Consider the following 115343-nt stretch of genomic DNA (forward strand, 5'->3'; position numbering starts at 1 on the left):
ATATAGAAAACCATCAAGATTTCTTTTAGCAACAATTGAAGAATCTAATTGTCTTAAAGTTCCAGCAGCAGCATTTCTGGGATTGGCAAACAATGGTTCACCGTTTAGTAAACGTTCTTCATTTATTTTTTTAAACTCAGATTTAGATAAGAATATTTCTCCTCTTACTTCTATAAGATCTTTATTATTTATCTGTAATGGAATCGATTTAATTGTTTTTACATTTGTTGTAACGTTTTCCCCAACAATACCATCACCTCTAGTAACACCTGATTGTAATGTACCATTTTGATAAATTAAACTAATTGATAAACCATCAATTTTTAATTCTGCAGTGTATTCATTTTCTAAGGTGTTTGTTACTTTTGCAACTTGCTTATTAAAGTTTTGAAATTCTTCTCAACTAAAAATGTCACCTAAACTTAACATAGGGTACTTATGAATATGCTTTTCAAATTTTTCACTAACAATTCCACCAACTTTTTGTGAAATAGATTCTGGGGTTATTAACTCAGGAAACATGCTTTCAAGATTTTTAAGTTCTTGCATGCACTTATCATATTCAACATCATCCACTGAAGGGTTGTCGTTGACATAATATTCTCTTGCTCATTGATTCAACTTGGTTCTTAAATTTTTTAATTGAATTTTTGCATCCTTGATATTCATTTTAACCTCTTGTTTAATCTTTTTATATTATATCTTTTATTAAAATAAAAAAATGAACAAGACTTAGAAATGATGGGAAAACTGATAATTTCTTGTTTAATCTTTTTCAGCTATGAAATGGAGAAACAGAACCTATTATTTATTATATTTTTCACTTGTTCAAAAAATACTCGAATATCTTTATGCTCAATTTGAAGATAAAAAAGTTAATTAAAAATTAAATTTAATAAAATATAAGTGCATACTAATTTAAAAGCTAACTACAAGTATAAAAAGTTCTAGATTGAAAAATGCCAGCATTAACTGGCATTAAATATAAAATAAATGTAGAATTATTTTTTCCAACTTTATATGATTAGTCTTAACTAATTATTTAAAGTTGTAGATTTCATTTTTTACAATTTAAATTTTATTAAAATATTTAATAATAGCAAGTGTAGGATTTTTTTATATAAAAATCTAATAAAAGTTGATAGATTTTAAAAAATTATTTAACTTTTTAAAATTTTAACATTAACAATAATTTCTCCTGTAAAAAGATTGGAAGGTGTTTCAGGATTTACTATAAATTTAATTTTTATTTGTTCTTTTGTGCTTAAATCCTGCATTTGTTCTTTAAGATAAGACCCGTCATAAGTTAAATAATCATTGTCTAAATCACTCTCAAAGTCATCATGATATTTTTCTTGGACACTATCCACTAGATAATTAATTGTTTCCATAGTCAACGCTTCTAAATATGCTTCATCATCATGTTCTTCACCTTGAACAAATTCTGAATCATTATAATTAGTTTTTGAATCAAAATTAATTTCTCCATTTGCATTAACAATATTTTCAATAAATATACTTGAAAGTGTTTTAGATTCTTGAGCTTTAAGTGCTCCTTCAATATCAAAACTTGCATCTACATAACCATCACTTGCTACAACTGTTACAGTAACATCAGTCAAAGAACCACCTTTTCTTTCAGCTTTCATGCTTACAACATGTTCAATTTTAATTTCGGCTAATTTAGCATTAACCTCATCAATTCCTGCTAAATCTTTAATTTCTTGTATTAAATTATTATTTTTAATTTCACTAATATTCAATGGAATCAATAAAAAGTTTTCAACTTTAATTGATTTTGTATTAGTTTCATCTTCAAATTCAAATCTGTCATTTAAAGTAACAGTTAAAACAACAGTTGAAGGAACTTCACTATCAGCACTTAATTGACTTGATGCAATTGCATCTTTTACTTCTAACGCATTATTAATAGCGTCTTTGACTAATGATGCTCCAAACCCATTTGCTAAACTTAGTAAACTTGGATCAATGGGAGGATTAATATCGAAAGGGCTTAATAATTTTGGAATCTGTTCTTTAACTGCTTCAATTTTCGCATCTGTAATTATAACTGTTTCAGATCCAGATGTTGTACCGTTTCCTTTTTTAATTGCATTTGATAAAGTAAATGAAGTTGCTTTAGAATCTTTAAAACTTGCTTTTTCTGCTAACACAATTTTTACATCAACATCATTACTATTAGATATACTAGTGACAATAAAAGAAACAACCCCTTTAATTTTATGATCTTTTAAATAGTTATTTAAAAGTGTTTGTACTTCAGCAACGTCTTTACCATTTAAAGATCAACTTTGAACAGTTTTACCAACTTTATTGGTGTCAACTGAAGTTTGACATGAAACAACTGTTACAGCTGGAACGACTATAGCACTAAAAGATGCTAATGATAATAATAATTTTTTCATTGAGATTTTTCCTTTTCCAATTAATTAAAATTAATTATATAACCTTAAAAAAAAAAAAAAAAGCACTTTTTATGAAAAAACTTCAAAAAAATCTTAAAATTGTAAAAAAATGGCGTAGTAAATATGTTTGATTTAAATATTATAAACCTTAAATTATCATAGTAAATAATGAAAATAAATGTGAGCTATATAGAGAAGTGTATTTAAGTTGTTCATCAATTTTTGAAAATGCCTTAGTAAAAAACTGTAGGTATTTAAACTGTTTTAAAAGCATTATATGAGTCAAAAATTTAACAAAAATTTAACAAAAATTTTAAAGTACTATGCAGCTTATGATTCAATTCATAACTGAGTTAACAACAAAATTAGCATTACATGCCTTTATTGATGAATTAACTATGAATTACTCTATCGCCCACTTCTGTGTTTCAAAAAAAGACAAAAACAAAAAAAGTGTGAAGAACATTCTTTCACACTTAAATTTAGTATTAAAACAGATTAAACTTTTGCGGCATATTTATTTACCTTTTAATCTTAAATTTATTCATTTTCAATATAAGAAAAATTTTCAATTGATCATTTATTAACTGAATTTTGTGTTACAACGACTCTATAATTATCATAAACACCTAAACTTATTTTATAACTAATATTGTACTCAAGAATATTTTGATTATTTTCTGTTTTGTATGAGACATATTTATTTTCAAATCTGGATTTATTCGCTCTAAGAGTTACTAATTTCTTTTTATCATATATGATTTGAGATAGATTATTTTCAACTTTATCATCTAACAAAGTAGTTACTGTATTGACTAAAATATAAACTATTTTATATTGTAAGACTTTATTTAAATTTCCTAAAAGTGATTTATCTTCAAAATATTGATCATCGTAATTATAACCTAAAATGAATTTTCAAGCTTTATCAGCGTATAATATTTTTCCATAATCATCATCTTTTGATCTTATTCCTATAGTTTTGCCAACACCATTAAACTTCATCATTCCAAAAACTAATGATAAATCACTTATGTAATCTGGTTGAGTTGTTTCTTCTGTATACCCTAAAATTTTAGTCAAAACATCTTCTTTTGGTATAATTTGACCTGTTTCTTGGTCATAAAAATTATACTTATCAATAGCAGAATCATTAAATATAGAATTTACTGTATCAGCGAAAGGTTTTATTGTCATATAAACAGGAACAACATTTGGCAAGATTAATCATATTGCAGAACCAATTGTAGTTGGACCTATTTTTTTATTCATAAGTTCTGAAATATTTATATCAGGAATACCTTCTGGTAATGTTATACCAAAGCCATCTAACATGGGTTGTAATTTAGGTATAAATTCAGTTTTAATGTTTGAAAAGAATATCTGGGTCATCATTTGCTTGAAAGCTCCAGCGTTAGCACTTGACACTATAGGATCTATATATTTTGAAACTGAAGGGACTAGATTTAAAATGTTCATAATAAAACCTTCAGTTAAACCTTTTGTAAAAAAATCAGTGTTATCATTATTTGCTAAAACACTTGCTATTAGTGCACCTAAAGCATTACCAGCTCCAGACAATTTTAAACTAATAATTGGTATTGACTGTATTTCTTTTTTAATGGTATCAGACATCACCAATCCTTCAACTATTGGTTGAAAAATTATCGCAAAACCATTTTTAACATTGTCGGGAGCTTCATAGTGTTTTTTAGTTCATACACCACTAAAATCTACACTGGGGGGTATTAAACGAAAATTTAAACCTAGCTTATCAAAAGAAGGAGAGTAGTCATCGTCAACTTGAAATAATAATTTTAAAGCTCTTAGCGATTTATGTGATTCATCTTCAACCAAAATACTTTTAAAAATACTAAAAAGTCCTTTTAAACTTTTGTCTTGAACATCATCATATGAAACTTTTTCTGCTTTTTGTTTAGCTATAATATCCATATTTTTTGTTTGAGCATCAAACAAATTCAAATTAAAGTTCTCTATCGGTGCTGAATTTTCATATTTGTCAAAAGAACTTATATATCAACTTATTAGATAAGCCAATTCTATAACACTTTTAATATCAATATTTAACTTTTTTTTATCGTTTGTTTTTGGAACTTCTGTTTGAGGTTCAGATGTGGTAGGGTAAGTTATGTCGATTGTGTTTTCAGGATCGAACTTAACTGTTATATTATTTATATATTTAGTTGTAGGTTGCAAAGTAGCTTGTCAAGACCTTAAAAACGGTTTTTTAATATCTGTGACAGTAAACATATCTGCTTTTGCATTAGGGTTTTCTGATAACACAGCTGCTAAAATAGTTTCAGGAGCGTTGTCATTTATACTTCCTAAATCAGTTGTGTTTATAAATTGAGTAAGATCAATTTTAGCAAAACTTTTATATGATGCATCATATAGTGTATCATATAAAGTTTTCAGAGCATTTTTATTAGCTTCTTGTTTAGATAATCCCGAACTATAACCTTTATCCATGATAGCTTTATAATCTAACTGAACTTCATCTGACTTTGTTATAAGTTTAAGGATGATATTTGCAACTTGAGTTAATATAACATTATGCATATCTCCATATGTTTCTATACCATATTTGTTAACTACGTCATCATATGTTGGGGGAGTTGGTAAGTTTTTTAAAAAACTTAATTTTGATGCTATCTTTGCTAACGGGTCATTTAATTTACTTGGTGATAATAAAGCATTAGCAACAGCACCAATGTATGAAATTTTATTTAATAAATTATTAGTTCCATCAAGTGTAAGACCATTCTCATTATAAGATGATTTTAAAGATGAAGTGAAATCTGATGCTATTGAATACAAAGTTTGCTTTGGAAAATATTCATCTGAATGAACGTATCCAGAAGTTTTATTAACTTTATTTATATATTTTTCAGCATTAATATAATCATAATTTTGTTTATTATAATCTTTTAAATTTAGATCTGATTTAATGGAAGATAAATCACTAACCTTAGTTTCATCTAAAACATTAGATACAACACCAGCATTCATTTTAGCTGATCTTGAAAGTATTGATTGTTTAAACATCAAAGAAGTTTCTTCGATTGATTGTTGAATTTCTTTTGTTATTTGATTGGTCACTTGTGTTTTTGATACATATAAAAAACCTGTGACTGGTGCAACACTTAAAGATAGTGCTGAAATACTAACTAATATTTTTTTCATAAAACTCCTTTCTATAATTCTGAATCTTGTAATACTTTTATAGAATTAATTTTTGTTATACTTCTATATCCTGCATAAATAGCTACAATATAAATTCCAACAACACCAATAAAGACTATAAATGGTAATCATATAGGGTGAACTAATGGGACAATTAGTCCTGCGTTTTTTAACACATTAACAATTCCTGTACATGCATATCACCCACCAATATATCCAAGCACAAACATTATAGTAATTACAATTGCATACATCCCCATTACAGTTTTAACAACATATTTATCTGAATACCCAAGTACTCTCATAGTTGAAATAAATTGAATGTTATCGTTAATAATAATTGAAGTAGTAAGTAATATTATAACAAAAGCAATACTTACAATTAACACAATAATTAACGCTAATATGATCACTATTATGATTGAAATTTCATCCATTATTTCTTTATAAGTATCAACAGGAAGAATTCAAGATGTTGAACCAATACCTGTTCCATCAAAAGATTGACCAGTATCACTGTTTTTAGCACTTAACCCATTTAAAGCTGTGGGTGAGTAATCACCATAAACACTACTTATACTTAAAGATGTACCAAAGTCACCAATATCTGATGAATTAGAATATTTATAGTTAAATACTGGGTATTGATTTTTAAATATTGAGTATATTAAAGTTCCTATTTCTTTCTTATTTTTATCACTTGAATTTAAGAATTTTTCTTTAAATGTATCTAAGTCTCAATTATTATTTTTAGTTAAATCAAGACCTGATATTTTTGGAATTACTTTAACAGTCTCGTTGATTTGATCTTCTAAAATAATGTCGGTTTTACCTGCAATTAGTCCATTAGAATATCCAAATGAATCATTTCATTGTCTAGTAAAAATATTTTTTCAAATGTAATTTTGTACAATATCATATTTTAAAATTGCATTTGCATCATCATTTTTAATTCAAGCTTGGGATGTTCCATAACCATCATGAATACCTAAAACTTTAAATTTAGTATTTTGAGTTTTGGTCCCTACCACAGTTTCGCCATTTAAAACGCTTCTGTAATAATTAGTTGGCGAATTAATACTATTTAAAAAGTTAATGGCTTTTGAATCACCATAAACTGGTCTTTTAACGGTTATATTTGCAAATTTTTGCATTCTAGAATTTTGTTTAAAACCATTACTTCCACTTCATAAACCAGTTGTGTCTCAATCATCAAGATTGAAAGGTTTGTTTTCACCATCACTGGCATCTTGTAGTTCATTTTGAATGATATCAAAATCAACTTCATCGTTTTCTTTTATATTTAAAACTTTAGCTAATGATTGGTTTATTATAATTCCATTTTCTGAAGTATCATTAAATAAAATACTCATTAAATCATTTTTTTTAGAATCAAATAAATTTAAAAATCTATCTTCGTTTTGAATCCCATAAATTTTAAAATCATTTCCATTTTTAGATGCATTTAGTTTTGTTCCAAGTGATTCTACTTTCGAATTATACTGAATAAGATTAAATGCCATACTATAGTTTTTATCTTCTGATTGATAAGCACTTGCAATATTTTGACTTACAAAATATGGTGGTCTTGAAATACCTGCTTGAATAACAGCTTGGTCAATACGATTATATGAAGTGAAAGTAAATCATTTTCAATATTGTAAAATGGCATCTTTAACTTTTTGCATATCTGCTTCATTATCAGGTTTAGCTTCATCAAAATTGCTTATTACATAATAATCTTCTAATGACAATTTTTGATTATGAATATCATTAATTCTAAATGAACCCATGCTTCAATTATCATTAGTTAACGCAAAACTAGTGTCATATTCACTAGATTGTTTTAACAATTTATTTATAATATCTTCACTGTTTGAAAGATAATTTTTTTTCAATTGTTCATTTTCTTCTGATTCAGCATTAAAAATATTTATTTTTTCATTATTAGACATTTCTGTTCATTTTTGATCAGTTACTTGTCCGTATTCACCAACTCTAAAATCATTTGTTATGGACATTCCTATAGAAGAAGTTAGTTTTTTATAAAATGCTTGCATTAGTTTAGCATTTTGTATAATGATTTTATTTACATCTTCTTGTGTATTTAAATCATTAGCATCAATATTAGCCATTAAATCTTTGTAATCTGTTCACTGAGTTAGCACATTTGGGGCTAATAACCCCCCTATTAAATCATTTTTTTGAATTGATGGGATTCCATATTTAGCTATTTCTTTAAAATAGTTAGTATCAAATATAACACTTTCTAAATTAAGCATTTTAGTGTTAGCAAAAGCAAAATCTAAAACACTTGGTATAACATTGCCGTTTTTTATGTAAGAGTCAATAAACATTGAATAATAGTCATTTGTAATATGCCCATTATAATAGTCACTCATTACTTGGTCCATATCAATAGCACCATTATCAGTAAGTTTTAAAGACGTTCAACCTTTTGCTTCTTTGCCATAAATTAATTGTGAAGGATCATTTTTATTTTCAAAAGTTTTTAAAAAACTCATTGGGTTATTATAACTAGGGTCATTATATTCCACAATTTGTTTATATTTAATCCCATTAAAGCTATATTTTTTATTTTCTTCTAAGATGTTTGGGGCTATAAAAGATATTGTAAATAAACTAGATGATAATAAAACAACTAAACCTATACCAAACATCTTACCTAAAGCATCAACTAATAAAGCTTTTCTGACTCTTGCACCAAAGCCTCTTCTTACTCTTATGGCTTTAACGAATTTTTTGAAACCGTTCATTTTTTTATCTTGTAACTTTGATATTAAACTTAAAGCTGACTTTCTCATTAAAGATATAGAAATTGAAAATGAAATAATGTTTAGTATTAATCAAATAACACCAATCATAGTCAAGAATGAAATTCAATCAATATTAAATGCAGAATAATTTAAATTAAAGTAATTGGAAAATCCTAAAGTTATAAGATTAGATAATAATACTGAACCAAAATAACCAGCAACACCACCAATTAGTGATGTAAACAAGGGAAGCATAACAAAATTAAACACAAGTATTCTTTTCCTGTACCCTAAAGCTTTTAAAGTACCTAGTTGTTTTGCTGATTTTTCTATTTGTTTTTTTGTAATTAAAGCAACTGAATATAATACAACAATAAGCGTTAGTACAAATATAATAGATGCAGCTATCGAATAACTCAAAATAGTTTTGTTTAAAAATCTAATTCTTTCTGAAAAACGATATTCACCATCGTTTTTTGCAAAAACTAGCTTATTATTAATATTTCTTTTTATTAATTCTCTGAAATCAATTTCAATTTCTTCTAAATCTTTTTTTGAAGGTATTTTATTTTTGAATTTAATTGAGTAAAAAGATTCTTGTTCTGTATTACTATTTACACTTAAATTTCCATTTGCATTGACTTCATAACTATAAAGTCCATTATCTTCATTTTTTGTTAACCCAAATGCTTTATGGTGTAAATAAATTAAGGCTTCTGTTTTTCTATTAGGCAAAGCTGTAGATTCATTTATGATTGGTGTTACAAAATCAGCTGATGAACCAAAACCTACTACTTGAAATCATTGATAATTTGAATAAAGTGTTTGGTATGTGCTGTTTTCACTATCTATTCCAGACTCTAATTCAGATTCAATGGTATTAATATTTTTCAAAAAGTTTTCATCATTATTACTGTTTTTAACAAGTAAAGAATCACCAATATTATCTTTTTGAATTCTTATAATATTACCAATTTGAATATCATTTGATTTAGCAAAGTTTTTATCTATAACAATTTGATGTCTAGTTTCAATATCTTTACCTTCAAATATTGTTAGTTTATCTACACCATCAGAGTTTAAAATATTACTTTCAAATGATTGTGTTGTTTTAACCAATGCTTTTAAAGTAATATTTGTATTTTTGTTTTGCACTTGAGCAAATTCCCTTGCTTCAGTTCTTGATCAATCAAAACTTCATTCAGGTTTTTCACTTTCATATTGTGCTTGTAGTTGTTGAATTCAATATTGCTGAGCTTCTATTAGATTTTTAGGCGCGTTTTTTGATTCTTTCGAATCACCTGTAGCAACTACATCATAAGGATTTAAATCAATAACTGCATCATGTTGTCTTGAAACTTTAAGAATCGATGAATATTGACTAATTACTCGATTATTTAAAGAAACTACAGTTGTTAATATTAAAGATAAAAAGAAGACTAAAACAATAACCCCAAAAAGTTGCATTTTATTCTTTGTTGCATTTTTGTATGAGTTTTTAAACATGTGTTTAAATTTTTTAAGTCCCATAATTCTCCTTATAAAAATAAATAAGTTCTTTATAATTTTAACATTTTGACATAAAAAAAAGGCATTAAAGCCATTTTTTATGGGCATTAAAATTTAGCTATATTCATAGAAATTACACTTTTCTTCTCGTTAAACTTATTCAAAAAATGTTAGATTTATCAATTAACTAATTATTTGATATTGTTTTAATAATACCCATGTGATAAATACTACATCTATTTTTTATTAAAAACAACACTTTTTAATAATAATCCTTTTGCTTCTGCTTTAAAAGGCAGTTTTTTACCATTTCCATTAAGCATTTCTATAAGTGTACTTTGAGATACTTTATTATATTGACAATTTAAAATTGACTGAACAATATATCTTATTTGATGTCTTATAAACCCTTTAGCTATAAACTCAATTTCAATTTTATCAGCTTTTTTGAAAACTTTAATTGAATCTATTTTTCTTATTGTTTTAAAATTACCACTATTTACTTCGCTTTCACTTAAACCTGAAAATAATTTAAAATCATGTTCACCTACAAAAATATTACAAATATCTTGTAATTGTTTTATGTTAATTAAGTTTTTAGACCATTCTAATTCATATCTGTTGTTTTTAAGATCTCAAATGCTATTATTCAATGTGTATACATATTTTTTACACTTGACATCATGTAGTTCAAAAGAAGCACTAACATAATCAAATTCTGATATATGTATATCAGAAGGAAGAGCTTTATTTAAGGCTCATATAAATTTATTTAATGCTGGTTGAAAGTTAATTTCAATTATAACTTTTTGACTAAGCGCATGAACTCCTGCATCTGTTTTACTAACACCATAAACTTTAAAATTATTTGACTTAATTACTTTAAATATAGTTTTTTCTAAAACTCCTTGAATAGAATTTTGATTTTTTTGTTTGATTCAACCACAATAAGATGAGCCATCATATTGTAGATTAATAAGGATTCTATACATTTATCTATTTAACATTTCCTGTTATTATTTTATCTATTGAACCTAAAGCCGGAATTTTAATACTGATTGGTAGTATTTGAAATGCAACTAAAATCATAAATATTAAAAATGCTACAGAAAATATTAATAATAATAAATCAAATACATGAAATTTAAATTGAATATATCTTGTTCTTTTAGCATATGGATTATAACCTCTAGACTCCATTGCATATGCTAAGTCTTCAGCTTTTTGAAATGATGAAACCAATAAAGGAATAATTAAAGAAGCCATTCCTTTTGCTTTATCTTTTAATTTACCGTTTTTAACATCAATTCCTCTACTTGCTTGAGCTTTCATAATTCTTCCTGCTTCATCAATCAAGGTTGGAATCATACGTAAAGCTATTGAAATAATCATAGATATTATATAAATAGGTATTCCTATAAATTTTAAAGGTGTTAATATGTCTTCAATTGCCAATGTTAATTGAAGAGGTGATGTTGTACCAGTTAGAATACAAGTTAAAGTAATCATAAAATAAATTCTTAAACCCATCATTGTTGCCATATAAAAAGATTTTTCACTAAATCAAAATCCACCTACTTTAAAAAATGAACCCAAGACATAATAATCTTTTGAAACAAAACCTAAACTTTCTCATTCTTTAGGAGATACAAATAATCTACCAACAGAATACCAACCGTGATTAGTAAAAACTAAATTTTTATTTTTGTCTATTTTATCTAATGCTTTAAGTAGTTCATCACTACTTTCAGGGTGAGATATAAGAGAGTTCATAAATAAAATAATTACAAAAACAAATAACACTGGTGGAAATAAACCTAAAAGCATTCTAAAATTTAATTTAGACAAAGCAAACATACCAAGTATAAATGCTCCACATATAATGTATCCTGATAAACCTATTGGTAAAAATATTGTAATCATTAATAAAATAATAATAATCATCTTAAATCTTCCATCCATTGCATGAATTAAAGAATTTCTAGGTTGATATCTACCAAATGTAACTCTCATATTTATTTTCCTTTCTTGTAATTTTTAAATTCTTTTGCAAACTCTTCTATAGTTCTTATTTTTTTATCTAAAAGATCAATTCCTTTTGCTTTTAAACTATATAAAAGCTTATAAACTTTAGGAGGCTCAATTTGTATACTTGTCAACAATTGCTGATTAGAAAAAATTTCAAACGGCGAACCAACTTCAATAACTTTACCTTCATGCATAACAATAACTTCATCAGCTGATTTTAATACATGATCCATGTTATGAGTAACCATAATGATTCTTTTGTTTTGTTCTTTATTTAAATGTATAAATAAGTTTAAAAAATCTTCTTCACCTTTTGGATCTAATCCTCCAGTTGGTTCGTCTAAAACTAAAGTTTTGCCATCCATTGCAATAATACCTGCAATAGCTACTCTTCTTTTTTGCCCACCAGATAATTCAAACGGAGACCTTGAAATATAATCAACCGGTAATTGTACTAATTCTAATAAACCAGGAACTTTTTTCAAAGCATCTGCTTTATTTTCTCCTAAATGAATTGGTCCAAATGCTATATCTTTTTCAATTGTATCTTGAAATAATTGGTACTCAGGAAACTGAAAAACCAACCCGACTTCTTTTCTTAATCTTTTAACATCTTTAATTTTTCTAGTTCCTGCAGGTATTTTATAATTTCCAATAATAGTCTCACCAGTTTCAGTTAATAATAGTCCATTGGTTAATTGAATTATAGTAGATTTTCCAGAACCAGTAGTTCCTATCACACATGTGATTTTATGGTCTTTAATTGTTACAGTAGCAAAATCTAAAGCCTTAAACTCAAAAGGGGTTTTTTTTGAATATGTGTAGCTCACATTATTTAAAATAATATCACCAGTAAAATCAAACTCTTTTGTTTCTTTTTCTATTTTTTTTCATTCTTTTAAATTTTGCTTAATTTCTTTTTTAGTTGTTAACATATCTGACTCACCAACTCATCCATTGTATTACTGTGTTTAATTTTAATACCTTCTTTTTCTAAAGCTTCTTCAACTAAAGATAAAAATGGCACATCCAATTTAATAGATCTTAAAAATTCTTTTTCTTTTAAAACTTCTTCTGGGGTTCCAAATTTAACCATTTGTCCTTTATTCATGACAATTACTTTGTCTGCATTTAAAATCTCATCCATATCATGAGTAATTGAAATAACTGTTTTGCCCATATTATCTCTAAGATCAACCATAATTTCTTTTACTTCTCTATTACCTTTTGGGTCCAACATACTTGTTGCTTCATCAAAAATTAATATTTCAGGACTTAAAGCAAGTACACTAGCAATAGCAACTCGTTGTTTTTGACCACCAGATAACATTAGGGGTTCTTTATCTAAGAAATTTTCCATCCCAACTTTTTTAGCTGCTTGATAAATTTGATCATGCATAAGCTTAGGTTCAACACGTTTATTTTCTAAGCCAAAAGCAATATCAGCTTCAACACTTGAACCAATAAACTGATTATCGGGATTTTGAAAAACAATTCCTAAAAATCTTCTTGCTTGATCTAAAGTATCAATAGTAACATAATTGCCAAACAAAGATAAATGACCAGATTCTGGTTGAAGCGCACCTATTAATAATTTTGAAAGTGTTGATTTACCTGAACCATTATGACCAATAACTGTTACATACTCGCCTTTTTTAATTTCAAAGCTAACATCATTTAAAACATAAGGCAAATCAAAATTATATTTAAACTTTATATTTTCTGCTTTAATCGCTATATCATTTAACTGATCTAACTCAGCACCGCGACCCATTTCTTTAACTGAAGCTAAAAACTCCTTATAAATTTTTTTTGCTTCTATTAATTCTTCTTTAGACTTTTCAAAAACTATACTTGAGTTTTTTGTTGATAGGTTTTTGTTTACTTTAGAAATAAATTTCAAATTTTCTTTAAATTTTTTTTCTTTTAAAATTAATTTAAATGCTTTGCCTTTTTGTTTTTTAATTTCGACTACTTTAGCAACTTCTTTTTTGCTTACTTGTTTTTGTTTATACTTTTGATTTATTTTATAAAACTCGTTATTAGCTTTTAAAAATTCTAAATAAGCATTATGTAATTCTTTTTTAAAATCGTTAATATCTTTTTCAGATAATTTAGTACTTTGGAATTTTTTTAATGATTCAGGCATATTATTCCTCCACTTGTTAATTATAATAATTATAAATTAAAATTCAAAAAAAATAAGACAAATGTCTCATAATTTTCAAATATTAAACTAGTTCAATAATAACCATTGGTGCATTATCACCTTTACGATTATCTAATTTTAAGATACGTGTGTAACCACCATCTCTATCTTTAAATCTTTTTGCAGTAATTGTAAATAATTTTTGAAGAACATCTTCTTTTGAAGAAGCTTCTATATTTCTTAATCAGCTTGCAGCTTGTCTACGTGCATGTAAATCACCACGTTTGGCTAAAGTTACCATTTTATCAAAATGTTTTCTTAATTCTTTAGCTCTAGTTTCAGTAATTTCTAAACGTTCTGAAATAATAAGTTCAGTTGTTAAATTTCTCATTAAAGCTGTTCTTCAAGCTGTGTTCTTACCACGTTTTTGAATATATGACATTGCTTTTCTCCTTTTTAATTTTTATTAGTTTTTTTTGAATTCTAATTCTAAAGAAGCAATTTTTTGTTTGATCTCTAATAAAGATTTGCTTCCTAAGTTTGGGATTTCTTTTATTTCATCTTCTGTTTTAGAAACTAGTTCTCTTAAAGTATCAATGTTTGCTCTTTTTAAACAATTTAAGCTTCTTTGAGTGAATTCTAATTCTTCAACTGGTTTGTCTAGTTCTTTTTCTTCAACAGCATCCTCACCCATAACCACTACATCATCAATTGATTTATCAATAATTTCTGTAAAAGTTTCTAAATGCGAAATAAGTATTTTTGAAGCTAGAGCAACTGCATCAGATGCAAGAATTGAACCGTCAGTTTCAACTTCTAAAATCAATTTTTCAGAATCTTGAGCTTTACCCAAGTTAATTATTTCTGAGTTATATGCAACTCTTATAATTGGTGAGTAATTTGAATCTATAGTAATCATTCCAGGTTCAATGTTTTTGTTATCTTTGTTTTCTTTAAAAGTTCTATACCCTCTTGAGTTTTTAGCATATAAAACTAAGTCAAGACTTCCACCTTCAGCAATATTTGCAATGACTAAATCTTTATTTAAAATTTCTACTCCTGCTGGTAAAACTAAATCTTTAGCTTTAATAGGCCCAACTGTTGTTGATGAAATCTTTATTTCAATATGTTCATCATCTTTATACATTTTTGAATTTATTGATAACACTATTTTTTTAACATTTAAAACTATACGAGATACATTTTCTTCAATACCAGGAATCGAAATGAATTCATGTTGAGCTCCAGCAATTTTAATTGCATAAACTGCTGCACCTGGTGTTGATGATAATAAAGTTCTTCTTAAAACATTACCTAAAGTAATGGCAAAACCTCTTTCAAGAGGTGAAGCTGAAAACTTTCCGTAAAATTTACTTGGTGATTCTTGTATGATTCCGAATTCTGGTTTATTAAATTGTTTCATTCGCTATAACTCCTATTTTCTTTTATTATTTTCTTGGGCGTTTTCTTGGACGCACTCCATTATGTGGAACGGGAGTGCAGTCTTTAATTGAAGTTACTTCAATACCTGCTATTGATAATGCTCTAACAGCAGCATCACGTCCTGGTCCTGGTCCTTTAACTTCAACTTGAACAGATTTAATACCTTGATCAATAGCTCCTTTTGCAGCAGCTTCTGAAATTAATTGAGCGGCATACGGTGTAGATTTTTTAGAACCCTTAAACCCGATAGCTCCAGCACTTGATCATGAAAGAACATTCCCTTGTTCATCACTAATAGTAACAATTGTATTGTTAAAAGTAGAGTGAATGTGTGCAATACCCTTTGGTATATTTTTTTTAATACGTTTTTTTGTATTTGTTTTTGGTTTAGCCATTTTTTAAAATTCCTCTACTTTCTATTTTTTCTTGTTAGCTACAGTTTTTCTTGGACCTTTAACTGTTCTTGCATTTGTTTTTGATGATTGACCTCTTACAGGTAGTCCTTTACGATGTCTTAATCCTCTATAACATCCAATTTCCATTAAACGTTTAATGTTTAATGAAACTTCTCTGCGAAGTTCTCCTTCAACTTTGAATTTCAAAACCTCAGCAGATATTAATTTAATTTGTTCTTCAGTTAAATCTTTTGTACGAAGATCTTCACTTATATTTAACTTAGCTAAAATAGTTTGTGAAGTTGATAGTCCCACACCATAAATATATGTTAGTGAGATTACAACTCTTTTTTCGTTTGGTATTTCTACTCCACTAATACGAGCCATTTTTTAAATTCCCTTCTTTTATTTTTTAATTTAGACTTTTCAAATTAACCTTGTCTTTGTTTGTGCTTTGGTTGTGCACAAATAATCATTACACGGCCTTTACGTCTAATAACACGACATTTGTCGCAAATTTTTTTGACTGATGATCTAACTTTCATCACAACCTCCGTATTTCTTTTAAAATAGTTTAAATCAGCTTTTAGCTGATTTAATTTATTTTGTTTATTTTTTAATTACTCTCAGGTTTTTTTTGAATTCTTCTGTAAGTAATTCTCCCACGTGTCATATCATAAGGTGATATCACGACTGTTACTTTATCTCCAGGTAAGATGCGAATGTGGTGCATTCGGATTTTACCTGACACGTGTGCATCAATAACTATGTCGTTTTCCAGTTTAACTTTGAATTGCGCGTTTGCTAACACTTCAACAACTGTTCCCTCAAATTCCATTTCTGCTTCTTTTGCCATTACTACAACTCCTTTACTTTTGATTTGGTTAATACTTCATAACCGCTATCTGTTACTAGAATTGTGTGTTCAAAGTGAGCAGCCATGCTTTTATCAGCTGACAAGACAGTTCAGTTATCAGAAGCTAATTTAGTTTTGTATGTTCCAATTTGAATCATAGGTTCAATACAAATAACCATTCCAGCTTTTAAACGCATTCCAGTATCATAAATACCATAATTAGGTATATGTGGGTCTTCATGCATCTGAGTTCCAATACCGTGTCCTGTATAATCTCTAGGAACACCAAATCCATGTTTTTCAGCATGACTTTGAATTATGTAACCTATAGTTCCTATACGAGTTCCTGGTTTAACCTCTTTAATTGCTAATTCCAAACACTCCTCAGTGACTTTAATAAGTATATCATGTTTTTCATTTTTTGCAATACCGCAAATCATAGTAAAAGCACTATCAGCATGATAACCTTGAAAAATACATCCAGTATCAACAGAAACAATATCACCATCTTGCAAAATTCTGTCTTCAGGTATACCATGTACTAATTGTTCATTGATTGAAATACAAATAGTTTTTGGAAAACCATGGTAATTTTTAAAATTAGATTCACATCCTTTTGCTTTTATAAATTTATAAAATTGTTCATCTAAATCTAAGCAATTAACACCTGGTACTATCATTTTTTTTAGCATGCTAATAGCATCTGATAAAACACTTGATGCTATTCGCATTTTTTGAATTTCAGCATTTGATTTAATACTAACGGCCATTAAAATGTTTCCATAACTTTTTTATATGTTTCTTCTGGTGTCAAAGTACCTGAATCCACAATTTTTAAAAATCCAGAATTTGTAGAAAAATATTTTATTAATGGTGCTGTTTGTTTTGCATATGCTTTTAATCTAACTTCAACTTTATTTGGTTCATCATCTACTCTTCTTATTAATTCTGTTTGATCTTTATCGCAAATTCATTTAATTTTAGGTTTTCTGTTAATTGTATGATAACTAATTTTACAAGTTGGGCAAATTAATCTTCCACTTATTCTAGATAACAAAACTTCTTTAGCAACATCAATATAAATAATTTTTGAAATGCTTGATCCTAATTCTTTTAAAATTTCTTCCAAAGCTTTTGCTTGATTTAAAGTTCTTGGATATCCGTCAAAAATTAATCCATTGTGTTTTTCTTTTAAAAATTCTTTAACAATACCATTTGTCACTTCATCTGGTACTAGTTTGCCTGCATTTATGTATTTAATACATTGAATTCCCAAAACAGATTTTTTAGAAATTTCTTTGCGCATCAAATCACCAGTTGACAACTGTGTAAAACCTTTTTTATTAATTAATTTTTCAGCTAAAGTTCCTTTACCACAACCAGGTGCACCCAACAACATTATATTCATTTTGATTCTCCTTATTTTAACTATGTCATTATAACAAAATGCTTTTTAGCTTTTCAAGTCATTAGATGAAAAAGCATATGGTAACAACTCTTGATTAATAATGGTTTTAATATAACCGTGCTTATTAAAAATCACAATTTCTTGTAGTGGATTTAATAATTCGCTCATTACTTGTCTACAAACTCCACATGGTGTGCCTAAATTTTCACTATCTGTATATAGCGAAAACTCTTCAATATCCTTTTCATTTCACCCCAAAGCGTAAAGTTGAGATATTGCTGCTCTTTCTGCACAAATAGTTGGTGAATATGAAGCAGATTCAATATTTACACCTTTAACAACATCTTGATTTTTTAATCTAATTATACAAGCAACTTTAAAATTAGAATATGGAGAGTATGCATTGTTTTTTAATTTTAATAACTTTTCAAACAATTCTTCTTTTTTCATAACGTCCTTTTAAATTTTATAAAACAAAAAAGTTTTTGCTTTAATTATCATATATGAGTTGATGAATTTTGATTTTCATCTGTAAACTTTTGTTTTTTAGATTCGATAAACTTGTGTTGTTGTATACGGCCTTGTATTTGTTGTGTTGTTTGTATCGCAACAGAAATACAAATAATTAGTCCAGTCCCACCAATTGCTAAATTACTTGGTAAATCTATTAACTTAGATATAACATATGGTAATGCCGCTATTGCTGCTAAAAAAATTGAACCAAATAAAGAAAGTCTATTTATTGTTGCTTGTAAAAAATTGGTTGTGTCTATTCCTGGTTTAATTCCAGGAATAAATGTCCCTGATTTTTGAAAATTTTCGCTTATTTTTTCTGGATTTATTTGAACTTGTGCATATAAAAATGTGAATAGTATAACCATAATTGAAAAAATCCCTATTCCTCATCATTTACTAAAAGATAAATACATTTGAGTAAACTTAACGAAGCCATTTGAAGAGTAAATCCCACTTGTTGCTAATGATGATGCTGCGGTTGGATCTAAAATTTGAGCAATTGTAATTGGTGTTGAAATAATTGCAGAAGCAAATATAACCGGAATAACTCCAGCATTATTTAACTTCAATGGTAAATAAGGAGTATGGTCTTTAGCATCTACTAATCCACTACCAGTTTGTTGAATAGGTATTTTTCTTTCAGCTTCATTCATTAAAACTACAGAAAATATAACAATTAAAAAAATACCCATATAAATAGTAAAAAATATAATTCCACTAAATAAAATATTTATACTTTCTCCCTTGTTTGGAATTCACCATGTTCAAGTTTGAATTATATTTACTGGCATTTGAGTAATGATACCTATAAAAATAACAATAGAAATTCCATTACCAACGCCTTTAATAGTTATCTGATCTGCTATTCATAACATGAAGTATGAACCAGCTAACATAACTAGCGGCACTAATATATAATAAAAAGCAGGACTGGCTAAAACTTTTGTTGAAACTCAGCCAGGTTCAATTACTCCTTGTTGTTGTAAAGTAAATATAGTTGCAACACCTTGCATTAAAGCAAAAGGAATCATTAATACTTTAGTTAATTTATCTAATTTTTTTCTACCTCGCTCACCAGACTTATTTCATCTAGTTAAAATAGGTATTACATCTGTTGATAATAATTGAACAATAATAGAAGCAGTAATATAAGGAGAAACCCCTAAAGCTAGTATTGAGAATCTTCCAATGGTACCACCACCTAAAGTTGATAGCAATTGAAAGAACTGTGAATTATCAATTGAGCTTTGAAAATCACTTGTTAATTTAATTCCTGGAACAGTTATATAAACACCAATCCTAATAATTATTAATAAGATTAAAGTAAAAACGATTCTTTTAATAAGATCTTTATTTTTAATAAAGAAACTCTTATTAGCAAAATCGCTTTTATTAAGTGATTTTTTGGCTAACTTTGAATATTTTGTTTTCTCAGTTTTTTTTAGTGCCATTATTAAATCACCTCTACTTTTCCTCCAAGTTGTTCAATTATAACTTGAGCTTGTTTTGATATTTTATTTAATTTTACATTAACTTTTTTAGTTAATGTTCCATTATTTAAAACTTTAACTAATTGTTTTTCGTTTTTAATAACTTTTGCTTCTATTAAAGTTTTATGATCAATATTACTTAAGTTTAAATTTTCTAAATCAGAAAGAGTTAATATGATATATTGTTTTTGATTAATTGAAGTAAAACCAATTTTTGGTAATCTTCTGTATAAAGGAGTTTGACCCCCTTCAAATCCGGGTCTAACACCCCCACCTGAACGAGAATTTTGACCTTTGTGACCTCTTGTAGAAGTTTTCCCTTTTCCAGAAGCCATACCTCTACCTACTCTAGTAGCATCTTTATGACTACCTTCAGTATATTTTAATTCATGTAATTTCATTGTATGGTTTCCTTCCTATTCAGCTTCTACTTGTTTATTTGTTTCAGCAATAACTGATGTTGCTTCTTTTTTAATAACTGGTTTAGCGAATCTTAAATCATTTACTTTTTTACCAGTATGCATTGATGTTAAACCATCAAGTGTAGCTCTAATCATATTAATAGGATTATTTCTACCTAATGATTTAGCATAAACATCAGCAATACCAGCCAATTCAATAACAGCACGTGCTGGTCCACCAGCAATAATTCCAGTTCCTGGTTTTGCAGGTTTAATTAATACTTGACCTGCTCCAAATTTACCAAGTACTTCATGAGGTACAGTGGTTCCTCTTAAAGGTACTCTAATAACATTTTTTCTAGCTTCTTTAATTGCTTTTTTAATTGCTTCAGGAACTTCGTTTGCTTTTCCTGTTCCTAAACCAACACGCCCTTTTTTATCGCCAACAACAACAACTGCTGCAAATCTAAAGTGACGTCCACCTTTTGTAACTTTTGTAACACGTCTAATTGTTACAACTTTTTCTTCAAAATCATCTTGTTTTTGAAACTGTCTTGGCCCATTACCACGGCTATTATTTGGTTTTCTATCAAACTTTCTTCTTTCAGGTTGAGTTTGATCATTTGATGTAGCAACTATTGGCGCTGATACAGCTTCAGTAGTAATTGTAGTTTCCTCAACTGGTGTGTCTAATTTATTTTCTATCATAATCTCATTCACCCTTCCTAAAATTTCAATCCATTTTCTCTTGCAGTTTCTGCAAAAGCTTTAACTTTACCATGATATAAATATCCACCACGATCAAATACAACATCAATAATTTTTTTATTAACTGCTAGTTTTGCAATTTCAGCCCCAACTTTTTTTGCAGCTTCTACATTACCAGCTTTTAAACCAAGTTTTAATGATGATGCTGAAACTAAAGTATTTCCTGTTATATCATCAATAATTTGTGCATAGAAATTAGTGTTAGATTTAAATACATTTAATCTAGGTCTTTCAGCTGTACCAATTACTTTACTTCTAACACGAAAGTGTCTTCTTTTTCTGGCTTCTTGTTTAGTGTACTTCATAATTTAATAACCTTAAGCGTGATACTACTTACCAGCTGCTTTCCCTTCTTTTCTAATAATAATTTCATCAGAGTATTTAATACCTTTTCCTTTATAAGGTTCAGGTTTTCTATATGCTCTAATTTCTGCTGCAACTTGACCAACTTTTTGTTTATCAATTCCTGTAACAATAATTTGTGTAACCTTAGGCACTTCAATTGTTATGCCTTCAGGAATATCATATTCTACTGGATGAGAATAACCTAATGACAGGTTTAATTTAGCACCATTCAATGCCGCTCTATAACCAACCCCATTAATATCTAATATTTTTTTAAATCCTTCATGTACTCCAACTAACATTCCTTGTAATAAAGAATTGGTTGTTCCGTGAAGTTGTTTTGTATGTTTTAATTCATTTTCTCTTTTAGTTGTTAATTCTGTTCCTTCAACTCCAATTGAAATTAAAGGTGAAAATGTTTGAATTAAAGTTCCTTTTGAACCTTTGATTGTAACTGTGTTTTTTTCATCAATATTTATTTCAACTCCTGCAGGGATTGCTAAAACTCTGTTTCCTATACGTGACATATTCTAATCTTCCCTTCTATTATCAGACAAAAGCTAACACTTCTCCACCAAAATTTGATAGTCGTGCTTTCTTACCTGTCATGATTCCTTGTGATGTTGAAACTATTGATATTCCTAATCCGTTTAATACTTGAGGGATTTCGTTTGCTGGTGCATATACTCTTAATCCTGGTTTAGAGATTTTTTTAAGTCCTGATATAACTCTTTGCTTTCCATGATATTTTAATTCAATAGTAATAGTTTTTTTGACTTCACCTTCAACAGTGAAGTCAGCGATGAATCCTTCATCTTTAAGAATTTTAGCAATTTCTACTTTCATTTTTGATGAAGGCACTAAAACTGTTTTTAACATTCTTTGATTTGCGTTACGGATTCTGGTTAACATATCTGCAATTACATCTGTTGTCATATTTTTATCCTTTTATCTTTCTATTCCTATTATCATGAAGCTTTTCTAACTCCAGGGATTTGCCCTTCATACGCATATTTTCTAAAGCATAAACGACAAATTCCGAATTTTTTTAGCACAGCATGCGGCCTACCACATTTTTGACATCTTGTATAATTTCTTACACCAAACTTTTGATGTTTGGCTTGTTTAACTTTTAATGATTTTTTTGCCATAATTCGATCTCCCTATTTCGCGAAAGGCATTCCAAATTTTTCTAATAATTTGAAAGCTTCCTCATTTGTATTAGCACTAGTTACAATTGTTATATCCATACCACGAAGTTTAGCAACTTTATCATAATCTATTTCTGGGAATATGATTTGTTCTTTAATTCCTAAAGTATAATTTCCAAATCCATCAAATGAAGTTTTTGGAACTCCTCTGAAGTCACGCACACGTGGCAAAGCAACTGAAGTTAAACGGTCTAAAAAGTCATACATCTTTTTACCTCTTAAAGTTACTTTTGTACCAATTGGCATTCCTTCTCTTAATTTAAATACAGCTAATGATTTTTTAGCTTTTGTAATTAAAGGTTTTTGACCAGCTAATTGTTGCAATTCAATAACTGCTGCATCTAATTTTTTAGGATCTGTTGTCGCATCCCCTACTCCCATATTAATTACTATTTTAGTAATTTTTGGGACTTGCATAATTGATCTGTATTCTAATTCCTTAAATAATTCAGGAATAATTTGATCTTTATATTTAGTTTCTAATCTTGATTTCATATTAAATCTATTCCTTTCTTATTTTCCGGCTTTTTTTAAAGGTGATTTAGAAGCTTTAGCTAATCTAATTTTTTTACCATTTTCAATTTTATAACCGATTTTTGATATTCTTTCTTTATTTTTCGGATCTTGTAATGCGATGTTTGATATATTGATGTTAGCAGGAATTTGTTTAATCCCACCTTCTTGATCAGTTTGTGAAGGTTTAACATGTTTAACAACATCAATTCCTTGAACAGAAACTGTCCTTTTGTCTTTTGATATACTTGTGACTGGTCCGATTTCACCTTTGTGAGAACCAGCAATAACTTTAACTACGTCACCAACTAAGATTTTTGATTTGTTCATTTCTAGTTCCCCCTATAATACTTCTGGAGCTAGTGATGCAATTTTAACAAAACCAGCTTCTTTTATTTCACGTGCAATTGGACCGAAAATACGAGTTCCACGTGGTGATTTGTCATCTTTAATAATAACTACAGCATTTTCAGAAAATCTAATGTAAGTTCCATCATCTCTTCTTAATTCTCTTTTAGTTCTTACGATAACTGCTTTAACAACTTGACCTTTTTTAACAGCCCCGCCAGGTGCTGCTGATTGAATTGAACAAACTATAATGTCTCCAATACCTGTAAACTTTCTAACAGATCCACCTAGATTACGAATAACACGGACTTCTTTAGCACCCGAATTGTCAGCTACTTTTAATTTTGATAATGTTTGAATCATTTCTGTGTACCTTCTATAAAACTGCTTTTTCTACAATTTTAACTAATCTAAAGTTTTTTGTTTTTGAAAGAGGACGTGTTTCCATAATTTGAACTTTATCACCTATTGCAGCAATTTGTTGTTCATCATGAGCTTTATATTTTTTAGAATATTTAACACGTTTTTTATAAATTGGGTGGTTTTTGTAAGTTTCAACTAGTACAGTAATTGTTTTTTCCATCTTGTCAGATACAACTTTACCAACTAGTATTTTTCTACTATTTCTTTCCATTATTTTGTTTCTCCTTCAGGCGAGTTTCTTTGTTCTTCTTCAGCACTATTCATTGCAGCAGCAATAGCGTCTTCGTCACCATTTACTCCACCTTCATATTGTGCTTGTAATTCTTCAATCATTTTACGTTGTTTAGCTCTAACTTCTTTTCCAGATTTTTCTGCTTCTTGAACAGCTTTACTGTAATCAGTTTTCACTTTTGTATTAACATTTTCTCCAGCTTTTGCTTTTTCAGATAATACTAATTGAATTCTTGCAATTTCTTTTTTGATAATTTTAATTTGGTGAGTTTGTTCTAAGCTACCAACAGCAGCTTGAAATTTAAGAGCGAATAACTCAGCTTTTTTAGCTTCATTTTTTTCAAGTAATTCACTTGTTGATAATGCTCTTGTTTCGTCCATTAATTTATTAGCCATTACTCTTCACCTCTCTTAACGAATTTGCAACGAACTGGAAGTTTATGCATTGCTAAACGCAAAGCTTCTCTTGCGGTTTCTTCGTTTACTCCAGCAATTTCGAACATAATAGTTCCTTCTTTTACAACAGCTACTCACTTTTCAGGGTTTCCTTTTCCAGATCCCATTCTAACTTCAGCTGGCTTTTTTGACATTGAAATGTGTGGAAAAATTCTCATTCAAACTTTACCATCACGTTTCATAAAACGAGTCATAGCAATACGAGCTGCTTCAATTTGACGGTTATCAATTCAAGCTCCATCAAGAGACATTAATCCATAATCACCAAAATCAATTGTTTTAGCACCTTTTGCTTTTCCTTTAAAACTAACTTTGTGGGGTTTACGATATTTTGTTCTTTTTGGTAACAACATTATTTTCTTCCCCCTTTATTAGGTCTTCTATTAAAGTCTTTTCTAAACTCGTTAGCATATGTTGGTCTTTGACCTCCAATAACTTCACCATGGTTAATTCAAACTTTAACTCCAATTTGTCCATATGTAGTTGGTGCTTCATATAAAGCATAATCAATATCAGCTCTTAGAGTTGACAAAGGAACTGAACCTTCTATATAACCTTCAGTACGAGCCATTTCAACTCCACCTAGACGTCCACTAACAGAAGTTTTAATTCCTTTAACTCCTGCTTTTAATGCTCTTCTTATTGCAGCTTTTTGCACTGTTCTAAAAGAAGCACGATTTGTAATTTGTTCACCAATTCATCTTGCAACTAGTGTAGCGTCAGTATCAGGGTTTTTAATTTCAACAACTTTAACTTCAACTTTAACTTTTCTATCTTTAATAGCTTTTTTAACAGCTAAAACAATACTCTCAATGTTTTTTCCTTCTTGCCCTAACACTATTGCTGGACGAGCTGATGATATAACCAAAATAATTGTTGAGGCAATTCTTTCGATTTTAACTTTTGCAACTGCAGCATCTTTTAATAACTTAACTACAGTTTCACGAATTGCTATATCTTGATTCAATCATTTAACATATTGATCTTTTTCTGCATATCATGTGTCTTCTCATTCTCTAACGATTCCTAAACGTAAAACATTAGGTGATACTTTTTGTCCCATAACTTCTACTCGCCCTTTCTAGTTTCTTTCATCACTTACAATAATTGTAATGTGTGATGTTCTTTTTAAAATTTCATAAGCTCTACCATGAGCTCTTGGTCTAAAACGTTTTAGAGTTGGACCTTCATTAACATAAACAGTTTTAACAAATAATTTGTCAGCATCCATTCCGTTATTGTTTACTGCATTAGCAATTGCTGAATTTAATAATTTTAAAATTGGCTCAGCACTTCTTTTATCAGTATTGTGTAGCATAGCAATTGCTTGTGCTACTGGTTTTGTTCTGATTGTATCTACTACTAATCTAGCTTTTCTAGGAGAGATACGAATCATATTTAAATAAGCTTTTGCTTCCATTTTTTAATTCCTATCCCTTTCCTATTTTTTACCTTTATCATCACCGTGACCACCGAATTTTCTTGTTGGAGCAAATTCACCTAATTTGTGGCCAACCATATCTTCAGTTATATATACAGGGATAAATTCTTTACCATTGTAAACTCCGAAAGTTTTACCGATGAAATCAGGGAAAATAGTTGATCTACGTGATCAAGTTTTTATAACTTCATTTTCTTTTGAAACAGCAACTTTTTTAAATAAATATTCATCTGCAAAAGGCCCTTTTTTTAATGATCTTGACATATACTATTCTCCTTCCCTATTTCTTAGCATTACGCTTTCTTACAATTAATTTCTCACTTGATTTTTTAGTATTACGAGTTTTAACACCAAGTGCTGCTTTACCTCATGGAGTTACAGGATTTTTACGTCCAATTGGAGTACGTCCTTCCCCTCCCCCATGTGGGTGATCGTTGGGGTTCATAACTGAACCACGAACTGTTGGGCGAATTCCTCTTCATCTGTTACGCCCAGCTTTACCTCAGTTAACTAAATTGTATTCTTCGTTTCCAACTTCTCCAACTGTTGCATAACAATCAGCTAAAACTTTTCTTACTTCACCTGATGTTAAACGTAAAGTTACATATTTACCATCATCATCTTTTCCAAGAATTTGTACTGAAGTACCAGCACTTCTAGCCATTTGTCCACCTTTACCAGGTTTTAATTCAACATTGTGAACCAAAGTCCCTTCAGGTATATTTTTTAATGGAGCAGCGTTTCCAACTTTAATATCTGCGTTTTCAGAAGCAACAACATTCATTCCTACTTTCATTCCTTTTGCAAATAAGATATAACGTTTTTCTCCATCTATATAATTAATTAAACAAATAAAAGCATTTCTATTTGGATCATATTCAATTGTAGTAATAGTTCCAATAATTTCTCTTTTGTTACGTTTGAAATCAATAATTCTGTATTTTTGTTTATGCCCCCCACCTTTGTGACGTGTTGTTATAACTCCACGGTTATTACGTCCGGCTTTAGAACTTTTAGCAGCCAACAATGATTTTTCAGGTGTACTTGTTGTTAAAGTAGCCTTATAATCAATAGTTGTCATATTTCTACGACCATTTGTCGTAGGTTTATATTTTTTTAATGCCATAATATCCCTTCCTATAGCTTTTTAATATTGATTTACAATATGCTCACTTATGGGTTTAAGTGTTTTCTATAAATCGTTTAGTAAATCTAGTGATTCACCTTCTTTTAAAGTGATGATCGCTTTTTTATAATTATTTGTTTTTCCAGCAAATTTTCCCATTCTTTTTTCTTTACCATCATAGTTCATAGTTCTCACTGATTCAACTTTAACTTCAAAGATTTGTTCAAATGTTTTTTTAATTTGTACTTTGTTAGCTTTTTTATTAACTAAGAAAGTATATACACCATTAGCATGACCTACAAATGATTTTTCGGTCAACACAGGTTTTTGAATAACTTCTGTTAAATGCATTATGAATATACCTCCTCAACTGCTAATACAGCTTCTTCTGTCATAACTAATTTATGAGCATTTAATATGTCATAAACATTTAATTTAATTGAAGGTATTGTTTTAATACCAGCAATGTTGTTTGATGATTTAATTAATAATTCATCATTTTCTTTAGTTACAACTAATATTTTTTGATCTTCAACTTTTAAATTTTTCATTGTACTAATCATCTCTTTTGTAGATGGTTTAGTAAATTCAAATTTATCAATAATCACAATATTTTGTTCAGCAGCTTTAATTGATAAAGCTGATTTAAAAGCTAACGCTCTAACTTTTTTATTAACTGATTTTTTATAGTTAATATCCGGGGTTGGACCAAAAGTAACTCCCCCACCTCTTCAATGAGGTGCTCTAATTGACCCTTGACGAGCACGACCAGTTCCTTTTTGTCTTCAAGGTTTTTTACCACCACCACGCACTTCTGCACGAGTTTTAGTTTTTTTAGTTCCTTGTCTTAAAGCAGCTTGTTGTGAAATCACAGTGTCAAATATTGCTTGTTGATGAGGTTCTACACCTCAAACAGAATCTGATAATGAAATTGATTTAACTTCTTGCCCTTGGACATTTAATACTTTTAATTCCATGATTATTCTCCTGCCTCTTCAGTTGGAGTTTCAGTAATAACAGTTTCTTGAACTGCATCAGCAACCACAGGTGCTACTTCAACCTCAACTACTTCTTCAACTTTTGCTTCAGCAGCTGGTTTAGTATTTCTTACTAATAACTTAGCTGCTTCAGCAGATTTTAATCCTTTAACATTTTCTTTAATAATTACATAAGCTTTATTTGGACCAGGAATTGATCCTTTTACCATTACTATATTGTTATTAATTGAAATAACTTCTAGATTTTGGATTGTGCGTTTTGCATCACCCATGTGACCAGCCATTTTTTTTGATTTGAATATGCGGTTAATAATTGCTCCCATTGAACCAATACCTCTGTGGTATCCTGATCCATGAGCCATAGGACCTCTTGAGTAATTATGTCTTTTAATTGCTCCAGCAAATCCTTTACCTTTTGATATTCCAGTAACGTCAACGTATTGACCAGTTTGGAAAACATCTGAAGCTGTAATTTGACTTCCAACTTCATATCCTCCCATGTTTCTGATCTCTTTTACGAAGCGCTTAGGAACTGAATTAGCTTTTTTGAATTGTCCTAAGTCAGGTTTGTTTACTAAGTTTTCTCTTTTGTCAAATACTCCTAATTGAGTAGCATTATATCCATTTGACTCAAGAGTTTTAACTTGTAGAATAGTGTTTTGTTGAACTTCAATAACAGTTACTGGTATTAATTTACCATTAGCTGTAAAAACTTGAGTCATTTCAACTTTACGTCCTAAGATTCCTTTCATCTTTATATCTCCTTATATTTGTATTTTGATGAGTCATGTATATTTCGTTAACTTGTCTAAAATATGATTTGTGTTTTGTTTGCTTTTTTAAAGTTTGATTTCGATCTCTACACCACTTGGTAATTGAACTCTTTTTAAAACGTCCATTGTAGTTGGTGTTGGATTTAAAATCTCTAATAATCTTTTGTGGGTTCTCATTTCAAATTGTTCACGTGAATCTTTATATTTGTGAACAGCTCTTAAAATAGTAATCACTTGTTTGTCTGTTGGTAATGGGATTGGTCCTCTGACTTTTGCCCCAGTTCCTTCAGCAGCTTCGATAATTTTTAAAATGCTTTGATCTACAATTGTATGATCATAACCTTTTAATTTAATTCTCATTTTTTGTTCTGCCATCATAACCTCCATTTGTGTTTATCTACAACTCCTATGAGTGTGTTGTAATTGTGCATACAAAACATACATGCTAAAATATTATACACAACCCACCAAATTAAGTCAAATAAAAAGTGTATTTAATCAAAATACACCTTTTCTTTTATAATTTTATGTTTTTATTTTCTAATAACCATTAGTGTGTTCTTTTCCATTAACAATATTAACTCCACCACTAGTTCCCAAGCGATCAGCACCTGCATTAATCATTGCAATAGCATCATCATATGTTCTAACTCCACCAGCTGCTTTAACTTTGCAAGCATTGCCAACAATTTTTTTCATTAACTTTACATCTTCAATAGTAGCTCCACTTGTAGAAAAACCAGTTGAAGTTTTAACAAAATCTAACTCAGCTTCAATAGCTAACTGACATGCTTTAATGATTTGTTCTTTATTTAATAAACAATTTTCCATAATACATTTAACAATATTTTTACCAGCTGCTTGTTTAACTGCTTTCATATCATTTAATACTAATTCATAGTTTTGATCTTTAAGTGCACCAATGTTTAATACCATATCAATTTCACTAGCACCAAATTTAATAGCTTGTTTAGTTTCAAATGCTTTTGTGTTACTATCACAAGCACCCAAAGGAAATCCAATCACATTTGTGATTTCAACTTTACTATTCTTTAACAACTCATTTGCATACTGTGTTCATGTAGTGTTTACACAAATTGTAGCAAACTCATATTTAATAGCTTCTTCGCAAAGTTTTTTAATTTCAGCTTTTGTAGCATCTGCTTTTAATAATGTATGATCAATATATTTGTTTAAATTCATCTTTTATTCCTTTTTATATATTTAAGTATTCTTTCATACTTTTAATTATGTTAATTGTTTTCTCAGAAGATTCTTTTGCATCATGACCAACAACAACAAAATAAATTTTCATTTTAGGTTCAGTTCCACTTGGTCTAACAGCAACTCATGATTTATCTTGTAAATAATACTTTAAAAGGTCTTGACCTGGCATATTATGTAGTCCTTTAATATGATCATCAATTTTAATCACTTTAATTCCTGCAATTTGTTTTAAAGGTTTGATTCTTAGATCGCTCATTATTTTATCAATCTTAGTTTTCTTTTCTTCTGGTTTAAAGTTAAGATTTAAAGTTTGAGTTGTGTAATAACCAAATTCTTCATATATTTGGTGTAAATAATCTACTAATGTTAAATTTTGTTTTTTAAAATATCAAGCCATTTCAGCAATCATAATAGATGCTTGTATTCCGTCTTTATCCAAAGTAGAATCATCAATCACATAACCATAACTTTCTTCATAAGCAAAGACAAAGTGCAATCCATTAATTGGTTCTTTAGCTATTTCTCTCCCCATTCACTTAAAACCAGTTAATGTTTTAATTATCTTAACACCATATTTTTCCTTAGCAACTCGATCTCCAAGATCACTAGTTACAAAGCTTGAGTATAATGTTGGATTAGTTGGTATTTTATTTAATCTTTTTAAATTAGCTAGTTTTCAATCAATTAATAATGGTCCAGTTTCATTCCCATCCATTCTGATAAATTCATTATTAACTTTAACAAACATTCCGAATCTATCAGCATCTGGGTCATTCATAATGATAATATCAGCATTATATTGTTTACCATATTGTAAGGGTATAACTCATGCAGGGTCAAATTCAGGATTGGGATTAATTACATTTGAAAATGTTTCATCTTCAAAAGCATGTTCTTTTACTTCAATCACTTCATATCCGCTTTGTCTTAATATTGATGGTGTATATGCACTACTTGTTCCATTAACTGCGCTAAACACTATTGTTAAATTTTTCTTTGATTCAACATCATCATAAAATTCTAACCTTTTAATCATAGCAGTATAATCATCAATAACTTTTTGATTAACTACTTCAATTAATTCTTCTTTAGTTGAATATGTTCATTTTAAAATGTTTTCGATTTTATTCATCGAATCAGAAATAATTGCAGTCTGTTCATCTTGTAACTGACATCCTAATGGATCATATATTTTATAACCATTATATTCTTTTGGATTATGTGACGCTGTAATCACAACTCCACCAATAGCTTTTAATTGTTTAACTGCATATGAAACAACTGGTGTTGGTTGCATATCGTTGTTTTTAAATAAATATGCTTTGATACTAAAACTGGATAATATATTTGCAACTTCTTGGGCAAATCTTTTTGAATTGTGTCTATTATCATGACCAACTACAACTCCATTTAATAATTGACTTGGATAATTTTTAATTAGTAATTTAGCATAAGCAATTGTTACTTTTTTAATAGTGTAAATGTTAAATCTTCCTGGTCCAGCACCAAGTATCCCTCTAATGCCTGCTGTGCCAAATTCTAGTTCTATTCCTTCAAATGTAGCAAACAATTCTGATTCATCAGCACTTTCTAATTCTTGTTTCACTTCTGGATCAATGTTTTTAGCATTAATTCATTCTTGATATATCTTATTTTCTTTATTAAAAAACATACTTCTCCTGTCTTTTTATATTATATTATTAAATTATTAAAGAAAAGGAAATATTATGGGATATACATTTAACAATTTGATTGAAAAGAAAAAACACAAACAAGAATTATCAACACAAGAAATTAAATGACTAATTGATAGTTTTGTTAAAAATGATATTAAAGATTATCAAATGTCAGCAATGGGAATGGCAATTTGATTTAATGGTATGAGTGATAAAGAAATTGTTGATTTGACAAGAAGTTATGTTGAATCTGGATTTGTATATGATGTTAGTGAAATTAAAGGACTAAAAGCTGATAAGCATTCAACTGGTGGGGTTGGAGATAAAACTAGTTTAGTTCTTTCACCAATATTAGCAAGTTATGGTGTTAATGTTTGTAAAATGTCAGGGCGTGGACTTGGTGTAACTGGTGGGACTATTGATAAATTAGAATCATGTCCAGGTTGAACAAGTGAACTTAATAAAGACGAATTTATTCAAGTAATTAAAAAATCACATATCGGACTTGTTGGTCAATCAGATGATATTGTTCCTGCTGATAAAAAAATGTATGCATTAAGAGATGTGACTGGGACTGTTGATTCAATTCCTTTAATTGCTGCATCAATCATGTCAAAAAAGTTAACAATTGAAGCTGATAGTTTAGTATTAGATGTTAAAGTTGGAACTGGTGCTTTTATGAAAAATATTGCTGAAGCTGAAAAGTTAGCTAAAACAATGATTTCAATTGGTGAAGGTTATGGAAGAAAAGTTTCTGTTATTCTTTCAAATATGGATAAACCCTTAGGTAAAGCTATTGGAAATGCATTAGAAGTTAAAGAAGCTTATGATGCATTATTAGGTAAAGGTCCTGAAGATTTAATTGATGTTGTTACAACAGCTGCTGGGGTTACACTTGTTAATGTTGGCTTATTTACCGATATTAAAGAAGCTATATTAGATGTTAAAAATAAGTTAAAAACTGGTGAAGCTGCTAAATATTTAAAATGTTTTATTGAAGCACAACATGGAGATTTTAGTGTTATTGAAAATTATGATAATCACTTTACTACAAAACATAAAATTGAGATATTAGCATCAAGAGATGGTTATGTTGATAGTCAAGATGCTGAAATAATTGGTTTAATTTCCATGGATCTTGGAGCTGGTAGAAAAACAAAAGAAGACACAATTGATTTTGCTGCAGGCATTTATTTAAATAAAAAAGATGGTGAGCAAGTTAAAAGAGGGGATCTTGTAATGACTTTATATACTAACTTTGATATACAAGATAGCTGAATTAAAAGAGCTGAAAATAGTTTCAAAATAATAGACCAACCCAGTAGCATCTTGAACATTTACCGCATTATGAGATAATTAATTACTATTAATTTTTAAATATGCTGCATTAATGGTTTTATTATTTATAGTAAATTTGTTTAAACCAAATTAGAAATTAACAAGTCTTTTTTATAGTGATGTACAATTCAATGATGCTAAAAAATAAGCAAATCTAAAAAAAGCATTTTTATTAGTAATAACTTAAAAATTCAAGATATTTTGCAAATATCTATCAAAAAGAAAAAAAGCTATAGAATTTAATTTTTCGGATAGAGAAAAAGATATACTGTCAAAATATCAAGTTCAAAATGTTAATAATAATGAAAATTTAAGATTCTCTAGTTTTAAAAAAATATTCAATTAATTTTGAAGAAAGGTTTAGTTAAGAAATGCAGATAACAATAAAAGATGTAATTCAGAAAAGGTTTCGATATTTAAAATTATTATTTTCATTTGAAATAATATTTATGATTGGCATAATAATAATTTTATTCTTAAATATATTTTTATTTAAAGGGTCACTAAGTGAAAATGATAATTGAATGATTAACGCAATTTGTGGCGTTATAATATTTTTTTATGGTTTTAATTTAATAATTTTTATTTTTATATTTGCTATGATTTCATCTTTTTATAAAAGTTCAGATTCAGAAAAAAATACAATTTCTTGGCAATTAATTGGATCAATAATGCTTAATCGAAAAAACTTATAACAATCTTTTTAAAGATCAATTAAAATATAATAAATGATCTATTTTCTTGTCAATCATAATATTATTAGATAATCTTAAGTTATGATTTAAAAATGCTTTTATTTGACTAGGTGCAATCGGAAACCCTTCTTGAGTTGGGATTATAAATTCTGTTTTACTTGATTTCTTAGTTTTTATATTTTTCTACTTTCTATTATATTTTTTATTTTATTTATTAACTGTTTTACCAATAAATATTGTTGTTTTCATTTTTACAATCGGTAAATAAATATTGCTTTAAATTAATTAGATTTACATTATGGCAATTTGGTTTAATGACATGACTGATAAAAAATGCATACCTTAAGAGATGTGAGTTGAACTGTTGATTCAATTCCTTTAATTGCAGCATCAATGATGTCAAAAAGGGGCGTATAACATTGTTATAATCAAAATTCCACAAAAAATTAAAATAGCATAACAAAGTAAATGAATTGCCATTGTTATACAAAACATTAATATATTATATTTAATTTTTTTCATATATTCTCCTTGGATTTTATAACCAAGTTATTAAAAAAATACTACTAAATAGTAGTTAATGGTAAAAACAATATTCTCTGATTTAATAAAATGGTTATTAGTTAGTTGATTTAAAAAGATAGTTAACAATAACTTTGACTATAGTTGTTTGGATCAAACACTACCTCCTTATTTTGAATAATTGTATCAAAATATATTCCTTTATTATTAATTTTTTTTATTAATATTTGTGTTTTTTATTTTTATATAGTGTTAAAATAAAATCATAGCAAATAATACTCTTAAAAACTAAAATTTATAAAAATTATTTTAAGAAATATGGAGGTAATTATGTTATCAATTTTAAGTTTAATTGGATCTTTAGGGTTTATAGTGAGTGGTCCGGCTTCTATTTCACATTCTATAGTTAATAAAACACAATTTAAAAAATACGAATCAGAGATTATTGATTTATTTAAAAAAGATCAGGAAATAATTTATAAAAATATTAATTTATTTTCTTCCATTAATAATAATGATATTAAATCATTTTTGATTGAAGAAAATGAAAGTGTAATTTTTGACTTAAATAAATTAGAAAAAAGAGGATTCAATCAAGAATCTTTGAGTTTTCTTTTTAGAAAAAGCTTTAAAAACACAACCTTAAAGGATTTAGAAAACAAAGGAATGTTTGAAGAAAAACATTACAATGTTAATACAAATAATTTATTTTTGGAAAATAGAATTATTGGACAAAAGGAAATTGCATTTAGTGGTCCCAATCATTGATATGAGTATTTAATTGGATATTGAAAGATTCATTTTAATAATGAAATGTCAATTGAATTATCAAAAGGAAATTTTTTAAGCACTCTCTCAGAATTGTCGGGTGTTTTAGCTGATGGCATGGCGAATATTCCTTATATTGCTACTGGTGCAACTGCTGTTTCTTTATTGGCGGGCATTTTAGCTACTTTAGGTTCATCAATATTTGAAAGCGGAAACAAAGGCAATGGAATATATATTAGATTTGCATTTCTTATTCCTACAGGTTGGGGACCAAGTGATAAAAAATGAAATTAATATATATTGTCAAAGTTAAAAGAAAGGAAAAAAGGAAAAAATGAAAAAAGGGATATCAATTTTAGGTTCTTCTTGAATTTCGTTATTACTGAATTTAACTATAATAGATTTTTTTTGAATGATATTTTTAATTTTTAATTTTGAGCAATTTCATTCAATGTTTTTTATTTCTTTATTTGTATCGATTATTTATTTAGTTGTTCTAAGTGCATATATTATTTTATTTATTTTACATAACCAAAAAAAGATTAAGCTAAAATGGATTAAGTTTCTCTTTCCATCTAAAGTACCTCAAAAAACCAAAAATTTAGGATGGTTAAATTTTTTGAATTGAATATGATCATTTTTATTATTATCCTTAGGGATATTATTCTTCGCTCTTTTCAAAGAAGGAGCAACGGTTTTATTAGGGTTGTCATTTATATACTTCTTTTTTGGTGCTTTGGCTTTCGTTTGCCCAATTTTAGTGTTCTTATTTTATTATTCAAATAATAATTTGCAAAAATACAATGTTTATTTTGCATTATTTGGTCTAGGATTTAGTTCTATTTATGGTTTTTATGAATTGTTAAATCATAGATCATATTCAGAAAACGCAGTTAATAATATTCAAAATAACACCAAAGGTATTTCAGTAATAGGAAGTATTTGAATCGGATTTGTAGCTAATGTTTTAATAGCATCTCCATTTCAAATTGTGGCTGGAATTTTAGAAAATAAAAATTGATTATTTATTTTAGGGATTTGTTCATTGGTTTTATCTTGTCTTTATTTAATTTTATTTATTTTAACTAAAAAAAATATTATCCATAACCATTTCATCAATTTTTTTGTTCCACAACAAAAATCTAGAGTTAAACATGATCTATTTTATTTATTGTTAATTAATATAATTTATTTAGTTAGTTTTTTAATAACTTTTATTCTTTCAGTATTTCTTAAACAAAATTGAAGTTGGGAAAGTAATATGATTTGATTTTACTTTAATGTTGTCATTATCATTATGTCTGTAATCAGCTCGTCATGTATTTTATTAATTTGATATCAATATGATCAATGAATACCTTATATTAAATATATAGCTTTATTCAATCCTTTTTTTGGAATCATTTATGGGATTTATGAAATTTATAATCATAATATAGATAACGATGGTGAAATAAAATTATAAAAAAAATACTAGTAATCTAGTATCCTTTTTGATGTTCTTCACCTTTAATAATAGCTACACCACCACTAGTTCCTAAACGTGTTGCGCCATTTTCACTCATCTGAATTGCATCCTGATAAGTTCTAACCCCACCAGCTGCTTTAACTTGAGCATTATTTCCAACTGTTTCTTTCATTAGTTTTACATCTTCAAAGGTTGCTCCTGAAGTTGAAAAACCAGTTGAAGTTTTAACAAAATCCAGCTTTGCTTGAACAGCTAATTCACACGCTTTGATAATTTGATCTTTGGTTAATAAACAATTTTCCATTATACATTTTACAATTTGTTTTCCAGCAGCGTTTTTAACTGCTTTCATATCATTCAATACAGTTTCATAATAACCATCGATTAAAGCACCGATGTTAACAACGATATCAATTTCTGTTGCTCCATTTTTAATTGCATTTTTGGTTCAAATGCTTTAACTTCGCTTGAACTAGCACCTAATGGAAAACCAATCACATTAGTTATTCCAATATTTGAACCAATCAAAATCTTTTGTGCTAATGGAGTTCAATATTCATTAACGTAAACTGTAGCAAAATCGTATTCGATTGCCTCATGACACAACTTGATAATTTCAGATTCAGTTGCATCAGATTTTAATAAAGTATGATCAATACATTTATTTAATTTCATTTTTTCCTTTAAATTTTCAATAATATTTTTAATTCTTGATAAATTCTTTCAACTTTAGTTTGTGCTAGTTTTTCATTGCTATCAGCCCCAACAAAATAAATTTTTAATTTGGGTTCAGTTCCACTTGGGCAAACTGCAAATCATGAATTATCATCTAGATAAAATTTCAACAAATCTTGTCCAGGCATATTATATAAACCATTAATATAATCTTCAGTATTGATACCTCTAATCCAGCAATTTTTTTAATTCCATTTGTTCTTAATCACTTCATTAATGGTTTAATTTTCGCAGTCTTTTCTTCAAGTTTAAAATTAAGGTTTGCAGTATAGGTAAAGTATTATCCATACTTTAGGTATAACTGATCAAGATAATCTATCAAAGTTAAACTCTTTTCTTTATAATACCAACAAGCTTCAGCAATCATAATTGAAGCTTTTTTAATCATTTTTCTAACGTATTGGGCGCGAATACCATAGGTATTCATTATTCTTAGAATCTTTTTATGACTAATAGTTATGCCTTTTCGTCTAGGGCCTTATCTATTTCTCGATAGCCAAATTGTTTTAAATTTTCATCAAAAACCTTTTTAATTTCTTGTAAACAAATTTTATCCTTTTCATCAAAAACAAAATTTTTGTATTTATCCCAATAAGATCTTTTTAATGCTAAAACATCTAACATTAAAGATAATTTATAATTTTTAAGATTTTCTCTGATAAACATTACTTTGAACCTTCTTGGCTTTCCAAGAAGTCAATGAACTTTTTTTAGAACTTCATACCTCTCTTTATAATTTTTTTCATCTTTTTTTCCGAAACCCTTTTTCTGTTTTACAATTGTTTCATGATTTTTATACTTATGCTTTCAAGTTTTTATAGTACCTGATGGTATTTGAAATTTTTGCGAGGTTGAATTAATTCCGTTTTTTTCGCGTTCTTTAAGAACCTCATTAATAAATTCAATTGTATATTTATTATATTTTTGTCCTTTTTTTCCCATAGTAAAAGAACCCCTTTCTTTTAAAGTATTATACAAGTTTTATTTTGTACTTACTTTTCGGGGTTCAGTCTATTATAGGCGTTAATTTTAGCATTATAATTGTAGTTTTATTTTAACTGATTCTATATCTTTTATTTAAAAATTATTTCAATTGATCCATCTGGACGAACAATAATTCTTTCAATTTCAAGTTTGGGTTGTTTTTGAGCGAAAAATATCATTTTTTATAGCCTCCTTTCAATATCAAAATTAAATTTGAATAACTTTATCAAACTTTAATTTATTTTCTTCTTCTATTGAGTGAGAAATAAATAAAATTGTTTTATCAGAATTTAAAATTATTTCTTCAATTAATCTGCGATTATCGATATCTAAATTAGCAGTTACTTCATCCAAAAATAAAAGGTCTTTGTTTCTAAGTAAAACTCTTGCTAAAGATAATCTTTGCATTTCTCCAGACGAAATATTTTTATTTTCACTATTAATCATCATATTTAAATCACTACCATTTTTTTCAAATCACTTAAACATGTTGGTTTTTTTTAAAGCATTTAAAATATCATTTTCTTCAATAGTGTCATCAAATAGCGTTAAGTTATTTTTAAGAGTATCATTAAAAAACAATGGGTGTTGATTAAGAAAATCAATAAATTGAAATAAAGATCTATCATTTATTTCATTATAATTTATTTTTTTATTATCATTAAAATAAATTTGTCCAGAAAAATCTTTTACTCTTTTCATTAAAATATTAAATATCGTTGATTTACCAGCTCCTGACTCTCCAATGATTAATATCTTTTCATTTTTTTTAATATCAAATGATAGATCATTAATTATTTGTTTGTTTTCAATGCTATACTTTAAATTATTAATTTTTAAATTTTGAAAGTTTATTTTACTTATTTTAGCTTCTTTATTGTTAACATTAAATTTCTTTGCTAATTCAGTATGAGAAAAAAATGAGGTAAGATTTGTAATAATATTAGAAAATTGAATTACAAAAGAATATGATAGTGGTTCAATTGATAAAACCATTAATGGCCCACCTTTTATTATTCATTCATAAGATGAAGATAAAATAATAACAGCCACTATAACAGCAAATTTTACAAAGATAATAAAAGAGTGCATAAATAAAAGCAATTTATTAATTGTTAGTGTTTGTTTTTGTTTGACATTCTCATATTTTAACCCAGTTGTAGTTATTAAAGTTTTTAAAATATTACTTTTGTTACTTGCATAAAATTCTTCATAGCCATTCATCAAATTTTCTGTTCTACTAATAAAATCAGCAGAAGAAAGTGAAGAATTAATAATATTTTTAGTAATTCTTTTTTTCATAAAATAAGGTACAATTATAAATAATAAAGAAAAAAATATTGTAATCAATAATACTATTCAACTAATAAAAGCTAAGGCAATAAATGTGAAAACAATGCTAAAAAATGAATCTAAAAAAATAAGAAATAATGAATAAACTCCACTTTCAATATTTTCCACATCATTGTTAATTCAAGATAAATATTCTCCTTTTTTATTTTCATTAAATTCTTGCAAATTATAAGAAAATATTTTTAAAATAACGATATTTATCAAATCGATTTTAATTTTTTTGCTTAAATCAGTTTTAACAATTGTATTAATGTAGCTACAAAATGCTGATATTAAGAATAGTGTTATAGTAAATAAGGATAAATAACCTGCTTTTGTAAAATCTGAAATAGGTGGTACAGCATTTTTTAACACCATCCCTAATGAATATGTTGATAAGACGACACAAATATTTTGAATAATACTTAAAGTAATATAAATAGCTAAATGACCTTTATGGTTTTTGAAAAGAATTATTTTTTTCATTTTATTCCTCCACATCTAATTTTTTAAATATTATCACAAATTAAAATAAAATGAGTAATAATATAATAATAAGGGTGCATAAATATTATTTTTTTGACTTTTTTATTTAGTGTGTAAATTAAATTAGTGAAGATAAACAATAGTTAAAAATATATAATTGTTTTATGAAGTTAATTTGAGAAGTTGTTCAGGTGAAATTGATGTTTGTCATGACAGTCTTACTTCAAGCTTCTAAAAAATATGTTGAAAAATAAAAGCCAATGATGTCATTTAAAAACTTGAGAAAAACAGACAGTTCGCTCAAGTTTTTTGCATTTGAAATTATATTGTGATTATTTGATTAATTTTACTTTGATTTTCTTTGCTTAAATTATGACTTATCATAACAACAATTTTATCTTTTTGATTTAAAATGATATTTTCAATAATATATTTATTTTCTTTGTCAAGATTAGAAGTAGTTTCATCAATCAATCATATTTGACGATTTAAATATAATGCTCTAGCTAAACCAATTCGTTGTTTTTGACCACCAGAAATTTTATCACTATCCCCACCAATAATTGTGCTGTGATCAAAATTAGCAATAGAATCCAATTGAATTAATTTTAAAATTGCATTAATCCTGTCTATATCATAATGATCGCTCAAAGCTATATTAAAACCAACAGTATCATCAAATAAGTATGTATTTTGTTCAACATAACTGATGTGATTTTTAAAATCATAAAAATTTTTATTATCAATGATTTGATTGTTAACTAAAATGACTCCTTGATTAATATTTTTAAAACCAACAATTGTTTTTATTAGTGTGGTTTTTCCAGCCCCTGATTTTCCGCTCAATAAATATTTTTGGTTAGCTTTAAAATCACATGATAAATTGTTAATAATTGGTTTTTCATTATAACTAATACTAATACCTTGCAAACTAACTTCTTCAACCTTTTTAAATTGATTACCACTAGAAATATTCAACTCATTTTCTAAATTGAATTTTCGATTAATTGAATTAGTTGAAAACAAGTTAGCTGTTGATTCAAAAACTCCAATTAACTCATTATTGAAATTAGTAAAAATTGGAATGACAGCAATAAATTCTGCAGCAGTTATTTGTTTTGAATATAATAAATAAGCATTTAAAATTAAACATATACATCAACTTAAGCGATTATTTAACCCAAAAGGAATTGACCATTTAAATTGTTTACAAATAAATTTAGCGTGGTTTGTTTCAAATTCATCATTAAAATTATCTAATTTTTTTTGAAATATTTTGATTTTAGAATTAGAAAACATTAATTGGAAGCCTTTTAATAAGTTATTTAATTTATGAACATAGCTAGCATTATTAAGTGATATTTTTTCAACTCACCTCATTAACATTGTTCCTGCATAAATTGAAATAAGTAAAGTAATTATGCTAAACCCAAAACTAGCTCCAAATAAAATTGGGGAGATATAAATTAACATCCCTGCTGCTACAAGAATAGTTATTGTATTTTCAATTAATACAAAATAAATAGAATATCGAATTCTTATCATTTTCGCATCATTCATAAAATTAGATTTATATTCATTGAATTTCATATCTTCAAAATCTTGAAATGAATGATTAACTATATAAGTGGTAATTTTACTTTTATAATTTAGCATCATTAATTTTAAACATTTATTTTTTAAATAGTCTTGCAGAATTTTAGAAGATAACCACACAATTCATAAAATTGGATAAATTGCTAAAATTAAAACTGTTTTTATCAAATCAGAGTTTGTTTTACCTAAAAAAGAAATGATAAATGATAAAAATAAATATACTGTACTTTGAAAAATAATAAGTAAAGCAGTAAAAAATACTAATATTTTAAATTTTTTCATAAATTTCCTTTCTAATTGGTATTTAGTTTAATTTCATGGTCCAAATATTGATAATTTTCTTTTAATAAATCGTGGCTAATCATAATAATCATTTTATTTCTTTGAGTTAAAATAATCTTTTCAATTATCTCTTTATTTAATTTATCTAAATTTGAGGTGTTTTCATCAATTATTCAAATGGGTTTATCAGTATACAAAGCTCTTGCTAAACCAATTCGCTGTTTTTCACCCCCAGATAACTTATCATTTTCTCCACCTAAATTGATTTGATCATTTTTAGCAGTAATTTTTAGTTGTGGTAATTTGATTAAATCGAGAATTTGATTAATTTTGTTTACATCATATTCTTCATCTAAAGCAATATTAAAAGCCACTGAATCATCAAAAAGATAGGTATTTTGATCAATATATGCTATTTGGTTTTTTAAATTTGGTAAGTTTTTATCATCTATGGTTTTGCCATTGATTTTAATGTTACCCTCACTTATTTGAGTTAATTGAATTAGGCTTTTAACTAATGTACTTTTGCCTGTTCCACTAGGCCCACTTAATAAATATTTTTGATTAAGTTCAAATTTTTGATTAAAGTTTTTAATAACAACTTTATCACCATATTTTATTTGAACGTTTTCAAATTCAATCGTTTGAACTTGTTCGGATTCAAAGTTGAACTCAAGATTATGATTTTTATCATTATATTTATTAAAAATATTTTTAGTTGAATTAAAAACTGCCAAATTTTGTAAAAAACTTACAATTGAATTAATTAAATTTATCGATAATGAACTTATTGCGATACTTTCACCTAAAGTTATGATATTTTTTATTCAAAGATAAATAGTTATAATTGTTATTAATATTGTTGAAAAATAATTACCTAACTTTAAAAGTGTATTTAAAATATTTTTTTGATATTGATTAGTAAAATCCTTAGTTTCATAATCTGTATTAACTTTATTCATTTTATCTTTGAATAAATTGATTAAATTATTTCCAAAAATAATCTGATACCCATGAAGAATAGAATTTAAATTTTTATTATATAAATGATTATTTTGAGAAAAATTTTCCTGGTTTTTTCTTAGTTTTTTATTTCAAAAATTATAATTTAAAAAAATAAGTAAACTAATAACCACTACAATTAAAACAACTCACAAATAAATAAAATCTTTTTTAGTTAAAATATTATAGATGATAATCCCAATGGCTGTGATCATTTCAATTGATAAACTAAAAAAATTGATTGCTATGGCGTATCGGTTTTCTCTAATGATTTCAGCATCATTAAGAAAAACAGCTTCAAAATCTTGGACTTTATCAGTTCTTAATAATTCAGTAGAATTATTTACTAAATAATGATTTATTCTCATTTTGTAATTAAAAATTAAACGTTTTCATAATCTTTGCTGAAAGTAACCGTTCATCATCGTAAAAAAGTAATAAATTAAAGTAAGAGCTACTATAATGGATAGAATAATTATAATTTGAACAAATGGAGTTTCTTTTTCTAAAGAATTGCCAATAAAAGAAGTTGAATATGATGAAATCACCATCAAAAAACCTTCACAAAAAGCTAAAAAAATAACAAATGATAAAATAACTTTATATTTTTTCATAATAATCTTCCTTTTAAAGTATTATAGACTTTAAAAAAATGAAATGTTGGAAATCTATTATTAAATAGATTTTTTGCAGTTTTAAAACATAAACAGCATACTACATTTTACAAAATCATCAAAATATAATACCCTTCAACAACTGCTACTTATTTTATATTTTTAATTCTATTTTTATAAAAATTAATATCATTTTCAAAGAAAATAAAACTCCTAAAGTTCCGAATGAAAAATCATTAGAATAAACTGATTTATCTTTATTTAAAAAATAAATAAAATTTTTATTCTTTATCTCCATTAATTCAATTTCTTTGATAATTTTAATTAAATAATCAGTATTATTATTTTTGTTTAATATTGTGTTTGCTAATGCAAAACCCGCTAAGCCATTCGATAAAGAACTTGAATTTGAATTTATAATTAAAGAACATTTTAAAATTTGATCAAACTTTGTCTTATTATTTTCAATTATTTTTGAAGGAAAGAAATTAAAATTTAAAACGAAACCTGACATACCTTCAAAAAGTCCCGGTTTTAAATATAAACCGTCTCTAATAAGATAGAGATGGTTGTATTTTACTGTCTTCTGCAAAATAATATCTACATATATTTCAATATATTTAAATACCTGTTCTTTTGGTTCTATTTTATAATATAAATTTAAAAACATCATTTTTAAATAAAATAAATGATTTATTTTAATATTATTTTCGTGATTTTGACTTTGATTGAAAAACACAATTTTATCAAAACTTTCAAATATTCAATTTTTTAAAAAATTTGTGTTTTCTTTTATTTTTAAATAATGAAAGCATAATATGCAACCAAGTAAAAGAATATCTTTTTCAGAAGATACACTTATTATTTTTTTTATGCTGCATTTTTCATATTTTTCTAAAAAATTTATGTTACTAAATAAAAAATTTTTATTTATAGAGAAGTTATTAGTTATTTTTAATATAATGTCGAAAACGTTTTCCTCTTTTTGTATATTGAGATTGCCTGTAATTGCTTTAAATAAGAGAGTGTGTCTTTTATTTAAAGTAGTGAGTTTTATGTTTTTTTCATAAAATTCAATTTTATTTTGAAGTAAGTAAAAAATATCCATATTTTGTAATTCTTCTTCTAAAATCTTATGTACTTTTTTTAATTTTGCTTTAGATTTAATAACCAAATTTAATATTATTTTTTGAATATTTTTTGAAAAATCAAAATCATTGATTATATCTGAAATTATTTTTTTAGAAGAAGATTTATTTTTTAAATATGAACTCTTATTTTTAAACATATTAACGAATATGCAACCCAACGAATACAAATCTCTATTGTTTTTATTCAAGCCAATTTTGTAATTAGAATAATTACCGTATATTGTGAAATGTTTTTTCTTTTCATTTTTAAAATATGCATGGTCAAAATCTATTAGATAAACATTATTTTTACTGTTTAATAAAATATTTTCAAGACTAAAATCTCCATGAAATATTTTATTTTTGCGCATTTCTTGATAAATTAAAAAAATTTGAAGAAAAATTTGAAGAGCAAATTTTTTATAATTATATGTGTCGATATATAAAATTGAATTAAAGTTTTTAAAAAAACAGTTTCTGTGATTTATAACATTACTTAATTTTTTGGCTTCAATGTATTCTTCAACTATAAAGAAATTTTCTCATTCTCAAAAATAATCAATTAATTTAGGAATTGCAGTCAAATTTTTAATTTTTTCTCTTATTTTTATTGAATTTTTGGCGAAGAAAATAGAATCACGATTGTTAGAATCAATATTAGTATATGGTCTGTATTCCTTTACAATAATTTTTTGATTATTAAACTCGCCTAAATATATATTCCCCGTACTTGACTTATGTAAAATTGAAATAATTTTATAAAGTTTATTGATTTTTTTGAATTCGTATTTATTGTATTTTAAAAACAACTCATCAAGCTTTTTATCTTTTTCAAATACTTTGTAATAATTTTCAGAATTTAATAGTATTTTATTTTTTTTATAATAAAAATAAGGATCTCCAAATTCATTTAATAAAATTCTTGGATAAATAGCTCCAAATCTATAATATATTACTTTAGAATCTTTATATCTTTTGTCTGTATAAATGTATGGTCCATTAGCCTTTTTAGAATCTATTAAGATATAAATATTTTCAATGTTATTAATAAAAGATTTTTTTGAATTGAAATAAATAGTTATAAATTTTCCTAATTGCTCTTGCCTACTTTTTTTACTTAATGAATTTAAGAGAATTTCTGAATTTTTTAAAATTTTAAAATTTAATGAATTAATTTTACAATATCGAATTATTGTCTCACATAAATAATTTGAAGATAAAATATCACTAGAAATATGAATTTTTCATCCCATTATTATATTTTTTTATCATCAATACAGCAAGATTTAAAGTAAAATAAATCTTCCGTATAATTTATATTAAATTTATTTAAAATTTTTTCATAAGAATGTGTTTTCATAAATTCCTTTTTTATATTTTATACCATAATATGAATTATATTTTAAAAAGTATTATAATATCTACTAAGAAAGGGGGGATAATATGAATAATGTTCTTGATTTAAATAATTATGAGTTTTTTAACGGTATTGATCCTAATAACTCTTTAATTCAAACTGATATCGAAAGTTTCTGAATTTCTCTTAAATGTACAGTGATATGTAATATACCCAGAGAATCAGAAAAATCAGAATAATTTAGAATTATAAAAATTTTTAAATACTTTATTAATATTAATTATAATCATTACAACTGTAGAACTTATGTAATACTTAAATCATAAGATTTGCAGTTTGTCAATTTAAAAAGGTAGTTTAAATTATTGAATTACTAGAAAGCACTTCATAGTTTTATGGAGTGTTTTTTATTTTTATTCTTTTAAAGTTATAATAGTCTGTATATTAAAAATCTTTATTCCTAATAGATTCAAAGTTTTCAGTTTGAAAATTTTGCAATCATTCATTTTTTCAACTGCTAAAAAAAGTTTCACCTTAATCTCTCTTACTTTATTTTTTAATCTCACTATTTCATGATTTTTGTGCTCTAAAGAGTTTTTCTCGCAGCACAATTCTTTAATCTCATTATTTCGACCTTTCCTATTAGTAATTTTATAAATGTAGTTTTTTCTGTTTATTTTTTAATCTGAACACCATCTTCTAACAGTACAATAACGAAAAAATATTTTAATAGCCAACAATCTAAAAGTTAATTAAATCTTATAGCGATCATTAATAATTTGCATTTTTTCTTCAAAGGATTTAATATTTGATTTTTTACATTTAATATTGTCTATAAAAAAATCTCCTTTAGTTAAAATATTAGCAAGAATATATTTTTATTCTTGAAATACTATACTTAGGAGATTATATTCACACCAAAATTAATGGTTCTACAAATAAATTTATTTTAATTTTAAAACCGATTCTAAAGCTAATTCAACCATTCCCATAAAATTGTTTTGGCGATCATCAGCGCTTGTTTCTTTGTGTGTAATCAAGTTATCAGATACAGTTAGTAAACATGCTGCCATTTTTTTAGTTGTAATAGCATTTGTAAAGAGCGCAAATGATTCCATTTCAACAACATCAAGGTTATGTTTAATAGTGAACTCTAAAGAACTATCTTCTCTATAAAATACATCAGATGAATGAATTCTTCCAGATAATATTTTTTGACCTTTTTCTTCAGCTGTTTCATTGATAGTTTCAAATAAATTTCTTGAAGCTTCAATTACTTCACTATCAATACCTGCAGCAACTTTTGCATATGTGCTTTCACTATAAGCTTCTTTAACATTATAAATAGAATATAAATCAATATCAGCTTTATAACTTCCAGCAGATCCAATTCTTATAATTGCATCAACATCATAAAATTTATATAGTTCATAAGAATATATTCCAATGCTTGGGCAACCCATACCACTTCCCGCAACAGTTATTCTTATTCCTTTATAATATCCTGTATACATAAACATGTTTCTTACATCATTTACTAATCTGACATCTTGTAAAAATTTTTCAGCAATAACCTTAGCTCTTAATGGGTCTCCTGGCATAAGCACAAACTTTGCAATGTCTTCTTTTTTTGCTTTAATATGTGGTGTCATCTTTTCTCCTGTCTTTATATAATAAATTATGAATTAAAAAATAGAGTAATTATAAAAAATAATGAATTTTATTTTAGATCAATAATATATTTCTTAAAAACTAGCTTGATTTCCTACTTAGCAAGTTTTAAATCAAAATTTTAATAATAAAATTATCTTTTTTATTAAAATAAATTTACCTGTTATCCGCCTAATTTTATTGGTCTGTATATTCATTTATTTAAAACCTTAAAATGTTTTATAATTTTTTTGCTTTTTGATCAGCTGCTTTTAAAGCTTTTTTAACTATTTTTTCAAATTTTTCACTATCAAGTATTTTTTGACCTTCAATTGTTGAACCACCAGGAACACAAATCTGATCTATTTTCTTTCTTAAATCTAATTTGGGATCAGATACATTTAAAATACTTCCTATAATAGTTTGTTTAATTATTTCAAAAGATTGTTCTTTTGAAAAACCATTTTCAGTTGCATATTCTGTCATAGCTTTATAAAAAGATATCACATAAGATGGCGAACAACCAGAAATCGCTGTGAAAGTACCAAACTTATTTTCATCAATAATTTCTACTATTCCACAATTTTTAAATAAATTTTTTGCAAATTCTAATTGATCTGCAGAAGCATTGTTTGTAGCCAATGCAGTAACTGATTTTTGAATTGAAGCATTCATATTTGGCATCATTCTTATTATGCTAATTGTTTTACTTTTTTGAAAACTTTTTTGTAAATCTGATATTGAAACTGCATTGGCCATGCAAATAACTGTTATATTTGCCAAATTTAGATTATCGATTTGTTCACAAAGCTCTTTTACATCAATTGGTCTAACCCCAATTACTATACAATTAATTTGAAGTTTTTTAATATCTGATATTTCAGATATAGATTTAAGATTTGAAATTTCATTTAAAGCTTTTTGTTGCACCTCTTTAATTGCATCAAATCCATAAACTTCTATATCTTCTTTGTTATTTTGCAAAACACCCTTAACTAGTGAAGCACCCATATGCCCTAGCCCAATAAATAAAACTTTTTCCATAAAATCCTCTTTCTTCTTTTCTTTTAATTATAATGTCTACAACACAAATAACTTTTGATTCCTTATAAATAAATTATTTTTTAATATTTTTAATTCCTCATTCAGTCATTTGATCTAATATTGGTTGTAAACTTTTTCCAAGATTAGTTAAAGAATATTCTACTTTAGGTGGTACAACTGGGTATACTTTACGCTCAACTAAATTATTTTCTTCTAAGAATCTCAAGTTAGAAGTCAAAACCTTTTGACTGATACCAGCAATTTTCTTTTCTAATTCATTGAACCTTTGAGTTCCTAAAGTTAATTCTCTTATTATTAAAATTACCCATTTTGATTTAATAAAATGTAAAGTGTATTCTAAAGGGCAGAATTTTTCCATGGTTTTACTTTCTTTTTGGTAAGTATATAACAATAAAGTGTGTACTTACATTTTTGTTTACTTTGTATTATTATATACTTGTATGAAGAAAATACAAAATAGAAAGTATTAAAAATGAAAAAAATATTAGTTATAAACGCAAGTGTTTCGCAAGAAAATAATTCAGATTCACTTGAAATGTCAAAATTATTTGTAAGTGAATATAAAAAACTTTATTCTGGTGATCAAATTATATATTTAGACTTGAATGAAACATCAATGGCTCAAAAAACTTTAACAAGGAATAATATTCAAACTTTTTTTAATCAAGAAGATTCTTTTAAGTTTATAGAACAATTAAAAACAATTGATAAAATTATTTTAAATTTTTCTATGATTAACTATAGCATCCCTGCAATATTAAAAAACTTTATTGACCATATTACAGTTGCTAATCTTTCTTTTACTTATAAAGGGTCAAAAGATGGAAAAGCTATTGGTATGTTGTCAAACATTGAAAATGTTCAATTATTAGCAACAAAAGGTGGAACAGATACACCAAACGGAGCTTTTACAGATTATGTTAAAAACATTTGAGAATTTTTAGGTGCCAAAGTGACTGTACCAATTATTAATGAAATGATGGACATGCCACCTTATAATGAACAAACTTCTTTAAAAAATATTGAAAAGGTAAGAGATGACATTTTAAAGGCTGCAAGACTTTTCTAAAACACTAAAGTTGATTTTAAAAAATACCACTACAAATTAGTGGTATTTTTTAAATGCGATCGCCTTTTTCGTTAACTTCATAAAGTCTTTCAGTAATTATTTTGCATTCATCTTTTTGAATGATTGCTAACCCTCTGTGTAAATGTATATATCTGATTTTGCCATTTTTTTTGTAATTCATATTCCCAATTTTTAAAGCACTAATCATGGGTTCCATATTGGCTAATACACCAATTTCACCATCAGTTGTTTTTAAATTGATAATTTCAACTTCTTCATTATCGATGAATTTACCATTAGGAGTATTGACTATTAATTTAATTAACATAATAATTAAACTTTCCCTTTGCTTTTTTCAAACTCAGCAATAACATCTTCTGCAGTTCCTTTATACATAAACATCATTTCTGGTATATGATCAAGTTCACCATCAAGAATCATTTTAAATGATCTTACAGTATCACTAATTTTAACAAAGGTTCCTGGTCTACCAGTAAATTTTTCACCAACAAAGAATGACTGAGATAAGAATTTTTTAACTCTTCTAGCTCGGTTAACAATTAATTTATCTTCTTCACTTAATTCATCCATTCCTAAAATAGCAATGATTGATTGAAGTTCTTCATATTTTTGTAAAGTAGATTGCACTTTTAAAGCAACATTATAATGCTCTTCTCCAATAATTTCTGGGTCTAACATTCTTGATGATGATGTTAATGGATCAACAGCAGGATAAATACCTAAACTAGCAATTGAACGGTCAAGAACAATTTTTGCATCTAAGTGAGTAAATGTTGTAGCAGGAGCTGGGTCAGTTAAGTCATCAGCTGGAACATAAACTGCTTGAACAGAAGTAATTGAACCTTTGTTAGTTGATGTAATTCTTTCTTGCAACATACCCATTTCAGTTGATAAAGTAGGTTGATATCCAACAGCTGAAGGCATACGTCCCAATAAAGCTGAAACTTCACTTCCTGCTTGAGTAAATCTAAAAATGTTATCAATGAATAATAAGACATCCATATTTTTTTTATCTCTAAAGTATTCAGCAATTGTCAAACCAGTTAATGCAACACGCATACGTGCTCCAGGAGGTTCATTCATTTGACCAAAAACTAAACTTGTTTTATCCAAAACACCAGCTTCAATAAACTCATGATAAAGATCATTTCCTTCTCTAGTTCTTTCACCAACCCCAGCAAAAACAGAAACACCTGAGTGAGCTTTGGCAATGTTATTTATTAATTCTTGAATAAGCACAGTCTTACCAACTCCAGCACCACCAAATAAACCTATTTTCCCACCTTTTGCAAATGGAATAATTAAATCAATAACTTTAATACCAGTTTCTAATATTTCAGCATTCGTAACTAATTCTTCATAAGCAGGGGCCGCTCTATGAATTGGCATTCTTGATCCAGTAAATTCGGGCTTTTCATCAATAGCATGGCCAGTAACATTAAACATTCTTCCTAAAACACCTTCACCAACTGGGGCTAAAATTGGACTTTGAGTATTAATTACTTCAATGCCTTTTGCAAGACCTTCAGTTGGACCCATAGCAATTGTTCTAACAACTTCATCACCAATATGCTGCTCTACTTCTAAATAAAGTTCTACACCATTATTATCAACTATTAAAGCATCATAAATACTTGGAATATTATCTTCATTAAATTTAACATCAACAACAGGGCCCAAAACTTGGAAAACATATCCTGAAGTATTTTTTAATGTTGTTTTTTCTATTTTTTTATTTGCCATGTATTTCTCCTAATCTTGTAAAGCACTTGCCCCAGAAACTATTTCAGAAATTTCTTGAGTAATTGATGCTTGTCTTTCTCTGTTATATTTGATACTTAAATTAAATGATAATTCTTTTCCATTATTTGTTGCGTTTTCCATTGAAACTCTTCTACTTGCTTGTTCGCTAACTTGTGATTCAATTACACACCCATAAACCATTGTGCTTAAATATATATTTACCGCACTGTCAAAAACTTCACCAGCAGATGGTTCAAAAGTGTAATTAACTTTTTTGCTGTCTGTTTGAATCACTTTTGATTTTATAATTGGAAAAATTTTTAAAATTCTTGGTTCAAAAGTGACATTATTAATAAATTTTGTATAAACAATACAAACATCATTAAATTCACCAGAAGAATAATAAGCTAATATATCATTACCAATTTCTTTAGCTTGACTATTTGTAAAATCAATATCGACATTTGTGATAGATTTTTTAATTTTCATTTTTCTTGATGAATAAGTTGATATAGCTTTTGTTCCAATAGTGTAAACTTGATCTTCAGGTTTAAAACCATTGATAACCAATTTGTTAACATTATTATTGTAACCACCACACAAACCTAAATTTGAGTTAATAACTACTCATAAGGTTTTTTTAATTTCTATTTCTTCATTTCTTAAGAATTTAGATTCAGTTGAAGAATTAGAAATTATATCACTAAAAACACGATATACATCATCCATATATTCTTGAACATCTAAAACTTTTTTGCCAATTTTTCTTAATTTAGCTGATGCTACTAGTTGCATTGCATTTGTGATTTTACCTGTATTTTTAATACTTAATATGTCGTTTTTTAAAGCGCTAAGATTTGGCATTATTTTTTCATCCCTTTAAATTCTTCATCACTACCAAACATTAAATGATTATAATTTGTTAGTTTTGCTGTAAATTTAATAATTAATGATTGTAATTCTTCTTTAACAGCGTGTTCTAGTTCTTGACTTCACTCTTGTTTTTCATGCAATTGAGATCTAAGTTTAAATGCTTTTTTATCGTTAGAAAAATAAGTAATTATACTGTCTTTAAATTCTCTTATATTCTCTAAGGGAATTCATTTAATTAAATGCTCTTTAATAGCTAATAAAATTATGGCTTGGTCAATTTGATCGATTGGTGAACTTTGTTTTTGAATTAACATTTTAACAATTCGTGTTCCATGGTCTAATGTTGTTCTAGTAGCTTCATCCAAATCAGAACCAAACTTAGCAAAAGCTTCAAGTTCATAATATTGAGCTAACTCTAATTTTAAAGTCCCTGATACTTGTCTCATTGCTTTTATTTGAGCTGAAGAACCAACTCTCGACACAGATGGGCCAATATTAACAGCTGGTCTAACACCTGCCATAAATAAATCACTTGACAAAAATATTTGTCCATCTGTAATTGAAATAACATTAGTTGGAATATATGCTGAAATATCAGATGCTTGAGTTTCAATGATTGGTAGTGCAGTAATTGAACCACCACCAAATTTTTCATTTACTCTTGCAGCTCTTTCTAATAATCTTGAGTGTAAATAAAATACATCTCCAGGATAAGCTTCTCTTCCTGGTGGTCTTCTTAATAAAAGTGACATTTCTCTATAAGCAACAGCATGTTTTGAAAGATCATCATAAACTATAAGAACATCTTGTCCATTTTCCATTCATTCTTCTGCAATAGTAACTCCAGTATAAGGAGCTAAATATTGTAGCGGTGCTGAATCTGAAGCACCAGCATTAACAACAACAGTATAATCCATTGCACCATGTTTTTTAAGTTTTTCGACTATTTGTACAATAGTGGAATCTTTTTGCCCAATAGACACATAAACACATTTAACATCTTTGCCTTTTTGATTGATGATTGCATCAATAGCAACAGTTGTTTTTCCTGTTTGTCTATCCCCAATAATTAATTCACGTTGACCTTTACCAATTGGAATAGAAGCATCAATAGCAAGAATTCCTGTTTCTAAAGGTTGATTTACAGATTTACGAGCCATAACTCCAGTTGCAATTCTCTCAACTGGTTTAGATTTATTTGTTTTAATAATTCCATTATTATCAATTGGTTCCCCTAAAGAATTAATAACTCTTCCAATCATAGCATCACCAACTGGTGTTTGAACCACTTTACCAGTTCTTTTTACAATGTCACCTTCTTTGATTTGCTTGTAATCACCCAGAATAACAGCACCAACAGCACCTTCTTCTAAGTTTAAAACCATTCCATAAACATCATTTGGGAAAATAATAAGTTCACCCATCAAAGCTTTATCAAGTCCGTAGATTAAAGATACACCATCTCCTATTGTAACAACACTGCCTTGTTCAGTTTCAACAATTTCTTTTCCATAGTTTTTGATTTGTTTTTCAATAACTTCAGAAATTTCTTTAATATTAAGTGCCATTAATTTACCTCCATTTCATTCTTCAATACTTTATATTTCATTTCATCTAATTTACCTTTAACAGAACCGTCAAATACTTTGTGATGAACAATAACTTGAATTCCACCAATCAGCTTTTCATCTAATTTATTAATTAATTTCACTTTTTTATTTAATTTTTTTGAAACTTTTTCTTCGATAATTTTAATTTGTGTTTCTATAACTTTTTCTGTTGATCAAATAACCCCAAAAACAATATTGTTATGACTTGATAAGTTGTTTCTTAATTTTTTTAAGATTTGTCTAACACTTGAAAAGGCTTGCAATTTTACAAGAATTTTAAAAGAATTTAAAATATCTTCATCTATATCAAACTGAGCAAAAGTTTCTTCAATAATATTTATCCTTTTAACTTCATCATGCGAAGTTTTAAAAGTAAGTATTTTAAAAAAATCATCTTTATTTTTTAAAACTTCTACCAATGCATTTGATTGTTCAATAAAAAGATTAACTTTATTTTCTTTTATTGCAATTTTAGTTAAAGCTGAAGCTCAATTATCAATTACGCTTTCTTTTAAAACCATAATTAATTGTCTAACCCTTCAATGAATTCATCAATCATTTTTTTGTTGCTATCTTTTGAAATTTCTTTTTTTAAAATTTGTTCCGCTGCATTAAAAGCAACTTCAACAATTGTGTTTCTTAATTCTGATTCAATTTGAGATTTTTTTTGATCAATATCTTTGTTAGCTTGTAATTTAATTATTTCTGCTTGATTATGAGCATTTTGAATAATTTGTGTTTTTTGAACATCAGCATCAATTTTAGATGCTTGAATAATTAAAGAAGATTCTTTTTTAGAGTTTTCTAAAATTTCTTCACTTTTTTTAGCATTAACATTAGCTTCTGTTTGTTTATAAACAGCTTCAGCTAAAAGTTCATTAATTTTTGCTCTTCTTTCTTTTATTACCTTTCTAAAAGGTTTATAAATTAATTTAGAAATAACAGCAACTAAAATTATAGTCGCTATCACATGAGCAATAAAATTAGGAAGATTAGGAAATAAAGAAGTAATTATATCTGGAACTCCTGCAGTCCCTGAATTTGCTATAAACATTATTCTCAAGACCTTCTTTCTATTTGCTTAAACTAAGCAACAAATATTAATAAAATCGCTATAACTAATGCGTAAATAGCACCTGACTCTGCGATACCACAAGCAATAATCATTGTTGAAGTAATTTTTGGAGCCATTTCTGGATTTCTTCCAATAGCCATACAAGCACCTTGCCCAATAGCACCTTGCCCAATACCAGCACCAATTACACCCATAATAGCAACTCCGGCTCCTAAGTATTTTAGACCATCACCAATATTAACTGTTTCAGCTAATATTATTGGTAAAATTTGTGTCATAACAGATACATATGCTGTTAAAACGTTTGTTACATAAAATGAATTTAACATTTTTCTCCTTTAATTTTTTGTTTATTTTGTTTAATTTTTTTAATTTCTGCAATGAGAAATTTTCTTTTTTCCCTATGCGGGTTTTTACTTTTCAATTCTTGTTCTTCTTCACTCATAGCTTCTGCTCAATAAGATAAAGTTAACATTATAAACACCACTGATTGAATAATCGAATCAAATATATCAAAGTAGAAATGAAGGAATGGTGTAATAACACTTGTAAAAATATTTACCCCTGATCATCAATACTTATATTGATATGTTCAATAATCACTATTTGGTGCTACATTCCATATTCCAAATGATGGTCAATGTCCATCAATTCTTTCACCACTTCAACTACTTTGAAAACCTATAAATAGCGCGTAAACTAATCCTAAAATAATTGAACCACCAAGAATATTACCAAAAAGACGAAATGACATTGATAATAAAGGTGTAAACTGTGTAAATAGTTCTAATGGGTTTTTAAACTTTTTAAAAAAAGCTGCTCTTTGATATTTTATACCAAAATAATAGATCATCACAAATGTAACTAAAGCCATTGAAAATGTAATAGTTAATGACGTGGTTGGCGATTCAAAACCTAACAAAGAAATCATCGAACCTATAAATATATAAAAAAATATATATAAAAAGTATGGGGTTATAGACCTATATTTTTTCCCCATTATTGAAACAACTAAATTTTCAGTCGAAGAAACAATCATATCAACTATCATAACATATCCTGAAATTTCATCTGATTTATTTTTACCTTTAACTTTAACATTATATGTAATACAAATAGCACATATAACAATTGTTGTTAAAAATATGGCAGTGAACTGAGAAGTAAATTCTTTTCAACCTTCTAATAGTTCTGACAAAACTACACCTCCTTATTTGTTAAATTATTATTGACTTGCAAATTAATGAAAGGGATGAATATCAAAGAAATAAAACCGATCATAACTCCATTTATGTGAAAAATATAATTCACATTTAAAAAAGCAATAAATAACGGGGTAGCATAAATTCCTACTTTCAATAAAAATAAAAAATAAAATAAAAAGTGATTTTCTGTTCTTACAATAACATTAAATGATTTTTTAGCAATTCATAAAACAAGTAACACAGATGTAAAAGATAACAACAAACCTAATAACCATGAATAACTTAAAACATTTGCTACTCATAGTATAAAAAGAACCATACTACTGCAAACTATATAAGTTAATAGCCCCAATAAAATTTTATTGTTTAAAAATCAATTCTTTTTAAAATTATTTTTTAACTCCATTTAATAAATAGCGACCTTCCTACTACCACGTTATATAATATTTTACTCTTACTATATAAAGAGACAATAAAAAAGGGAAAAATAAAAAAAATCTATTTAAAGATTTTTTGTTGGAATTTTATTTTGTCCCAAATATTCTATCACCAGCATCTCCAAGACCTGGAACTATATAACCTTTTTCATTAAGTTCTTTATCTTTTGATGCTGCATAAATTTCTACATCAGCGTGTTTTTCTAACACTCTGTCAATACCATATTCAACAGCCACTAAGCACACAAACTTAATTTCTTTTACCCCTCAAGATTTAACAATATCTATCGCTTTAATAGCACTTCCACCAGTTGCTAACATTGGATCTACTATAATTACATAACTATCTTGAATATTTTCTGTCTTTTTTGCAAAATATTGATGAATTTCTAAAGTTTCTTCATCTCTGTACAAACCTATATGAGCAACTTTAGCAGTTGGAATTAAAGTTTGAATACCATCTAACATTCCAATTCCAGCTCTAAGTATGGGCACTAGTACAATAGGTTTATCTACAGTATAACCTGTTGTTTCAACCATTGGCGTTTGAATTTGTATAGGTACTAATTTAATATCTCTAAAAATTTCATAAACCATTAGTTGTGCAATTTCGTTTAAATTTTGTCTAAAATCTTTTGATGAAGTTTCAATTTTTCTCATTCTTGTTAATTTATCAATAATTAACGGGTGTTTCAGTTCTGTAAATGCCATTTTTTTCCTCTAACCTTCTTAAATTATTTATAATTATAAATGCTAAAACATTTTTGTGTTTAAAATTTAATATTTAATATTTTTATAAATAGGAAACTTTTCGCATAAATCTGATACTTCTTTTGAAAGTGCTAGTAAATTTGCTTCAGATTGATTTTTTAATGATCTTGAAATAATTGAGGCTACCTTAACAAACTCTGCTTCTTTAAAACCTCTTGTTGTCATGGCTGGTGTTCCTACTCTGACACCGCTTGTGACAAAAGGTGTTTCAGCATCAAATGGAATCATATTTTTATTTGTTACAATCCCTATTTTTTCTAGTATTTTTTCAGCATCTTTTCCTGTAACCCCAAATCCTGATTTAACATCAATTGTAATTAAATGATTGTCAGTTCCATTAGCCACAAGTCTTATTCCTTCCTTTTGTAAAGCTTTAGCAAACGCCTGTGCATTAACAACTATTTGTTTTGCATAATCTTTAAATTCTTGTGAATCAGCTTCATATAATGCTTGAACTTTACCTGCAATTTGATTTTCTAATGGTCCACCTTGAATTCCTGGAAATATAGCTGCATCAATTTTTTTAGCTAAAGATTTTTTACAAAGTATCATTCCACCTCTAGCACCTCTTAAAGTTTTATGAGTTGTTGTTGTAACTACATCAGCATATTCCATTGGGTTAGGGTGAGCTCCACCAGCAACCAAACCAGCTATATGAGCCATATCAACCATTAATAAAGCTTCAACCTCATCAGCTATTTCTTTAAATTTTTTAAAATCAATAATTTTAGAATAAGCACTAGCCCCAGCTACAATAAGTTTTGGTTTGTGTTGTAAAACAATTTTTCTAACTTCATCAAAATCAATTTCTTCAGTGTCTTTATTAACTCCATAATGTTTGAAATCATAATGTTTCCCTGAAAAGTTAATTGGATATCCATGAGTTAAGTGTCCACCAGCGTCTAGACTCATAGCTACAATTTTATCACCATGTTCTAAAAGGGCTCTATATACACCTTCATTAGCTTGACTTCCTGAATGTGGTTGTAAATTTGCATGATCTGCTTTAAATATTTTCTTAGCAAGTTCAATTCCTAAACTTTCAATTTCATCAATAAATTCACAGCCTCCATAATACCTTTTTCCTGGATAACCTTCAGCATATTTATTAGTTAAAATACTTCCTGATAAAGTTAAAACAGCTTCACTAACATAATTTTCACTAGCAATTAGCTCGATATGATTTTGTTGTCTTTTTAACTCATTATTCAAAGATTTTAATATATTTTCATTAATTTTTTTCATTTAATATATCCACTCTTTCTTGATGTCTCCCACCTTCAAATTTAGAATTTAAAAATGTGTCAACAATTAAAATTGCTTTGTCAATTGCTATTAACCTTGCTCCTGTTGCTAAAATATTAGCATCATTATGTAACCTTATTAATTCTGCTGTTTGAACTTCATAAACTAAACCAGCTCTTGCACCCTTAACCTTATTAGCTGCGATACTAATACCAATGCCAGTTCCGCATAAAGCAATCCCGTAACTATTTGCATCTTTAACAACTGCCTGAGCTAACTTAACTCCATTATCAGCATAATTACATGATTGACCATCGTTATTACCTAAATCCTTAACCTTATATCCTTGTGATTCTAAATGTTTTTTAATTGCTAATTTCATTTCAACTGCTGTATGATCATTTGAAATATAAATATTTTTCATAAAAACCTCGTTTCTTTTTATTTAATTTTATATCATTTTTTATTTATAAGTATCATAATAATTTATAGATAGGATAATGTATGAAAAGTATTGCAATTAATAACAAAGAGTTTTATGCGTTGGTCAAAGAAGGATACACAGTTGTTGATGTTAGAACCCAAGGTGAAGATACAATAACAGGGCTTTATTTTAATAGTGCTATAAACATACCATACCCCAAAGTAATAAATAGTGCTTCAAAAACTTTTCCAGACAAGAATTCAAAATTGATTTTTATTTGTAACTATGGACAACGAAGTAGTTTAACTGCAAAAGAGTATCAAAAAATGGGTTATTCAAATGTTTTTGTTCTTTCCAGTGGGCTTTATAATTTAAAATAAAAAAGCATGATTTAATCATGCCTTATTTTTTATAAATGGGGCGCCGAACGGGAATTGAACCCGCGAATGTCAGGACCACAACCTGATGTGTTAACCACTTCACCACCGGCGCCATAAAAGATACTTTCTTATTATACTTAATCAATATATAATTTGCAAATAAAAAAGTACTAATTGTTTTTGATATAAATACTATATATTTCATTTTTAGTTAAATTAGCTTGATTAGAAACTACTTGACAAGCATCTTTTAGTTTATTTCCTTGTTGAAGTAAAAGATTAACATTGAATAATATTTGTTCAACTGACATTGTTGTTTCAACTATTTTTTTATTATTTAAAACAATAACAAATTCCCCTTTTTCAACGAAACTTTCAGATTGAATAAACTCATTTATTTCAACAACAGTACCACGAATAAATTCTTCGTTTATTTTTGTCAACTCTCTAGCTATTAAAATTTGACTATCACTTTCAACCAACTGCGACAGTGCATTTATTGTGTCTTTTATTCTATGAACAGATTCATAAAAACTAATTATTGTTTCAGTGTAATGTTCTAATATTTTTTTTAATTCATTAAGCTTTGAAGTTTTAGATTTATTAACTATAAAACCATAGAAGTAATTGGTATTATTTACAAAACCACTTGCTACAATTGCGTGCATGTAAGCAGGGCCAACATTAACACTTGTAATATTGCAAATGTCTTTCGCTAATAATTCTTGTACAACTAAAGCTCCTGGATCACTTATTGTTGGACAACCAGCATCACTAATAATGGCTATACTTTTACCTATTCTTAAAATATCTTCGATGCTTTTTATTCTTTCTTTTTCATTAAACTTGTGCAAAGATATCAAAGGTTTAGAAATTTTGTGTTTTTTTAAAAATGTGCTACTAGTTCTAGTATCTTCACAAAAAATATACGAAACATGTTTTAAAGTGTCTAACGCTCTTAAGCTAATATCATCAAGATTACCAATAGGTGTTCCTATTAAATAAACTGTTGGCTTATCATTTTTAAAAGTTTTTTGAATATTCATAACTCTCCTTATAAACAAAATTACCCTTATGGGTAATCTAATTATTTAATATCTAAAATTTTAACTGAGTATGGCTTATCAACAGATTTAACATCTACTATGTCACCAACTTTTTTATTTCAAATAGCTTTTGCAATGGGAGATTCATTAGAAATGTAACCTTTGAAAGGATCTGCTTCTGTAGAACCCACTATTTTTACGCCTAATTTTTCTTTTGTGTTTAGCATTTGCAGTTCAACTTTTGAGCCTAACTGAACATTATCAGTTTCAACATCTTCAATGATAATTGCTTTATCTATCATGTTTTCTAGTTCTTTAATTCTTGCTTCAACTTCAGCTTGTCTTTTTCTAGCTGCATCATAATCAGCATTTTCGCTTAAATCACCTTGATTTCTTGCTTCAACTAATTCTTCAATAACTTTTGGTCTAACTTCATCTAATAAGTATTTTAATTCAATTTTTGCTTCTTCAATACCTTGGTGAGTTAATAAAATTTCTTTTGCCATTTTTTGTCTCCTGTTTTTAACTTTTTAATTATATAATTATTTTCACTAAAAAGTATTACTTGTAATCATCTAAATATTTTTTAAGATTAATAAATGCTTTTTTATTTTTTAATAAATTTATTAACTCTTCATCTTTGGTTTGTTTTATTTCATTAATTGTATTGTACTTTTTAAATAAAATTTGAATTCTCTTTTCTCCCAATCCTTCAATGTTCATTAAGTCATTTTTTAAAAGTGATACAGCTTGTTTTTTTCTATATCCTGATTTAGCATACTCATCTACTCTTATTTGCATCGCACTTAATCAATTAAATAATTTCAAATGAACTTTTATTTCTTTTTCTTGTTCATTTACATCAATAAGTTTTTCGGTTCTGTGTTTTTCATTTTTAACTAATCCTATAACACTAATAAACTCAAGACCAAGGGTTTTTAATATCTCTTTTGCTGCATGAATTTGAATAATCCCACCATCCATAATAATTAAGTCAGGTAAATCTCTTTTCTCCAATAAAGCCTTTTGAAATCTTCTGTAAAGCATATGCTTTAAACGGTCATAATCAGATGTGAATTTTGCATCAATGTTGTATTTTCTAAATTCATTTCTAACTGGGTGTCCATTGATATAAACAACACAACTTCCTGTTATAAATTCATTTGCTATATTTGAAATATCAAACATTTCAATTCTTCTTAACTCTTTTTCAATATTAGATACATTGGCTAGTTGCAACAATATTTCTTGCTCATTTCCAATATTAATTGTTTTTGATATTTGAGATCTTCTAATTATGTCTTTTGCATTTTCAAATGAAATATCAAACATCTTTAGTTCATCTTTTGTAATAGGGTGAGTAGCTATTTTCTTAAAATCATCTGATAAATTAATTAATTGTATTTCATTTGAAAGAATTAACTTATCAGGAATAATATTTTTTTTGTATATTTGATTTAAAAAATGTTGCATTAAATCATTGACATCTTGTTCTAAATAAGTTTGAATATGTTCATCTTTTAAAATAAGTTGACCTGATCTGTAAAATAAAGTAGATATAGCAATTTTTTCGTCATCTATTAAAAAACTTATAACGTCAATATTTAAATCATTTTGAAATTCAACATTTTGTTTGGTTGTCATAAAACTTAATGTTGCTATTTGTTCTTTTATTCTTTGAGCTTCTTCAAACTGAAGATTTTCAGAAGCTTTATTCATAAAAGCAGTTAAATTATTTTTAACTTCCCCAATATTGCCTTTAAAAAACATATCTACTTTTTTAATTTGCTCTTTATAAAAAAGCTCATCTACTTCTTTAAAGCAAGCTCCGCTACACTGATTTAAAAAATAATGAAAACATGGTTTACCTAAATTACCTTTACATCTTCTTAAAGGAAATAATCTTTGTAATGTTATTAAACTATCTTTTGCTTTAGAACCAATAGGCAATGGACCAAAACTTCTTAAAGCTTTTTTATCCACTTTTCTAATATATTTATACATTGGATCTTTTTCATTAGTTATTGTTATATAGGGATAAGACTTATCATCATTTAATAGAACATTATACTTTGGTCTATACTTTTTAATTAAATTTTCTTCTAAAACTAAAGATTCTTTTTCATTAGAAACAACAAAATACTTTATATCAACAATTTCTCTCACAAGTTTTGTTGTTTTTAAATTATGAACTCTATCAAAGTATGAAGAAACTCTTTTTTTTAAATTTTTTGCTTTACCAACATATATAACATTATTATGTTCATTATAATACAAATAACATCCGGACTGATTAGGAAGTGTACTAATTATAGATTTAATATTCATAATCCTCCTTAATGTTTTAATATTATATATCTTTATAAAATAAAAAGTGCTGAAGCACTTTAAATTACTTTCTAAAAACTTCTCTTGGTTTAGCCCCATTTTTTGGTCCTATAATCCCACTTTCTTCTAGTTGGCTCATTATGTTAACAGCTCTAGCATCACCAATACCAAATCTTCCTTTTAATTCAGAAGTTGTTAGAGTTTCTTTATTAAGAGCAAATTCTTTAGCTAAACCAAATAATTCATCCTTAGTCGACATATTAGAAAGGTTTTCACCATCAAATTTATCATCATATTCTGCTTGTTGTTGAGCTATTGTAAAATCAACAATTTCCTCAATTTCTTCATCAGACATAAATGCACCTTGTGCTCTCATTAAATCTCCACCACCAGGTGGCATAAATAACATGTCACCACGACCTAGCAAGTTTTCGGCTCCAATTGCATCAAGAATTGTTCTTGAGTCAGTTCCAGTTGTTACTGCAAAAGCGATTCTTGTGGGTATATTTGTTTTGATAGTTCCTGTGATAACATCAACTGATGGTCTTTGAGTTGCAACTATTAAGTGAATACCAGCCGCTCTAGCCATTTGTGTAATTCTCATAATTGATTCTTCAACAGCTTTTCTATCACCTGTCATCATTAAGTCAGCAAGTTCATCAATAATAACTACATGATATGGCATTTTTTTTGAGATGCTTACCTTTTTGTTGTATCCATCTATGTTTCTAACTCCAAGACTCATGAAAGATTCATATCTTCTTTCCATTTCTAAAACAACCATTTTTAGAGCATTAGCAGCTTGTTTCATGTCAGAAATTACTGGACTTAGCATATGAGGTATTCTTGAGTAAATTGACAATTCAACTTTTTTAGGGTCAATCATAATAAACTTTACTTCATTTGGCTTTGCTCTTAACAAAATTGAACATATTAAAGTATTTATCATAACTGATTTACCAGAACCAGTTGATCCAGCTACTAATAAATGTGGCATTTTATTTAATTGAGCTGTTAAAGGCTGACCTAAAACATTTTTACCAAGCACAAAAAGTAGTTTGTCGTCTTTATTAGATTCAGGAATAGATTCTATTATTTCACGCATTGAAACCATTTCTGAAAATGAATTTGCAATTTCAATACCAATTAAAGTTTTTCCAGGTATTGGTGCTTCTAAACGCATGTTATGTGTAGCAAGTGCTAGTTTTAAATCATTTTCCAAACTTGTAACGCTGTTAACTTTAGTTCCAGGTTTAGTTTGAATTTCAAATTTCATAACACTTGGACCAATAATTGTGTTTACAACTTTTGCATTGACATTGAATTGAATAAAAGTTTCATCAATTGCTAAAGCCTTAAGGGCAGCATCTTCTTTATTAGCTCTATCTTTGTCATAATCTTTTTCAATTTGAACCAAAACATCAATTGGTGGTAACTTGTAATTTTTTTTGGTTTCTATTTTCATTTCTTCGATTATTGGTGGTAATAATGTTGTCTCTTTTGCTGTTTGTGTTTCTAAAATAACTAAATTTTCTTCTATCGTTGGGTTTGAAACGTTTTCTTCTTGAGTAATAATTTGAGGTTCAACTTCATTAAAAATAAGTTTATTATTGATTTCGTCAATATCATCTTTAAAAAAGTCAATAGTTATATCTTGTGCAACTAGTGATTTTTCTTCATAAATTGAATTTAAAAAAGTTTCATCACCTTCATCATTATTTACCAAATGTTCTTTAATACTATTTTGTTCTTTTACATCCTCTTTAATTTTTTGAAGTGATTCTTTTTCTTCTAATGCAGATTCTATAGTTATAGTTTTAAACTCATCAACATTGCTAGTAGTCAAATTAGCAGTTGGTTCATTAATTGCAAAATCAGATGGTTTTTGCAAAGCTGTTTTTCTAGCTAATTCTTGTTCAGTTCTTTGTCTTCTTGAAACAAACTTATATTGAGGTTGGATAAGTTGTGAAATTTCTTCAGTTTCTAAATCAACTGATGAATCTTCAATTTCGTTTATTTCTTCTAAATCCTCTAATTTTTTGTCTTCATTTTTAAAATATGAAGGCATTTGAATTGTTAGGTCTGAAGTCTTAATATCTTCTTCTAAGTCTATATTTTGCCCAAAAACATTAATGCTTTCTCATTTACTTATTGACTTTAAAGGTTGAATGCCAGCTTCTTTTGTTAATTCATTCTGAACTTTTGAAGCTTCTAATTTTTTAGCTTCTTTTAATCTTTGTTTTAAATTTGGATTTCTTTTAGCATTTAAAGAAAGAATTCTAAGTGATCTTCCTTTCCTTTTATTTTTTGCTTTGAATAAATAAAATGGATCGCCAGTTAAAACTCAACAAGCATGAATATAACTAACAAAAAACCATAATGAAAAAGCACCAACAATTGAGGTATAAGCTGTAACACCAGTTAAGAAAGCACCAATTATTCCTCCACCACTTTCAAAATTAAAATAACCTCTTATTTCTGGTTTAAACAATAAATGTAAGGCATTATGAAAATTACCAGGATAAAATATAGAGTTAATAAATCATTTTTCAGAATAATTAATAAACATTAAAGAAAAAATGTCTTTTTGCCACAAGCCACTAAAATCTTGATTTTGCGATAACTGAAATGAATAAAGAATGAGTGTTATCAATCAACATAGAATAACAAAACTTAAAAACAACATAAAAATAAATCTTTTTTTAAATTTAAATCTTATTCCTGTAAAAATACATATATCTACAAAAAACAACAATAAATAAACAAAATATTTAAATCAACCAAATAAAAAATTAAAAATAATGTCATCAAAAAACTGGCCTATAACAGTTAATCTTGTGAAACTTATAACTGAGAAAAAAAGAACAGTAAATCCTGTAACAACCCAAGAAATAGAATCATTTCTTCTTTTTGTTTTTGTTGTTATGAAAGCCGATGTTCTATCTTCATTTCAATTATGATTAGCTAAAATTTCTTCTTCTTTTAAAGTTTTGGGCATAAGTTCCTTTTCAATTTCCTATATTATACCAAAATTGATATTTTTCACAAATAAAAACTAGCATAAAGACTAGTTTGCAATTATTTTTTCTTTAAATTGTTTATTTCTCTATTGTTTAAATAGACAAAATGTTTTTTAGATACTTCTGTTCATTTTGGTAAATCAATATTATAATCATGGTGTTCTGACCATGGATTGTATATTAATTCATTTAGATTATCTTCACTTTCAACAGATATTCTTGAAGAAATAAGTGTTCTTGTGTAAGGGTGTTTCGGATCATTAAAGATTTCTTCTTTGGGACCTAATTCCAAAAGCTTACCATTAAAAATGATTGCTACAGTATCAGCTCATAACTCAACCACGTTTAAATCCGTTTCAGCAATTATAAAAGTCGAATTAAATTTTGATTTTATTGTTCTCAATAGTTTAATTGCTTTAACTTTAGAAAAATTATCAAGGTGTGAAAATGATTCGTCCAAACTAATGATTTTGTTTGGTACAATTGCTGAAATTGCTATAATTAACAACTGTTTTTCTGAAATAGATAATTCAGTAAGGAAAACTTTTAAATAATCATTTCCTAAACCTACAGCTTTTAAAATTGACTCAATAATGAGCAATTTGATTTTTTTTCCTGATAGTTTTTTTGAATTAAAATGAGAATCTAAAGAATCATCTTGACTTATCATGTAATCTTTATAATCTTTAATAATAATTTCATTTTTTAAAATAGATTTATTAAGATCAATATACTCGCTTAATAATTCCCCAACAGTTATTCTTTCAGAAAGCAACTTTGTTGAGTCTTGATTAATAACATTAATCATTTTTTTCAATTCTTTTAATTCAGAATAGCTTGGTGTTTGATATTTTGGATTTTTACTAATAATTTCTTGTATATTTGAAAAATTTAGTAATTGTTTTATGATAACAAGATTGTAAAGTTCATTTTCATCAATAGAAGAATCAATTTTTTCATCTAACCAAGCTTCTCATTTTTTTCTTTCACCGCCACGAGATAATGAGGCTGATAAAAGAATTTGATTCTCATCAATTTCAATAATAGTTTCATTAATTTTAATCATATTTTTTTCAACTTTTTTCAAAACTGATGTTAAGTCCTTATAGAATTTTGATATTGAAGTATACTCTCTAGCCTGAACTAAATTTCTAATTTCTTCAATAAAAGATATTTTTTTCAAAATATCTATTAAATTTGAAAGGATCAAGTAAACTTTTTTTTCACATTTGATAATAGTTTCTAACATTTTTTGTAGTAATCCTTCTTCACCAATGTTATCATTTTTTAATTCTTGTAAAAATTTTTTTTGTTTATTATAACCCGAAATGTTTTGGTATATTAATTCAATACCATCATCTAATAAGTTTTCCATATTAGTAAGTTTAATATCTTTTTTATCTGATATAACATCATAATCTTTAATGTTTTCACCTTCTGAAATTTTAAAGTTTTTTTTGTCTGGATAACTTAATGATTGTTTAGACTTAACATCAAAGTACTTGTTCTCAACAAATTTAAAATATGATTCTTCTAATTCATCACTGTATGACTTTAAGGATTTTTCAATATCATTAAGAACTTTTTTAAAATCTTTTTGAATTTCTAAAACTTTTTTATTTCAAATGTATAAATTGGGTTTTTCACCTAAGGCTAATGTTTCTTGAAAGTAAACTGAACCAGATTGAATTGTAGCATTACCTAAAATAGAATTGACTAAGTTAGATTTACCTGAATGCATTTCACCTAATATTGCGAATGTTTCACCTTCATTTATTTCAAATGAAATATTTTTGATTTGGTTTGATTCTTTTAGAGAAGTAGTAATTAAATTTCTAACTTTCAAAATTGGTAATTCGTTAACTAATTTTGGCATTATTGATTACCTCTTCTTGCTTTAATTTTAAATTCTTCTTTTATAAAATGTGATTTTGTTATTTTAGAAAACTTGTTAGGAACTAAAACATAGTTTTTCTCAGCATAATTTTTTCTTAATAATTTTTCATTAAAATTATTAAATAAATTGTCTGAAATATTATCAAGATTTTCTTTTTGAAATATTTCTTTTACATTTAATTTTAATGCAATCGATTCTGGGTGTATTGCATTATTAATAATTTCTTTAGTATTTCCATACTCAACAATTTCACCATCATGAATAACAGCTATTCTATCAGCTATTTTTGAAGGAATTTCAAACGACTGTGTAAATAAAATCACAGTCAAATTCAGTTCTTCTTTAAGTTCTATAATTAATTTTAATAGCTGATTTTTAATGTTTGATCCAAGTAAATTTGCTGTTTCATCTCAAACTAAAACTTTTGGAGAAGATGAAACTGATTTTGCAATTACAACTAATTGATTAATAGTGTCAGAGCATTCTGATGGCAACATATTAAATATTTCTTCAGCATTGACAAGACCTAATCTATGTAATAACTCCAAAGCTTTTGAGTGAGCTTCAGATTTTGAAAGTCTTTTTGTTGAAGAAATAATATCAGAAATTTGATGTCCTATCTTAACATTTGGTTTTAAAGATTGGTTTATGCTTTCAAAAATTGTGCTTATAACCTCTTCGTTAATAAATTTTAAATCTTTTTGCAACTCAGACCTATTTTTAGAAGGTTTATGTTTTTGAAAGTTTCATTGCGCTAGAACTTTATTAATTTCTTCTTTTGAAACTTTTTTTTCAACTAGTATTTTTGAAACTAAATTAATTAAGTTGTTTTCAAAATCTGTTAAAAATTCTTTTTTCCCCAAATATTCTAATCCGTCTTCTATTAAACTTTTTTCAACCATTTTAATAGAATCTTTATTTATTTGAATATCTTGCATTAATAAAGAAAGGTTTTCAATAGAACCATCACTTAACTTTTTGAAATTTGAAAGTTCATAATTAGCTCTTCTAATAATTTCTAATTGATCATCTATTAGCTTCATTTTTAATAAAATCACTTCATTTTGATCTAATTTTAAAATTTGGTTGTAGTACTTCATTTTTTTTAAAGAAGCTTTCCTTGTCTCAACGTTTAAAAATTCTTCATTATTTAACAAAAACTTAATATCACTTTTTAACGATTTCATAAATGCATAATTTGTTTTTGCTACACTAATTTGAATTTGTGAAATTGCTAATTTAATATTTTTAATTTCATTTTTATGATATTCTATAACTTTATAATGTACTATTTCTTCTTTTTGGTCTATTGTACTTGCAAGAATTAAAAATGAATTATCAATTGCACTTTCATGTTTTTGAATTCTTTTTAATAGCTTATTGATCAGAGGCATTGATGGAGATGTGTTGTTATTAATTGACTCATTCTTGTCCTTTAAATAAGTTGATGAGTGTAACTGAGTTTTTTCATATTGAGACATTCTGACTGTTTTATCTAAAATAGATTTAAACATTACGGTTTGTCTATGTGCTTCTTCTTCTTGTATTTTTGATATTTCTTGTCTCAATTTGTAAATTTTAATAACCGCTTTATCAATTATTGTTTTATTTGTAAGAGTAATGATATTTTTTGTTACATTAGATAAGTTACTTTTTTGATAACTCACTAAATCAATTGGAGATAATATGTGGTCTTTGCCTTCATCAATAGTTGCTTTTGTTGGATAGTACATAATAGTCCCGTTTGAAACATAAGAGTTTTGATTTAGTGAATTACTTAAAACTTTTGTCAATACAGTTTTACCTGTATTTGACTTTCCAACAATAGCTAATATTTCATTTGCATAAACATCGAATGAAATATTTTTAATTACATTTAATGTTTTACCTCTTGTATTGGTTTTTACGATAACATCATTAAATGAAATTATAGTTTCTTGTTTGTTTTTCATCTTTGTAATTTCCTATCTATTTATTTTTTTAAATGGTCATAAAAATGTTGTTTAAAAACATCAATTATTTATAATGATACCTTATAATTGCATTGAAATCAAGATGTAAAATATCATTAAATGTGAGTTTTTATTACAAAAAGTAAAAAAAGTAAAAAAAGGCAAGTAAATTGTACTAAACCTTATTTTTTTTATTTTTAAATACAAAATTTACACCATTGAATTCGTTAATTATGCAAAGCACAATTGGTTGTTTACCAGACTCTTGTTTTATCGAAGTTCTAACCTTAGTTACAATTTCTTTTTTAATTTCATTTAAGTCATATTTCTTAGGGTTTTCATTAAATAAACTTTGCCCTTGTTGTATTGATAACTCAATATCTTTTTGAATAATTTTGAATATTGGGTTATCTTCTTGAATATAAACAACACCACGCATCTGAGTATCAATCATTGAAACTAATTCTTTGTTTCTTGAGTCTATTGTAGCACCAAGTATAATAACACCATCTGTAGCTAATTGTCTTCTTTCATTTAACACTATTGTTCCAACATCACCAATACCTATTTCATCAACATATGTATTACCAAAATCAATATTTTTCTTCTCTATAGTTAAAACTTTTCTTGTTAAATCAAGAACTTGACCGTTATTGATAACAGTAATGTTCTCGGGTAAAACACCAGCTTCAACTGCAGCGCTTTCTGCTTTTAAACCATCTTTAAATAACGATTTAACTGGTATAAAATATTTTGGCCTAACAATACTTGTTAAAACTTTCACATCCTCATAAGAAGCATGCATTGTTCAAATATTTCTATCACTTAAAGCTATAAGCCTTGCATCTGTTCTTGCTAGTTCATCTAGAATTTGAGCATGTTTTTTTTCTATTCCAGGGGCTGGTGGAGTTGCTAATATCATTAAATCTTTTGATGTCAATTCAACTACATCATCATTTCCAGTAGCTACTTTAGTTAATTTAGAATAAAGTACATCCACAGTTCCAGAAATTATCAAAACGCCATTGTCTGATTTCATATATTCTTCAATAGATATAATATCTTCTGGAAGGATATTAAGATTTTTACTAATTAAATTTGATTTTAATACTTGTGCCATCAAACGCCCATAAACAGCAATCTTTCTATTATTTTCTTTAGCAACTTTACATATTTCACCAAGTTTAAAAATATCTTCTTCAAAAATACCAATAGCTATTCTTGTTTTCTTTTCTTTAAAAGGGATTGAAATAAAATCTTGAATTTTATGATTTGGAGCTGTGAAACCACTTCTTGAAGCATATTCACTATCTGCTATTAAAGCTAAAACTCCTTTTTTACCAATATCTGATAAATGGTTAAAATCTGTTGAAAAGTAAGATTGTTCTTGGCCATCAATTATATAATCTCCAACATATACAACAACACCTTGTTCGGTGTGAAAAGCATAACCAAAAGATTGTGGAGATGCAGACGTTGTTCTAAAAACTTCTACTTTTACATTTCCAGCTTGCAATACGTCTTTATCTTTTACAACTTTATAATTTTGATCTTTATTATTTTTAATCCTCATTCTAGAAATTTTAATTGTTGATATTAATTTTGTTATTTCATTACAATAAACTGGTACATCCATGTGCTTTAAAATATATGGAACAGCCCCCATATTATAACTTGCAGAGTTTGTTAAAAAAATTCCTTTAACTCTTTTTTTGTTATCTATAATGTAATCTATTTTAGGAATAACTATATCTACTCCTAAAATACCTTTATCAGGGTATTTTACACCTGCATCTAATATAAATAATTCTTCACCAATTTCTAAAACAAAAAGGTTTTTACCTCTTTCATCTTGTCCACCAATTGCCATAAATCTTATTTTTGACATTAATTTTCTCCTATTCAATTTTTTATTTAATCGCGATAAACGTTAGATTAATCAGTATTTATTTAAACTAATTTTAACACAAAAAAAATGAGCTTTGCTCATTGATTAAAATTAAAGTTCTTTAAGAGGCTTCACATCACTAAATGAAATCTCTAAATTAGTATATCTGCCAAACATTTCAATAAGAATAACTGCTACGCCCTTTTCATAATCCATATCTTTAACTTCACCTTCTTCACCAGTATTGATGCCAGATATTACTCTAACCATTTGACCAACTACAAAATTAGCTGTAAATAAAGGTTTTTTAGTAACAGGTATCGCTATTCCTGAATTTTTTTCAGGAATAGCAGATACGTTTCCATTTTCTTCACCAACTGCTTCTTCTTTTGGTATTAGCATTTTTAATACTTCTTCAGCAGTTAAAGGGAATGGTTTAGCACCACGGCCTGATGAACCAATAAAACCAGTTACTCCAGGTGTATTTCTAACTATAAATCAAGTTTCTTCATTCATAATCATATTAATAAAAATATAACCAGGAAATAAATTTTTTTCTTTTTCTTTTCCTGCTTTTGTTAAAACAATTCCTTTAGATATTCTAATGTCAAAGACTTGGTCATCATGTTTTTCAGATTTAATTTTATTTGTTAAATCTTGAAGAACTTTATCTTCATGCCCTGTTTGTGAATTAATAACAAATCATTGACCTTTTGAAGTTAGTATATCTTTTTCTAATTGTAAAATTTCTTCTTTATTCATTTTCTCTCCTTGTTAATAAATTTTAATTCATTGAAATAATTGTTGTATACCCAGCCCTATTAGAAAGAATAGGACTGCAAAAATGACCATAAATAATAAAACTATTATATATTTTTTCTTTAAGTTATCTCAACCAGATCATTTAATTTTATGTACTTCTTTAACAATTTTTATTGGGTATTCTTTAAAAGCTTTACCACGATTTTTAGATTCCTTTTGTTTTTTGACTTTTAATGCCTTTTTAGTTTCTTTAGAAACTTTTATTTTTTCTCTTTTTTCAAGTTTATCTTTTTTCATTATCTTGTTTCCTTGTGAAGTGTATGTTGATTACATGAGTTACAAAATTTTTTGATTTCTAGTCTTTGTTTTTGAGTTAATGTGCTTTTGTTGACAAAATAATTTCTTGCTAAGCATACTTCACAAACTAATATAATTTTTCTAGATGATGATTTCACAATTGCCCCCAATAAAATTCTAATTAAAAAGGAGGAAACCCTCCTTTTAACTATTTATTTTATTATATCAATAAAATTATTAAATTAGTTTAATTTGGTTCGAAACTCAAAACATAATTATTGAACCAGCCACGTTTGCATTAAAAGAATCAATATTTTTGTTTGATGGAATATAAAAATTTACATCACTATTTTTAGTTAACAATTCACTAACACCACTATGTTCATTGCCAATTATAATAGCTGATTTATTAGCAAAACTAACATTTCTAATATCTTGTGAATTTTGATTTAAATTAGTGCTATAAACTCAAAAACCTTGTTTTTGAAGTTCTTTTACAACATTAGACAAATTAGATACTTTTGATATATTTACATCATATACAGTCCCAGCAGAAGTTTTAACAACAGTTGAAGTGACAAATACTTGTTTACGATCTAAAATAATAATATTTTGAATATTTAATAAACTTGCAGTTCTTATTAAAGCACCAAAGTTATACGGATCTTGAATTTGATCAAAAATTAAAACTATATTTTTGCTTGTTTCTAAAAGTTTTGCTTTCATTTCGCAAAATGGTTGATAGTTGTATTCTTTTACTTCTGCTACAATATTTTGATGATTAACTTCATATTGAAACATTCTATCAAGCTTGCTTTTAGTTACAATATTTATATTCAAATCAAGTGTTTCAAAAATGCTATCCATGTTTGTTGTTCAAATATTTTTAATTAAGTTAGGGTGTTTTTTAATGAACTCGTATATAGAATGTTTACCATAAATTAAATTTTTATTTTCCATTATAATAACCCTTCTTTAATTAAAATTGCTCTAATTTGGTCTGCTTCAACAAATTCTTTGTTTAATATGTGTTCTTTTTGCTTCAAATATAACTTCTTGATTTGATCATCAACATTTAGATTAAATTCAAAACTAAATCCCAATACTTGTAAAATAATTTTTAATGCATTAAATTGTAGTATTTTAATTTTAAAATTATCCTCTTTATTTATATTTGAAATTAAAAAGTTAATCAACATTAAAACTTGAGGAGTATTCAAATCATCATTCATATATTTATCAAACTTGTTTAAAATATCTTCATCTACTTGTTCTTCTACTTTAGCTTCGTTAATTATTACCCATTGTTTTAATTTTTTTATGCAATTATTAATTTTATCTTCAAACTTAACACCTTGTTTTAAAAGATCATCAGATATATTGATAGGTTGTTTATAGTGAGTTGTTTGAAATAGCCATCTTAAAACATTCGCGCCATAAGTTTGTATAAAATCTTTTAAATGAGTAGTGTTATTTAATGACTTACTCATTTTTACATTATCTACTGTCAAATGACCATTATGCATTCAAATATAAGATAATTCTTTGTTATTTTTTGCTAAAAATTGTATTCTTTCATTTTCATGATGTGGAAATTGCAAATCAATTCCACCAATATGAATATCAATAGTCTCATGATTAAAATAATTATCAATTAAAGTTACACATTCAGTGTGTCAACCTGGTCTTCCTTTTTGTTTATGAAAATCTCAATTCAACCCTACGTTTGTTGTTTTTCATAAACTAAAATCCGCTTTTAAATTTTTATCTTCAAAAAAATCTTCCGCTGTTTTTGATATTAAATCATCAACTTTAATATTTGATAATCTACCATACTCTGACTTAAATTTATTAATATTAAAATATATACCACTTTTAGTTTCATAAGCTGATTGGTTTACAATTAAAATATCAATAAATGATTGCATAAGTTTTATTTCATCACTTATGCACACTAACTGATTTGGCATTCTAACTTTTAATTCTTTTAAACTTTTAAGGTATGCTTTTTTAAAAAAGTTAGTTAACTCTATTTCTGGTTTATTTGTTTCTAAAGATTTACTAATTATTTTGTCATCTATGTCTGTAATATTTTGTAAAAAATTTACTTTTACTTTCTTAAATTCTAAAAACTTTATTAAAGTATCAGTTAACAAAATAGGTCTCGCATTACCTATATGTATATAGTCGTAAATGGTTGGACCACAACTGTAAATGTTAACTTGAGGATTTTTAATGGTTTTATATTTTCTTGATAATGTATCAAATATTTTCATATACTACCTACTTATTCTTTATCAAGGGTCTTAAAACAAAATAAACAGTTGATAATAAACTAGTATTAAATATAATTTTAAGAGGCATTTGAGCTACTCTTAAAGCAACCATGTTGATATAACCATTTTCGCTTTCTTTAGCTAATAATTCAGCATCCCCTCATGAAGCAGTTAGTATTGACACCAAAATTTCTGTTACTAAACAAATAAGTATTATAGGCATTATAACGTTTATATATTTTTTCTTATTTGTAAACATAAGAATAGCAAAAGTTATATAAATTAAAATTAATATTATGCCCATTAATATCATAAAAACTCTAGGGACCATTTTTCTTGACATACTTATACCAAAAATACTTACTTTTTCAATATATCCAAGTGGTGTGATTTCCCCTTCATTTAGCGGATTTGAAACAGGTAATTTATCTAATGTTAGAGACAAAAATAAAGTTGAAACAATTACAAATACAGTAATTATTATTAATGTAATATATTGCTTATTATCTTTTAATTTAAAGCTAAAAGAACAAATTCCTGCTCAAAAACCAAAACCTATAGCAACAAAAAAATATGCTGGGTGAATAAACGAAGGAATAAATAACATTGTTAACAATTCAGTTACCAAACCTACTATTAGACCCACTATAGGTCCAAATATCATTCCAGTTATTTTGATCATGATGCCTTCAAAAGCTACTCTTATTGGTGGGAATACAGTAATTGGCACAGTCATAGATATAACAACAGTTACAGCAACTGAACATCCAATCATAATACCCATGTAAGCAATGTTACGAGTATTAAATTGTTCATTTATAATGAAAACACCTTGTGTTATAAGATGTTTTTTTTGAATTCATTTAAATAATATATATAGTACAAAAATAGTAAATGTTAAAGCAGACGAAAGATACGCAAGGTGAGAACCCTCCATAATTCATTCTAGAGTTTTTTGCATATGTTCTCACCTCCTCTTTTAGTTTCTAATTAATTTTTAATTTGTAACTTTTTTTTCTTGAATTGCAAAGTCTGTAATTGCCATTTCATTATATTTGTTTTCTCAAAGCGGAACATTTTTGCTCACATTTTTTCTGTCAGATGCATTTAAAGCTTTTCCGTCAGTTCCATATCCAAGCATACTTGATTTGTTAAATTGATATCCAGCTAATCTTCAACCAAGATATAATTTTTCTTTATCTTTTAAACCATCTGTAGTATCATTTGTTATTGTTGATAATATTGGTGCATATGAGGCATATAAACCATCAACTGTTAGGTTGATTTCATAATCTTTTCCCAAATATTGTTCTTTTCCATCTTTATCTTTTTTAATATTAATATCATCATTATAAATAATTTTCAACTTTATAGGATCAAGTTTTACTAATTGATAACCATAAGTTTTAGAAGAAAAAGTTTTTGTAACTTTGTCATTTGCATCTTTTATTGAAACTAACTTATATTCAAATACAGGATTAGGTAATGTATTTAATAATATGCCAGCTTCTGGTGTTGTTTTTGATCAATCTGCATTATCTTCGATTTGTTGTAAAGTTATGTTAGTATTTTTAATTTCTTCTTGTGTAGTTGAAATTAAAGTTTGAGCAAAAGGATCTAATGATGTTACTGGGCCACCAGCTATGTATTGTTTATAGTTTTCACTATATTTTGCTTCTTCAGAATAATTAGACTTAGTTTTGTTAATTCATGAAGTTTCATATTCAGTTATTTTAGAAGTTTTTAATTCTTTAGTTATTTCTGCTTCATCAGATTTTACTTCAGAATCAGCAAGTCCTATATTTCCATTTACAAATTGTTGTTCATTTTCAAATTCTATACTTCTAATGCCTTGATTTTTAGAAGCATTGTACATTTTATCAATTAATTGAATATCTTCAGAAGTTACAATTGGTATATTTGAACTTTTTTCATTTGAATCAGATGATACATATTTTGAATATTCAACCAAACCAAGAATTGAAGCAATTCCACTTTTTGATTCTTTGTAATTTGCATAATATTGTTTAATGTCTTCTTCATTGTTTGAATTGAAACCAGCTGTTCTTGATTGCCCATCCACATAAATTTTATTTTTTTCATAATTAGAACTAAAAACATATTGTTGATTTGTTAGAGATTTATTATTGTTAATAATAGTATTTTTTGCATTGTAAAAAATTACATTTAACAAATCTTGAACAATTGCATTACCTTGCCCCAGTGAACCATTCAAACTTGATTTTACTTCAGATAATTGCTTATCTTTAATTTGTTGTTCAGTAAGTTTTTCATTATCTCACCCATCAGAATTATTTATATATGAATTGGTTGTAGTGTCTCAAATATATCGTATTTGCTTGTTAAGTTCATCATGACTAGCCAATTTTATAGTGTAATTATTTGTAATTAGCTTTGTTGAGCATGCAGTTAAAGAAGTTGCAGAAGTTGCAGTTAAAGACATCGCTGTTAACGTTGTTAAAAGTTTTTTCATTTTATAAATTCCTTATTGAAGTTTTCTATGCATATAATTTTAATTTAAATAGATTATAACAAAAAAAACATGTATTCACACGCTTTGACTTAACCTTTATCTAAAAATTTACCATGTCTTTTATCAAAAGAAACTTTAACAACACCAGTAGCTCCATTACGGTGTTTAGCTATAATTACATCAGTTGGAGATATAGCTGATGGTTCATTGTTTGGAACATGATTGTTATTTTCATCTTTTGTGTAAGTATAATAATCTTCACGATATAAAAACATAATCAAATCAGCATCTTGTTCAATAGCACCAGAATCTCTTAAATCTGACATTATAGGTTTTTTGTCTTCTCTTTTTTCAACTGATCTTGACAGCTGAGATAAACAAACAATAGGGATTTCAAGTTCACGTGATATTCTTTTTAAATGACGTGAAATGTTTGAAATTTCATTTTGTCTATCAATATTTAAATTGTTTGAACCAATCAATTGAAGATAATCAATTACGCAAAATTTGATATCATGATCTCTTTTCAATTTATATAACTTAGATTGAATTTGTTGAACAGTAATACCTGGTGTGTCATCAATGTAGATTGGAAGTTTTGATATATTCTCTTTTGAATACATTAAAGTTTTTCATTCTTGATCAGATATGTTTTTACCAGTTCTTAATTTTTTAGAGTCTAAGTGAGAAACCATAGTTAACAATCTTTGTGTAAGTTGTTCGGCTGGCATTTCTAAAGAAAATATTGCAACTCCTTGATTTTCTTTAGCTGCTCTGTAAGCTAAATGAAGTGAAAATGCTGTTTTACCCATACTTGGTCTAGCTGCTAAAATTATTAAATCTCCTTTTTGTCAACCCGAAGTAATATCATCTAATTCAAAAAGACCTGTTGGAACACCAGTTAAAGTATCATTTCTTTTTTGAAGGTCTTTTATTTTTTCAATTAATGAATCTGCTGACTCTTTAAAGTGTTTAACATCACTTTTATTCTGATTTAAATCTATAGAAATTAATTCTCTTTGAATTTTATTCATTGCATCTTCAACGTCAAGTTGTCCATTATTTCTTTCATTTTGAATAATTTTAAGAGTCGCATCAAACTTCCTGGAAGCAGATGCAAAAAAAACTGTTTCAATATAATTTTCAATACCTTCATCTGTAAAAAATTCTAAAGCAATACTTTGAATCTTGGTAGCCCCACCAACTTGCTCTAATTTGCCTTCTTTATCTAAAAGGGCTACAACTGAATTAATCGTTATTTCTTTACTTTCTTTATTCAGAATTGTCAGCATTTCAAATATTGTCTTGTGTGAAGGGTCTAAAAAATCATTAAAAACCAATCCATTAAAAATATCTGGTAGTGCATTTGGAGAGTTTAAAGCGATAGCTAATATACTTTTTTCAATTGTGTATAAATTTTCTACACTAATGTCTCTTTTCATTTAATTATGCCTCTTTGATTTCTACTTGAAGTTTGGCTTCAAGTTTATATGGTAATTTAACGCTTAAATAATGCATCCCTACTTTATTTAAATTAGTAAAATTAACAATCTTTTTTTTGTCAATTTCTATTTTGTACTTATTTTTTAACTGATCTGTTATATCTTGATTAGATATAGAACCAAATGCTTTATTATTTTTTATTTGCAATTTAAACTGTAAAACTGTTTCTTCAATTTTCTTTTTCATCAAAAGTGTCTCAGCTTTTGCTAATTCATTTTCTTCAGACTCAATTTGTTTTTTTAAATTTAAACTACTTAAATTACCACTAGTAGCTAATTTAACAAAACCTTTTGGTATTAAAAAGTTTTTAGCATAACCATCACTGACTTCTTTAACTTCATCTTTTTTGCCTTGACCTTTAACATCTTTTAAAAAAATAACTTTCATAAGAACCTCGCTTTTATTATTTAAATTATAATATAATTTGTTTCATTTATTTTGCAAATAAAAAAAATCACAAAAGTGATTTGAAATATTATTCAATAACAAAAGGTAATAAAGCCATTTGGCGTGCTCTTTTAATTGCAACAGCCAATTGTCTTTGACTTTTAGGTGATGTACCAGTAACTCTTCTTGGTAAGATTTGACCTGTTGGTGAAATAAATTTTTTTAATAAGTCTATATCTTTATAATCAATATAGTTAATTTTATTTTTTTCAAAGAAATTAACTTTTTTTCTTTTTTTAACAAATTTTTTATTTGTAATAGCCATAATTTTTGCCTTTCTTAAATTATTAATCTCATAATATTGACTCATCATCACTTAAAATAACTTCATCTTGAACAATACTTGAACTTGAAGTAGCTAATACAGGTGATTCTAAATTAATATTTGATGTATTTACAGAAGTTTGACCTACTGTGTTTTCATTTTTGTTTTTTGAAGATTCTAAAAAGTTTACACGATCAGCAGTTATAGTTGTAATAGTTTCGTATTTTCCATCTTTTTGACTTGTACGAACACTTATTCTTCCAGATACTGAAACCAAGCTACCTTTTGAAAGGAATTTAACCATATTTTCTGCTGTTCTTTCAAATGCAAAACAAGGAATAAAATTTGTTATTTCTTTTTGTTGTGAATATTCACTCACAGCAACTGTAAAAGAAACAAATTTACCTTGACCATTACTGGTTGATCTTAATTCTAAATCTTTGGTTATTCTTCCCACTAAATTAACTTGATTCATAACTGCTCCTTTTATTTATTTCTTTTTAATTGATGCACTAACTTTTCTCATGTACTCTACTAATTCTTTTTTAGTCATATCACGTAAGTTAATGTCTTGCAATTTTTTAGCTAAATTATTTTCAACAGCTATTTCTCTTAATTTATTAGAGTATTTTTGAAGTTCAGATCTTTCTTCATCTATATTGTGAGAACCATCAGTTTTTGCTCTTTCTTCTGCAGAAAGTTTTGGCGCTTCAACTTTAGATTCAGTTATTTCTTCATCATGATGAATAATAACTTCTTTTTCTAAGTGTTCTTTATATTTATCTTGCATTTTAGAAACAAAGTCATGAGCTTCTTCATGAGAAACTACAGCTTCTTCTTTTGCAGATTGCACAACTGCATTTGATGATTCTGGTTTTTGATAAGGTCTTCTTTCACCAGAAAAGTCTGAGCCTTCTCTTTTAACGAAAGGCTTTTTGAAATCTCTTCTAGGTTTTCTTTCTTCTTCATATTTTGACATATCAGTTTTTGATAAAATAACTGATTGCTCATATTTTTTTTCTGTTTCAATACTTATAACTAATTTTCTAATAACATTTTTTTCAATGTTTGAAACTCTTTCAAATTCTTTGATTGCTTCTGCTGTTGCTTCAACAATCACAACAAAGTAGTTTCCTTTTTTCTTGTGATTTATTTTATAAGCAAATTCAACTAATCCTAAATCATTTTGTTCAATGATTTTTCCATCTTTTTGTAAAATATCAATCATTTTAGTTGATAGAGCTTTGATGTCTTGTGTATCTTGATCTAAGATAAACATTACCTCATATTTTCTTAACATAAATTTTTATGTCCTCCTTTTGGTCTTTGGGCACTGGGCCAAGGAGTTAATCCGTGAAATATTAACTCGCTTAAAATATTATATAAGAAACGCTATGTAAAATCAACTTAACAATCATGTAAACAATAAAATGAGCAAATTTTATTTAAAAGTGTATAATAAAATGATTATGAGAAAAAATATAAAAAATGAAACATTATTACTAATAGCGACAGAATTGTTTAGTGCTATTTGTGGGATTATTGGTGTTATATTAGGAATATTAAGCTTATTAAGTTTAGATGATTTTGTTTGAGGTAAACCTAATGAACGTCTTTCTTTTATTTTTACAGTTTTAACTGTATGTTTTGATTTTGCAAGTACGACTACAGCAATCATTGCATTTAAATTTGGTGGTCTTATTATTAAAAGAAAAGAAAGCGAAGGCAAAGAAATCTGTTTAGCTGAAAAATTTGCAAACAAACTAGATCTTTATAGCTTCTTTTTTGGATTATTTGGTTTACTTTTAAGTATTTTGAGTTTACTATTTTTGTTTGAATTTATGAAATCTGATGTTGGTTCTGAAATAGCAACAGTTATTTCAGTTATCTGTGATTCGGTTAGTGCACTAATTGTATTATGAGTTTTTAAAATAATGATTAAATTAAATGGTAAATAATATGTTTGAAAATAAAAATACTTATTATGGAGACTTAGCATCTTTTATTTATAATTTATCAAAACCCCCAGGAACTAGCATTGATGGTGATATTGAATTTTACACAAATGAATTAATACAATATGAAGGACGAGTTCTTGAAGCTGGTGTAGGTAATGGTAGAATGGCAATACCTTTATTGCGCAAAGGTGTAGATGTATTTGGTATTGACAATTCATTAGAAATGATTGAATTATATAAAACTAATTTACTAAAGTACAATCTTGAAGCTAATGTTGAATTAGCAGACCTAAATAATTTAAAATTAACTCAGAAATTTGAAAGCATAATATTACCAAACGGAAGTTTTTGTTTACTAAAAAGAGAATATAGCAAAAACATACTAATGAGCTTTTTAAATCTTTTACAAAATAATGGTAAATTATACATAGATTTAATTTACCCAAATTCTTTTAAAGCAGGCATTGATCATGAATATAATTTTAAAATAGAAAATGATAAATTTATAAAAATTAAAAATAGTTCTATTAGTATAAATTGAATTGAACAATCAACTTTCTCTGTTTTAAAATATGACTTAATGATTGATAATAAAAGTGTGCAACAAGAAATACAAAATTTTAAATTATATTGATATGGGGTTGATGAGTTTGAAAAATTATTGTTATCTATTGGTTTTAAAAATATAAAACAAATAATTAATTACAACAATAAAAAAATGTTAAATTTAAAAACACTTACATTCATTGCTGAAAAGTAAATGTTTTTTTATATATTTATTGTTGTAATTTTTTTACCAGCAATTCATTCTTTAATGTATTGAGAATTAATCTTTGTAGATTTTTTAATGTCATTTATATTATCTTCAGAAAATTTAGAAAGCACTCAGTCAACAATAAGCCAATTTTCTAGTGGTGGGTCAATACCTATTCTATATCTTAAAAAATCTTGTGTACTCATTTTATTTATAATTGATTTAATACCGTTATGTCCAGCTGATGAACCACCAAATTTCAATTGGTTTTTATTAATTGTAAAATCTTTTTCATCATGCATTATTAAAATATCTTCAATACCAACTTTATAAAAATCAAACATTTTTCTAACAATATCTCCCGAATTATTCATAAATGTTTGAGGTTTAATAAACATTACTTTTTCTCCATTAAATTTTGAGGTGTAAATATGTGCATCTTTATCTAATTGAACTTTGTCATAACCAAATTCTTCAAGTAAAATATCTAAAGCTATTCACCCAGCATTATGTCTTGTTTTTTCGTATTGTTTACCAGGATTACCTAAAGCAAAAATTAATTTCATATAAATCCTTAACTATTTATACTTAGCTTTTATACTTAAAGCTTTTTTGTAAATTTCTTCTTTTTTACGATTATAAACTTCAGTTAACGATTCTTGATCAACTGATGCTTTAATCATTTCTGCTAATAATGGTGCAACTGAAATAATTTTTAGACCATTAAAACGTTTTTCTTCAGCAATTTGAATAGTATTTGTAACAACAACTTGTTTTACAATGCCTTCACAAATAGCAGCATCCATTCTTTCTTTTGCTGGACCATTAAATAGACCATGTGAAGCAAAAATGTACACCTCTTTAGCGCCTTGATCTTTTAATGCTCTAGCAGCATTAATAATAGTTCCCCCAGTGTCAATCATATCATCAATAATAAAACAATTTTTACCTTCAATATCTCCAAGTACAAATTCTATTTCAGCTTTATTGGGTTCTGGTCTTTTTTTGCCAATAACAGAAATACCACTAGTTACACCAGCTGTGTATGACTCAACCTTGTGAGTTCTAGTCATTCCTCCATAGTCAGGGGATACTAAAATACAATCATCTGGATTTCAGTTATTTTTATCAACATATTCAACTATTTCATTAGCTAATATTTGAGCTGTATAAAAATTATCCATAGGTACATCAAAAAATCCCATTGTTTGTGGTGAGTGAATATCAATTGACATTACTCTATCAGCTCCAGCTTTTGAAATTAAATCAGCCACTAATTTAGAAGTAATTGGTTGCCTTCCTTTAGCTTTACGATCTTGTCTAGCATAACCATAATATGGTATAACCACATTTATTTCTTCAGCACTTCCTCTTTTAAAACCATCAAGTGCTATTAAAAGTTCCATTAAACTTTCATTGACTGGCATTGATGTTGACTGTATTACATAAATTGCTTTACCTCTTACAGAATCAATTGATTCAGTTAATATTTCCCCATCTGCGAATCTTTTTGTAATGATTTCATTTTTCTTTACCTTTAAAATATCACAGATTTCATTAGCTAAATCTGTTCCTTGTGTTAATCCAAAAATGTGTATATTGTTATTGTATATCATAAATTCCTTATCTTTAGATTAATAATAACAAATTAAAATATTACTTTGCAATTCATTTTGAATAAATATAAAAACCACGAATTATTTTACGTGGTTTTGTTTTTAATGAATTTTTATTTTCTAAGTTTTTTAAGTTCTTCTTCTTGTTTAACAACAATTTCATTTACTTTTCTTAAAGCGTTATCAAAAAATAAAATTAAGTTTGATTGAAGAACTGACATGTTTGCCATGTAGTCTCTTCTTTTTTCACCAGAATATTGTTCATTTTGTAATTGATTCATTTGACGATGATATTCATTCATACCAGCTTCCAAACTTCTCAAAATATTTCTTAAAGGTATTTTGTTAAAATCTAACTCAGTGAAAGTATCTTCAGGAATTCCTTTTGAAAAATCTTCATAATCTTTAGTATCTATTTCTTGAGGATCAACTGCAAAAAATACACTATATACTTCAATAATCTTTTGAATGTTTTCAGGTCTTATCGGTGTTGAAGATAAATTAACTTTACCAATTTCAATTTCGGTTATAGTTTGTGTTTGAACCATACCTAAACAATTACCAAAAATTGCATAAACATCTTCTTGTGATAACTCTTTATTTTGTAGGTCAACTATCTTAGTTGCTGAGTTTTCTTTTGGAAAACCCAATCCTAAAAGTTTATTTGGTTCATTCATATCAGGTCTTAATAATACAAATACAGTATCACCATCTATTAACTTTTCTTGTTTAACATCTACTAAGTCTTTAGCATAGTAAAAAGATCATGTATTTAATTTCATTAATTGTTACCTCTGTTTTCTTATTAGTATTATACACTATCAAAACATTAAATAAAAAATCAAACTTTAAGTTTGATTTTAAAATTATTTTAAGAATTCATAAAATGTTTTAATTAGAACTGCATTTCCACGTCCATTTTCATAAGCAGTACCTGCTATATCAAAATGAATAAATGGTTTATCTTCACTAAATTCATGTAAGAATGCAGCTGCAGTTGCACTTCCTTCTCCACCTTTAACAGCGTTTGAAAGATCTCCAAGAACCGCTCCCGCTTTCACTCTTTCTAAATGTTCTTCATACATTGGCATTCTTCATAATCTTTCTCTAGTTTCGAATGAAACAGCTTCTAAACCTTTTCATAATTCATCATTATGAGTAAATGCACCAGTAGCTGACGAACCAAGTGAAAATGCCATAGCACCAGTTAAAGTTGAAATTTCAATAATTTGATCAGCTTTTTTTTCTCTAATAGCATAAGTAATACCATCAGCTAACACTAATCTTCCTTCAGCATCAGTGTTATTGATTTCAACAGTTAATCCGTTCATTGAAGTTAATACTGATTCTGGTAAAGTAGCTTTATAACCAATTCTATTATCAGTGAACATTGCAACAGCTACAACATTTGCTTTTGCTTTAGCTTTTGCAAGACCAATTACAGTTGAAAGAACTGTAGCAGCTCCTGACATATCAAATTTCATACCTTCCATTGAAGAAGAAGGTTTTAAGTTATATCCTCCTGAGTCAAATGTTATACCTTTACCAACTAAAGCAGTTTTAGGTTTTTTAACATCACCACAATATTCAGCCACAACTATTCTTGGTTCATACATTGAACCTGCATTAACACCTAAAAATAATCCCATGCCAAATTTTTCAGCTTCTGTTCTACCAAGAACTGTTATTTTCAAGTCTTTAATTGATTTTGTATCAGCAACAATTTTTTCAGCATAATATTCACTAGTTCCAAAGTTAGGTGGTGTATCTTGTAAATCTCTTGCATAGTTAACTTGTTCAACTTTAACTGCTGCATGTTTTTCTAATTCTTTAACATCATGTTTAGTATTTATATCAAATTCAACTTCTTTTGATTTTTCTTTTTTAGTTTCTTTTAATCCTTTATATGAAAGTTTTGTATGCGAGATATACCCTAAAGTTTCATATACTGTATTAAAAACTAAAGCTAATTTTTCAACTGAAAAAATTTCTAAAAATGAATCAAGATCTACACTAATGTTTTTTGTATATAATCCTAATGCTTCTGCTAAACCTTTTTTAATTTGTCTAACTCTACATCCTTTATCCTTAATAACTAAGTAAATTGTTTTGTCTTCACTAATTAACGTAGCAGCACCTGCAGTATCTTTAATGAAAGTATTTTTTTTGTTGTCTTTAACAGCAACAATTTTTATGTCATATTGTTTTTTATTGATTGAAATCATGTTTCTCCTTTGGTCTATTAGTTAAACCTTACATGCCTACCAAATTGGTGAAAGTAATAGACATATAAGGCTTAACTAATAATTTTTTTATAAATAAATATTAGTTATGATACAAGCAGCAATAGCTACCAAGAAAAATATTATTCCTAAAACTGTCATCCAGTTAGATAATGTTTTATCTAAACCACGTTCTTTTGAATTTGAAAATAATTCATCATTTCCACCATTTAAAGCACTAAGTCCTGATTGAGAATTTTTAGATTGAAATATTCCAATAGTGATAATAACTATCGATACAACCATAATAACTATTTCAAAACTTAGTATTAAAATTTTTGCTGATTCAATACTCATATTATAACTCCTTTTGTTTTATATAATGATACTACATTTTTATTTTTTTAATAGTTCAAATAACGTTTTAACCATTACACCTTGTGCTTTTTGTTCTATATCAGCACTTCCAGCAACGTCTAAGTGTAAATAAGGTTTTGATTCTGTAAATTCATTTAAGAATGCTGCTGCATATGAAGAATCTTCTCCATATACTTTTGCACAACTAGTTAAATCAGCATACCCTCTAGCATCTTTTTGTAACTGTTTTAAATGTCTTGGTAATATTGGTAATCTTCACACAACTTCATTTGTTTTTAAAGATGCTTTATTAACATCTTCAATTAATTTTTCATTGTGTGAAAATATTCCAGTCGTTCTACCCAAAGCATAAGCAACAGCTCCAGTTAATGTTGCAACATCAATAAGTTGATCTACTTTTAATTCTTTAGCTGCATATGTTAATCCATCAGCTAAAACTAATCTTCCTTCAGCATCAGTATCCTCAATAACAACTGTTTTTCCATTCATAGCAGTTATTACTGAATCAGGGAATGTAGCAGTATAACCAATTCTGTTGTCAGTAAATAAACCAACAGCTACTACATTAGCTTTAGCTTTTGATTTTGCCAACGCCATCACAGTTGAAATAACTATAGCAGCACCTGACATATCAAATTTCATACCCTTCATGTGTTGAGCTGGTTTTAAATTGTATCCACCTGAATCAAAAGTAATTCCTTTACCAACTAAACCAGTTTTAGGCAAATTAGCGTCAGAACAGTATTCAACAATCACTACTTGCGATTCTATTAATGAACCAGCGTTAACAGCTAGTAAAAGATTCATATTTAATTTTTTTGATTCTGCTTTACCTAAAATTGTTACCTTAACTCCAGCTATTTTTTCAGCATCTTTTTTAATTTTATTTGCATAATAAACACTTGTTCCAATATTTGGGGGGGTTTCTTGTAAGTCTCTTGCATAATTAACAGCTTCTGCTTTTGCTTTTTCATTCACTTCAAATGAACTGATTTTTTCTTTTGAAATTATATTAAATTCAAATTGTTTAATTTTTTCTTTTTTATAATTTTCCATAGCATAACCACTGAATGACAATGCTGAATATAAGTCAGAAAATGATTTTTCTAAGTCAGATTTAAAAATGGGTTTTAATGTATCAAAATCTACATTTAAATTAATTTGATATTTTTCAATAGTTGCAAAAAGATTTTTAACTAATTGTTCATAAGCATTTTCTTTTGAATCTAATACTATAAATATTTCATTTGTTGCAGATAATAAATTGATAGCACCAACTTCGTCATTTAATAAATTTAATTTATTTTCTTTTGTTGTAAACTTTACAGTAGTCTTATAATTTGTTGAATTTAATTTAATCATTTTCTCTCCTTAGTTTATTAATTTATATAATACCTTTTTTTGTTTTAAAAATCTAATTTCTAACAGCAAATAACTCATTTATTGAAATATTTAACCCTTTAATAATTTTTTCAATTATATTCACTGTTATATTTCTTGTTCCACGTTCTATATCTGATAAATAATTTTTAGAAACATTACATCTAAAAGCAAGTTCTTCTTGACTAATGTTTTGAGAAATTCTTATTTTTTTAATATTTATTGCGATTATTTCTAAAAGTGTTAATTCTTTCATAATTATAACTCCTCACTTAATTTATGTATTATTTTAAATAAATTACTTATTCCTGATTTAGTTATTATAAAACCCTTTTCAATCATTTTATTAGTTAACTCAGAATAGCTTGCATCTGGGTTTTCAATTCTAAGTTCCATTAAAGCTTGGGCTTTTATAGATAACTGGCTTGATGCTATTTTTGATTGAATTTTGCTTATTTGATCAACTTGCTTCAATCCAACTACTAAAGCTTTTTTATTGTTATAAACATCTACATTATTTGTTCTATTAATATTATTGTGAAACTCTCTAGAAATTCTTGCATTTTCAAATTCCATTACGCATTGATAAGCATCAATTAATTTTAAAAAATCTGAAACTAATAATGATTTTTTAATATAACTAATATATAATTTTTCACTTCTTTTTAAAACTTTAAATTCAAAATTAAAATCTTTTAACAACACAACTCAATATTTTGCAGAAGCTAAATCTTTAAATTGTAGTTCCAAATGATAATTGGTTGTATTTGGAGAATTTACCGAGCCAATAGCCACAAACACACCAGCTATGTAAGCTCTTTTCAAATTTTTAACTAAATCTTTACTTAATTTTTTAAAATCAAAAATAAACTCTACTATTTTAATTTGATTTTTGTCAACCACATTTAATGATTGTAAAAAAACACTAATTTGTCCTTCTAAGATTATGTAATAAGTTGTAACTTTATTAGAGTTTTTTGCCTGGGAAATACCTATATTAATTAATCCTGAAAAGTTTTGCTTGCACAACTTAAAAATAGATCTTGCTATTTTATTTGAGTTAGACGTTAACCTTAATTTTTCTTTATTATTGGAAAATATTAAATCACCATTATATTTAATAAACCCAGCTAAAAAACACTTACTTAAATTTTCATCAAATTCATGAGCTAATACTTCTGATTTCACTTCTAATGCAAAAGACATGATATTACCCCCCTTTTATTTTAATCTAAATAGTGAAATACTCTTTTTCATATAAATATCCATTTTTTCTAAAATATCTTGGTAATAAATACTGACAAACTAATATACCACCTAAACCAATCATCATTGTTAAAAAAATTAATATTAAAGATATTGTTTTTGAACCATTTCAAAATAAGTGGTCATCTGGTCTTTGCAGTTCCAAACAAAATCTAACTAAATTTCATAAAAATACAAAACTGAATGATGTAATTCCTGATTTTGTTGAACTGTATTCGAATAAGTTATTTGCTTTTGATATTCTTAAAGACTCTTTATATTTATTTGAGCTTTTATTTTCAGATAAATATAATGTTTTATTATTGTCTTCACTTCTATAATATGCTTGATTTCAAACTATATTTTTATTTGAGTACCCAAACTTATTTCTAGTTATTTTATACTTTGTTGGGTATTCTTTTCAAGGTTTAACACTTATTCATTTACCTATATTAGGAATTATAAAAACTATAATAAATCAACATATTAAAAGAGCTAATGATTCTCAAAAAAATATTGGGTTCATTTGTAAGAGATCTCCAGGATTATAACTAACACCATCAACACTTCCACTTGAAGAAGCTACCATTGTTGTATTATTGGTAATTCATTTTGGAAGTCACATTCCACTTGAATCTATATTTGCTCAGTTACTATCCCAACTTTTTGCTAAAACTTTTAACGGTTTTCCCATAACTTCATGGTTGAAGAAATTTCCTCATCTACCAATAACTTGCCCAAGTAATACATTAGGTAATATTGCATCAGCATAAACTAAAACCGATACTTTTGATCTTTTAGAAAAATAGTAAAACAATGGTACACCAGATAACATAGCTCCAATAAAACCACCATGTATTGCCATCCCACCATTTCAAAAGTAAAATAATTGAATAAATGATTCACTACCTCTTCCATATTTACCAAAAAAACTTGCCATAAAAAGTGCTGAAGGCATAACGATTATTACACCTATAGATAAGTGATTTATATCTAAACCTTTTTTTAAAAAGTTTTTAACTGAAAATGCAGCAGCTACTATTATACCTAACGTCATGGTAATAGAGTAAGGTCTTAACTTTCCATCAAAATATTCAGAAGTAACACCTTTATACTCAGGTGTTATTGTTCCAATACTAGATTCTTTTCAATCAACTTGTTGTGTTAATGTAAAAAAAACAATAAATGATACAAATAAAACAATAGACAAAATTCACAAAATTAAAGATATTATTCACCTTTTTTCTTTTTTTGGTTTTACATTCATCAATATTTTTGATTTTAAATTAAACTGAACAGAACCATCCATTCATTCCAAGTATTTGCTTTTAATTCTTTTTTCTTCTTTTTTCATAATAAATCTCTTTTCAATTCATTACATTTCTTGAATGTAATTAACAGCCATTTGACCTGCAAGAGCCCCATCTCCAGCAGCAATAGCAATTTGCCTTAAAGCAACATCTCTAACATCACCAGCAATAAATACACCTTTAATGTTTGAGTGCATTTTTTTATCAGCTTTAAAATATTCACCATTTTTATGCAATTGTAAGTTGTCTACAAACTGAGTAATTGGACTAGCCCCAATATATGGAAATAAACCAGTTATTTCAATTTTTTCTAGTTCATTTGTTTTAGTGTTCAAAATTTCTAAACCTTCGACTTTATTTTCACCAATAACATTTGTAGCTATTGTATTAAATCTTACTTCTACATTTTTTAAATTAGTTAACTTCTCTAAAGTTTTTTGATCAACTCTAAAAAAATCTTTTCTAACTAGTACATATAATTTTTTTACTAATCTAGATAAATATATGCCTTCTTCAACTGCAGAATATCCACCCCCAACAATTGCTACAGGTTTTCCTTTGTGAAAGTTACCATCACAAACAGCACAATAACTTACACCTTTTCCATAAAGTTTATCTTCACCATCAATGCCTAATTTGTTTTCTAATGTTCCTGTTGCTATAACTATTGCTTTAGCACAATAAACATTTTGATTGATAGTGTTAACTATAAAAGTATTTTCATTTTTTTCTACTTTTATGACTTCATCAAATTCAAATATTGCTCCCAAATCCATTGCTTGTGAAAACATTTGAGAAGATAAATCAGCTCCGTTGATAGATAAGAATCCTGGATAGTTTTCAATTAAATCAGTTTTCACCATTTTTCCACCTGGTGCTTCTTTTTCTATTATAGTTGTATGCAAACCTGCTCTACTACCATAAATAGCTGCAGTTAGTCCAGCTGGACCTGCACCTATTATTAAAATATCAGTCATTTTAATATTAGTATGATTTTTCATATAGTCATCCTACTTCCCTTCATTTTTTTGGACTTATAAATTGATTTATGCAAATTATAAAAATACCTATTGTTAAAATTAATGATAACACTATAAAGTCTGCTATTGGATGGTTTGAGATTATATATTCAGTAGGTCTTCTGGATGTTTCTAAAACTATTCTTATTAATCCATAACCAAATATATAACACCCAGTTAATACACCAGACATTATGACTTTAAAATTTTCAGGATTATTAGCTTTTGTAATTTCCTTTGAATAAGGGTTTATATTAAAAATTCTTATTTGAATATTATATTTATCTTTAAACATTTTTTTAGATAACTTTTTCTTATCGATGTTATATTGTTTTTTTCATTCTTCGTTTTTGTTAAATAACTGTACATTTTGCTCATAATCTGGAGTTTTTCAAAAAAACGCTTTTCTTCAAACATTTTTTAAACTTAAAGTTAACTCACCTTCTTTTGTTTTTTTGTATTTTATTGTTGAAAGTGTTGGTCATTCTACAATTTCTTTTTGGGGTAATGATTTATAATTTTTATTCCAGTGAATTGGAAAAGCCTTAGGTTGAGTTACTCAAGGGTTATTTTTATAGTTTATTACTTTGTGAATATTTTTTACACCAAAAGTTAAAATCAACCATAAAGTTATATTTAAAATTCCTTCAATTAAAAAAATTGGTGCTTTAAATTGAATTTTCTCTTGCACAACTTCTGATAATAATGTATTTGATGCATTTACATAATCTGTTAGAAAAGCAGTATTCTCTTTGTATTTAGAAACTCAATCTAGTGGAAGGTATTCTCCATTAATTGTTTTGAATTCTCCAAAATTAGGAAAATAAAATAATCTGTTTCTTATAAAACTAGGTAACCATTTAATTTGATCATAATCAACATCTCATCCCATAATTTCATGATTATATAAATTACCTCATCTACCAATTGCTTGACCAATTAAGATATTAACTACTATAATATCAAAATAAACTCATGTAGAAATTCTTGTTTCTTTGCTTCTATAACTAAATCAAATTAAACCAGAGACTACCCCAAAAAAAAGACAACCAAAAAAAGAAGTTCCAGGTTCTCAAAAAAATACTATTTTAAATACATTACTTCATTGTTGGTAATTTGGTAAAAATATTTTACCAAATATACTAGCTCCAAGAACAGCTGCTGGTACGACTATAATCAAACCTATTTCAAAATCCCTTGTTGGTATTCCTTTAACTTTTAATTGATACATGCAAATTGCTATTACAGTAAATACAGCTAAAACCATAAACACTGGGTATGCACTAATAATGCCAAAAAGAAGACTTGAGTCTCCTATTTCTTTATTCATACCTTGCAAGTACTTTATATAGTCATCAATAGTCATACCTTGTTTGAACATTTCAAACCTCTTCTTTTGTTTATTTGTTTCTTTCAGCTAGTAATTTTATAATATCAAAATCTGGTTCAGCATCTTGAACTTTTAATTGACCAACAGCAGATTCAATAATGTTAGCTAAATTTCGACCAGCACTAACAGGTACACTTAAGTAAGGGATTGTGATTCCTAAAAACTCTTTTTTATATCAATCACTACCTAATCTATCAGTTGTATCTGCTTCTTTGTTATCAAATTTAAACAACTCAATTCCCATATGAATTTTTGTTTCATCCATTATTAACTGATGCCCTTGGATTTTAGATACATCAATAATTCCAATTCCCCTAACTTCAATAAGGTTTTTTAGCATTGGGTGAGACTTACCAAATAATTCACTATTTTTGTTAGTTAATATGATTCTGTCATCCCCTACAAATAAATGATTTTTTTTCATTAATTCAAGAGAGACTTCTGATTTACCGATTCCTGATTGGCCAAATATTAAAACGCCTTTACCAAAAATATTCATTAAAGTTGAATGAGTTTCAATTGATGGCGCAAAAAAGATATCATATACATCTAATATTTTTTGAGTAACCTCACTTGTCGAAGGATTATTAGTTTGAAGTAAAGGAAAATTGTATTTTTTGGCAACTTCAACTAGTCTTATATCTTTAAATTTTTTAGTTATTATAATTACAGGCGACCCCATTTGTAAAAGCAATTCGTATTTACTAAATGCTTCTTGGTCATTAAACTGTTTCATGTATTCACTTTCTTTCGAAGACAATAAAATAGCTCTTTTGTGTTTTTTATCTTCGTTTAATGTTATAAAACCAGTTAACTCTAAACCCGCTCTATTTAAACCATAAACTGTAATCTCTCTGTCTAAATGATCTTTACCACTTAACACTTGCATTTTAATTCTTTCTAATAAGTCTTTAATAAAAAAATGTGACATCGCTATCCTCTTAGTTTCTTTTTATAATTTTACTATAATGTTAGAAAATATAAAATAAAAATCTTATTCGATCATTAACAACCTTAAAGATACCATTTTACTTACGTAAATCTAATTGGTTTTTTTAGCAGAATATTCTTTAATTTTTTAATTTATAAATAGAATTAACCCACATTTCTTTTTTTGAAATTGTTTTATGATTATTTATAATTTTTAACTGAGATTTTTGTAACTTTATAGCCTAATTTTAATGAAAGTTTTTAGAATTGAATTAAAAGTTTTTTCATTTTGATATTTTTCTAAAACTATTTGTTTAATTTAGAATCAATTAATTTGGCATAAAAATAACAACCTTTTTAACAAAATTTTGTAATTTCTTTAAGGTTGTATATTCTTTAAAAAAACTTATTAAATTTTATATATGGATTTATTTTTTTCATTTTTATTAATTAAATTTTGTAGCAAAATATTTTAGTATTTTTATCTAATTTAATTTTGTAAGTTCTTATTTAATGAAAACTGATCTACTTAATTTGTTACCAATATTATAAATTCCATAAATTGTTCCAAAAAAGAAACTAAGTAAAATTACATATTTAATTAAATAAACTTTTTCTATTTTGTAAATTGAAATATATATACAAGTTGCAGTACTAATTAAAGATACTAGCGAAATCACCAACCAAAATATCATGACTATTCTGTTAATTTGTGACAAATTATTTATAAAAAACAAACTGAATAACAAACTTAAACTATTAATTATATTAAACACACATCCAATGTAAATTAAGTGTGTTAATTTTATATTTTATTTTTTTTGATTTATTGTAGATTAAATGATTTTTTAAAAATGTTTTTAATTAGCATATTTTTTGTTTTAAAAGACAGCAAACGAAATATACTATTTCTAAAATGATAAATAAAATTCCTATAGATATTAAAACAATATTATTATAAGTAAATGCACTTCATACAAAAATTGTAGACAAATAATTAAATGAAGAATATAGATAACTGAATTGAACTTAAAAATGAAATTACATTTAGGTTACTTTTAAAATTTTTTTCTATCAAGGCTAAATCTTAATTTTCATGCTGTTTTTCATGTTGATCATTATAATTAAATGTTTCATAAACACTATAAAAAGTTCCAAAAACAAAACTAAAAAAAGAAAGGTATTTAATATATTTTCATAATTTAGAATCGAACTGATAATAAAATGCAAGAGTTAATATACTAAAAATAAGTCCTATAAGTCCTATAAAGAATCATAAAAACCCTAAAAATAAAAGAATTCAATTTTGTTGTAAAGAAGAGTCATTAGGAAATACTTTAAAAAAGAATAATAATGTTATTAGCCCTATGCCAAGCCAAAAAACATTGAAAAATAAACTTATTACATTTAAATAAAACATATCTTTATATTCTGTAGGTTTACGATTTGGGTAAATATATTTAATATGTTTTCACTTAATAATTTTCTTTTTGAATAAATAAAAACCTAATAAATAAATAAAACCTAAGATAGCAAATATAGAAAATATAATAGGGTCAGCTAATTTAAATTTTTCATTACCTCAAATACTTAAAATAACCATAAATGGAAATAGGGTTGTTATACTTATAATTAGTGTTATTCATGCTGCACCAAGTTTTGTTATACCAGTTCTTTTCATAAAATTCCTTTTTATAGTTTATAAAATAAGTATACTCTTTATTTCTAAAATAAAGCTAAAATAAAAAAATCTTTTTAAAGAAACTTTTTGGATTTTTTCATTAAGGTTGTTTTTTTTAATTAAGATCTAACTTTGATTTTTTGATTTTTTAAAAATCAGGGCCTAGAAATTTTATTTGCTTCACTTTTTAATAAGATATAAGAAATATTCAAAGTTGAAAACGAAAGAATCGAATATACAATAGTTTGCGAAGGTATAATTATTAGTTTTTTTGGAAATGTTAATAAAACATATTCTCAACCATTTACTGAAGCCAAAGATATTGGAGTAATTACAAGCGATGATATCATTAACCCAACACATAAATATAAAACTAATCTTAATTTTCATAATTTATTTGTTTGAGGTAAAAATACTAATCCTCCCAAGAAACCTAATAAAACTTTTGATAACATATAACCAAAATGAAATGGTGATCCAATAAATAATAAACTACCAGTTAAATCAGAGCAAAAACCAGAAACTATTCCAAAAAATGGTCCGAATAAAACTCCACAAGTAAATATTATGAAATTCCCCAACATCATTTGTATTCCTAAAATTCTAATTCCGTACCCAATAAAATTGGTTAAGACTATACTTAAGGCTACAAACATTCCTATAATTATAATATTTTTAATGCTTACCCTTCTTAAGAAAAACCTTTGTCAATAAGTTGTTGTAATAATAAGTAATAAAACAGTTATTAAAAAGCATACATTAGATATTATATAAAACATATTAGATCCCCTTTTTTTTAATTACTTTTGTTTAATTATAAACTCATATACCAAAGGAACAAAGTACAAACTTCCACAGATAAGTAAATTTTCTTTTGATGTTAATATAAAGTTTTCAATATTCTTTATTTTTAAATTATGATTAATTTTATTAATATCTCAACTTTTAAAATATTCAAAGTTGGTTATATAAACTTTCTCAAAATTGTTTTTAAGTGTATTTAAAATTGTTATATAATCTTTAGTTTCAATACTTGCATACACAACTGTTCATTCTTTTGTGTTTACACTATTTATTAATTGATTTATACCATCAACATTATGCGCTCCATCTAAAATTATTTTGATATCTTTAAATTCAATTTGGGTAAATCTACCAATTGGTGGTTGAACATTGTTTAAATCATAGTTAATTTTAAAATGCTGTAAAACTTTATTAGCTAAACCCTTATTTGCTTTTTGATAATTGATTTTATCTTCATATGAATCAGCTCAAATTATTGCGTTCTTATTTACTAAACTTTTTATTATAATATCTTTATATTTTAAATTATCCATTGAAATAATCAAGGGCACATTTTTATAAGCTATATTTACTTTTTGGAAAATAATTTCTTCTATTGATGTTCCAAGCACTTCAATGTGATCATAACTAATAGAACTTACAACAACCAATAATTGATTACTCATTAGTTTAGTTGAATCTTTCACTCCACCAATACCAGCTTCCATGACAATAATATCAACATTATTGTCAGCAAAATACAATATTGCTATTAAAGTTCATATTTCAAAAAAAGTTAATTTATATTCAACAACATATTTTTTTGTAATCTTAATATAGTGTCTCAAATCCTCATCTGAAATAAACTTGTTATTAATTTGGATTCGCTCATTGTGGTAAATAAAAGCTGGAGATGTGAATAGACCCACTTTGTTATATTTTTCTAGTAAACCTTTTGATATAAAAAATGAAGTGCTTCCTTTTCCATTAGTTCCAACAACAGATATTGTTGGTAAATTTTGTTGTGGGTTATTTAATAAGTTTAATACCTTATCTAGATTATATATTTTTTGAAATCTTTGATTAATATCAATTATATCTTTACTTACTTGTATCATTATATAAATACCTTTTTAAATATTCACCAGTATAAGAACCTGGGGCATCAGCAACTTGTTCTGGAGTTCCTTGAGCAACAATAAGACCACCGTTAACTCCACCACCAGGACCAAGATCAATAACGTGATCAACAGTTTTGATAAAATCTAAATTGTGTTCAATTGAAATAACTGAATTACCTAAATCTACTAATCTATTTAAAACAGCTAATAATCGCTTAACATCATCAACATGTAACCCTGTTGTAGGTTCGTCTAATAAAAACATAGTTTGACCTGTTTGTTTTTTTAATAAATATGTTGATAATTTAATTCTTTGTGCTTCTCCACCAGATAAAGTAGTTGCTGATTGACCTAACTTAATATAATCTAAACCAACTTCTAAAATAGTATCTAATTTTTGTTTTATTGAAGGTATATTTTCAAAGAAAAGTGCAGCAGTAGCAACTGTCATACCTAGTACGTCTGAAATTGTTTTTTCTTTGTATTTAACTTGAAGTGTTTCGTCGTTATATCTCTTACCCTCACAAACTTCACATGTTACTTCAACACTTGGCATAAATTGCATTGATATAGTAATAACACCATCACCATAACAATGTTCACATCTTCCACCAGGGACATTGAATGAAAATCTACCTTTTTTGTATCCTCTAATTTTTGCTTCTGGTAAGTTAGTAAATAAGTCTCTAATATCGTCAAAAACACCAGTGTAAGTGGCCGGGTTAGATCTTGGTGTTTTTCCAATTGGTTCTTGAGATATAAATATAACTTTATCAATATTCTCTAAACCTTTAATTTTTCCAAAATCACCAGCCGCAATGTGTTCTCTTGAAAGATTTTTTCGAATACCTTTGTAAATTATGTCTTCTAATAAAGTTGATTTACCAGAACCGCTAACTCCAGTTATACAAACAAATTTATTTAAAGGTATAGTTACATTTATATTTTTTAAATTGTTTTCTTTAGCACCTAGTATTTCCAGTTTTCTTTGAGTACCAATACGGCGTTTTTTAGGAACATCAACTTTTTTTTGACCAGATAAATATTGTCCTGTAATACTGTTAGATTTTAAAATATCTTTATAAGTACCACTAAATGATATTTCTCCACCATGTTCTCCAGCTCTGGGTCCAACATCAACAATTCAATCAGCAACTTTCATTGTATCTTCATCGTGTTCAACAACAATTAAAGTGTTACCTAAATCTCTTAAATGTTTTAGAGTGTTAATTAATTTATCGTTATCTCTTTGATGTAAACCAATTGATGGTTCATCTAAAACATATAATATTCCTGTTAATTGACTCCCAATTTGTTTTGCCAGTCTAATTCTTTGTGCTTCTCCACCAGATAAAGTAGTTGCTGTTCTAGCTAAATCCAGATAGCCTAAACCAACTTCATTTAAAAAACTAATTCTGTTAGTTATTTCGGTTAACACTAAATTAGCAATTTTTGCTTGATTTTCAGATAGTTGAACATTAAGTATAAACTCTAACTCATCAGAAATACTCATACTTGTAAACTCAAAAATATTTTTGTTATTTACTTTTATACTTAAAGCAGTTGGATTTAATCTTGACCCACTACAAGTTTCACAAATTGTTGATGACATGAACTTTGTATATCATTTTCGAATCTCTTCTGATTTAGTTTCAAAATATCTTCTTTGGATTAAATCTGCTACACCTTCAATTTGCTCATATGAATCATATCTTCTTCCACTACTACTAATTAATTTGAGCTCTACAGCCTCGTCACTACCTTTTAAAATAGCTTTTTTTTGTTTTGGTGTAAGGTTTTCAATTGGTAAGTTTAAATCAATATAGTAATAATCACACAAAGTTCTAAATCTTTGTCATTCTAAATTATCTGTTCCTAAAAAATTTTTAAAATATACTACCCCTGCTTGCATAATAGATAAACTTTCATCAGGAATAATAAGTTGTGGATCAGCTTTTAATCTCACTCCTAAACCATCACAATCTTCACAAGCACCTAAAGGTGCATTGAAAGAAAATAACCTTGGCTCTAGCTCGGGTATATTAAAACCACAAACACTACAAGAGTATGATGTTGAGTAAGTTTTATCTTCCTTATCTTTTGTTTCAGGGTATTTTATTTTTACTAATTTATCTGAATATTGAATTGCAATTTCAATAGCTGAGTAAATTCTTGAATATATTTCTTCATCATTTTTAAAAATTAAACGATCAACTACCAAGTCAATATCATGTCTTGTATTTTTTTCCAAAACTATTTCTTCGTCAAGCATTCGAATTTCGCCATCAACAATAATTCTAATAAAACCTTCATTTGAAAGTTTTAAAAATAAATCTTTTTGACTACCTTTTTTACTTCTAACAATTGGTGCTAAAATATAAACTTGTTCATCTTCAACAGTTTGAGATTTAATATTGTTAATTATTTCCTTAATACTTATAGCATTAATTTCTCCATGACCATTAACACAAAAAGGTGTTCCCACTCTTGCATAAAGCAGTCTTAAGTAATCATATATTTCAGTAACTGTTCCAACAGTTGATCTTGGGTTATGAGATGTTGTTTTTTGATCAATTGATATTGCTGGTGATAATCCATCAATTGAATCAACATCAGGTTTTTCATTACCTCCCAAAAATTGCCTTGCATAAGCTGACAAAGACTCTATATATCTTCTTCTACCTTCTGCATAAATTGTAGAAAATGCTAAAGATGATTTACCACTACCTGATAAACCTGTAAATACTATTAATTTATTTTTTGGAATCTCTAAATCAACATTTTTTAGATTGTTTTCTCTAGCTCCTTTAATTATTATTTTATCTTGCATTATTTTACCTCGTTTTTTTGCGCTTCAAGTTCAATAATTGTATCTCTTAAAATCGCTGCTTTTTCAAAATCTAAATCTTTAGCTGCTTGTAACATGTCAACTCTTATAGAATCAATAGTTGCTTGATAAACACCTTTTTTATTTTTAGATTTTTTGATCATTGATAATTGTTTTTTAGTCGAATCACTCATTAATGAATCTGTAATTTTTTTAGTGATAGTTTTGGGTGTGATATTATGTTTAATATTATAAGCTTCTTGAATAGTTCTTCTTCTATTGGTTTCATCAATAGCTTCTTGCATAGCTGTTGATGTCGAGTCAGCATAGAATATAACTTTACCATTAACATTTCTAGCAGCACGCCCAGCAGTTTGAATTAAAGACTTAGTATTTCTTAAAAAACCTTGTTTATCTGCATCTAAAACGCAAACTAAACTTACCTCTGGTAAGTCAAGCCCTTCTCTTAATAAATTAACCCCGACAACAACATCATAAACACCTCTTCTTAAATCATTTAAAATTTCAGATCTTTGCAGTGTCTTAAGTTCTGAGTGTAAATAGGCTACTTTTATATTTCTATTTTGCAAATAACTAGTTAAATCTTCACTCATTCTTATTGTTAGTGTTGTAATAAAAACTTTTTCATTATTTTTTTTACGTTCATGTATTTGTTCAATAATATCTTCAATTTGATTTTCTGTTTTTTTGATTTCAATTACTGGATCTAATAAACCTGTTGGTCTGATTATTTGTTCAACAACTTTGTTATCTACTTTTTCTAATTCATATTCTCCAGGTGTGGCTGATGTGTAAATAACTTGTTTTAATTTTGACTGGAATTCTTCAAAATTTAAAGGTCTATTGTCTAAAGCTGATGGTAGTCTAAAACCATATTCAACCAAAGTTGTTTTTCTAGACCTATCAGTATTATACATTCCTCTTGTTTGAGGAATCATTATATGTGATTCATCAATAATTGTTAAAAAATCACCTTTGAAATAATCCAAAAGAGAATATGGTGTTTGCCCTGATTTTCTAAAATCTAAATGCGCTGAATAGTTTTCAATTCCTGAAACAAAACCAAACTCTTCTAAACTTTCTAAATCAAATCTAGTTCTTTGATCTATTCTCTCTGCTTCTAATAATTTTCCTTCATCTTTAAATTCCTGAATTCTTTCAGTTAATTCTGCTCTTATGTTTAAACAAGCTTGCTTAAGTTTATCTTCTGGTGTTACATATGCTTGAGCTGGGTAAACTGTTACAGTACTTATTTTTTCGATTAAACTTCCAGTTGTAACATTTAACATATCAATCATTTCTATTTCATCTTTAAACAATGACAATCGATACATAGCATTCATAGTTCAACCAGGAACAATTTTGATAATATCTCCTTTCGCACTAAAAGTACCAGGTAAATTTTCAATATCATTTCTTGTATAACCTGTTTTAATTAAATAAAGTAAAAGAGTTTTTTTTGAAATTTTTTGCCCAATTTTTAACTCAAAAAAGCTAGAAGCATACTCAATTGGATTTTGTGATGGATAAATACAAGCAACAGATGCAACAACAATTGTGTCGTTTCTTATTGATAAAGCATTCATTGCACTCATCCTTAACATATCTAATTCCATATTAACTCTTGCATCTTTGTTTATATATAAGTCAGTTGAGGGTTTATAGGCTTCAGGTTGAAAGTAATCAAAGTTAGAAACAAAGTACTCAACTCTATTGTTTGGGAAAAATTCTTTTAATTCATAATAAAGTTGCATAGCAAGTGTTTTATTATGCGCAAGAATTAAAGTAGGCTTATTTATTTGTGAAATAACATTAGCCATTGTAAAAGTTTTACCAGTTCCAGTAGCTCCAAGTAGAACTTGATGTTTTTTATTGTCATTTATTCCTTTAATTAAATCACTAATGGCTTTTGGTTGATCACCAGATGGTTGAAAGTCACTTTTTAATTCAAATTTATTATCTTTAATGTATTTCATGCAACCTTCTTTCTTTGTAAAAATACAAAACCACTAGGATTGAGCCTAGTGTTCTTTCTTATCCAATTTTAGCTTTTGATATAACACCACCATCGTTATTGTCATCAATAATTGATTTTTTGTTATTAATATCTTTTTTTATTTCTTGTATTTGTTTATTCAAAGTTAATGCAATTTCTTTAAAAGTATTTAACTTTTGTGCTTCTTGCTCGTTTGAAACTGTTTTTAATTTTTTTTCATATAATTCTAAAATTTCTTGTTCAGAAATATTTGCAATATCTTTAATTTCTAAAGTTGCTAAAATTTGTTGCATTTCTTGTTCAGAAATATCAACTGTACGATTTCTAGAATTTTCTTGTCTTCTTTGGAGTTCAATGACTAAACCTAATAAAATATCTCTTTGCATATTTAATTTTTGAAAGTGTTTTTCATCACTTGCTTTAGGAATTAGAATGTTGAATCTATTATTTATATCTTCTTTATTTAATTGTTGAATGCTCAAACCAACTTCTTCTAATATCTCATCAATTATGGCATCTGTAATTTCAATTTTTTTAACTTCTTCTTTAACCTCTGGTGCTTTTAAAACAATTGATGATAATGTATTAACTACATCAAAAGCAATATCAACTTTTGTTTTATTAAATAATACTGTTGATTGCTCAATATAAATTGATAATGGGTTATTTTGAGCATATTGTTGTAAATATACTCCGGCTTTAAGTTTAGAAGCAACATCAATATGATTTGTTCAGTATTTGTCAAAAAACTGTAAAATGTTTCTTCTTTCCATTTCTAAAACTACATCATTTGGAATATCTATAACTCTTGCTTTATAGAATTCTAGCATTGCATCAGCAATTTCTTTTGCTAGTTGGAATTTTTCTTTATTATAAAAATCTGGAATTAAAAAACGTCTATGTGCAACTAACTTACCATCAATTTCATTCATTAATTTTTCAGCATTAATTGCTTTTTCTCCATGAATAACTTCTGAATTTAATTCAATCAATTCATAAGCTACTGTTAATTGCAATTTGTTAATTACAACTTTTAAATCTTCAGCTTCTAAAATATCATCTCTTTGTGCATACATAACTTCACGTTGTTGAGCTAAAATATTATCATAATCTAAAACATTTTTACGCTGATCAAAGTTCAAACCTTCAAGTTTTTTTTGTGCATTTGTAACAGCTCTAGTAAATATTTTTGATTTAATGTGATCATCACCTAAACTTAAAAAACTTTTTCTAGCTCTTGGCGAAGCAAATCTAATCATTAAATCATCTTCCATTGAAATATAAAATCTCGACATACCAGGATCACCTTGTCTCCCACTACGACCTCTTAATTGGTTATCAATACGTCTAGCTTCGTTTCTTTCAACTCCAAAAACACACAAACCACCTAAAGCTCTAACTTCATCATTTAACTTTATATCAGTTCCACGACCAGCCATGTTTGTTGCTAATGTAATTGCTTTTAATTCACCAGCAATAGACACAATTTCTGCTTCTCTATCATGGTTTTTAGCATTAATCATCTCATATTTTAAACCAGCTTTTTCTAAGTATCTTGAAATTTGCTCTGATGATTCAACACTAGTAGTACCTATCAAAATAGGATTACCCTTTTCATTAATTTCTTTAATATCAATTATTAGTTTTTTTAGTGCTGCATTTTTAGTACCAAATGTATAATCAGATTCATCATTTCTAATAATTGGTTTGTTTGTAGGGCACGTAACAACTCTAGTATTGTAAATTTTTAAAAACTCTTCTTCTTCAGTTTTAGCAGTTCCTGTCATTCCTGACAGTTTTGCATATAAACGATAAAAGTTTTGGTATGTGATTGTTGCAAGAATTGAAGTCTCATCTTCAATTTCAACAAGTTCTTTTGCCTGAATAGCTTGTTGTAATCCATCAGAATATGATCTACCTTTTAAAATACGTCCTGTAAATTGATCAATTAATTCAACTTCACCAGTTACAACTGTATATTCTACACCTTCTTTAAATGTGTAATTAGCTTTCAATGCATTTAAAATTAAGTGGAAAATTTCAGTGTTTTCTAAAGCAAATAGATTTTCTAAAGTGAAAAAATCCTTAGCTTTTTTCATCCCTGATTCAGTTAGATAAACTTGTTTGGTTTCCAAATCAATATCAATGTCTTCATTTTCTTTAATTTCTTTTGCAAATTTATCTGCCATTTTATACAAATTAGCTCTTGATGATGTTCCACCAGAAATAATCAATGGCGTTCTAGCCTCATCAATAAGAACAGAATCAGCCTCATCAATAATTGCAAAATTCAATTTTCTTTGAACTTTATCAGAAGCTTCAATAACCATATTATCTCTTAAATAATCAAAACCAATTTCTGCATTTGTTGTGTATGTTATATCAGCTGCGTATGCTTCTCTTTTTTGATTTTTAGACATTCTTGAGCCATTAAATCCAACACTTACACCCAGTAAATCAAAAACTTGACCATTAATTTCAGAGTCACGTCTTGAAAGATATTCATTAACTGTAACTATATGAACACCTTTTCCAGTTAGTGAATTTAAATATGCTGGAAATAACCCAGTTAAAGTTTTACCTTCACCAGTTCTCATTTCAGCAATGTCTCCATAATGAAGGATTATTGCTCCAAGCAATTGAACTTTATATGCATTCAATTTTAATACTCTATTAGCTGCTTCTCTTGCAACTGCATAAGCTTCAATTAATAAATCATCAACATCTTCACCATTTCCAATTCTTTCCTTAAATTCTTGAGTTTTTAAAGCAAAATCTGCAATATCCATTTTTTTCATTTCTGGTTCTAGAGCTATAATTTTATCTGCCAATTTACCATAATTTTTCAATAAACGTTTATCTGATGCCATTGTGATTCTCCTTTAAAAAATTTAAAATAAGTTTTGTTTAAAACTATTTAATATTATAATCAATGTAAGTGACTAAGTAAAGGGGAAATCTTATTTTGCAAAGTATAAACAAAAAAAACGTTATTTCAAACACTTTAGTTATTAAAAAATCTACTTTTACTTCTTTTATTTACGAAATTCATAATAAACAAGAATTAGAAAAATTTCTTACTGATTTTTCAGATGCAAAAGCAACACATAATTGTTATGCATATAAATTTATTGATCAACAAGAATATGGTGGTATGAATGATGATGGTGAACCAAAAAATACAGCTGGTAAACCAATTTTTAATGTAATTGAAAAATCACAAATTAATAATGTTTGTATTCTTGTTGTAAGAAAATATGGTGGTTTAAAATTGGGTGCAGGGCCTTTAACTAGAGCTTATGTGAAAGCTGCAAGTGAGGTTGCTAAGAAATTTAAAATGATGTAATTATTTAAAAAATATATTTATCATGTCTAACTTTTTTATTTTTTATTTTGCTATACTTAAAAAGTAAGGAATTTGAAAAAATGAATACTATAAATGAAAAACGCACGATATTAATTATCGACGGTTATCATTTACTACATAAGGGATACTATGGTTCTCTTAAAAGAAAAAAAGTTGCTTTAAATAGAGATGGAATTCAAATTAACGCCATTTATACTTTTATTGCAAAAATTATTGAGATAGTAAATAAGAATAACTATTATACAGTGATTGTGACCATGGATATGGATCAGGGTTGTTGACGTCGAGAATTATATCCAGAATATAAAGCTAAAAGAAAAGATACACCAGAATCATTAATTCCTCAAAAAGATATTATAAGAGAGTTTTTGACTGCAGCTAATATACCTTGATATGAGATGCCAAGATATGAAGCAGATGATTTAATTGGAACTATTAATAAAATAGCAACTAAATTAGATTATGATGTTCATATTCTTTCAAACGATAAAGATATCTTTCAATTAATTGGTGATCAAACACAGGTTATAACAAACATTTCTAAAAATGATGAGCATATTTTTGTTGATGAATCATTAGTTTTGGAAAAGTTTGGATGTAAACCAAGTCAGGTTTCATATATTAAAGCTTTGATGGGAGATCCATCAGATAACATTAAGGGTGTTAGACACTTGCATTACAATCAAGCAATTCAGTTATTAGAAAAATATCAAACCATTGATGAAATTTTTAAGCATATCGATGAGATAAAACCATTAATATCAAAAAGATTAATTGATAATAAAGAACATATTCTTCTTAATGCTAAAATAACTAAAATTCAAGATAGACTACCAGTTGGTAGAGTTGATTTAAAACCACTAAGAATTAATTGATATGGATTTAATAAATTTCTGAAAAAGCACAAAATGTGAGCATATGTGACTCAAGTAAATAAAATTATTGAAAATAATAAAAATAGCAAAAGTAAATAACTTTAAGTTATTTTTTTATTTGATTAAGTTTTTTTGTTAGAATTAAAAATGTTAAATAAACTTGAAAGGAAAATTTATGAGTTTAATAGTATTAGAAAATGTTACACATCAAAATGGTGGTAAAAAATTATATGAAAATACTGGGTTAAGAATTAACCATGGTGAACATGTAGCTCTTCTTGGACCTAATGGTGCTGGTAAAACTACACTATTAAATATCATTTCTCAAAAAATTGTTCCTGATCATGGTAAAGTTGAATGACATCCAAAAGCTAAAATTGGTTATTTAGACCAACATCAAGAAGTGGATATGGCTGTAACTGGTGAAGAATATTTAAAAGAATCTTTCAAAGAACTTTATGATATGGAAGCTAAAATACATAAAATATACGAAGATATGGCTGTTGAATATAATGAAGATGACTTAGTTAAAGCTTTAGCTATGCAAGAAGAGTTAAACTTAAAAGAGTTTGATTTAATTGAAAAGAAAATTGGTAACTTAGTTAGTGGATTAGGTATTGAATCAGAAAATACAAAAAGACCTTTAGGGACTTTATCTGGTGGTCAAAGAGGTAAAATACTTTTAGCCAAACTACTTTTAAAAAATGATGATTTTATTTTACTTGATGAGCCAACAAACTTCTTAGATGTTGAACAAGTACAATGATTAATTGGTTTTTTGCAAAATTATGAAAACGCTTTTTTAGTTGTTTCACATGATAGAGATTTTATTAATCAAATTGTTGATGTTATTTATTCAATTGAAAACTTACAAATAGTAAGATATGTTGGTAATTATGATAAGTTTTTAGAACTTTCTGCTTTAAGAGCTGAACAATATGATAAAGCAAGAGAATCTCAACAAGGTCAAATCGGAAAATTAAAAGAATATATTAATAAAAATAGCGCTCGTGCTTCCACAGCTAAAAGTGCACAATCAAGAGTTAAACAACTAGAAAAAATGGATGTGATAGTAGCTAGACAGGATTTAGTTAAGCCAACAATGGTGTTCAAATATAAAAGACCTAATTCTTCAGTTATTATTAAATCAGATAAATTAGAAATTGGTTATGATTTCGCTTTAACTGCACCATTAACTTTTGAATTACGCGAAGGTGAAAAATGTATTGTTAAAGGTTATAACGGTATTGGTAAAACAACTTTTTTAAAAAGTGCTGCTGGAGAAATTCAACCTTTTAGTGGTGACATTAAAATGGGTAACGGGGTAGCTGTGAACTTCTTTCATCAAGTTGATGATTTTGAAGAAGAACAAACCCCAGTTACTTACTTATTAGCAAAACACCCTAAACTAACACCATCAGAAGTTAGAGCAAAATTAGGTATGTTTGGTATTAAAGGTGATCTGATGGTTAATAAAACTAAGTTGTTGTCTGGTGGAGAACAAACTAAAGTTAGGTTAGCTTCATTAAGTCTTGAACCATGTAGTTTACTTATTTTAGATGAACCAACTAATCATATTGACGTTTTAGCAAAAGAAGCTCTTTTAGAAGCTATTAAGGCTTTTGAGGGGACTGTTTTAATTACAACTCATGATATTAATTTTGAAACACAATGAGCTGATAAAGTTTTAGACTTTGAACAAATGCAAGTAGAATAAAAAACACCTTTATAGGTGTTTTTTAACATTTGATTAACTACTTATTTCAAAATAATTTTTTAGCATTATCAGCTGTTATTTCTGCTATATTATCTTTACTAAGTTTTTTAATGTTTGCAATTGAATCCACAACTAATCCAATGTATTTAGGTGCATTTGTTTTTTTAGCATAAGGTTTTGGTGTTTCATATGGGGCATCTGACTCAACAACTAAAAAATTCATTGGTATATCTTTAACAACTTTTTGTAATTGGTTGTCTTTTGTCACATGACCATTTATTGCTATAAAAATTCCTTTTTCCATAAACATTTCAGCAACTTCTAAAGTAGAGTGGAATGAGTGAACTACAGCTTTGAAATATTTCTCTTCTTTAAGAACTTTCAAAACATCTTTATAAGCTTCAAATGAACCTTCTTTGTCTTTAATATGCAAAGATAAAGCTAACTTCATTTTTTTAGCAATTTTAATGTGCGCTCTTAAAAATTTAATTTGTTGTTCTTTATACTTTTGACCTTCTCTAAAATAATCCAAACCAGTTTCACCAATTCCAACAACTTTGTCTGCATGAGCTAAAGTGTTTAATGTTTCTAATGCTTCGTCTGTAAATAAATGAGCTTGTGTTGGATGGATCCCAACCAGTGCAAAAACATTTTTATTTTTTTGCGCTTGTACTAAAGCTACTTTTGATGATTTAATATCATATCCAACATTATTTATGAAATCAACTCCATTAATTTTAGCTTCTTTTGCCATTTCGGCACTTGATATTTCATTTTCAATGTATATATTATCGTTTAAATGACAATGTGTATCGTATATTCCTGCCATATTTTCTCTTTTCTATCCACAGCTAAATTTGCGCGCTTTAACAAATATTGTTTTTGTGTTATCAATTTTAATAAAATCTAGACTATATTCTCTTTCTAAAATACCAACATCTTCTAAATGTCATATTTTTTCTCAAGCTTTGAATATATCATCTGGCATTTCCATACCAAAATCTTTTGATTTATCACCTAAAACGAAAGGTATATATCCAGATTGATTAATAATTAATTCTTGGTCATTAACATCTTCTACACAAATTAAAATTTCAACTTGCTTTGTGTAATCACCTTTGTAATCTCTATATACAATAAAATATTGTTTTAAGTTTGTTGAATTTAATAACTGTTTTATGATTTCTTCATTACCAGGCTGTTGATCAATAATTAATGACTTAATAATTTTTAAATAAATTTTGTCCATAATTTTTCTTCCTTTATATAAATTATAAAACTTTAAAAGTTAATTAATGTTATTTATTCAAATCAAAAAGTTTAATTGCATTATTTGTTGTAGCTTTAATAACTTCTTTTTTTCGTAAATTTTTTAACTCAGCTATTTTTTCAACTGTTAAATTTATAAATTTTGGTTCATTTAAATTACCACGATGTGGGTGTGGTGTTAAATATGGTGCATCTGTTTCAACTAACATTTTATCTAAAGGTATATGCACAACTGCTTCTTGAAGTGTTCTAGCATTCTTAAATGTAACAGCTCCACCAATATTAAGATAACAACCTAACGCTAAAAATTTTTCAGCTATTTCTTTATTTGCTGAAAAACAGTGAATAATGATTTTTGCTACTTGATATTTTTTTAATATATCTATAACGTCTAAATAAGCATCATATACATCTACTTCATCTCTAATGTGTATTTGTAATACTTTATTGTGTTTATTAGCTAATTCTATATGTTTGATAAAAAACTCTTTTTGTAATTGTTTGTCTTCTTTAGTATAAAAATAATCTAAACCAGTTTCACCAATGCATACAACTTCTGTGTTTTCACATAGTTTATCTAATTTATCAAAAACACTCAACTTGTGTTTAGTAACATCATTTGGGTGAATTGCAATTGCTGAATATATTATGTCTTTATATTTTTTTGCTAACTCCACGGATTTATAACTTGATATTAAATCAAAACTAGCGCATAAAAAACCACCAACATTTTCTTGTTGAGCTTCTTTTACCAATCTATCAATCATTTCTTCTTTGTATTTTCAATCATCATTAAAATGAGTATGAGCATCAAATATTTTTTTGTTATCCATCTTTTTCCTTTATTAAATTATTTTAACAAATTAATGACTTATAATATATTTATAAACTTATTAAAGGAGATTATATATAGATGAGTAAAATTTTAGTTATAAACGGTTCAGTTACACCAAGTCAAAACTCAGTGTCACAAGAACTTGGAAGAAGATTTTTAGAAGAATATAAAAAAAATAATGATAATGATGAAATCATTCATTTGGATTTGCACAAAGAAGTAGTTGGTAATAACACTTTGTCACAAGAAAATTTTGCAACATATTGAAGTGAAACAGAAGGAATGAAATTTATTAATCAATTAAAAGAAGTTGATAAATTAATTATTATAGCGCCAATGTATAATTTTAATATTTCAGGGTTATTAAAAAACTATATTGATCATGTTGCACTGGCTAACCAAACTTTTTCATATAAGTATTCAAAAAAAGGGGATGCAATTGGGTTGTTAGACCACTTAAAAGTACAAATTCTTTCTTCACAAGGTGCACCTAAAGGTTGATATCCTTGAGGTGATCATGTTGCATACTTACAAGGAACATGAAATTTTATGGGTGGTAAAGTAGCTGATCCAATATTATTGGCTGGAGTTAAAACCGAACCACTTTCAGCACTAACGCCATCAAAAATGGTTGATTCTATTCAAGAAGAAATTATTAAAAAAGCTGCTAAGTTTTAATAATCAAAAATCACTTACTATAAACTGGAAAAATAAAATCTACACTTCTCAAAAAGAAATGTAGATTTTTTATGATTAAACATTTAACAGAAAAACAATAGACAAAAATTTATTATTTTTTAATATTCAAAGTTCCGTCTTTGGAGTCTCTTTTAAATAATAGTTCTATTATTTCAGGTTTTCAAGCAACAAATTCTTTCTTACTAATTAAATTAAGAACTTGTTCTTTACTGGCTCATTTAACTTCTGCAACTTCTTCTGGTTGCAAGGTAAGTGTTTTTAAATCAACATCAAAATTTTCTTTAATATAAATATCAATAAATCCATCACTTCAAGTGAAACTCATTTTTGGAACTTGATTTTCAAAACTTATAATCAAACCTAATTCTTCTTTGACTTCTCTTTGAGCTGCTTGTCAACTATTATCTCCCGTTGTGGCAGAACCAGAAACACTAATATCTCATTTATCAAATCATTTGAAAATGGACGGGTAAGATGGGGATTTGTTAATTCTTTGAATTAGCATTTCATTTCTAGAATTAAAAATTGCTATTTTAACAACCAGTCTGTAATAACCATTAGGTACTTTTTCACCCCTAATCATTGTTTTACCAGTTTTAATTTTATTGCAATCATATAAATCTAGAATTTCCATAAAAACCTCTTTATTGATAATTTTACAATAAAAAAAGAGTTATTAAACTCTTGAAATAATTTTACTTTTAAAATTGTTTAACTTTTTCTGGGTTTTTTTTGCATATAGGGCAAGTTAACACATTAAACAATTTATTAGCTCTAAATTTTTTATACTCATAAGAAAAATTATTTAATTCTGGAATAACTTTATCAGCACTTTTAAAGTATTTATAATAATTAGTTCAATTAGTTTCTTTGTGACAATTCATACAATATACACCTTGTAAGTTGTATTTAATTACTATTGCATTTATTTGTGCAGTATATCATTCAAAGTTATAGACTTCTTGACTTATATCCATGTATTTATCAAATGAATTTAATAAATTTTTCTTTACGTCATCAGCCATTGCTGAGTTTGAACTATTACGTTTATAAATTACTGGTAATATTATAGCTGTTAATAGCACTACAAAAAAGTTTAGTGCAGCAAAGCAAATGTTCAATTTTTCAAATAATGACATATTAATTTCCTCCATTTAAAATATATTTATAATTTTATAATAAAAAAGAAACAAAATTCTTTTTTATTTAATTAATTTGATTGTGTCCAAACAAATCATTAACTCTTCATTGGTTCGCATTACAATAACTGGTATTTTAGAATTTTTTGTTGATATAACTTTTGATTCATCATAATCAACTTCATTAGCTTTGCTATCTAATTCAATATCTAATAAAGGTAACCTTTTAAGAATTTCTTCTCTAGTTGTTTCTGAATTTTCTCCAATTCCTGCTGTAAAAACTATTGCGTCAATATCATGACCAATTAAATTTGCAAATCTGATTATATAATCAGCTGCTACTTGTGAATATTTATTTAATGATCTAATAAAGTTTGGCTTATTTTGTTTGTAACCGTTTGTAATATCACGCATATCACTTGTTTCACCAGACATACCCAGTAAACCTGATTGTTTATTTAAAATAGAGGTTGCTTCTTTAACTGTAATTTTTAATTCATTACAAATGTATTCAATAATTGAAGGATCAATATCACCACTACGAGTTCCCATCATTACACCAGCTAGTGGTGTAAGGCCCATTGTAGTATCAAATGACTTACCTTCTTTAATACAAGCGATAGAAGCTCCATTACCTAAATGGCAAATAATTGCATTAACTTTATTTAAATCTTTATTTAAGTTATTTGCTAATTGTTGAGTTATATACTGATAACTTATTCCATGAAAACCATATTTTCTAACCCCATGTTTTTCATATCATTCATATGGTACAGCATATAAATACTGCTCCTGATTTAAAGTTTGATGATAAGCAGTATCAAAACATGCTACAAGATTTGCATTTGGCATAACTTTTTTAACTGCTTCAATAGCAGTAATAGCACCTGGATTGTGTAATGGGGCTAATTTAACTGCGTCTTTTATTGTATTAAACACTTCTGTTGAGATAACTGAGGATTCAGAAATAGTCCCACCGTGAACAATTCTAAAACCAACAGCTTTAATTGCTTCAGCACTTTTAATGATTTTCATTTCAACTAATTTCTTTAAAATGAAATCTACTGCAACTTCATGATTTGGTAAATCTACTTCAAATTTATATTTGGTTCCTTCATATTTAAATGAAACAATTCCATCAATAGTTATTCTTTCAGCTAAACCATCTAAAATATCTTTTGGTTGTTTTTCAGAAGTATCAAATAATCTAAATTTAATTGAACTACTTCCTGCATTTACTACTAATATCATCTTAAACCTCCAATGCTTGGTAAATTGTTATTATTGCTGTGTTTATGATATCAACAAGCGTTGCACCACGACTAAGATCATTAACTGGTTGATTAAACCCTAATATAAAAGGGCCAATAGCTTCAAATCCACCCATTCTTTGAGCTATTTTGTATCCTATATTTCCAGAATTAATATCTGGGAACACAAACACATCAGGTGTTTTTTTTATTAAAGAACAATTTTTAAATTTTTTGTCTCTGATTTCTTTGTCTCATGCTGCATCAAATTGCATCTCACCAGCAAAAATAAATTCTTGTTTTTCAGATTCTAATTTTGCAACAGCCGCTTTTACTCTTTCAACATCTTCACCAGCTCCAGAACCATTTGTTGAATAACTTAGCATTGCAACTTCAACATCATTAACACCAAATGATTTTGCAAAATTAGCAGTCATTTTGGCTATATCAGCTAATTGTTCACTGGTTGGTTTTATATTTAAAGCACAATCTGTAAAGAAATAATTTTCTTCACCACGGTTCATTATAAACGCACTTGCAGCTAATGCTACATTTGGTTTTGTTTTAATGATTTGTAATGCTGGTCTAATTGTGTCAGCTGTTGTAAAAGTAATTCCACAAAGCATACAGTCAGCTTCTTTTGATTTAACTAGCATAGCACCAATATATGCTGGTAAGTTCATTAACTTAGTAGCTTGTTCTAAATTAGTTTTATCTTTTCTTAATTCAATGAACTTATCAATAAATGGTTTTTTATCTAATTCATTCATACAAATTACTTTGATATCAGTTTCAAGATTTTTTGAAACTGCATTTTTATTGTTAAAAATAATAGTTACATTTGCAATTTTGTTTTTTACAAGATAGTTTGCAACTTCTTGGATTTTTGGTTCTTCACCTTCTGGTAACACTATTGTTTTTTTGATTTTAGAATCAATTAATTTTTTTTCTATTTGTTTTACTGAATACATATTAAAAGTTTAATGGTTTTCCAGACTCTAATGCTTCTGCAGCTTCACCAATAGCTTCACTCATTGTCGGGTGAGGATGAATAGCTTTTGCTAATTCAGTAATTGTTCCTTCACATTCAATTAATGTAGTAAATTCTGAAATCATGTCAGTTGCTCTGTTACCAATAATATGAGCACCTAAAAGTGTTTTAAATTCTGGTTCACAAATAATTTTTACAAAACCTGTTGTGTCTTCATCAGCTAGAGCTTTACCAATTGCTGCAAATGGGAATTTAAATGTTTCATATTTAACACCTTCTGCTTTTAATTGTTGTTCAGTTTTACCAATTGCTGCAATTTCAGGGTGTGAATAAATACAACTTGGAACTTTTGCATAATCTATTTTTAAATCATGTGTTCC

Annotated in this window: 118 protein-coding genes, 1 tRNA gene and 1 pseudogene (2 of these 120 running past the window's edge); 12 read left to right on the forward strand and 108 right to left on the reverse strand. The window is 26.9% G+C overall.

Going from position 1 to position 115343, the window contains the following annotated elements:
- The 40 genes from ligA to MCORR_RS00965 all read right to left on the reverse strand — a co-directional run.
- Positions 1 to 669, reverse strand: the 5' end (the start) of a protein-coding gene (gene ligA / locus MCORR_RS00770) for an NAD-dependent DNA ligase LigA (protein ID WP_104207725.1). It extends 1332 nt beyond the left edge of the window; the window shows 669 of its 2001 coding nt (coding positions 1–669); it begins with the start codon at positions 667 to 669; the stop codon falls past the left edge of the window.
- Positions 670 to 1160: 491 nt separating this feature from the next.
- The gene (locus MCORR_RS00775; RefSeq protein ID WP_104207726.1) at positions 1161 to 2426 is read right to left on the reverse strand and encodes a hypothetical protein; all 1266 of its coding nucleotides are present in this window, start codon (positions 2424 to 2426) and stop codon (positions 1161 to 1163) included.
- 540 nt (positions 2427 to 2966) lie between these two features.
- The gene (locus MCORR_RS00780; RefSeq protein WP_104207727.1) at positions 2967 to 5630 is read right to left on the reverse strand and encodes a hypothetical protein; all 2664 of its coding nucleotides are present in this window, start codon (positions 5628 to 5630) and stop codon (positions 2967 to 2969) included.
- An 11-nt stretch (positions 5631 to 5641) separates the two neighbouring features.
- Positions 5642 to 9937 (reverse strand): ABC transporter permease, encoded by a 4296-nt coding sequence (locus tag MCORR_RS00785; RefSeq protein WP_104207728.1) that lies wholly within the window; start codon positions 9935 to 9937, stop codon positions 5642 to 5644.
- A gap of 215 nt (positions 9938 to 10152) precedes the next feature.
- Positions 10153 to 10908: a tRNA pseudouridine(38-40) synthase TruA gene (gene truA / locus MCORR_RS00790; protein WP_104207729.1), complete on the reverse strand. Its 756-nt coding sequence runs from the start codon at positions 10906 to 10908 to the stop codon at positions 10153 to 10155.
- A gap of 4 nt (positions 10909 to 10912) precedes the next feature.
- Positions 10913 to 11929 carry an energy-coupling factor transporter transmembrane component T family protein gene (locus MCORR_RS00795; RefSeq protein ID WP_104207730.1) on the reverse strand — a complete coding sequence of 339 codons (1017 nt, stop codon included), beginning with the start codon at positions 11927 to 11929 and terminating at the stop codon, positions 10913 to 10915.
- A 2-nt stretch (positions 11930 to 11931) separates the two neighbouring features.
- Positions 11932 to 12879: an energy-coupling factor transporter ATPase gene (locus tag MCORR_RS00800; protein WP_104207731.1), complete on the reverse strand. Its 948-nt coding sequence runs from the start codon at positions 12877 to 12879 to the stop codon at positions 11932 to 11934.
- The gene (locus MCORR_RS00805) at positions 12873 to 14093 is read right to left on the reverse strand and encodes an energy-coupling factor transporter ATPase (protein ID WP_104207732.1); all 1221 of its coding nucleotides are present in this window, start codon (positions 14091 to 14093) and stop codon (positions 12873 to 12875) included. Before MCORR_RS00805 ends, MCORR_RS00800 begins: the two co-directional genes overlap by 7 nt.
- Positions 14094 to 14175: 82 nt before the next feature.
- Positions 14176 to 14535 carry a 50S ribosomal protein L17 gene (gene rplQ, locus MCORR_RS00810; protein WP_104206028.1) on the reverse strand — a complete coding sequence of 120 codons (360 nt, stop codon included), beginning with the start codon at positions 14533 to 14535 and terminating at the stop codon, positions 14176 to 14178.
- Positions 14536 to 14559: 24 nt separating this feature from the next.
- Positions 14560 to 15516, reverse strand: coding sequence for a DNA-directed RNA polymerase subunit alpha (locus MCORR_RS00815; RefSeq protein WP_104206027.1), 957 nt, complete (start codon positions 15514 to 15516; stop codon positions 14560 to 14562).
- 25 nt (positions 15517 to 15541) lie between these two features.
- Complete coding sequence (gene rpsK / locus MCORR_RS00820) at positions 15542 to 15931, reverse strand: 30S ribosomal protein S11 (protein WP_104207733.1); 390 nt, start codon at positions 15929 to 15931, stop codon at positions 15542 to 15544.
- A gap of 21 nt (positions 15932 to 15952) precedes the next feature.
- Complete coding sequence (gene rpsM, locus MCORR_RS00825) at positions 15953 to 16318, reverse strand: 30S ribosomal protein S13 (RefSeq protein ID WP_104207734.1); 366 nt, start codon at positions 16316 to 16318, stop codon at positions 15953 to 15955.
- 44 nt (positions 16319 to 16362) lie between these two features.
- Positions 16363 to 16476, reverse strand: coding sequence for a 50S ribosomal protein L36 (gene rpmJ, locus MCORR_RS00830; RefSeq protein ID WP_011183044.1), 114 nt, complete (start codon positions 16474 to 16476; stop codon positions 16363 to 16365).
- Between the two features lie 71 nt (positions 16477 to 16547).
- Positions 16548 to 16787 carry a translation initiation factor IF-1 gene (infA, locus tag MCORR_RS00835; protein WP_104207735.1) on the reverse strand — a complete coding sequence of 80 codons (240 nt, stop codon included), beginning with the start codon at positions 16785 to 16787 and terminating at the stop codon, positions 16548 to 16550.
- A gap of 2 nt (positions 16788 to 16789) precedes the next feature.
- Positions 16790 to 17557 carry a type I methionyl aminopeptidase gene (gene map / locus MCORR_RS00840; RefSeq protein WP_104207736.1) on the reverse strand — a complete coding sequence of 256 codons (768 nt, stop codon included), beginning with the start codon at positions 17555 to 17557 and terminating at the stop codon, positions 16790 to 16792.
- On the reverse strand, positions 17557 to 18195 hold the full coding sequence (locus MCORR_RS00845; RefSeq protein ID WP_104207737.1) for an adenylate kinase family protein: 639 nt from the start codon (positions 18193 to 18195) through the stop codon (positions 17557 to 17559). Before MCORR_RS00845 ends, map begins: the two co-directional genes overlap by 1 nt.
- A gap of 45 nt (positions 18196 to 18240) precedes the next feature.
- Positions 18241 to 18645 carry a cytidine deaminase gene (gene cdd / locus MCORR_RS00850; protein ID WP_104207738.1) on the reverse strand — a complete coding sequence of 135 codons (405 nt, stop codon included), beginning with the start codon at positions 18643 to 18645 and terminating at the stop codon, positions 18241 to 18243.
- 44 nt (positions 18646 to 18689) lie between these two features.
- Positions 18690 to 20162 carry a preprotein translocase subunit SecY gene (gene secY, locus MCORR_RS00855; protein WP_104207739.1) on the reverse strand — a complete coding sequence of 491 codons (1473 nt, stop codon included), beginning with the start codon at positions 20160 to 20162 and terminating at the stop codon, positions 18690 to 18692.
- Between the two features lie 2 nt (positions 20163 to 20164).
- Positions 20165 to 20602, reverse strand: coding sequence for a 50S ribosomal protein L15 (gene rplO, locus MCORR_RS00860; protein WP_104206019.1), 438 nt, complete (start codon positions 20600 to 20602; stop codon positions 20165 to 20167).
- A 15-nt stretch (positions 20603 to 20617) separates the two neighbouring features.
- Entirely contained in the window at positions 20618 to 21310 is a 693-nt protein-coding gene (gene rpsE, locus MCORR_RS00865) for a 30S ribosomal protein S5 (protein WP_104207740.1), read from the reverse strand.
- Between the two features lie 17 nt (positions 21311 to 21327).
- Positions 21328 to 21675, reverse strand: coding sequence for a 50S ribosomal protein L18 (gene rplR, locus MCORR_RS00870; RefSeq protein ID WP_104207741.1), 348 nt, complete (start codon positions 21673 to 21675; stop codon positions 21328 to 21330).
- A gap of 24 nt (positions 21676 to 21699) precedes the next feature.
- The gene (gene rplF, locus MCORR_RS00875; protein WP_104206016.1) at positions 21700 to 22242 is read right to left on the reverse strand and encodes a 50S ribosomal protein L6; all 543 of its coding nucleotides are present in this window, start codon (positions 22240 to 22242) and stop codon (positions 21700 to 21702) included.
- Positions 22243 to 22261: 19 nt separating this feature from the next.
- Positions 22262 to 22651, reverse strand: coding sequence for a 30S ribosomal protein S8 (rpsH, locus tag MCORR_RS00880; RefSeq protein ID WP_104207742.1), 390 nt, complete (start codon positions 22649 to 22651; stop codon positions 22262 to 22264).
- Positions 22652 to 22680: 29 nt separating this feature from the next.
- Complete coding sequence (locus MCORR_RS00885; protein ID WP_104206014.1) at positions 22681 to 22866, reverse strand: type Z 30S ribosomal protein S14; 186 nt, start codon at positions 22864 to 22866, stop codon at positions 22681 to 22683.
- A 12-nt stretch (positions 22867 to 22878) separates the two neighbouring features.
- Positions 22879 to 23421, reverse strand: coding sequence for a 50S ribosomal protein L5 (gene rplE / locus MCORR_RS00890; protein WP_104207743.1), 543 nt, complete (start codon positions 23419 to 23421; stop codon positions 22879 to 22881).
- A gap of 18 nt (positions 23422 to 23439) precedes the next feature.
- The gene (gene rplX / locus MCORR_RS00895; protein ID WP_104206012.1) at positions 23440 to 23769 is read right to left on the reverse strand and encodes a 50S ribosomal protein L24; all 330 of its coding nucleotides are present in this window, start codon (positions 23767 to 23769) and stop codon (positions 23440 to 23442) included.
- Positions 23770 to 23781: 12 nt separating this feature from the next.
- Positions 23782 to 24150 (reverse strand): 50S ribosomal protein L14, encoded by a 369-nt coding sequence (gene rplN / locus MCORR_RS00900; protein WP_104206011.1) that lies wholly within the window; start codon positions 24148 to 24150, stop codon positions 23782 to 23784.
- 13 nt (positions 24151 to 24163) lie between these two features.
- Positions 24164 to 24424, reverse strand: a complete 261-nt coding sequence (gene rpsQ / locus MCORR_RS00905; protein ID WP_181021084.1) for a 30S ribosomal protein S17 — start codon at positions 24422 to 24424, stop codon at positions 24164 to 24166.
- Positions 24421 to 24837 carry a 50S ribosomal protein L29 gene (gene rpmC, locus MCORR_RS00910; protein WP_104207744.1) on the reverse strand — a complete coding sequence of 139 codons (417 nt, stop codon included), beginning with the start codon at positions 24835 to 24837 and terminating at the stop codon, positions 24421 to 24423. Before rpmC ends, rpsQ begins: the two co-directional genes overlap by 4 nt.
- Positions 24837 to 25250: a 50S ribosomal protein L16 gene (gene rplP, locus MCORR_RS00915; RefSeq protein WP_104206008.1), complete on the reverse strand. Its 414-nt coding sequence runs from the start codon at positions 25248 to 25250 to the stop codon at positions 24837 to 24839. Before rplP ends, rpmC begins: the two co-directional genes overlap by 1 nt.
- The gene (gene rpsC, locus MCORR_RS00920; RefSeq protein ID WP_104207745.1) at positions 25250 to 25960 is read right to left on the reverse strand and encodes a 30S ribosomal protein S3; all 711 of its coding nucleotides are present in this window, start codon (positions 25958 to 25960) and stop codon (positions 25250 to 25252) included. The genes rplP and rpsC overlap by 1 nt, the downstream gene beginning before the upstream one ends.
- Positions 25961 to 25978: 18 nt before the next feature.
- Entirely contained in the window at positions 25979 to 26317 is a 339-nt protein-coding gene (gene rplV / locus MCORR_RS00925; RefSeq protein WP_104206006.1) for a 50S ribosomal protein L22, read from the reverse strand.
- Between the two features lie 21 nt (positions 26318 to 26338).
- A complete protein-coding gene (gene rpsS, locus MCORR_RS00930; protein WP_104206005.1) occupies positions 26339 to 26602 on the reverse strand; it encodes a 30S ribosomal protein S19 in 264 nt (87 codons plus the stop codon).
- A 16-nt stretch (positions 26603 to 26618) separates the two neighbouring features.
- A complete protein-coding gene (gene rplB / locus MCORR_RS00935) occupies positions 26619 to 27464 on the reverse strand; it encodes a 50S ribosomal protein L2 (RefSeq protein WP_104207746.1) in 846 nt (281 codons plus the stop codon).
- Between the two features lie 66 nt (positions 27465 to 27530).
- Positions 27531 to 27815, reverse strand: coding sequence for a 50S ribosomal protein L23 (gene rplW, locus MCORR_RS00940; RefSeq protein ID WP_104206003.1), 285 nt, complete (start codon positions 27813 to 27815; stop codon positions 27531 to 27533).
- Positions 27815 to 28441 carry a 50S ribosomal protein L4 gene (gene rplD, locus MCORR_RS00945; RefSeq protein WP_104207747.1) on the reverse strand — a complete coding sequence of 209 codons (627 nt, stop codon included), beginning with the start codon at positions 28439 to 28441 and terminating at the stop codon, positions 27815 to 27817. Before rplD ends, rplW begins: the two co-directional genes overlap by 1 nt.
- 2 nt (positions 28442 to 28443) lie before the next feature.
- Complete coding sequence (rplC, locus tag MCORR_RS00950) at positions 28444 to 29214, reverse strand: 50S ribosomal protein L3 (protein WP_104207748.1); 771 nt, start codon at positions 29212 to 29214, stop codon at positions 28444 to 28446.
- A gap of 87 nt (positions 29215 to 29301) precedes the next feature.
- Positions 29302 to 29610: a 30S ribosomal protein S10 gene (gene rpsJ / locus MCORR_RS00955; RefSeq protein WP_104207749.1), complete on the reverse strand. Its 309-nt coding sequence runs from the start codon at positions 29608 to 29610 to the stop codon at positions 29302 to 29304.
- A gap of 165 nt (positions 29611 to 29775) precedes the next feature.
- Positions 29776 to 30438: a deoxyribose-phosphate aldolase gene (gene deoC / locus MCORR_RS00960; protein WP_104207750.1), complete on the reverse strand. Its 663-nt coding sequence runs from the start codon at positions 30436 to 30438 to the stop codon at positions 29776 to 29778.
- A gap of 13 nt (positions 30439 to 30451) precedes the next feature.
- A complete protein-coding gene (locus MCORR_RS00965; RefSeq protein WP_104207751.1) occupies positions 30452 to 32134 on the reverse strand; it encodes a phospho-sugar mutase in 1683 nt (560 codons plus the stop codon).
- A gap of 55 nt (positions 32135 to 32189) precedes the next feature.
- Between MCORR_RS00965 and MCORR_RS00970 the strand changes: the two genes are divergently transcribed.
- The 3 genes from MCORR_RS00970 (at position 32190) to MCORR_RS00985 (ending at position 36926) form a co-directional block, all read left to right on the forward strand.
- Entirely contained in the window at positions 32190 to 33494 is a 1305-nt protein-coding gene (locus MCORR_RS00970; RefSeq protein WP_104207752.1) for a thymidine phosphorylase, read from the forward strand.
- Between the two features lie 1529 nt (positions 33495 to 35023).
- A complete protein-coding gene (locus tag MCORR_RS00980; RefSeq protein ID WP_104207754.1) occupies positions 35024 to 35755 on the forward strand; it encodes a hypothetical protein in 732 nt (243 codons plus the stop codon).
- A 412-nt stretch (positions 35756 to 36167) separates the two neighbouring features.
- The gene (locus MCORR_RS00985) at positions 36168 to 36926 is read left to right on the forward strand and encodes a hypothetical protein (RefSeq protein ID WP_146063409.1); all 759 of its coding nucleotides are present in this window, start codon (positions 36168 to 36170) and stop codon (positions 36924 to 36926) included.
- A gap of 16 nt (positions 36927 to 36942) precedes the next feature.
- Here MCORR_RS00985 and deoC (MCORR_RS03960) read toward each other — a convergent pair.
- The 7 genes and pseudogenes from deoC (MCORR_RS03960) to MCORR_RS01020 all read right to left on the reverse strand — a co-directional run bounded on the left by deoC (MCORR_RS03960) (position 36943) and on the right by MCORR_RS01020 (position 46343).
- Positions 36943 to 37604: pseudogene (gene deoC / locus MCORR_RS03960) on the reverse strand (deoxyribose-phosphate aldolase).
- An 8-nt stretch (positions 37605 to 37612) separates the two neighbouring features.
- Positions 37613 to 37792 (reverse strand): hypothetical protein, encoded by a 180-nt coding sequence (locus MCORR_RS03985; RefSeq protein WP_219818474.1) that lies wholly within the window; start codon positions 37790 to 37792, stop codon positions 37613 to 37615.
- 328 nt (positions 37793 to 38120) lie between these two features.
- Complete coding sequence (locus MCORR_RS01000) at positions 38121 to 38642, reverse strand: hypothetical protein (RefSeq protein ID WP_146063410.1); 522 nt, start codon at positions 38640 to 38642, stop codon at positions 38121 to 38123.
- 213 nt (positions 38643 to 38855) lie between these two features.
- Complete coding sequence (locus MCORR_RS01005; RefSeq protein WP_181021197.1) at positions 38856 to 40466, reverse strand: ATP-binding cassette domain-containing protein; 1611 nt, start codon at positions 40464 to 40466, stop codon at positions 38856 to 38858.
- 321 nt (positions 40467 to 40787) lie between these two features.
- The gene (locus MCORR_RS01010) at positions 40788 to 42344 is read right to left on the reverse strand and encodes an ATP-binding cassette domain-containing protein (protein ID WP_104207758.1); all 1557 of its coding nucleotides are present in this window, start codon (positions 42342 to 42344) and stop codon (positions 40788 to 40790) included.
- Positions 42345 to 42355: 11 nt separating this feature from the next.
- The gene (locus MCORR_RS01015; protein WP_104205981.1) at positions 42356 to 43960 is read right to left on the reverse strand and encodes an ABC transporter ATP-binding protein; all 1605 of its coding nucleotides are present in this window, start codon (positions 43958 to 43960) and stop codon (positions 42356 to 42358) included.
- 154 nt (positions 43961 to 44114) lie between these two features.
- The gene (locus tag MCORR_RS01020; protein WP_104207759.1) at positions 44115 to 46343 is read right to left on the reverse strand and encodes a class III lanthionine synthetase LanKC N-terminal domain-containing protein; all 2229 of its coding nucleotides are present in this window, start codon (positions 46341 to 46343) and stop codon (positions 44115 to 44117) included.
- A 190-nt stretch (positions 46344 to 46533) separates the two neighbouring features.
- On the opposite strand from MCORR_RS01020, the gene MCORR_RS03755 reads away from it, so the two are divergent.
- A complete protein-coding gene (locus tag MCORR_RS03755; protein WP_181021198.1) occupies positions 46534 to 46686 on the forward strand; it encodes a hypothetical protein in 153 nt (50 codons plus the stop codon).
- 705 nt (positions 46687 to 47391) lie between these two features.
- Here MCORR_RS03755 and deoD read toward each other — a convergent pair.
- From deoD to MCORR_RS01035, 3 genes are all read right to left on the reverse strand, one after another.
- Positions 47392 to 48099, reverse strand: a complete 708-nt coding sequence (deoD, locus tag MCORR_RS01025) for a purine-nucleoside phosphorylase (protein ID WP_104205978.1) — start codon at positions 48097 to 48099, stop codon at positions 47392 to 47394.
- A 238-nt stretch (positions 48100 to 48337) separates the two neighbouring features.
- Positions 48338 to 49141 (reverse strand): pyrroline-5-carboxylate reductase family protein, encoded by an 804-nt coding sequence (locus tag MCORR_RS01030; protein WP_104205977.1) that lies wholly within the window; start codon positions 49139 to 49141, stop codon positions 48338 to 48340.
- Positions 49142 to 49214: 73 nt separating this feature from the next.
- Entirely contained in the window at positions 49215 to 49520 is a 306-nt protein-coding gene (locus MCORR_RS01035) for a winged helix-turn-helix transcriptional regulator (protein WP_104207760.1), read from the reverse strand.
- A gap of 114 nt (positions 49521 to 49634) precedes the next feature.
- On the opposite strand from MCORR_RS01035, the gene MCORR_RS01040 reads away from it, so the two are divergent.
- A complete protein-coding gene (locus MCORR_RS01040; protein WP_104207761.1) occupies positions 49635 to 50231 on the forward strand; it encodes an FMN-dependent NADH-azoreductase in 597 nt (198 codons plus the stop codon).
- Positions 50232 to 50280: 49 nt separating this feature from the next.
- Here MCORR_RS01040 and MCORR_RS01045 read toward each other — a convergent pair whose 3' ends face one another.
- From MCORR_RS01045 to rpiB, 12 genes are all read right to left on the reverse strand, one after another.
- Positions 50281 to 50559, reverse strand: a complete 279-nt coding sequence (locus MCORR_RS01045) for a hypothetical protein (protein WP_104205974.1) — start codon at positions 50557 to 50559, stop codon at positions 50281 to 50283.
- Between the two features lie 5 nt (positions 50560 to 50564).
- Positions 50565 to 51995 (reverse strand): F0F1 ATP synthase subunit beta, encoded by a 1431-nt coding sequence (gene atpD / locus MCORR_RS01050; protein ID WP_104207762.1) that lies wholly within the window; start codon positions 51993 to 51995, stop codon positions 50565 to 50567.
- A 9-nt stretch (positions 51996 to 52004) separates the two neighbouring features.
- Positions 52005 to 52859, reverse strand: coding sequence for an ATP synthase F1 subunit gamma (atpG, locus tag MCORR_RS01055; RefSeq protein ID WP_104207763.1), 855 nt, complete (start codon positions 52857 to 52859; stop codon positions 52005 to 52007).
- The gene (gene atpA, locus MCORR_RS01060; RefSeq protein ID WP_104207764.1) at positions 52859 to 54436 is read right to left on the reverse strand and encodes a F0F1 ATP synthase subunit alpha; all 1578 of its coding nucleotides are present in this window, start codon (positions 54434 to 54436) and stop codon (positions 52859 to 52861) included. Before atpA ends, atpG begins: the two co-directional genes overlap by 1 nt.
- Positions 54436 to 54999: a F0F1 ATP synthase subunit delta gene (locus MCORR_RS01065; protein ID WP_104207765.1), complete on the reverse strand. Its 564-nt coding sequence runs from the start codon at positions 54997 to 54999 to the stop codon at positions 54436 to 54438. The genes atpA and MCORR_RS01065 overlap by 1 nt, the downstream gene beginning before the upstream one ends.
- Positions 55000 to 55001: 2 nt before the next feature.
- Positions 55002 to 55532, reverse strand: a complete 531-nt coding sequence (atpF, locus tag MCORR_RS01070) for a F0F1 ATP synthase subunit B (protein WP_181021199.1) — start codon at positions 55530 to 55532, stop codon at positions 55002 to 55004.
- A 32-nt stretch (positions 55533 to 55564) separates the two neighbouring features.
- Positions 55565 to 55882 (reverse strand): ATP synthase F0 subunit C, encoded by a 318-nt coding sequence (gene atpE / locus MCORR_RS01075; protein ID WP_104207766.1) that lies wholly within the window; start codon positions 55880 to 55882, stop codon positions 55565 to 55567.
- Entirely contained in the window at positions 55876 to 56751 is an 876-nt protein-coding gene (locus tag MCORR_RS01080) for a F0F1 ATP synthase subunit A (RefSeq protein ID WP_104207767.1), read from the reverse strand. Before MCORR_RS01080 ends, atpE begins: the two co-directional genes overlap by 7 nt.
- Before the next feature lie 2 nt (positions 56752 to 56753).
- Entirely contained in the window at positions 56754 to 57164 is a 411-nt protein-coding gene (locus MCORR_RS03990) for an MG406 family protein (RefSeq protein ID WP_104207768.1), read from the reverse strand.
- 118 nt (positions 57165 to 57282) lie between these two features.
- Positions 57283 to 57906, reverse strand: coding sequence for a uracil phosphoribosyltransferase (gene upp, locus MCORR_RS01090; protein ID WP_104205966.1), 624 nt, complete (start codon positions 57904 to 57906; stop codon positions 57283 to 57285).
- A gap of 66 nt (positions 57907 to 57972) precedes the next feature.
- Positions 57973 to 59211, reverse strand: a complete 1239-nt coding sequence (gene glyA, locus MCORR_RS01095) for a serine hydroxymethyltransferase (RefSeq protein ID WP_104207769.1) — start codon at positions 59209 to 59211, stop codon at positions 57973 to 57975.
- Positions 59198 to 59635, reverse strand: a complete 438-nt coding sequence (gene rpiB / locus MCORR_RS01100; RefSeq protein ID WP_104205964.1) for a ribose 5-phosphate isomerase B — start codon at positions 59633 to 59635, stop codon at positions 59198 to 59200. The genes glyA and rpiB overlap by 14 nt, the downstream gene beginning before the upstream one ends.
- An 80-nt stretch (positions 59636 to 59715) precedes the next feature.
- Here rpiB and MCORR_RS01105 point away from each other — a divergent pair, with 80 nt between their 5' ends.
- Complete coding sequence (locus tag MCORR_RS01105) at positions 59716 to 60015, forward strand: rhodanese-like domain-containing protein (RefSeq protein WP_104205963.1); 300 nt, start codon at positions 59716 to 59718, stop codon at positions 60013 to 60015.
- Between the two features lie 36 nt (positions 60016 to 60051).
- Here MCORR_RS01105 and MCORR_RS01110 read toward each other — a convergent pair.
- The 20 genes from MCORR_RS01110 to rpsF all read right to left on the reverse strand — a co-directional run bounded on the left by MCORR_RS01110 (position 60052) and on the right by rpsF (position 81490).
- Positions 60052 to 60127, reverse strand: a tRNA-His gene (locus tag MCORR_RS01110).
- A gap of 58 nt (positions 60128 to 60185) precedes the next feature.
- The gene (gene rsmI, locus MCORR_RS01115; RefSeq protein ID WP_104207770.1) at positions 60186 to 61061 is read right to left on the reverse strand and encodes a 16S rRNA (cytidine(1402)-2'-O)-methyltransferase; all 876 of its coding nucleotides are present in this window, start codon (positions 61059 to 61061) and stop codon (positions 60186 to 60188) included.
- A gap of 41 nt (positions 61062 to 61102) precedes the next feature.
- Complete coding sequence (gene greA / locus MCORR_RS01120; protein WP_104205961.1) at positions 61103 to 61567, reverse strand: transcription elongation factor GreA; 465 nt, start codon at positions 61565 to 61567, stop codon at positions 61103 to 61105.
- A 55-nt stretch (positions 61568 to 61622) separates the two neighbouring features.
- Entirely contained in the window at positions 61623 to 63389 is a 1767-nt protein-coding gene (gene uvrC, locus MCORR_RS01125) for an excinuclease ABC subunit UvrC (RefSeq protein ID WP_104207771.1), read from the reverse strand.
- A gap of 64 nt (positions 63390 to 63453) precedes the next feature.
- On the reverse strand, positions 63454 to 66387 hold the full coding sequence (locus MCORR_RS01130) for a DNA translocase FtsK (protein WP_104207772.1): 2934 nt from the start codon (positions 66385 to 66387) through the stop codon (positions 63454 to 63456).
- Positions 66388 to 66467: 80 nt separating this feature from the next.
- The gene (locus MCORR_RS01135) at positions 66468 to 68285 is read right to left on the reverse strand and encodes an ATP-binding cassette domain-containing protein (RefSeq protein WP_104207773.1); all 1818 of its coding nucleotides are present in this window, start codon (positions 68283 to 68285) and stop codon (positions 66468 to 66470) included.
- Positions 68285 to 70258: an ATP-binding cassette domain-containing protein gene (locus tag MCORR_RS01140; RefSeq protein WP_104207774.1), complete on the reverse strand. Its 1974-nt coding sequence runs from the start codon at positions 70256 to 70258 to the stop codon at positions 68285 to 68287. The genes MCORR_RS01135 and MCORR_RS01140 overlap by 1 nt, the downstream gene beginning before the upstream one ends.
- Positions 70259 to 70433: 175 nt before the next feature.
- Positions 70434 to 72146, reverse strand: coding sequence for a ribonuclease J (locus tag MCORR_RS01145; protein ID WP_104207775.1), 1713 nt, complete (start codon positions 72144 to 72146; stop codon positions 70434 to 70436).
- A 111-nt stretch (positions 72147 to 72257) separates the two neighbouring features.
- On the reverse strand, positions 72258 to 72908 hold the full coding sequence (gene nusG / locus MCORR_RS01150; RefSeq protein ID WP_104207776.1) for a transcription termination/antitermination protein NusG: 651 nt from the start codon (positions 72906 to 72908) through the stop codon (positions 72258 to 72260).
- 12 nt (positions 72909 to 72920) lie between these two features.
- A complete protein-coding gene (secE, locus tag MCORR_RS01155; RefSeq protein ID WP_104207777.1) occupies positions 72921 to 73205 on the reverse strand; it encodes a preprotein translocase subunit SecE in 285 nt (94 codons plus the stop codon).
- On the reverse strand, positions 73205 to 73366 hold the full coding sequence (rpmG, locus tag MCORR_RS01160) for a 50S ribosomal protein L33 (RefSeq protein ID WP_104208009.1): 162 nt from the start codon (positions 73364 to 73366) through the stop codon (positions 73205 to 73207). Before rpmG ends, secE begins: the two co-directional genes overlap by 1 nt.
- Positions 73367 to 73442: 76 nt before the next feature.
- Positions 73443 to 74165, reverse strand: coding sequence for a 23S rRNA (guanosine(2251)-2'-O)-methyltransferase RlmB (gene rlmB / locus MCORR_RS01165; RefSeq protein WP_104207778.1), 723 nt, complete (start codon positions 74163 to 74165; stop codon positions 73443 to 73445).
- Entirely contained in the window at positions 74165 to 75481 is a 1317-nt protein-coding gene (gene cysS, locus MCORR_RS01170) for a cysteine--tRNA ligase (RefSeq protein WP_104207779.1), read from the reverse strand. The genes rlmB and cysS overlap by 1 nt, the downstream gene beginning before the upstream one ends.
- A gap of 7 nt (positions 75482 to 75488) precedes the next feature.
- Positions 75489 to 76442 carry an ECF transporter S component gene (locus tag MCORR_RS01175; protein ID WP_104207780.1) on the reverse strand — a complete coding sequence of 318 codons (954 nt, stop codon included), beginning with the start codon at positions 76440 to 76442 and terminating at the stop codon, positions 75489 to 75491.
- A gap of 36 nt (positions 76443 to 76478) precedes the next feature.
- On the reverse strand, positions 76479 to 77975 hold the full coding sequence (locus MCORR_RS01180) for a hypothetical protein (protein WP_104207781.1): 1497 nt from the start codon (positions 77973 to 77975) through the stop codon (positions 76479 to 76481).
- 89 nt (positions 77976 to 78064) lie between these two features.
- The gene (dnaB, locus tag MCORR_RS01185; RefSeq protein WP_104207782.1) at positions 78065 to 79417 is read right to left on the reverse strand and encodes a replicative DNA helicase; all 1353 of its coding nucleotides are present in this window, start codon (positions 79415 to 79417) and stop codon (positions 78065 to 78067) included.
- A 4-nt stretch (positions 79418 to 79421) separates the two neighbouring features.
- Entirely contained in the window at positions 79422 to 79865 is a 444-nt protein-coding gene (gene rplI / locus MCORR_RS01190; RefSeq protein WP_104208010.1) for a 50S ribosomal protein L9, read from the reverse strand.
- Between the two features lie 88 nt (positions 79866 to 79953).
- Positions 79954 to 80190, reverse strand: a complete 237-nt coding sequence (gene rpsR / locus MCORR_RS01195) for a 30S ribosomal protein S18 (protein ID WP_104206202.1) — start codon at positions 80188 to 80190, stop codon at positions 79954 to 79956.
- Positions 80191 to 80212: 22 nt separating this feature from the next.
- On the reverse strand, positions 80213 to 80665 hold the full coding sequence (locus tag MCORR_RS01200) for a single-stranded DNA-binding protein (RefSeq protein ID WP_104205948.1): 453 nt from the start codon (positions 80663 to 80665) through the stop codon (positions 80213 to 80215).
- Between the two features lie 15 nt (positions 80666 to 80680).
- Positions 80681 to 81490 (reverse strand): 30S ribosomal protein S6, encoded by an 810-nt coding sequence (gene rpsF, locus MCORR_RS01205; protein WP_104207783.1) that lies wholly within the window; start codon positions 81488 to 81490, stop codon positions 80681 to 80683.
- 169 nt (positions 81491 to 81659) lie between these two features.
- Between rpsF and MCORR_RS01210 the strand changes: the two genes are divergently transcribed.
- Entirely contained in the window at positions 81660 to 82148 is a 489-nt protein-coding gene (locus tag MCORR_RS01210; protein ID WP_146063411.1) for a hypothetical protein, read from the forward strand.
- 1 nt (position 82149) lies between these two features.
- The gene (locus MCORR_RS01215) at positions 82150 to 82908 is read left to right on the forward strand and encodes a class I SAM-dependent methyltransferase (RefSeq protein WP_181021200.1); all 759 of its coding nucleotides are present in this window, start codon (positions 82150 to 82152) and stop codon (positions 82906 to 82908) included.
- Between the two features lie 8 nt (positions 82909 to 82916).
- On the opposite strand, the gene pth is transcribed toward MCORR_RS01215, so the two are convergent.
- The 18 genes from pth to secA all read right to left on the reverse strand — a co-directional run bounded on the left by pth (position 82917) and on the right by secA (position 105691).
- Positions 82917 to 83468 (reverse strand): aminoacyl-tRNA hydrolase, encoded by a 552-nt coding sequence (pth, locus tag MCORR_RS01220; RefSeq protein ID WP_104207786.1) that lies wholly within the window; start codon positions 83466 to 83468, stop codon positions 82917 to 82919.
- Positions 83469 to 83480: 12 nt separating this feature from the next.
- The gene (locus tag MCORR_RS01225; protein WP_104207787.1) at positions 83481 to 84518 is read right to left on the reverse strand and encodes a ribose-phosphate diphosphokinase; all 1038 of its coding nucleotides are present in this window, start codon (positions 84516 to 84518) and stop codon (positions 83481 to 83483) included.
- A gap of 113 nt (positions 84519 to 84631) precedes the next feature.
- Positions 84632 to 85300: a hypothetical protein gene (locus tag MCORR_RS01230; protein WP_104207788.1), complete on the reverse strand. Its 669-nt coding sequence runs from the start codon at positions 85298 to 85300 to the stop codon at positions 84632 to 84634.
- Positions 85301 to 85384: 84 nt separating this feature from the next.
- A complete protein-coding gene (locus MCORR_RS01235) occupies positions 85385 to 86743 on the reverse strand; it encodes a M17 family metallopeptidase (protein ID WP_104207789.1) in 1359 nt (452 codons plus the stop codon).
- An 87-nt stretch (positions 86744 to 86830) separates the two neighbouring features.
- A complete protein-coding gene (gene secG / locus MCORR_RS01240; protein WP_104207790.1) occupies positions 86831 to 87097 on the reverse strand; it encodes a preprotein translocase subunit SecG in 267 nt (88 codons plus the stop codon).
- A gap of 39 nt (positions 87098 to 87136) precedes the next feature.
- Complete coding sequence (locus MCORR_RS01245; RefSeq protein WP_104207791.1) at positions 87137 to 88480, reverse strand: M17 family metallopeptidase; 1344 nt, start codon at positions 88478 to 88480, stop codon at positions 87137 to 87139.
- A 52-nt stretch (positions 88481 to 88532) separates the two neighbouring features.
- On the reverse strand, positions 88533 to 88754 hold the full coding sequence (locus MCORR_RS01250) for a helix-turn-helix domain-containing protein (RefSeq protein ID WP_104207792.1): 222 nt from the start codon (positions 88752 to 88754) through the stop codon (positions 88533 to 88535).
- 2 nt (positions 88755 to 88756) lie between these two features.
- Positions 88757 to 89704, reverse strand: a complete 948-nt coding sequence (whiA, locus tag MCORR_RS01255; RefSeq protein WP_104207793.1) for a DNA-binding protein WhiA — start codon at positions 89702 to 89704, stop codon at positions 88757 to 88759.
- Positions 89705 to 89729: 25 nt separating this feature from the next.
- Positions 89730 to 91097 carry a prolipoprotein diacylglyceryl transferase gene (locus MCORR_RS01260; protein WP_181021201.1) on the reverse strand — a complete coding sequence of 456 codons (1368 nt, stop codon included), beginning with the start codon at positions 91095 to 91097 and terminating at the stop codon, positions 89730 to 89732.
- A 21-nt stretch (positions 91098 to 91118) separates the two neighbouring features.
- Positions 91119 to 92054, reverse strand: a complete 936-nt coding sequence (locus MCORR_RS01265) for an NAD(P)/FAD-dependent oxidoreductase (RefSeq protein ID WP_104205936.1) — start codon at positions 92052 to 92054, stop codon at positions 91119 to 91121.
- Positions 92038 to 93453, reverse strand: coding sequence for a prolipoprotein diacylglyceryl transferase family protein (locus MCORR_RS01270; protein WP_219818476.1), 1416 nt, complete (start codon positions 93451 to 93453; stop codon positions 92038 to 92040). Before MCORR_RS01270 ends, MCORR_RS01265 begins: the two co-directional genes overlap by 17 nt.
- A gap of 19 nt (positions 93454 to 93472) precedes the next feature.
- Entirely contained in the window at positions 93473 to 94393 is a 921-nt protein-coding gene (gene hprK, locus MCORR_RS01275; protein ID WP_104205934.1) for an HPr(Ser) kinase/phosphatase, read from the reverse strand.
- Between the two features lie 1086 nt (positions 94394 to 95479).
- Positions 95480 to 96073: a hypothetical protein gene (locus MCORR_RS01280; RefSeq protein ID WP_104207794.1), complete on the reverse strand. Its 594-nt coding sequence runs from the start codon at positions 96071 to 96073 to the stop codon at positions 95480 to 95482.
- A 119-nt stretch (positions 96074 to 96192) separates the two neighbouring features.
- Positions 96193 to 96852 (reverse strand): folate family ECF transporter S component, encoded by a 660-nt coding sequence (locus tag MCORR_RS01285; protein WP_104207795.1) that lies wholly within the window; start codon positions 96850 to 96852, stop codon positions 96193 to 96195.
- A 21-nt stretch (positions 96853 to 96873) separates the two neighbouring features.
- Complete coding sequence (locus MCORR_RS01290) at positions 96874 to 97974, reverse strand: bifunctional folylpolyglutamate synthase/dihydrofolate synthase (RefSeq protein WP_104207796.1); 1101 nt, start codon at positions 97972 to 97974, stop codon at positions 96874 to 96876.
- Complete coding sequence (gene uvrA, locus MCORR_RS01295; RefSeq protein ID WP_219818482.1) at positions 97958 to 100810, reverse strand: excinuclease ABC subunit UvrA; 2853 nt, start codon at positions 100808 to 100810, stop codon at positions 97958 to 97960. The genes MCORR_RS01290 and uvrA overlap by 17 nt, the downstream gene beginning before the upstream one ends.
- Positions 100807 to 102801, reverse strand: a complete 1995-nt coding sequence (uvrB, locus tag MCORR_RS01300) for an excinuclease ABC subunit UvrB (protein WP_104207798.1) — start codon at positions 102799 to 102801, stop codon at positions 100807 to 100809. The genes uvrA and uvrB overlap by 4 nt, the downstream gene beginning before the upstream one ends.
- A gap of 58 nt (positions 102802 to 102859) precedes the next feature.
- Positions 102860 to 105691 (reverse strand): preprotein translocase subunit SecA, encoded by a 2832-nt coding sequence (gene secA, locus MCORR_RS01305; RefSeq protein ID WP_104207799.1) that lies wholly within the window; start codon positions 105689 to 105691, stop codon positions 102860 to 102862.
- A gap of 95 nt (positions 105692 to 105786) precedes the next feature.
- Here secA and MCORR_RS01310 point away from each other — a divergent pair, with 95 nt between their 5' ends.
- The 3 genes from MCORR_RS01310 (at position 105787) to MCORR_RS01320 (ending at position 108780) form a co-directional block, all read left to right on the forward strand.
- Positions 105787 to 106167, forward strand: coding sequence for an IMPACT family protein (locus tag MCORR_RS01310; protein ID WP_219818477.1), 381 nt, complete (start codon positions 105787 to 105789; stop codon positions 106165 to 106167).
- An 80-nt stretch (positions 106168 to 106247) separates the two neighbouring features.
- Entirely contained in the window at positions 106248 to 107162 is a 915-nt protein-coding gene (locus tag MCORR_RS01315; protein WP_104207800.1) for a 5'-3' exonuclease, read from the forward strand.
- Positions 107163 to 107238: 76 nt separating this feature from the next.
- Positions 107239 to 108780: an ABC-F family ATP-binding cassette domain-containing protein gene (locus MCORR_RS01320; protein ID WP_104207801.1), complete on the forward strand. Its 1542-nt coding sequence runs from the start codon at positions 107239 to 107241 to the stop codon at positions 108778 to 108780.
- 37 nt (positions 108781 to 108817) lie between these two features.
- Here MCORR_RS01320 and MCORR_RS01325 read toward each other — a convergent pair whose 3' ends face one another.
- From MCORR_RS01325 to MCORR_RS01335, 3 genes are read right to left on the reverse strand one after another with little or no spacing between them, the layout of a single operon-like run.
- Positions 108818 to 109609 (reverse strand): TatD family hydrolase, encoded by a 792-nt coding sequence (locus MCORR_RS01325; protein WP_104205925.1) that lies wholly within the window; start codon positions 109607 to 109609, stop codon positions 108818 to 108820.
- 12 nt (positions 109610 to 109621) lie between these two features.
- A complete protein-coding gene (locus MCORR_RS01330; protein ID WP_104207802.1) occupies positions 109622 to 110029 on the reverse strand; it encodes a hypothetical protein in 408 nt (135 codons plus the stop codon).
- A gap of 49 nt (positions 110030 to 110078) precedes the next feature.
- A complete protein-coding gene (locus tag MCORR_RS01335) occupies positions 110079 to 110882 on the reverse strand; it encodes a TatD family hydrolase (RefSeq protein WP_104207803.1) in 804 nt (267 codons plus the stop codon).
- A gap of 80 nt (positions 110883 to 110962) precedes the next feature.
- Here MCORR_RS01335 and MCORR_RS01340 point away from each other — a divergent pair, with 80 nt between their 5' ends.
- Positions 110963 to 111562 (forward strand): FMN-dependent NADH-azoreductase, encoded by a 600-nt coding sequence (locus MCORR_RS01340; RefSeq protein WP_104207804.1) that lies wholly within the window; start codon positions 110963 to 110965, stop codon positions 111560 to 111562.
- Positions 111563 to 111674: 112 nt separating this feature from the next.
- Here MCORR_RS01340 and MCORR_RS01345 read toward each other — a convergent pair whose 3' ends face one another.
- From MCORR_RS01345 to lpdA, 5 genes are all read right to left on the reverse strand, one after another.
- Entirely contained in the window at positions 111675 to 112217 is a 543-nt protein-coding gene (locus MCORR_RS01345; RefSeq protein ID WP_104207805.1) for an NUDIX hydrolase, read from the reverse strand.
- Between the two features lie 67 nt (positions 112218 to 112284).
- The gene (locus MCORR_RS01350) at positions 112285 to 112722 is read right to left on the reverse strand and encodes a hypothetical protein (protein WP_104205920.1); all 438 of its coding nucleotides are present in this window, start codon (positions 112720 to 112722) and stop codon (positions 112285 to 112287) included.
- Between the two features lie 63 nt (positions 112723 to 112785).
- Positions 112786 to 113973 (reverse strand): acetate kinase, encoded by a 1188-nt coding sequence (locus MCORR_RS01355; protein WP_104207806.1) that lies wholly within the window; start codon positions 113971 to 113973, stop codon positions 112786 to 112788.
- Position 113974: 1 nt separating this feature from the next.
- Entirely contained in the window at positions 113975 to 114943 is a 969-nt protein-coding gene (pta, locus tag MCORR_RS01360; protein ID WP_104207807.1) for a phosphate acetyltransferase, read from the reverse strand.
- Position 114944: 1 nt separating this feature from the next.
- Positions 114945 to 115343, reverse strand: the 3' portion of a protein-coding gene (lpdA, locus tag MCORR_RS01365) for a dihydrolipoyl dehydrogenase (protein ID WP_104207808.1). 1449 nt of this gene lie beyond the right edge of the window; only the last 399 of its 1848 coding nucleotides appear in the window; the start codon falls outside the window, past its right edge; it ends in the stop codon at positions 114945 to 114947.

It is taken from the genome of Mesoplasma corruscae (assembly GCF_002930145.1).
GTDB lineage: Bacteria > Bacillota_I > Bacilli_A > Mycoplasmatales > Mycoplasmataceae > Entomoplasma > Entomoplasma ellychniae.